We start from the raw sequence: 113,729 nt of genomic DNA on the forward strand, positions 1-113,729 counted from the left end.
GCCTTGATGGTGCTGTCCAGTAGCGTCTGGTACTTCTCCGCCGCACCGTCGCAGGCGCCGAGCAGGCCGAAGGCTTCTCCGACCTCGGACGCGGTCGCCGCGAAGTCGTTGACCGGGTTCGCCAGACCCTTCGCTTCCCTGTCGAACTTCCCAGCAAGGTCGGTCAGGGTGTCGGGGTCGACACCGAACTGGCTCATCCTGCTTCCCCCGTCGTCGAGTACATGGACAGACCAGCAGTACTGGAGGCAGTGATCCGCCGGGAAGGGTGGTTTGCGGGTTCAAGACGCGATGATGTCGCGCCCTTTGACCAGAAGATCCACCATCTTGAAGTCGCTGGTGTCATGCGCCGGAAATCATGAGAATTGGTTGGCGACTTCTTTGCGTGGTGCACCGAGGCCCTGCCGCTGTGGAGATCGTTCTCTCCGGGATCGAGGCGTCCAACTGGTGGGCAGCCTCGCGCCGCGGGCGAAGATCGTGCTGCGGTGCGCCGAGGGCATGGTGAACAAACAGGTCACCTGCACGTCCGTCACGCCCGCTTGGTGTCCGCCATCATGAGGCGGTGACACAGACTGAAGAAGCTCCCGGCTGGGACGCCATAGACGCAGCCCTCGCACCGTTCTATCCGGGGATCACGCCCTTCCACGTCGGCTACTTCCCACCCAAAGGCTTCGAGGGCGGTGCGCTCCAGGGGTGCTCGGCGTACCCGGCTGAGGGGCACTGGCACTACGTGACCTACGGGCTGAGCGAGCTCTACGCCCCCGGCGAGGACGACGATCCCGAGTGGTCGGGGTGGGGCTTCGAGCTCACGCTACGCGTGCGGCGCGGCGATGAGGAGCGGCCGCCCGGGTGGCCGTACGGGATGCTGCAGGAAGTCGCGAAATACGTGAACGGCAACCAGGTGCTGCTGGAGGACGGGCACCGGATCGACTTCCGCCAGCCGGTCACAGGGCATCCCCACCTGGAGGACGCGCCGCCCACCGGACTGACGGTGTTCGCCTTTACCGCCGACCCGCAGTTGGGCACCATCGACACTCCCAACGGCAAGGTCACCTTCCTGCAGGCCGTCGGCGTCACCGCGGAGGAGAAGGGTGCCATGACGGACAGCAGCACCGCACAGGTCCTGCAGACGCTCGCGGCCGGCAATCCACTGCTGGTGACCGATCCGGCGCGAGCCGTCTGAGCCGATCGTCACTGTTATGGGAGCCCGCATGGTGACGGCGACCGTCCGTGAGTGGCGCGACGAGGAAGGGTGGGGGGTGCTCGACTCCCCCGAGACGCCCGGTGGTTGTTGGGGCCACTACTCCCACATCCAGATGGAAGGGTTCCGCAGGCTGTCGCCGGGACAGCGGGTAGACCTCCAGTGGGAAGCCCCCGGCTTCAAGCAGGACGGGTACGACTACCGGGCTGTGAGCATCGTGCCTCGGTCGGCCTGACATCCACACCAGACAGTTGGGGCGCCGCAGGCTTCCGGTGCGGCCGGCGGTCAGTGGCCCTGCGGCGCAGGGGCCGCAGAGCCCGCAGGTGGTCGTTCATCGGCGCCGGGGTGGGACGGTCAGTACCGGGCGCCGACGGGGGCCGGGGATGGCGTCGAGGTCGGCCAGGTCGGCCAGGTCGTCCGGAGAGAGCTGGACGTTTGCGGCGCCCGCGTTGTCGGCGAGGTACCTCGGGGTCTTGGTGCCGGGGATGGGGACGACGTGCGGGCCCTGGGCGGGCCCTGGGCGACGAGCCACGCGAGGGCGACCTGCGCAGGAGTGGCGCCGATCCGTTCGGCGACGTCACGGACCTTGATCGCGATGTCGAGGTCGGCTCGCAGGTTGTCCTGCTGGAAGCGCGGCAGACGCCGCCGCTGGTCCTTTTCCGGCAGTTCGTCGAAGGAGGCGAAGCGGCCGGCGAGGAAGCCGCGGCCCAGCGGAGAGTACGGCAGGAGGCACCTTGGGCACCTCGGCGGAGAGGTCGATGCCTGCGATGCCCTCGCCGCCTGACGCTGCCGCCCTTCAGGCTCTGCCTCCGCCGGGGGACCAAGATGCGCCCGCGATCAGGCGAATCCTGCCTCCGGCCGCGGCGGCTTCAGCCCGGTCTCCTGCTCCACAGGCGCCCAAAGGTGTCCTACTGACGCCGCTGGCCGAGGACGCAGAACTCGTTGCCTTCGGGGTCTGCCAGCACAACCCACGATTGGTCACCCTGGCCGATGTCGACACGCTGTGCGCCATGAGCCAGAAGACGAGCCACCTCGGCGTCCTGGTCGTCAGGCCTGAAGTCGAGGTGCAGTCGGCTCTTGGCCTTCTTGCTCTCGTCGAGCCGGACGAAGTCCAACCCGGGCAGGCGATCCGGCTCCGGGCGGATCTCGAACTCGTCATCCGAGGAGTGGACCACAACCCACCCGAGGGCCTCGGCCCACCACTGGCCCAAGGCCACCGGATCTGCCGAGTGAACGATTACCTGCTCCCATTCCAAGGTCATCCGGCGAGCCTAGCCGCTACCAGGGCTTCAAAGGCAGGCAATATAAAAGGTCGCCGTGCCAAATGCAGAGGTCGGCAGCGGTCGACAAGGGTGTCCAGCGGGTGCATCAGAGCCTGCCGGCCCGGTCGGCGAAGCGGCAGGTCACCGGCCCGGTATCCCCGCCTCTCCTGGAGAGGTGGGCGGAAGGCGGTGGGCTGTCTGGTTGTCAGTCCCCGCTCGTCCACGCATCTGGGCGGGGCGTGAGCACCGCGGAGACGACCGCGCCGGACGAGGCCGCGACATCAGCCGTGAACCGCAGGCGTCCGACGCCGAGCCGTCGCAGCGCCGGACCGTGGTCGACGGCGACGACGAGGGAGACCGCGAGCAGAAGAAGTCGCCACAGGGACATCACCGGACGGCGCAGCGCGCGGGGCAGCTCCGCCAGGGAGGCGTGCAGCCGCTCGCAGTGGAACGGGACGTGGCGCTGCTCGTCAGCGAGGATCCGCCCTGCCACATCCGAAGTGAGCGAGTCGTCGGTGCCATCGCGCAGGGCCCGGTAATAACGCAGTGCCACCACTTCCGCGATCATCAGCACCAGCAGTTCCATGCGCAGGCCCATGAGGCGCCGAAGCCGTACGAATGCCGTGTCGCTCCAGTGACCGGTCAACGTCGGTACGCCACCCGCAGCCAGCAACCGAGCGAGTAGCCGGGCGTGGTTCTGCTCCTCGGCGACGAAGAGCCGGACCGCCTGCGCGTAGTCGCCGTCGCCGGCCTCATCCGCTTTGCCGACGAGGTTGGCACCGTCGCCGTCCTCGCCGACCTGGAAACGCTGAATGCTGGACCACACCGCCGGATGCAGCGTCGCACTTCGCCCCCAGTCCGGGTCACCCTGGGCCCGTCTGCGCTCGCGCTCGTCCTCGAACCGCCTTGTCCACTTCGCGAAACCGCCCGTATGCATCCGGTCTCCCCTCTGCGGGCACAGCGACCGTGCCCCGCAGAGGGACGACGCCAGTGGACACCGAACCGTTCCGCCCCTGCCCGGCCCCGCAGACTTGTCCGCCGCAGCAGCAGGCCGTCGCGTGAAACTCGAGAGGACAGGGCACCCACCTTCGAACGCTGGCACCTACCTGCACCGTCACGGCCAAACGTTGGCCTGTGCCCGGAAAGCGTCGGGGTCGCTCTCCACAGGCAGTACGCACAGCAAATGACCGCCAGGCACCCGCAGCACGCGGCACTCCTGCCACTGCGACACCTGCTCAGTCCCTGAAGGTGGACACGCGTTCGCGTGTCATGCGGCCGGCGTGAGCTTGGCCGTGTGGTGCTGGGCCCTGAGGGAGAAGGGCGGTTACCGACCGAGCGACATGGGTCATGACCGCGCACGTCCGCGACCAGCGGTTCATCGAGCTTTTGGTGAGGAGCGCCGACTCCCACTGCAGCGGGCATCAGCGGGCATCAGCGGACAAGTGACCCGCTGCCCGTCCCCGTCCGGTCAGGACAGCGGGTCCAGGAACGTCAGCACGGAGGCGTCCTCCTCGATCAGCGGGGCCAGGGCGGCGTTGAACGGGGCGCCGTACGGAGCCTTCAGATGCGCCTGGAAGGCGTCCTCGTCCCGGTACACCTCGAAGATCCAGAAGGCACGTGGGGCGGACGCCTTGGTGTACACGTCGAAGGCGAGGTTGCCGTCCTCCTCGCGCACCTTCCGGGCGTACTCCCCCAGCAGGCCGGCCACGTCTGCCTCCGCGCCCTCACGGGCGGTGAACTCGGCGAACAGGGTCTTCTTCACGGTGTCGTGTCCTTGCGTCGTCGGTGTGGCCGTGCAACGGCACCCGGGAGTCACTGGTCTGGATCATGCCGTCATCCACCCGCGGACGGCAGACGTGCGCGGCAGTCGTGCGCGGCAGTCGTGCGCCCGGACGCCACGAAGCCCCCGCATCACCGGAGTGGGTGGTGCGGTGGTCGCCGCCCCGGAATGTCGTCGCCGACTTATGTCATCGATGACACCGAAGGGGCCCGACGATGATGCGGGCAACACGGCCCACGCGTCAACGGGTTCTGCCGCCGCCGTGGACGTTGCCGATTTGTGACGAGTGCAAGGCATTGACGTTGCCGGGAGCGGAGTCCATCATCCTCGGCAAGCAAGCAGTGTCAACGATGACATAAGTCAACGATGACACCTGGGGACGGCATGCTTCGATGCCGGCCGCGCCGCCCGCAATCCCGCAGGAGTCGTTCATGTCTCGCACCACTCGTCTGTCCCCCTCCCTCCTCAGAGTCGCCGCGTGCACCGGCATCGCAGCCCTCACCCTGACGGCCTGCGGATCCGGCTCCGGGTCCGGCTCGGTGAGCGCGGGCTCGGGCAAGGGCGTCAAGGTCGGTCTGATCACCAAGACCGACACCAACCCGTTCTTCGTGAAGATGAAGGAGGGCGCGGAGAAGGCCGCCAAGGAGAACGGCGTCCAACTGGTCAGCGCCGCGGGCAAGTTCGACGGGGACAACGCCGGTCAGGTCACCGCCATCGAGAACATGGTCGCCTCCGGGGTCAAGGGCATCCTGATCACCCCGAGCGACTCCAAGGCGATCGTGCCCGCGATCCAGAAGGCGCGCGCCAAGGGCGTCCTGGTGATCGCCCTGGACACCCCGCCCGAGCCGCAGAGCGCGGTCGACGCCCTCTTCGCGACCAACAACTTCAACGCCGGCCAGCTGATCGGCGAGTACGCCAAGTCGGCCATGAAGGGCAAGACGGCCAAGATAGCCACGCTCGACCTGGCGCCGGGCGTCTCCGTCGGCGTCCAGCGTCACGACGGCTTCCTGAAGGGCTTCGGTGCCACCGGCAAGGACGTCGTCTGCTCCCAGGACACCAACGGTGACCAGGCCAAGGGCCAGACCGCGATGGAGAACTGCCTGCAGAAGGCGCCCGGCATCAACGTCGTCTACACCATCAACGAGCCCGCGGCCCTGGGCGCGTACACCGCGCTGAAGGCCAAGGGCCGGGAGAAGGACGTCCTGATCGTCTCCGTCGACGGCGGCTGCACCGGCACCCAGGCGGTCAAGGACGGCAAGATCGCCGCAACCTCGCAGCAGTACCCGCTGAAGATGGCCGCCGACGGCGTCAAGGCGGTCGCGACGTACGCCAAGGACGGCACGAAGGCCTCCGGCTACACCGACACCGGCGTCACCCTGATCACCGACAAGCCGCAGGCCGGGGTCACGTCCAAGGACACCGGGTTCGGCCTGCAGAACTGCTGGGGCTGAGCCGCCCCCGAGGACCGTTCGACACCGCCTCTTCCCTCAGCGGGGCGGCCGGCCCCACACCTCCCCGACCGTGGGACGGCCGCCCCCTTGTCTTCCGACAAGGACTTCGCATGACCGCCACGTCCACCGCCACGCCGTACGCCGAGCTCAAAGGACCGACGACGGCCCGCAGACTGCTGACGGCACCGACCACCGGCCCGCTGGCCGCCCTCCTTCTGGCCTGTGTCTTCTTCTCCCTGACGACTGATCAGTTCCTCTCCGGGGGGAACTTCTCCCTGATCGTCCAGCAAGTGATGGTCGTCGGCACGCTCGCCATCGGGCAGACCCTGATCATCCTCACGGCGGGCATCGACCTGTCGTGCGGGGCCGTGATGGCGTTCGGCAGCATCCTGATCGCCAAGATGGCGGCCCAGGGCACCCTGCCCCCTCTCCTCGCCATCGCTCTGGGCGTCGTCGTCTGCGGCGGGTTCGGCCTGGTCAACGGGCTGCTGGTGCAGAAGATCCCGCTGCCGCCGTTCATCGTGACCCTCGGCATGCTCAACGTGGCGTTCGCGCTGACCCACATCTACTCCGAGGAGCAGACCGTCACCAGCCTGCCCGGACCGCTGACGGCCCTCGGGCAGACCTTCCCGCTCGGCAAGACCGACATCACCTACGGCTCCCTGGTCACCATCGCGCTGTTCCTGCTGCTCGCCTACGCGCTGAGCAGCACGGCGTGGGGCCGGCACGTCTACGCCCTCGGCAACAGCTCCGAGGCCGCCCGGCTCAACGGCATCCGCAACTCCCGGCTGACCGTCGGCATCTACACCGTGGCCGGCCTGCTGTACGGGGTCGCGGCGCTGCTGCTGATCTCCCGCACCGGAGTCGGCGACCCCCAGGCAGGGCAGACCGACAACCTCGACAGCATCACCGCCGTGGTCCTCGGCGGCACCAGCCTCTTCGGTGGCCGCGGTTCGGTGCTCGGCACGTTCATCGGCGTCCTCATCGTCGGCGTCTTCCGCAACGGCCTGCAGCTGATGGGCGTCGCCTCCATCTACCAGACCCTGATCACCGGAGTCCTGGTGATCCTCGCGGTGACCGTCGACCAGATCTCCCGGAAGAAGGCCCGATGACCGCCACCACTCCCACCCCCGTTCTGCAGGCCCGCGGCCTGGTCAAGCGCTACGGCCACGTCACCGCCATCGACGGCGCCGACTTCGACCTGCTGCCCGGCGAGGTCCTCGCGGTCATCGGCGACAACGGCGCCGGCAAGACCAGCCTCATCAAGGCCCTCACCGGCGCAGTGATCCCGGACGCGGGCGAGATACGCCTGAACGGCGAACCCGTCACCTTCTCCGGTCCGCAGAGCGCACGCGCCCACGGCATCGAAACCGTCTACCAGGACCTCGCCGTGGCCGCCTCCATGGACATCGCCTCCAACATGTTCCTCGGCCGCGAACTGCGCCGCCCCGGCCTCCTCGGCAGCGCGTTCCGCATGCTCGACAAGAAGCGGATGCGCCAGGAGGCCGCCGAGCACATGGCCGACCTGAAGATCGGGCTGCGGTCGCTCACCCAGGCGGTCGAGACCCTCTCCGGCGGCCAGCGCCAGGCCGTGGCCGTCGCCCGCGCAGTCGCCTGGGCCCGCACCGTCGTCGTCATGGACGAACCCACCGCCGCCCTCGGCGTCAAGGAGTCCGGCCAGGTCCTGGACCTGATCCGGCGCGTCCGCGACAAGGGCATGCCGGTCGTCCTGATCAGCCACAACATGCCCCATGTCTTCGAGATCGCCGACCGGATCCACGTCCACCGGCTGGGCAAGCGGGCCGCCCTGATCAAACCCTCCGACTACTCCATGGCGGAGGTCGTCGCCATCATGACCGGCGCGCTCACCCTCGATGAGGCCGGCGGTACCGTCGTAGCGGACTCCGAGGCGGCCAAGGCCGTCGGCGTCCAGGCCAACTGACTTGACAGCCTCGCGGGTTCCGGCCGGTCGAGCGGCCGGAACCCGCGAGCCCACACGGAACGGTCCTCCATGGCAGCGAACCGCCGACCCACCCTGGCCGACGTCGCCCGAGAAGTCGGCGTCAGCGCCAAGACGGTCTCCCGCGTCCTCAACGAGGACGGACCCGTCTCGGTCCGGACCAGGGAACAGGTGCTCGCCGCCGTGGCCAGGCTGGGCTTCCAGCCGAACCTCATGGCACGCAACATTCGCGTCGGCGGACCCGACACCACCATCGGACTGGTCGTCCCGGACCTGGGCAACCCGTTCTTCGGGGCCGTGGCCGGCGGCATAGAGGACACGGTGCGCGACCGCGGTCTGACCCTGCTGATGGGTTCCTCCGCGGACGACCCCGCCCGCGAACACGCGTTGACGGACCAGTTCCTCGCCCGCCGCGTCAGCGTCCTGATGGTGGTGCCGTCCGTCGGCGCGGACCACTCCCATCTCAAGGCCCACCGTGCCGCGGGGCTGCCCGTGGTCTTCGTCGACCGTCCGGGGGCGGGCCTGTCCACGGACAGCGTCGTCAGCTCCAACCGGGCGGGCGCCCAGGAGGGCGTCGCCCATCTGATCGCCCACGGCCACCGGCGCATCGGCTTCATCGGCGACCTGCCCGTCAGGCTGTACACACGCCGGGAACGCCTGGCCGGATACCGCGCGGCCCTCCAGGAAGCCGACCTCGCCTACGACCGCGCCCTGGTCACCAGCGCCCACGACCCCCAGGCGGCCGTCACGGCGACCTCGCAGCTGCTCGACCTGGCGGACCCGCCCACGGCCCTGTTCGCCGGCAACAACTTCGCCGCCCTGGGGATCGTGGCCGAACTCTCCCGCGGCAAACGGAAGGACGTGGCGGTCGTCGCCTTCGACGACCTGCCGCTCGCCGAGGCACTGGAGCCGGCCCTCACCGTCGTCGCCCAGGACCCCGAAGAAATCGGCAGGGCGGCCGCGGCCACCGCCCTGGCACGACTCGACGGCGACCGCTCCCGTGCCCGCACCATCACCGTCCCCACCCGACTGATCGTCCGGGGCTCGGGCGAGTGCCCCGCCCCCGCGCTGCGGGAGGCGTGAAGCTCTCGACAGGCGGAACGAGCCCGGTGGGGCGCCCAGGGGCCGAGCCGTGCCCCGACTCAGCCGGTGAAGAACTTCTTGTCGAGCGCGATGGCCACCAGCTGGTCCATGCTCAGCGCCGGCTGCGGTCGCGTGACCGGAGCGCTCTCGGCGTACGAGTTGACCTCCCGGACCGCCACCCGGCGACCGTCCTTCCGCAGCGTGTCGACCAGCCACACCGCGGCCGAACCACCCTTCTCCGAGTGCCCCTTGACCTTCTTCACCTTGGTGCCGTCGGCCAGGGTGACGGCCTCGCACTCACCGGAGACCCCGGCGCACCCCATGAGCCCGGCCAGGTCTTTCGTCTGGTCGTACTGCACGTCGACCTCCACCATGTTCTTCCCGTGGCCGTCGTCGTAGACCAGCTGGACCAGCGCTTCGTCGGCATTCACGTCGGACACGGTCCCGCCCCGGGGCAGATGTGACTTCAGCACCTCGGTCAGACGTGCGCCCGGTACCCGCTTGCCGCCGGTGGAGGGAGGGGCGGAGGGGGTCTCCTCCGGGGCGGGCAGCGCGGCGATCGCCTTGTCCCAGGCCGGGCTGCGCACGATGGAGGTCAGCTGGGCGATCGACAGCAGCGGGTCGGCTCCGGAGGCCGAGCCCTTCTCACCGCCGCCGCCGAACTCCTGCACGGTCAGCTGCGCCCCGTCGCGGGTGGTGAGCACCACGTACCAGCGCTTCTGCCCGCTGTCGCTGCTGGGGTAGGTGAACGACTTGGTGGTGCTGAGCACCGCGCCGCCCGGGAGCTTCTGGGTGGTGCACTTGTCGTACGGGCGCACCTCCACCGGAAGGCAGTCGCCCTGACCCTGCCGGCCGGCGGCTGCTCCGGAGTCGACCCGCGCGACGGCGATGTCGATGCCGGAGGACCCGTTCGCGGTGGAGTAGATGAGCTTGGCGGTCGGCCAGACGACGGGGCCGTCGCCGTCGGAACCCCTGCCCGAGGCTGCGGAGACGGTGCCGCCGGGCGGCAGCAGGCTCTGCAGCGTGCGGACCATCTCCTCCGCGCTGATGGACGCCGGTGCCCGGGAGGGCGACTGCTCGGTGGAGTGCACGGGCCCGCCGGGCCTCAACTGCTCCGGCGCGCCACCGCCCCCGCTGCCGAAGGCGTCCGTGACCATCAGGGTGCCGCCCGCGGCGACCACCGCGAAGGCGGCCGTGGCGGCGGCGACCTGGGTGGCGCGGATCAGCCGCATCCGCCGGCCCCGGGCGACGGAACGCCGCACCAGGTCGGCGGAGTGGGGCGGGAACTCACTGGTGGCGCGGCTCATGGCGCGGGTCAGCCGCTCCTCGAAGTCCTCGTTGGGTGACATGGGGGTCTCCGTTCGTCTGGGGCGTCGGTCGGACCCGGGGCGGGGCGGGGAGTGCGCGCCGCGCCGCCAGTCCGTGCTGGTCATGCGGCCAGGTCGGCCAACTGGTCGCCGAGCAGGGCGCGCAGCCGCTGCAGGGCGCGCATGCTCTGGGCGCGCACGGCTCCCGACGACAGCTGGAGCACCTGTGCGGTCTCCTCCACCGAGCGGTCCTCCCAGTAGCGGAGCACCAGCACGGCACGGTCCTTGGTGGTCATCCGGGCCAAGCCGTCCAGCAAGGCCATGCGCAGCTCCGCGTCCTGTGCCGGGCCGGCCGCTTCGGGCAGCCGGTCGCTGGGGCGCTCGGTGGAGCTGCGGCGGCGGCGCTGGGAGAGGAAGGTCCGCACGAGCACGGTGTCGGCGTAGGCCACCGGGGAGTCCACCCGGCTGATCCGCCGCCAGGAGCGGTACATCTTGGCGAGGGTCTCCTGAACCAGGTCCTCGGCGAGGTGCCAGTCGCCCGTGAGCAGGCAGGCGGTCCGGAACAGAGGCCCGCTGCGGGCGGCTGCGAACTCCAGGTAGTCCGCGGGTGCTTCCCTCACCGTGTGTCCTTTCGTGGTCGGACGTCACCTCTTACACGCGGTGGGGGTGGTGGTGCGTTACGGACCTGGACGGTATTCGTGGGCGCGGTTGCGCGAGGGCCGTGTCGGGTCGCGCGGGCTCGGAGCGGGACCCGACGAAAATCCGGGGTGCGCGGAGGGCGCACCCCGGAGGACTGCGACGGACCGAGATCGTCCCGAGCGCTCGGCCGCGGTGGCCGAGCGCGCGGCTCGAGCGGGTGTCTTCAAGGTGACGTGCCGGTGGGGCGGCTGAGACTCGCGGTCCTCGTCACTGGCCCACCCTTCCGTCGACGCACTCGCGCAGCAGATCGGCGTGCCCGCAGTGCCGGGCGTACTCCTCGATCCTGTGCACCATCAGCTCCCGAACCGCGATCCCGTCCTTGCCCAGACGCTCGCCCAGGTCCGGGTGCTCGGCCAGCGCCGCGTCCATCGCGGCCTGCTCACGCTCCAGATCGGCGTACGCAGCGTCGACCACGGTCTGATCGGCGACAGCTCCGTCGAAGTCCGCGTCACGCGCGCCGTAGAGCTTCGGGAGCGGGTCGCCGTCGCTGATCCAGTTGCGCCAGTCCCGTTCGACCTCGGCGAGGTGCCGGATCAGGCCGAGCAGGGACATCGTCGACGGCGGAACCGACCGACGGGCCAGTTGCTCCGCATTCAGGCCCTCGCACTTCATCCGCAGGGTCATGCGGTAGTTCGTCAGGAAGTCCTGCAGCGTCGCAAGCTCGCCGTCCGGACTGGGGCCTTCGCTGTTGCGGGGGTCGTCGTCGGGATCGGCCCACATGTCGGGGTAGACGGTTGCCTGGGTCCATCGCGCGGGTTGGTCAGTCATGCGTCGCATGGTCGCCGGTGACGGCCCAGGCTTGCCACCGAGTTCTCGCTTCGAGGTGACGTCATGCCGGTCAGCCCGTGCTCTTGGCGCCGTCCAGGCACGCCCGGATGGTGTCGGCGTGGCCGGAGTGCCGGGCGGTCTCGGAGACGATGTGCATCAGTGTCCGGCGGGCGGTCCACCGCTCGTCGGACTGGGACCAGGGTGCCTCGGGCAACGGCTGGTGCGGACGAGCCGCCGGGGATCACGCGGCTTCTGGCGCCGCTGAGCGAGTCGCACACCCGACGCGGGCGGCGAGTCCGGACACGCCCGCGCCTTCGCGCCGACGCGCTCCCGGCTGGGATGACGGCCATAATCGGGGCGTGCCCACCCCCGACTGCCCCTGTTGAGACTGCGTGAAGCTCGCTGAACCGCATCGACGGCTGCTGGCCGACATTCTCGCCGTCGGTGCGCCGTACGGCCTGGCGCTCGCCGGTGGCGACGCGGTGCGGGCACATGGGTTGGTGGACCGGCCCAGCCGCGACGTGGACGTCGCCACGGAGAGCGCCGTCCCGATGGAGGAGATCGCATCGGCCGTCAGGGCCGGTCTGGAGGAACGGGGCTGGGCCGTGCGCCCGCTGGGGACGGACCCCCTTGTCGCGCGGCTCGGCGTCACCGAGCAGTCCACCGGTGAGGAGTGCGAGCTGCAGGTGCTGAAGGAAGCGCTCTGGCATCCCCCGGTCGTCACCGAGTTCGGCCTGACGGTCTCCCTCGAAGACGTCGTCGGCATGAAGGTACGGGCCCTGGCCGACCGCGGTTTCGCCCGCGACCTCATCGACGTCCACGCCGCCTCCGAGCGTTTCAGCCACCCCGAACTCGAGGAACTGGCCCGCCGCCACGCCGGTGACACCTTCGACCTCACCGATCTGCAGGCCCGCCTGACCGGCGCGGAGTGGCTCGACGACTCACGGTTCGCCGCCTACGGCCTCGACGAGACCACGATCACCGAACTCCACCGCTGGGCCCAGCAATGGGCGGACGACATCGCGGAACGGTTGGTGGAGGGGGAGCTGCCCGAGGAGGAGTGACGCGGCCCCGACCTCATCCAGGGCGGGTGATGGTGAACATGTAGCAGCCCCAGGCGACATTGCGGCTGTGGATCTGCACGACCTCCGGCTCGGCGAGCAGTTCGGCGATCACCTTTTCAGGGTGCCGGCCGTCGTGCACGGTGGTCGCGTCGTGGATCCGTCCGCGCTCGTCGTAGGCCCGCAGCACCTGCGGGCGTCCGCGCCAATCCGGCGGGTAGCCGGCGACGTCGGCCGGGCCCGCACAGGATTCGGCATGGGCGAGTACGGCCCCGAACTCGCGGTAGGGACTGGCCGGAAGCGGCGGCTGGTACCCGAAGAGCAGCAGCTTCTCACCGGGCCTGGCGTCGCGCAGACAGCATCGGAGCGGCTCGCCTCCCTCAGCGGTGATGCGCTCGGCAGGATGACCCGACGCGTCGACGCCGCCGGCGCGGACGTCGTCCAATGCCTCAGCGGGAATCGGATGGATGCGGAATGCCGCGGACGATGTCACAGTCACCCATCCAGACTCTCGGTTCCGTGCCCTTCACGCTGGCGGGTATCCGACATGGCGTTCACCAGCGGAACGCCCATCCCCCATCGCGTTCTTCGCCTTCTTTTTCTTTCCGGGGTATCCCAGGGCGCCTCCTGTGGTGTGCGTCCGCGAAGGATGTGACGCAGCGAGTCCACACCGAACCGGCGTGCGACGGCCTCCTACACCGTGGTGATCCCAGATCACCGGTCTTTACAGAACTCGTGGCAGCTCACGCTCTTCCGCATTCACTTCCCTGAACAGCCGTACGTAGCGGGCCGTGAGCGCCGGCCACGCGTACCGTTGGACGGCGGTCTGACGGCCCATCGCGCCGAGGCGGTCGGCCAGGTGGCCGTCGCCCAGGAGGGACAGCAGGGCCTCAGCGAGGGCGGCCGGGTCGCCGGGCGGGACGAGGAGACCGTTGGTGCCGGGGTCGATCACGTGGGGGATGCCACCGACGTCCGAGCCGACCACCGGAGTGCCGCAGGCCATGGCTTCGATCAGGACCATGCCGAAGGACTCGGCCTCGCTCCGGGAGGGAAGGACGACGACGGCGGCCTGTTGCAGGGCCCTCACCAGGTCGTCGCCCGTGAGCTGGCCGGGAGTGTGCACCCGGTCGGCGATGCCGAGGCGTTCGGCGTGAGTGCGGTGGTCGAGGACGGCGTCGCCGCTGCCGACCAGGGTCAGGGTGACGTCGTCGGGGAGTTTTGCGGCGGCGCCGAGGAGGACGTCGACGCCCTTCCAGGACGAGGTGCGGTCCATGCGGCCGAGGTACACCACTGCGCGGGGGCGCCTGGACGGCGGAACGGGGCCGGGCGTGAAACGGTCGGTGTCCACGCCGGGGGTGATCTGCAGGGCGCCGGGATGGCGAGCGGCCAGGGACACCGGGGAGACTGCGACCAGGGCTCGGGCCCGGGTGAAGACCCAGGGCAGCACACGACGTTCGTAGCAGCGGATGATCCGGTCGGCTGCGGCCTCGCCCTTCAGCATCGAGCCGGCGTGATAGGTGACCACAGCAGGCCGCCGACCGCGCAGTGCGACCGCAAGGTCGGGGAGGCCGGGAACCGGCGCGTGGGTGTTGATCACGTCGACCTGCATCCGCCGCAGCCAGCCGCGCAGCTGGAACGGCCACAGGGGGTTGAGCGGGGTGTTGGAAAGGCGTGCCCAGGTGCCGAGCCGGACGACAGGCACGCCGTCCTCCACGGTGACGTCGGTGCGCCGGTCTGCCGGGTTGGTGGTGATCACTACGGACCGCAGCGCAGGGTCCCCGGCGATCGCTGTGGCGACCCGCTCGGCGTAGTTCTCCACGCCGCCGATCTTGGGAGGGTAGTAAGGGGCGACGACTGCGACCGTGCGGGGCCTGCGGCCCTCGAGCACTCGGGCGAATACGTCGGCGGTACGGGTCGCCTGCCGCCCCCAGCCCAGCTCGCTGCGGACGTGGGCCAGCCCCGCCGCGGCGAGCCGGTCGGCGAGGTCATCGTCGGTGAGCACCCGGGCCAGCGCGGTGCGCAGTCCGGTGCGGTCGCCCGGCGCGACGAGCAGACCGTTCTCCTCATCCCGGACGAGGCTCGGGATGCCGCCGACGTGGGTGGTGACGACGGGGCGCCGAGCGGCCATCGCCTCCACCAGGACGCTGGGGAAGCTGTCGTAGGACGTCGGCAGGGCCAGGACCCGCGCGCGCCGATAAGCGGCGGCCAGGTCCGCCCCGTGCAACCGCCCGCTGAAGATGACCTTGCCGCCGAGTCCGAGCCGGTCGGCGGTGTGCCGGTAGTTGCCCGCCGCCGTTCCGTCGCCGACGACCTCCAGCCGTACGGGACTCCCCTGCTCCTTCAACTCGGCGACGGCCGCGAGAAGTGCAGAGAGGCCCTTGTAGGCGGTGTGCTGCTCCAGAGAGCCGACGAAAAGCACCCGGGGCTCGGCCGGTACTGGGCCTGGTGTGAACAGGTCGAGATCGGCGCCGGGCTGGATCGTCGTCGCACGGCCCGCGAAAAGGCGGCCGAGGTCGGCCACCACGTAGTCGGACGAGCAGATGACCTCGCGGGCCCGTCGCGCGGTGCCGGCCAGCACGGTCCGTTCGTACGCGGCCAGCACGGCGTCGATCGCGGGCCTGCCCTTGCGCATGCGCCCGGTGTGGTAGGTCAGGACGAACGGCCGGCCCGTGTCCCCGGCGGCCCGGGCAGCGGCGTCCGCGAACAGCGGCACCGGTGCGTGACCGTTGACCAGGTCCACGCCCTCCCGTGCGATGATCCGCCGCAGTTGCCTCCGCCAGCCCGCGCCGACCGGCGTGCGCGACAGCAGCACGGGAGCCGCCAGCCGGTACACGACGCAGCCGCCGGGTCCGTCCTCGTACCGCCCCGGTCGCCCGCCCGGCCCGCCCGTCGTCGTGGCGATGACGACTCGGTACCCGTGGTGCGCGCCCAGCTCGTGCGCGAGATGCCAGACGTACTGCTCCACCCCGCCGAGGGACGGCGGCAGATACGGCGTCGCCAGCAGCACCGTCGGTGCGGCGGGCGCGTGCCCGGTCACCGGTGCACCGCCGCGCGCAGCACGCCGACGAAGTCCCCGGCCTGTGCGGTGTAGGCGGGCAGAACGGCCCGCAGCCGCTTACGGTAGTCGTCGCCGGACAGCAGGAGACGGTCGAGCAGGTCGGCGACGACCGTGCCCTGCGCCTCGGACATGCGTACGACCCACTCCTCCAGTCCCAGATCCGCCATGATGCCGCGCGTCTTGTGGTCGTACTCGACGGCCGCGCACGGCACGCCCGACGTCAGACCGAAGATGACGGAGTGGAAGCGGGTGCCGAGGATGAAGTCGGCGGTGCCGTACAGGGCGTGGACGTCGTGGTGGTCGATCCCTGCATCGTCCAGGATGTGCAGGGCCGGATGCGGGCCGACGTGCGCGGCGATACGAGCGTTGACCGGCCGGTCGTCGTCGCCCTGGAAGGCGCAGGTGACCTGTGGGACGAGGACGACATGACCGCCGTCGTCGAGGACCCGCCGTACGGCAGCCGCCATGGCAGCCTCATACGTCTCCTGCTGAGGGCCCGGCAGGTGTCGACGCGCGGTGACCAGAACGAGACGCGCGTCCCCAGGGACGCCCAGCTCGGCCCGCCAGGGACGCCGGGACCTGCTGTGGAAGGCGAAGGCGCTGTCCACCCCGCGCCGGACGGTTGGCTCGGTGACCCCGGCCTCAGCCAGTCGGGCCACGCTGATGTCCTCCCGAGCCACAGCCGTCACGGCCCGGCCCACCACCCTCTTGACCATCCACCGCTGCCGTCGGCGCGGGAACGGCCCGAACGACTGCGGCCCGAGCACCGTGGGCACCCCGGCCCGCTGGGCCAGCCACAGTGGCAGGAGAAGGAAGGCGATGTTGAGGTCGGAGGGGAGGTCGGGGCGGGCGTTGAGGTGACCGCCGCCCACGGACAGCACGAGATCGGCGCTCATGACCGCCCTGATCTCGTTGCGCATCTCCTGGGGCAGCAGCGCGGCGAGACCGGAGGCCAGCCGCCCGCCTCCCGGCAGCGCAGCGACCGCGCCCGCGCCCAGTGCGGCCACCTTGCGTGCGATCCTCGCCGCACGCCCCGCGGTCTCCTCACCGACGTAGCGGCGCACCGAGCCGATATTGCGCACGTCCTCGAACTCCGGCCATTCGGCTGGGTCCTCGAACGCCGCCACCAGCACCTGGGCACCGGGAAAGGCCTCCTGCACCTGCTGGACGGCCACACTCAGCAAGGCCGCGTCGCCACGATTCCCCCGGTCGAAAGCGTCCACTACGACGACCTTCATCCCCCGACCACCTCTTCGTAGTGCCGTTCCAGCCCGTCGAGGAACACCTCGACGGTATAGCGGTGCGCCCGTGCCGCCGACGCCGCGCCCATGCGGGCGAGTGTTTTGCCGTCGCCCAGCAGGCGGTCCAGGGCGGCCGCGAGCGCGGTCGCGTCCCCAGCGGGGAACAGCGCTCCGTTGTCGTCCCCGACCAGTTCGGGCAGGCCGCCGACCTTGGACGCGACCAGCGGACGTCCGATCCGCAGGGCTTCCAGGGCGACGGTGGGGAAGTTCTCCGGCCACACCGACGGCACCGCGACGACGGACGCCGACACTAGGTGCCGGGCCACGGCGTCGGCGTCCAGCCAGCCGGTGAAGGTGACGCGGGGACCGGCGAGCGCCTCCAGACGGGTCCGGTCGGGGCCATCGCCCACGACGGTCAGCCGGCCGCGGCCGAGCCGCGCGAACGCCCTCAGCAGCACGTCGACGCCCTTGACCCGCTCCAGCCGCCCGACGTACAGCACGTGGTCCAGGGTGTGCAGCGGCTGCGCGGCGACCGCGCCGGGGATGCCGTTGGGCAGGACGTGCACGGGGACGCGAGGACCGACGTCGGGTCGTACGGCGTCGGCGAAGTAGGCGCTGGGGGCCAGCACCCGGTCCAGGCGTCGCAGCCGGGGCAGGTAGGCCGGGCGTTGTACGTAACGCAGGTAGGCGTAGCGAGCGGCGTCGGGTGCGGACAGGCGACCGCCGGGGGCGCTGGGCAGGTTCCAGCGCAGCAGGTCGCGGGTCCAGTCTTCCGGGCCGTGCACCGTCAGCACGCGCCGCGTGCGGGCGGTGGCGTCCAGGACGGCTGGGCTGAACTCGCCAATGGTGTGCAGGTGGACGCAGTCGGGCGCGAAGGCGCGTACCACCTCGCTCACTTGGCGGTGGGCACGGCTGTAGAACAGCTTGCGGGCAAAACGCTGCGGCGCGGTACCGGTGATGGCCGGCACCAGGTGGTCCGCGAACACCTCCCGTCCTTCGGCGAGCAGGTCGGTGGCGACGACGCGGATGCGGTGACCGCGCGCGCCGAGGCCTTCGGCGATGAGGCGGACGCTTTTCTCGGCGCCCCCGGCCTCATGGCCGATGTTGACGATCTGCAGGATCTTCATACGGTGCTGCCTTCCTTCCCGGTGCGCCGGTGCCGTCCGGTGTGCGGTGCGCGGACGCCCCCGGCCAGCAGGGCGACGCCCGCCACCGCTCCGGAGGCCAGGTTGCCGACGCCCCAGGCGATTCCGGCCCACGGCAGGCCCTCGTGCAGCCGGGTCAGGGCGACCGCGAGGACCACGGTGACCAGGACCGCGTTGGAGACGACCATGGCGACGAGCTGCCGGGTCAGTTTCAGCAGGAAGCTGACCCAGGTGTTGAAGGCCACGGCGAGTGAGCCGAGCGTGAAGACGGTCAGCGTGGTGGTGCCGTGGGCCTCGTACACGGGTCCGAAGACGTGCAGGACGGGCCGGGCCAGGGCGGCGACCAGCGCCACGGCCGGGACGGTGGCCAGGGCGATGGCCTTGCCGGAGCGGACGGCGATGGGGCCGAGGGCGGCGCCGTGCTGGGAGCCCTCGGCGAAGAGGGCCTCACCGATGGCGTAGGAGGCCGAGTTGACCAGGTTGGCGATCTGGAAGGCGACGAAGTAGGTGGCGGCGGGGACCGGTCCGAGCATCTGCAGGACGACGATCGGCAGCACGATCTGCGGAATCAGGTTGAGGCTGCCGGACAGGTAGCTGCTGAGCGAGTAGCCCAGAGTGGCGCGGAAGGTGTGCCATGAGAACGCCGGCCGGACCCTCAGCCGCAGACCCCGGCGGATGGCCAGGATGCTGGCCGCGGCGGCGACCGTGGACGCGGCGGCACTGGCGGCGAAGATCCCGAAGGGGCCCGCGGAGACGAACAGCACGGGCAGGGCGAGCTTGACGAGGCTCATCAGCACGCCGTTGACGGCGAGGTTGACGCGGGCCGCGCGGAAGGCCACGAAGACGGAGTCGGTGAGCAGGTTGACGGCCGCGCCGGCGGCGAGCACGACGAATCCCGCCGCGTACCAGAACGAGGCGTGCAGGAAGCCGAGTTCGGGCGCGACCCGGGGCACCAGCAGCACGAAGCCACCGGAGATGGCGCAGGAGCAGACGACGACGGTGCTGAGCGCCGTGCTGACCTCCTCCGCGCGCCGGTCGCTGGTCGGCAGGTGCCGGACCAGGGTCGAGCTGAGCCCGAACAGGCTGAAATACGACAGCAGGGACAGGCTCGACAGGAGCGACGAGGCGCGGCCCACGTCGGCGGCCGGGTAGAGCCTGGCGACCAGGATCCAGAAGACGAAGCCCGCGCCGGCGCCCAGCACGGTCGTGGCCATGAGGAAAAGTGAGTTGGCGATCAGCGGGTCGCGCACCATGGCCCGGGCGCGGGCGAGGCGGGCCGTGGCCTGCGGGGGCGGGGCGGAGCGGGGGGCGATCAGGCTCATGCGGGCTCTCCTGCCGGGCGATCGGGCCGGGCCTGGGCCCGGGCGAGCAGCAGGGTCACCGCCGTCACGGCGAACGCCCACGACGCGGTTTGCCCCTCCCGGGGCACGTCGGCGAAGTGGGTGAGCGGGCGGGCGAGGGTCTCCGGGTGCGTGAGGGAGTTGACACACAGGTACGCCCACATGAGCAGGCCGTAGACCGTGCCGGTGCGCACGAGTGCCGTCCAGGCGCCACGTCGGGGGCCGGTCCGCAGCCACCAGCGTCCGGTGGTCGTGTGCAGCAGCGTCGCCGCCAGCGCGGACAGCGCGAAGCAGACGGCACCGAACGTGTCGCGCCGCACCGGCAGCAGGGAGCTGATCGGCACGGTCAGTTCGGACGGCCGTACGGCGGCGACGGCGGCGACGTAGAGCCAGCCCAGCAGCCCGTGGACGAGCACAGTCTCCAGCGCCGCCCGGATCACCCGCCTCACGCCACCGCCTCCCGGGTGACCGGGTCGGCGTCGGCCCCCGTGTAGTGGGCGCGGAGCCGGACGGTGTGCTCCGGCCAGGCGAAACCCTCGGTGGCGCAGGTGCGGGAGTAGCGGCCCATGGCGGCGCGCAGCTCCGGGTCCCCGGTCAGCTCCGACAGGGCGGAGCGCAGCGCGGGCACCTCGCGGGGCAGCAGCCGGACCCGGGTGCGGTCCAGGCCGTATGGGGCGTATCCGGGGTCGTCGGTGGTGACGACGGGCAAGCCGGAGGCCATCGCCTCCTGGACCGTGAGCGGGAAGCCCTCGGCGGCCGACGGCAGAGCGAAGACGTCCGCCGCACGATAGAGGTCGGCGAGCTGTTCGGGCGGCAGGGCGCCGAGGTGGTGCACGCCGGGCCGGTCGCTGGTGGCGACACTGCCGTCGCCGGCGAAAACCAGGTCGTAGCCGGGGTCGGCGGCAGCCAGCAGCAGGTCGTAGCCCTTCTTGGGCACCAGCCGGCCGACGAACAGCACCAGGACGCGGTCCTGCGGCAGCCCGAAGCGCAGCCGGGCGTCCCGGCGTTCCTGGTCTGAGGTGGGCGGGCGGAACGCGTCGGTGTCGACGCCGTTGGCCAGGAGGCTGACGGTCTCGGGGCGGGCGCCGTGGGCGGTGACGAAGTCTGCGACGCGGCCGTTGACGACCAGCACCCGCCGCGCGCGCCGCAGCAGGCCCCGCCCGGCCAGCCGGTACACGCCGCGCTGCACGGCACGCACGGCGCGGGAGGGGTGTTCGACCACGGCGACGTGCTGGGTGAGCACGTGCGGGGTGCGGGTCAGCGCCGCCGCCGCACCCGCGGCCCACGATGTGACGTACAGGCAGTCGTGCACATGGACGACGTCGGCCCAGCGGGCCCAGCGCACGGCGGTCGGCCACACCCGCGGCGACAGCAGCGGGAACGGTACGCCGGCCCGCTTCTCCAGAAGGTTCCAGGCGGCGACGCGCACCACCCGCACCCCCTCGTCGTCCTCGGTGACGGTTCTGACACCGCTGGTCAGCACCGTCACCTCGACGCCGGCCCGGCGCAAGTGGCGGGCCTCGTTGCGGACGACGTTCTCGATGCCGCCGATGTGCGGCGGGTAGTAGTGGCTGACCAGCAGCACGCGCTTCATCGGTAGATCTCCGCTCCCCCGTTGCTGTACAGCTTGTTCTTGGTGACGTCCAGCAGCCCGACCGGGTAGCGGTACGTCATCAGGTCCCCGCGGTAGAACGTGGTGGCCTCGTCCTTGGTCACCGTGGTGGTGCCCAGGAAGACGTAGGTGTGCGAGCCCACCAGCACCGGGAAGATGTCGTTCTGCGCGCGGCCCCGGATCAGCGACTGCAGTCGGCTGAAGGTGTAGCGGTCGGTCTGCACCTCGGACTGGACGTCGGCTCGCTGCCTGTCGGTGGCGCGGGACTGCACCCAGCGGATGGCGGTGCGCTCCTCGGGATGGACGTAGTAGATGTCGTAGTACTGGCCGGAGTTGGCCAGGTGCAGCTGCGCCGGGTAGCCGCCCAGCACCTTGGGTACGACACCGGTCAGATCCAGCAGCAGGCCGAGAGCCAGCACACAGGCAGCCGGTACCGCCCATCGACGCGCCCAGCGGAACAGCCACAGCGAGGCGCCGGCGACGAAGGGCGCGAAGAAGAACAGGCCCTGCTGGAAGGCGCGCAGCACTCCGTAGTCGACGGACAGCTGGGGCAGCACGGTCAGCAGGGCGATGACGCCGAGCATGCCCAGGGACAGGGTGACCTGGTCACGGCTCGGCCGGAAGCCGGGCCGGGCGCGCAGGCGTCCGCTGCGCCGGGGCCACAGGACCAAGGCGAGGCCGACCAGCAGCAGTACCTGGAGCAGGGCGGCGGCACAGGCGCGTAGCAAGCCGTTGGCCGCGGACACGTCGATGCCGGCAGTCTGCAGGGTACGTCCGGCCGCGGTCAGGGGGAGCTTCGCCTGCTCGGAGACGACGGGGACGGCATATCGGTCGACGGTTTTCAGGGGCAGGTAGTCGCCCTGCGCCCGGCCGCCCTCCGTCTGCCGCACGACGTCGGCCCGGTAGTCGACGAGCCGCTGCTCGGCGCTGACCGACGCGCCGCTGAACAGGCTGTAGGACACGTCCGAGGAGGCGGCGTCGGAGCTCTGCCCGGTCAGCTCCCGCACAGTCAGCGAAAGGGTGCTGTGCAGCTGCCCGGTGGTGTGCGTGACCGGACCGGACCACACGAACGCCGCCGCTGCGATGGCGACCACCATCCACCATGTCAGGAAGCCGCGCCCCGTCGGCGGCCGACGGCGCACCCGGACGAGCAGCCGCCAGGCCAGATCGGCGGCGAGCGCCAGGGCCAGGACGGCGACGAGGACGTAGGTGGTGGAGTAGTGCGACAGAACGATGCCCATCACGAGCACCGTGAACAGGGCACGCCGCCGCGCGAACGGACGGGCGGTATCGGTGACCACGACCGTCGCACAGCCCATGAGGAAGAACGCGACCTCCTGGCGGCCCAGGAAGGTCATGTCCGTGAAGAAGGTCGGGAACATCATCAGGTACACCGCGGACAGCAGTGCGACGATCTGCGGCGCCGTGTTCCGCACGGACCGGTACACCAGTACGGGGGTCAGCGCGAACAGCAGTGGCAGCAGCACCTTGAAGACGTAGGTGCCCTCGATGCCGGTCAGCCTCGTGAGCGCGGCCGGCAGCAGGGTGATGCTCAGGCAGGCGTTGTACGGGTCGCGGAAGGTGCCGATGTTCCAGCGCCCGGCGTCGGCAGCCAGCCGGAAGACCTCGTACTCGCGCTGGATGTCGTGCCCGGTGATGTACCAGCCGCGCAGACTGGTCAGCAGCAGGACCCCGGCGGCCGCGCACCACAGGCCCAGCTCCAGCACACCTGTCGTGTACCGGCCGCGCCGTGCGATGAGCAGCGCCAGCAGCGCGGTGACCACGACCAGCGCGGTGACGGCGACACCGCCGCCCAGGCCGTTGTTGAGTCGGACGGGGCCCGCGACGCACAGCGCCAGGACCAGCGCGCCGAGGGCGCCGACAGGGGCGAGCCCCGCCGGGCGGACGACCCGGGAGCCGCTTGCGCGCAGGGGGGACCGGGGCAGCAACGAACGCCATCCGGCGGACGCACGCCATGCCGACACCCCGGCGAGCGCCACCACGTCCAGCGCCGCCGCCAGGGCCAGCGGCACCCGCTCCAGAGGCCGCGCCACGCCCAGAACGGGCAGCAGCGTGTTGACCGCCAGCAGGAGCCCGAGGGCTCCCACGACGCTCAGGCCCAGCCCGATGAGCACCCGTCCGTCCCGGGTCGACAGCGCCCGCTCGGTGAGCTCGGTGAACAGCAGGGCCGGAGCCCCCAGCAGCAACCACAGTCCCGCCGGGACGAGCAGCACGGCCGGAGTGCCGGGCACGCATTCCAGCAGGGCCGCCACCAGGGCGGTGGTGACGGCCCAGGCGCGTATGTTCACGAAAGCACCTCGGTGTAGATGTCCTCGACCTGCCGGACGACCGCGTCCCACCGGTGGCGCCGGGCGGCCTCGGCGCTGCGCCGTCCGAGGTCGGCGCGGAGTCCGACGTCGGCGGCGACGGCGTCGATGGCCTCGGCGAGCGGTGCCGGTTCGGGGTCGGCCAGCAGGCCGATCCCGTCGAGGAGTTCGGTGTTGCCGGGGACCCGGGTGGCGATCACCGGCAGGGCGGCGGCCATGGCCTCCAGGGCGACGAGCGGCATGCCCTCCTTGTCGGAGGGCAGCACGAACGCCTCGGCGTCGGCGTACGCGCGCACCAAGTCGGCGCCGAGCGCGGGCCCGTCGAAGCGGACGTTCTTCAGACCCAACCGTTCGGCGTGGGCGGTGAGTTCCTCCCGGTCCTCACCGTCGCCGACGATGCGCAACCGGACCGGTCGGGTCACCAGGGCCATGGCCTCCAACAGCCGGTCGACGCGCTTCTGGGAGCTGAGCCGGCCGACGTAGAGCAGGTCGAGTGTGCCCTCGGCAGGCTCGCGTACGGGCATGAAGTACTGGGCTCCGACCCCGTTGGGCACCACGAACACCCGCGCGGCGGACACCCCGTAGGTGGTGGTGACGAAGTCGGCCTGTGCTGGGGTGAGCACCAGCACGGCGGCGGCTGCGCGCAGCACCCGGCCGAAGACGTGCCGCTTGTAGGCGGGCAGCAACCAGCCCAGCCGACCGGAGGCGTCGACGTCCAGGTGGAAGTGGAGCACGAACCGCTGTCCGCGTAGTCGGGCCAGCAGAGCGACCATCTCCGGCAGCAGTGCGTGCGCGGAGTGCAGGTGCAGCACCGAACGGCGCGGGCTGCGCAGCAGTGTCCGGGCGATTCCTGGCGCGATCGGGGTGTGGGCGACCTCGAACGACCGGTGACGCACGACGCCGACCCCGCCCTCGCGGCTCAGGCGCGGTGCACCCTCGGATCCGATGGTGGTGGTGACCACGCGCACGTCGTGCCGCTCGGCAAGGCCGGCGGCGAGGCTCTCCACGACCCGTTCGAGACCGCCCAGGTGGGGCGGGTAGTAGGGGGTGATCTGCAGCACCGTGCTCATGCGACACCTGCCCCGGTCAGCGCTCCGTTGGTGACATAGCGAACGTCCGACCGGCCGCCGATGTGGTCCAGCACCCGCTCGAGCCGGGCCCAGTCGCCCCGCGCGTCGACCTCCCAGCTGTGTCCCCACAGATGGTAGATGCCGCCTCGCTCCAGACACAGGTCGAACCAGTGGATCGCCAGCTCGTCCCAGTGCAGATACAGCTGGGCCGCACGGCCTGGTCTGCCGCCGGCGAGACGCAGGGCGAGCGGAACGTCGACCCGGTGGGCGTAGGCGTTGACCGTCGTGGTCATCTCCAGCAGCGGCCCCGTGGCGAGGGAACTGCGTCGCACGGTTCGGGCCAGGTGGAAGCCGGCGTCGGCGACCTGTCGTACGTGTACCGGCCGGTACTCGCCGCGCGGGTAGCAGAAGCTGACGACGGGACCGCCGAGAATGTCCTCCAACTCGGTCTTCCCCGCACTGATCTCCTCTCGAGCCGTCGCCTCGTCGATCAGCGGCAGCCTCAGGTGGCTGAGGGTGTGCCCACCTATCTCGACGCCGTCGCGCGCGGCCAACTCCCGTATGCCGTCGGTGGAGAGACGATCGGCGGGAGCGAACTCGACGTTGTGGGGCGCGATGTAGAACGTGCCCGGTACGCCGTACCGCTCCAGCAGGTCCGCCAGGCGCGGGTCGAGCCGGTGACCGTCGTCCCAGCTCGTGGTGACCACCGTCCGACGCTGCGTCATGAGGTGCCCTCCGGGGTGTCGTCCAGGGTGTAGTGAAGCGTCTGGGGCTGCCCCAGGAGGGCGACGTGCACCACCGTGCGCGCCGCCGCGCCGTGCCCCGCGCGGGGGTACGGCAGCCGGACCGTCGTCCGCAGCGGCACCTCGGCGCGCGGGGCGAGGTCGACCGTGCGGGAGAGCTCGGTACGGCCGGACGCCGTGGCCAGCCAGACACGCAGCCGGTACGTCCGCGGGGCGGCTCCGTGCGCGACCAGGGTGACCGGCACCACGGCCGTGCCGTGCTCGACGTTCGGCGTGCCGTCGAAGTACAGCTCCGTGTAGGTGCTGGGCAGGCGGGTGAACGAGGCGCGCAGCTCATGGCGCACCCACGGCACGGTGCACGCGACCGTCACCAGCACGAGCAGGGCGGCTATGGCGGCGACGGCGCGGCCCCGCCGCCCTCGTACGGCACGCGTCCGCCGACGGCGGCGGTGCCCCGCGGGGGGAACCGCCGACCGCCGGACGGGCGCGTCGAGCAGTCGGCTCATGCGGTGGTCCCGAATTCCTCCACACCGGAGGGCTGCGCGGACACGGCGACGCCGGCCGGCACGACGAAAGGTCTGCGGAAGCGGTGGTGGAACAGCTGGCGCAGGTTGGCCATGCCGTCCGGCAGTGCGTTGAGCTTCACCTCGCCGCCCCGCTTGCGGTATTCGATCGGCACCTCCAGGGTGCGGTAACCGGCCAGCGTGGCGGCGTTCTTTATCTCCTGCGAGAAGGCCATACCGGTGGACCGTACGTCGATGCCGTGCCACACGTGACGCCGGAAGACCCACATACCCGACTGCGAATCGCGCAGCCCGTTGCGGAACAGCATGCGGCTCACCGCGCTGAGGGCGTGGTTGGCGACGGTGTGCGAGCGCTTCATGGCCGCGGCGTTCTCCCGGCCCAGCCGGTTGGTGGTCATGAACTCGACGCCGTGCGCCTCCAGCGTCGCCAGCAGCCCCGGCAGTGCGTCGAACGGGTACGTGCGGTCCGCGTCGCCGGTGGCGATCACGTCGCCGTCCGCCGCGTTGAACCCGGCGTGGTACGCGTTCCCGTATCCGCGCGCCGGCTGGTACACCACCCGGGCGCCCAGCTCACGTGCCACATTGCCGGTGCCGTCGGTCGACGCGTTGTCGACCACGACGACTTCGGTGCTCCAGCCCGATGCGGCGAGCTCGGCGACCGGCACGGTCTCCATCACCGCCGGCAGATTGGCCGCTTCGTTGAGCGCGGGTATGACAATGGACAACGCCTTCATGAAAGCCCCCCAAGGCATAGAAGAACGGAGTCCGCGGGCAGCCTGAATAAGCCCGTCGCCGCAGGACGGAATACCGTTTCCGGGCAGCCCGAAAATGGCGTCGCCGAGCGTGCGGACTCTGCCGCGCAGACATGGGTGCTCCCCAGCACCCGGGAATGTCAGAACGAAATCGGTTGAAGCCGGCCGCATCGCCTGAATCGATGCGGAGGCCGTCTCAGCAGAGTCGCGTCGGACTCGGCCGGAATGCCAGCGAGTTGATGTCCCCCTCTCAGCGTTCCGGCATCCCCTCATCGCCGAAACGGAGGATGACCATATCAATGTGCAGGAGGAAGGGAAGAGTGTGTCCAAGATGTGAAGACGGCGCCCGGCGGTCGATCGAGCCACGCCCCGGGCGCCCGCTTCCCACCGGGCACTCCATGGGTACAACCGGAACGAGCACGCCCCGCCACTCAGCGCGTGGCACGTTTCCGCAGCTCAGATGCCATACGCCCAGGCGGTTCGAAATTCGTCGCCGCCAGTGGTCCATACCACTTCGAGGCCAGGCGGGCCGCGGCGACCCCGACGGCGAACGCATCGAGCAGGCTCCACGGATTACTTGAATTTTGCATAGCTCTGGCCAGGGATTCCACCACTCAACCTCGCTGATACGGGGTCATGGACCTTGCCTGGCCCTCTGCATGGCTATCCGTCAGGTACGGGAGGTAGTGCAGCTCGAATAACGTGCGCCCCCCTGCGCACCTCCGTACCACCGGTGACGTCACAGCGTTCGCAGAGCGGGCGGTGACGTCTCCTGTTCATCATGGGGTTCAGCGTGGACCTGGCGAACGTGCGGGATTGCAGGGGGAGTTCGACGGCATGGGCATCGGTGGCAACCGCCGCAGGAAGAACGCCTCCGCCATGAAGATGGTCGGCGGCATCCTCGGCACGTTCCGGAAGGCGGCCGGTCACACCCAGCGGTCCCTCGCCGAGGAGGTGCTCGTGGACGAGGAGACCATCGCGTCCATCGAGCAGGGGCGGCGGTTGCTGAAGGAGGATCTGGCCGCCGCGCTGGACGAACTACTCGACACCAAAGGCGCGTTGGCGGTCGCCGTGGCCAACATGCCCGAGGTGGATCTGTTTCCGCGGTGGGCGGAGGAGTTCATCGATCTGGAGCGGGACGCCCTGGCCTTGTCGTCGTACGAGAACCAAGCCTTGCCAGGTCTGCTTCAGACTCCCGCGTACGCACGTGCCGTCTTCCTCAACGAGGTCCCGGCCCTGACCGAGGACGAGATCGAGCAGCGCGTGGCGGCCCGGATGGATCGCCAGGAGGTGCTCCGGCAGAAGGTGCCGCCGACCGCCACCTTCATCATCTCGGAGGTGACACTCATGGATCGCCTGGGAGGACACGACGTGTACGTGGAGCAGGTGCGGCGGCTGCTCGACTGGACCGGCCTTCCTGGTGTGACCCTCCAAGTGATGCCGGTGGGACGTGAGTTCCACGCTGGGCTCTCCGGGCCCTTCGTTCTCATCGAGACGCCCGACCACCAACGCGTCGCCTACGTCGAGGGACAACGCAACGGTCGGTTGATCGCCGATCCGGACGAAGTGTCCCTCCTCGAGCGCAAGTATGCGATGCTGCGGACTCAGGCCCTCAACTCGCAGGAATCCGTGGGTCTGTTGGACCGTCTCCTGGGAGAGCGATGACTGCCGAGTTGGAGTGGTACAAGTCCAGCTACAGCACCGAGCAGGGTGGAAACTGCCTGGAGATCGCCCCCGCCCCGAAGGCCGTCCACATCCGCGACTCCAAGCGATCCCCCGGCCCCACCCTCACCGTCCCCCGAGACTCCTGGGCCGGCTTTCTCGTCCTCGCTCGTCGGAGTTGACCTCGGGGTCCGGCGCGGAGGCGGGGCGGCGGTGGCGGGTCGTAGCCAGGGTCAGCGTCGCCGTGAGTGAGGCGGCCGCCATGACCGTCATCGCCGGGCCCGGCGACATGGCCTGAGCCACCGCCCCCGCCAGCGTCGCGCTCACCCCCTGCATCGTGAGCATGCCCGCCGAGTGCAGGCCGAGGGCGTGGCCGCTCAGGTCCGGTGGGGTCAGGCTCATCAGGTGCTCCTGCTGGATCAGGCTCGCGGCGAAGCCGACCGACGCCAGGGCCGCGCAGGCCGCCGCCACCGGCACCGAGGGGTGCAGGGCGAACAGCAGGTACGGGGTCGCGAGGAGCAGCAGGAACGGGATGCCGAGGCGGCGGCGCAGTGCGGGCGGGAGCAGGCGTCCCGTCGTCACGTCGCCGACGAACATGCCGAACGCCGCGCACGCGAACAGCGCGCCCGCGTGCTGCGGTGCGTAGGAGACGTAGAGCGATTCGCAGCCCACCACCAGGCCGTTGGGGATCCACAGCAGGAGGTAGGTCGTCCGGCGCTCCGGTGACGACCACAGCAGCGCGTTCGTGCGCCAGGTCTGCGTGACGGAGGGGCGGCCGGAGCTGCGCGGCGCCCGGCGGGTCAGGCCGAAGCGGGCCGTCGCAGCCGCCGCCAGGTACAGCGCGGACGCCGTCAGCAGGGTCGTCCGCGGGGACAGCACCGTCAGCAGGAGGCCGCCCGTCGCGTAACCGGTGATCTGCATCAGGCCGTTCACCATGTTGAAGGCCGAACGGCCCAGCAGGTAGCCGTCCTTGGACAGGATCTCGTTGAGCAGGCCCCAGCGGACGCCGCCGCCGAGCGACTGGATCAGGCCGAGGAGAAGGACCAGCGCGAAGATCGCCCCCACCGGCAGGCCGGGCGCCGCCGTCGCCGCCGTGCCGACCGCGAAGGCGCTCGCGATGCCCGCCGTCGTCGCGCGCGGGGGCAGCCGGTCGGCCGCCGACAGCAGGGTCGTCGCGCCCACGACCTGGGCGAGTTGCGGGCCGAACATGCTCACCGCGGACAGCAGGGGCGAGTCGGTGGCCCGGTAGACCAGCGTGCCGAGCGCCAGACCGCCGAGGGTCGAGGCGGCCGTCTGGAAGGCGGAGGACAGGAACAGCGGGGTGAACTCCCGTGTGCGGAAGAGGTCGGCGTAGCTGCGCATGCGGGGAGTGTGGGCAGGGAGTCCGGGGTGGTCGTTATTGTTTCGCGTACGTGCGAAACGTCCGTCGACCCCGAGCGTGAAGGCGCCCATGGGCCTCTGGTACGTCAGCGCCGACACCCTCGCCGGCAGCCGGTTCCTGCTCTCGCCGCTCGCCGAGGTGTTCGCCGCTCTGAAGCTGCTGCACGCCGGTACCGCCTCCCACCCCGGGGAACGCGCCTGGCTGGACGCCCACCTCCCCGCGTACCGGGCGCGGCTGGCCGCCGACCCCGTGACCGGTCTGCTCGTCCGCAGCGGGCTCGGCCCGGAGTGGATCGCCGACTTCCTCACTCCCACGCCCAGGGACGGGGAGACCTTCGAGGAGGGCGTGGAGCGCGTCCGCTCCGCCTCCCCCGCCGACGCCCGGGCCCACCTGACCGTGTCCCTGCGCGGACCGCTCCCCGCCGCCCTCGACCGCGACGACCTGCCCGAACGCGCGGCCGACCTGCTCAGCTACGTGTGGACGCAGACCGTACGGCCGTACTGGGACCGGCGGCGGCGCGTGCTGGAGGCAGATGTCGTCGCCCGGACCGCGCAGCTGAGCCGGGGCGGCTGGGCGGCCGCGCTGGACACCCTGCGGCCGGGCCGGACCCGCTGGCTCGGCGGGAACCGGCTCCAGGTCAACCTCCACGAGTACCCGCCGCGCGAGATCTCCGGCGCCCAGCTCCTCTTCGTCCCCGTCACCCCGCAGCGGGCCGGCTGGGTGTCCTGGGAGGAGCCCGACCGGTACGCCCTCGTCTATCCCTGCGCGGGCGTGCTGGCCGACGGGACGCGCACGGTGGTCCCGGAGAGTCTCGGCGCGCTGCTCGGGCCCGCCCGTGCCCGGGTGCTCGTGCTGCTGGACTCCCCGATGAGCACCAGCCAGTTGGTCGCCGTGACCGGGCAGGGGCTCGGCTCGGTCGGGCGCCACCTCAAGGTGCTGCTGGACGGGCGGCTGGTGGAGCGGCGGCGTGCGGGACGGTCGGTGCTGTATTCGCGCACGGCCGCCGGTGAGGTGCTCGTCACAGCGCAGCGGGCGTGACGGGCGCATCACCTGGTGGCGGGGCGGCGGAGTTAGCATCCGCCCATGACGACTACTGACAACAGTGCGGGTGCCTCTGTCCTCGATGTCCAGATCGGTGCGCTCCAGGGTGGTTCCGCGGACCTGTCCCAGTACGCGGGCAAGGCCGTCCTCGTGGTGAACGTGGCCTCCAAGTGCGGGCTGACGCCGCAGTACGCGGGCCTGGAGCGGCTGCAGGAGCGGTACGCGCCGCTGGGCTTCACCGTGCTCGGGGTGCCCTGCAACCAGTTCCTCGGGCAGGAGCCCGGCAGTGCCGAGGAGATCGCGGAGTTCTGCTCGGCGACGTACGGCGTGACCTTCCCGATGACGGAGAAGATCGAGGTGAACGGGGAGGGACGGCACCCTCTGTACGAGCGCCTGGTCGGCCACGCGGATGCCGAGGGGCACAGCGGGGACATCCGGTGGAACTTCGAGAAGTTCCTGATCGGGAAGGACGGCAAGGTCGTCGCCCGCTTCTCGCCGCAGACGGAGCCGGAGGCGGCCGAGGTCGTGGCGGCCATCGAGGGCCAGCTCGCGTAGCCGGGGTCCGGAGTCCGGAGTCCGGTTCGTCCCTGCCCTTGGAGCAGGGACGAGCGTCCTGCGTCACCGGGCGAACGGCGCCCGGTGACGCAGGCACGCAATCGGTCGGCGGGCTCGCCCTCAGCCGCCGGACGGCTGGGCCTCGTCCCTCAGCTCCTCCGGGCACGCGGTCCCCCGCGGTAGCTGATACGGCGCCCCCAGGCGGTAGGTGCCCGGGCGGGGGGCCAGGAGTTCGGTCCACTTGTCGCCCCAGATGTCCTCGGGGGCTTCCATCAGGCAGCCGTTGACGTTGTCGTACGTCTTCGGGGTGCCCTTGGCGCGGTGCTTGGAGGCATCCGTCTCCTGCGGGGGCTTCACGCCCTTGCCCTGGGTGTCGACCAGGCCCAGCCACGGCGAGTAGGGGACGCGGATGAGGACGCGGCCCGCCTTCTTCACCTGGATCGTCAACTCGCCCTGCTCCGCCCGGTCGACCACCGCCGGCGGATCCGCCAGCGGGGTCGGGTCCGTCACCGCGAACAGCTGCCAGTTGGCGTCGCCCCAGACCTGCTTCAGATACGGCATGCCGCGCTGCACGAGCTCACGTTCGCGTTCGCCGCCGTCGCCGTCCGGCTCGCCCTTCGGCAGCACCACGTAGTGCACGGCCCAGCGCTGCAACCAGGCGTGGTAGTTCGCGGAGTTCAGCGTGTCGTCGTAGAAGAGCGGGTTGCGCTCCATGTCGGCCTGGCGGTTCCAGCCGCGGGCCAGGTTGACGTACGGCGCCAGCGCGGAGGCCTCGCGGTGCGAGCGCGCCGGGACCACCTCCACGCGGCCCTTCTCCGCGCCGTCCACCTGGAGCTGGTGGACCAGCGGCGCCAGCTCGTGCGCCCAGGACGCCGCCGGAGTGGTGTGGACGATGTCGTCCACCGTCTTGACACCGATCCAGACGACGAAGCCGGTGAGCGCCACCACGGTGGCGTACCACTTCCGGCTGCGCCGCACCGTGAACGGCAGTGCAGCGACCAGCGCCACCCCCGCGAACAGCATCGCCAGGCGCGTGATGTTGGAGCCGATCTGGGAGCTGATCAGCCAGACGAGCAGGACGGACAGCGCGTACACCGCCGCCGTGATCCGTACCGTCTTCCACTCCTTGGGCACCACGACCCATACCAGGGCCGAGAAGAGGAAGGGCAGGATCGTCGACGCCCACGTCATCGGTTGCGTCCCGGAGAACGGGAACAGCCACGCGGACAGGGCCACCACCGCCGTGGGGGCCAGGCCCAGCGCCCACGCACCGGGGCGGCGCTTCTGCAGGAACAGCGCCACCGCGACCAGTCCCACGAACAGGCCCGCCACCGGCGACGACATGGTGGCCAGCGCGGCCAGCGACGCCGCGGACAGCGCCTTCGCCCAGCGTTTGTGACGCCAGTGGTACGGCCAGCAGAACACGGCCGCGGTCGCGCCCAGCGCGAACACCATGCCGAGGCCGAATGTGACACGGCCCGAGATGGCGTTGCAGAGGAGTCCGAACACCCCGGCGAGGGCCGGCCACCGCGGCTCGCGGACGGCACGGCTGCGGACGAGGATCAGCGTCAGCAGGCCGGCCGAGGCCGTCCCGGCGATCATCATCGTCGTACGGACGCCGAGGAGCGACATCAGATAGGGCGACACGACGCTGTACGACACCGGGTGCATGCCCCCGTACCAGGCGAGGTTGTACGCCGAGTCGGGGTGCCGGCCGACGAACTCCGCCCACGCGTCCTGCGCCGCGAGGTCACCGCCGCTGTTCGCGAAGGTGAAGAACCAGATGAGGTGCAGCACCCCGGCGAGGGCCGTGGCGGCGAGGGCGGGATGGCGACGGGCCAGATCGGCCGCGCGGGAGGAGCCCAGACGGGCGGCCAGGGCGCGGAGACGTCCCGGGGCCTTCGGAGCGTCCTGGGCGGGAGGCTCGGCGCCGGGGGCCGGGGCTGCGGGAACCGGGGGCGCCGGGGTCGGGGCCGGAGCCGTCGGCGCCGGGACCCGGGCCTGACGGTCCGGGGTCTGAGGGGCCGGTGGGGCCGGCGGGTCAGGGGTGGGTGCGCCCAGCGGTATTCGCGGTCCCGGTGATCCGTCCGGGTGATGTTCCCGGTCGGCGTCGTCGGCGTGTGTCGGCTCCGCTGTGGCCACCTGAAGGCACTCCCCGTGTCCTGTCTTCCGCTCTCGGCCGCGTCCCGTTCGCTCCCGCTTCACGGCCGCGTCTCCGCGACCGGCGACCTGTCCCGATTCGTGACGCTAGCACGCACCCCGCCACGGGGCCCCGGGGTGGGGCCGCGGCGGGGTGCTGCGGGGCGCCACTGTGTGCGGGTGCGCCCGGTTCAGCCCAGACGGGTCAGCTTGTCCGTGAAGCCCGGCTCGGCGAGGTCCTTCTGGAGAGCCACGGGGACCTTCACCGCATGGCTGGAACCGTCGCCGACCGTCAGCTCGCCGACGACCTTGCCGGCCTTCGCCTCGTGCGGAGGCGCCGTGCCGTCGTCGCCGATCGACAGCCTCGTCCTCAGACCCGGCCAGCCGACCGCCGTCAGGGTCTCGGTGGCGACCACCGGCGTCCTCCCGCCGAGCTGGTCGTCCAGGTATCCGACGACGTCGCCCTTCTTCACCACGGTGGCGGTGGTCAGGCTCTGCTGGATGGTGTTGATGAGCTTCTGGCTGTTCGTCAGCGCGAGTTGCAGGCTGTCCCAGACGCGGCCGGTGTGGGCGTCCTGATTGAGGACGGCGCCGTAGATCGTCCGCGTCCTGCCGTCGACCACCTTCGTCGCCGCCCACACCAGGTTGCCGCCGGCCGGGGTGGAGGAGCCGGTCTTCAGGCCGATCACGCCGACCTGCCTCACCAGCAGGTCGTTGTTGTTGTATATCGGCTTGTCCAGGCCGGGGATGTCCGCCTTGGCCATCCCGACGATGCTGCGGAACACCTCGTTCTGCATGACGGCCTCGGCCAGCTTCAGCTGGTCGACGGCCGTGCTCACGGTCGTCCTGTCCAGGCCGCTCGGGTCCGTGTACGTGGTGTGGGTCATGCCGAGCTTCTTCGCGGCGGCGTTCATCTTGCCGACGAAGGTGTTGTTGTCGGAGTCCCAGCGGGCCAGCAGCCGCGCGACGTTGTTCCCCGACGGGATCATCAGCATCTGCAGCATCTGCCGCTCGGAGAACTTCTGGCCCTTCTTCATGGCCGCCGTCGACTCGTCCTCCTTCTTCGAGTCGTCCTCCGCCTGCTGGTCGGCGGTGATGGTCGGGCCGTTCTGGTCGCCCTTGAGCGGGTGCTCCTGGAGCGTGACGTACGCCGTCATGATCTTGGCGACGCTCGCTATCGGCTTCGGGCTCTGCTGCCCTTCGGTGCCGATCATGCCGACGCCTTCGACCTCTATGGCCGACTGACCCTGGCCCGGCCAGGGCAGGTCGAGCTTCCCGCCCTTGAAGGTGTACGTCGCGTCGGCCGTCAGTGCGAGGGTCGGGGTCGGCAACGGGCGGACCGCCTGCACGATCGCAAAGATGATCACCAGCAGGACGACCAGCGGCGACCAGATCTTGATGCGCCGCAGAACGGTGCGGACCGGGGTCTCCGGGGGCGGCGGGGTGTTCGTCAGCTCAGCGAGCAGATCCAGCGGAGGCTTGGGCGGGATCGGCTGCTGGGCGGTGCGCTCGGGGCCGACCTGAGGCATGGCGGTGGTCGCGTCGGCGGGACCCGCGGCCGGCTTCGACTCCGTGGACGCCGGCCGGGTGGGCTTCGCCTGCGGGGGCTTGGCCTGCGGACGCTCGGCCGGGGTGGGCCGGGGCTCGTCCAGCGACTTCAACGGGACGAACTTGCTGGTGCGTTCCGCTTCGGACTCGGGCTTGTCCGACTTGCCCGCCCAGGAGGGGCCGGACTTGTCGGAGGGCTTGGCGTCGCCCACCTTGAGCATGGTGGTGGGCTGGTCGACGGCGGGCGGCCGTACGGCCTTGAAGACGGCGGTGGGCTGGTCTACGGGGGGTTCGGGGTCCTTCTTGTCGCGGGAGTCGGAGTCGCACTCCTCTTCCGACTCCTCCCCTTCTTCCTCTTTGCCCTTTTCTTCCGCCTTTACCTCGCCTTTCGGCTTCTCCTGCTTGGCCTGCTTTTCTTCGGACTTGGGGGAGTCTTCAGATTTGGGGGAGTCTTCGGACTCGCGCTCGGCTTCGGAGCTCGCGGACTCGGCGTCGGCGTCGGCGTCGTCACCCGCTTCGGAGGCGTCCTCGGCCTCCGGCTCCGTTTCGGAAGCGTCGGCGTCGGCGTCGGAAGACCCGTCCTCCGGCTCCTCGGGCGACTCCTCCTCGGACTCAGCCTCGGAGTCCGCCTCGGCCTTCTCCTCGGACTCGGCCTCCGGCTCCGCCGGCGACTCCTCGGACTCGCCCTCCGGCCCCTCCTCGGGCTCCGCCTCGGCCCTCTCCTCGGCCTCGTCCTCCTCAGCGCTCCGTACCCAGGAAGCCAGCGCCGCACGCTCGCGCACCTCGCTGTCGGCCGCATCGGCACCGGAGTCCGCCGTGTCCGCGGGACCCGTGCCCTCCTCGGCCTGCTCGACCTCCTCGACAGCCGTACTGGCGGAGCCGCCGCGCAGCGACTTGGTCGAGAGCACCGTCGTGGCCTGGTCGACCCGCACCTTCTCGCCGGTCAGCGCGAGCCTCGGGTCGCGTCCGGCCTTGGCCGGCCTTGGAACCGGAGCCCCGCTCCCCGACGTCGTTTCCGCCGACGACCCCTGCTGCTTCGACCTGTCGGGGGACTCGCCCGCCACCGATGCCTCCTCCGTGCGCCGCGCACCCACGTGCGCGCCTTGCCCAACCGTGAACCGCCGCCCGGACACCGCTGCCCGAACCATGTACCAGTGTCCTGTGTGAGGGATTGACCCCTGCGCTAGACGAGAACGACATACCTACCGGTTCCACTACATTCCGGTCACGCACCCTCGACAGACCAATGTGAGAGGGGTCACCCTGTCTCTCATCCACGCGGGGAGGCATGGATGGGCAGGAGCCGCAGAACACTTCCGGAGGAGCTTCTGCTGCTGGCACTGGACCCGGCCACGGGTACCACTGCACAGCCGCAGTCGCTCGACCTTGGTCTGGCCGGAGCACAGCTAGTGGAGCTGGCGCTGGCCGGACGGATAGCCCCAGACGGGGATCGTATCGCCGTGGTGGTACCACGGCCGACTGGAGATCCGACTTTGGACACCGCTTTGGAGTTGCTGCGCAGGCGCGGCGCTCCGGTGCGGGCCGTCCACTGGATCGGCGGGCCCCGTCTCGGGCTCCGCCAGATCTACCTCTCGCATCTGGAGCGGTGCGGCATGGTCCAGGCCGTGCCAGGCCAGATGTGCGGGGTGCTGCCGACGACTCGCTACCAGGCGACGGACACGGCCATCAGCCGGGAGATCAGGTCCCGGCTGGATTCCGCGATCCGTACCGGCGTTCCGCCGGACCCGCGGACCGCGGCGCTCGCCGCACTGGCCCACGCGGTCGGTCTCGGCAAGCACCTGTATCCGGGCAACGAGGGCCGCTCGTCCCGTTCCCGGCTGCGGGATCTGATCAGGCACGACCCCATGGGCGGCCTCGTGGCGCACGCCGTGATGGACGTCCAGAACGGAGTGGGCGCACAGCCGCGCCGCAACCCGGCCGCCGGCGCCAGGTCCGCGGCGGAACCCGCCCGCGGTGTTCCGATGCAGCCGCGCCACGGATCCATGGCGCGCGTCGTGGCCCACTGAACCGAAGCGCCACAGCCCCACAGCACCACGGCACGTCCCCTGCCGAACCGGCGGAATCGGTACGGCAGGACAGCGGGACCGCGGTATGCGGCGCCCGCAAGCAGTCCCGCGACCCGTTCGGGAGCCGCCCGGCCGCGCGGGGTGGTGAGACCGTACGTCCTTCGCGACGACACGGACTCACCGCCCCGCGCGGCCGCATGCGTAGGTCGCTCACGCGGCAAGGGGCCCGGCGCGTACGGGATTCCGTGCGACAGGCGCTGAACTGTTCGATATCCGTGACGCCGTGGGCCCCCTTCGGGCCAAGGACCGCCCAAAGGGCCTGCGGTCGCCGCATATCCGCGGTTTCCCAGCGGTAGGAAGCACCTTGGTGGCAATCTGCTCAGCAGCAGATACGCAAAGTAGAGGCACGCAGCCGGAGGTGCACGTCCGTGGCGTCGAATGTCAATCCCACCGTCCGGCGGCGCCGGCTGGGTCAGGAACTGCGCCGACTCCGGGAACTCAAGGGCATGACCGCCGAAGAGGTGGCCGAGCGACTGCTGGTGTCGCAGTCGAAGATCAGCCGTCTGGAGAACGGCCGCCGCAGCATCAGCCCGCGTGACGTCCGGGACCTGTGCGGAGTCTACGAGGTCGAGGACCAGCGGGTCGTCGAATCGCTGATGGAGATGGCCCGTGACTCCCGCCAGCAGGGCTGGTGGCACGCCTTCGGGGACATCCCCTACAGCGTCTACATCGGCCTGGAGACCGACGCCGAGTCGCTGCGCGTCTACGAGCCGCAGATCATCACCGGCCTGCTGCAGACCCGTGCGTACGCCGAGGCGCTCATCCAGGGCGCGCTGCCCGAGACGTCGCCGGCCGACATCGAGAAGCGCGTCCAGGTGCGGATGCGCCGCCAGGAACGTATCTCCGCCGAGAACAACCCGCTGCGCCTGTGGGTGGTGCTGGACGAGGCGGCGCTGCGCCGACGCGTGGGCGACAACCTGGTCATGCGGGAGCAGTTGGAGCACCTGGCGGAGATGTCCCGGCTGCCGCACGTCACCGTGCAGGTGCTGCCGTTCGAGGTGGGGGCGCATCCCGGCGTCAACGGCCACTACGCGATCCTGGAGTTCGCCGACGCGGCCGACTCGAGCGTGGTCTACCTCGAGGGCGTCACCAGCGACCTGTACCTGGAGAAGGCGCAGGACGTGCAGAAGTACGCCGTGATGTACGAACACCTGCGGGCGCAGGCCCTCAATGTGGAGCAGTCCCGCAAGTTCATCGAGGACGCGGCCAAGAGCTACGCATCCTGAGCCAACGGGCCGACGAGCGGCGGATCTTACACCCGTGGATAATCCGGGCGTAAGACCCCACTGGAATATGCCACCCGGTCGAGTGAACGGCTCCTCCGGACAGGGATGTTGCCGAGTAGCGTCGATCACGCCACCAGTCAACAAGTTGGCGCGATTCGCATCGCGGAATCCGTGAAGGACCCGCGGCGCGGTCACAGCAACTCAGCAACTCGTACCGGAGTGAACATGGCTGTTCTTCAGGGGGCCACGGCAACGTGGACCAAGTCGTCGTACTCGGCCGGAAACGGCGCCTGCGTCGAAGTCAAGTCGCCTCTCCCTTCGGCGTTGTTCGTGCGGGACTCGAAGGTCACCGAAGGGCCCGTCCTGGCCTTCCCCGCCGACGCGTGGAACACGTTCGTGGCGTCGATCAAGTAGTGCCGAGCGGCCCCACCACGCCCACGACAGAGCCCTCTCGACTGGTCCGCCGTCCCGGCCGAGGGGGCCGTATCCTTCCGGCCCTCAGCGGAGCCGGTCCACGTACCTGTCCGTCCCCGGCACCGTGGGAACGAACGGGGCCACCAACTCCACCCTGCCCAGCCCGCTTTCCTTGACCGCCCCGTCCAGTCCCGTGAAGTGTTCCTTCCAGCACTCCCGGGGATCCTCCTCCAGGAACCACAGCAGGGTCAGGCGCGTGTCCACGCCCTCCACCTGCTTCACGTACGTCATTCGGTCGCCCGGCAGCGGCGTCGGGCGGAAGACGGTCACCATGGCCGCCGGGGAGTCCGCCAGGCGCCTCGGCAGATGCCGGGCGCGCAGCCACTCCAGCAGGCCGGCGCGCTGCACGGGGCCGTACGCGTCGACCACCTGCAGGACCAGGCCCGCGTACGGGTGGTCCAGCGCGTGAACGTCGCGCGGTCCGGCCGCGCCGTCCCGGTACACGGTCGCCTCATGGTCCTGGAACGCCGTGAAGACGTGGGTACGGTCCTGGTAGACCCGTCCGTCACGGTTGAGGCGCTTGTTGATGGCGACCGTCCAGCGCATGTGATCGTCATAGCGGCCGTCCGTGATCCAGTACGTCGACAGATAGCAGCCCGCCGCCACCGGCTGCGCGACCACCGACTTCTCGGGATAGCGCAGGAGTTGAAGATCGCGGGTGGCGACCCAGCGGCGGCCGGCGTACATCCACGGCATGGCCATGGCGCCGGCGTAGTAGTGGTCGTCCTCGTACCAGCGGTTGTACGCGTACTCGTGCCCCGGGTGCGGTTCCACCATGGTGATCAGCGCATGCCCCGGGCGGACGCCGTAGGGACCCACAGCGGCCAGCTCCGCGTACACCTCGCTGCGCGTGTCCTCGCCGCCCTCGCCGCCTTCCCTCATGCCGCTTCCCCTTTTCCCTTCCGTCCTCGGCCGGTCGCCCATACTCTGACGCTCCGTCAGATAATCCGCCAGAGCCGGGAGGGCCTCATGTCGCTGCTCCAGGGCAGGACCGTCGTCGTGTCGGGGGTCGGCCCCGGGCTCGGCCACCAGGTCGCCGCGGCCGTCGTGCGCGAGGGCGGCAACGCCGTGCTCGGGGCGCGTACGGAGGCGAACCTCGCCAGGACCGCCGCCGCGCTCGACCCCGACGGCGCCCACACGGCGTACCGGGCGACCGACATCACCGACGAGACGCAGTGCGAGGCGCTCGCGGCGCTGGCGGTGGAGCGGTTCGGGCGGATCGACGCGGTGGTCCACGTCGCGGCCTGGGACAGCTACTTCGGCGGCCTTCAGGACGCGGATTTCGCCACCTGGCAGTCGGTCGTCGACGTGAACCTGCTCGGGACGCTGCGGATGACGCGGGCGTGCCTGCCGAGCCTCAGGACGTGCGGCGGCTCGGTCGTCTTCATCGGCACCCAGTCCTCGGTGGCCGCGCCCTCCCAGGTGCGGCAGGCGGCGTACGCGGCGTCCAAGGGGGCGCTGACCAGCGCGATGTACTCGCTGGCACGGGAGCTCGGCCCGTACCGGATCCGGGTCAACACGGTCCTGCCCGGCTGGATGTGGGGTCCGCCCGTCGAGGCGTACGTGCGCTTCACCGCGCACACCGAGGGCGTACCGGAGGCGGAGGTGAGAAAGCGCCTCACCGACCGTATGGCGCTGCCGGACCTGGCCACGGACGGCGACGTGGCGGACGCCGCGGTGTTCCTGGCCTCCCACCGGGCGCGCGCGATCACGGGCCAGTCCCTGCTGGTGAACGCGGGTGAGCTGATGCGATGACCCCCGGCTTCGAGCAGCCGCCTGAACGGACAGGTACCCTCACGGCCGGAAATAGCCCCCAACGGCCATGTACATGAACGACTCTCAGCCAACAGAACGATTTTACCTTCCCTTGACCAGTACGCCGGTTGTCGTGCTCATGTACCGGAACCCACCATGAGCGGGCAGTTCGGCAGGGAGGGAGGGACACATGAACGGGTTCGACTGGGCCGTCCTGGTCGCGTACTTCGGCGTGATGACCGCGATCGGCGTCTGGTCCCACAAACGCGTGGACGACGTCAGCGACTTCTTCACCGCGGGCGGCAGGATGCCGTGGTGGCTGTCCGGCATCTCGCACCACATGTCCGGCTACAGCGCGGTGATGTTCACGGGATACGCCGGCATCGCCTACACCTACGGCATCACCTCCTACGTCACCTGGGCCCTGCCCATCGCCATCGGCGTGCTGATCGGCGCCAAGCTGTTCGCGCCGCGCCTGAACCGGCTGCGCTCACGGCTGCGCGTGGCCTCGCCGCTGGAGTATCTGAAGGACCGCTACAACGTGCCCACACAGCAGGCGCTGGCCTGGTCGGGCATCCTGCTGAAGATCGTGGACGTGGGCGCGAAGTGGGCGGCGATCGCCACGCTGCTGAGCGTCTTCACCGGGGTCACGATCACCCAGGGCATCGTCATCACCGGTGGCATCACGGCGGTGTACTGCACGATCGGCGGTCTGTGGGCGGACGCGCTGACCGAACTGGGCCAGTTCGTCATCCAGTTGCTGGCGGGTCTGGCCATGCTCGTCATCGCGCTGCACAAGATCTCCGAGCAGGGCGGTCTGTCCAAGGCGCTGGACTCGCCGAAGCTGGACGGTCACGGGCACGGGTTCGCGGGCCCGTACATGACGGTCTTCTTCATCTCCTACCTGTTCATCAAGCTGTTCGAGTACAACGGCGGCATGTGGAACCAGGCCCAGCGCTACATGGCGACGGGCAGCGCCAAGGAGGCGACCCGGTCCGCTCTGCTGTCGGCGGGCCTGTGGTTCGTCTGGCCCGTCATCCTCTTCATCCCGATGTGGCTCTCCCCGCTCCTGGTCACCGCGAAGAAGCCGGACGGCTCGGACGCGTACGGCCTGATGACCGAACAACTGCTGCCGCACGGGCTGCTGGGCCTGGTCGTCGTGGGCTTCTTCTCACACACGATGGCCATGTGCTCCTCCGACGCGAACGCGATCGCGGCCGTGTTCACGCGGGACGTGGTGCCGGTGCTGTCGAAGGCGGCGCGCTCGTGGAACACGCGGACCGGCCTGGTCGCGGGCCGCGTGACGACGGTCGCGTTCCTCGGCCTGTCGATGGCGGTGGCGACGCAGGTCAACTCGCCCACCTTCAAGGACATCATCACGGTCGTCATCAAGTGGGTGGCCGGCCTGATGGGCCCGATCGCGATCCCGTTCATCCTCGGCCTGCTGCGCCCGTTCCGCAAGTCGGGCCCGACGGCGGCGCTCGCCAGCTGGAGCGCGGGACTGCTGGCGTTCTTCTTCGTCAACTACAACCCGGACTTCTCCCAGCGTACGAACGTCAAGCTGGAGTACCAGGTGGCCCTGCCGATGGTGGTCTCGCTGGTCCTGTACGTCCTGATCGGCCTGGTGAAGCCGGAGGACACGCCCGAGCGGGACGCGATCATCGAGAAGATCAACTCCGACGACGACGGGGCGACGGTGACGGTGCCGACTCCGGGTACTGCCAGCCCGTCCGGGGTCTGAGCGCGAGGACGCCGCGTCCGACGGGGGCCGGAGGCGGCGCCCCCGGGCGGTGGCCGGGGCAACAGTCGCCCTACGCCCGGGGGTACCGCTCCAGCCACCCCGGCGCGGACCCCGTGGGGCCGTGCAGCGCGGCGCCCTGCGTCATCTCCATCGCGAAGTCGTCCGCCAGGACCAGCATCGTGGGACGGCCCTCCAACTCGGCCAGCCAGGCCGGCGGGAGGGCCGTCTCGCCGTGCAGCGCCCCCAGCAGGCCACCGGTCAGGGCCCCCGCCGCCCCCGACGGACCCCCCTGGTTCACGGCGAGGCACAGCGCGTGCCGGACGTCCTCCCCCACCACCGTGCAGTACACGGCGACCGCCAGCGCCCCGGCCGCCGTACCGTCCCCGGCCAGTTCCTCGATCCGCTCGGGCGTCGGCATGCCCTGCCGCACCGCCCCCAGCGCGTGCTGCAAGGCGTCCGCGACCTGCTGCTGCCCCGGCCGCGGGGCGAGCAGCGCCAGGGCCCGCTGCACGCCCGCGTCGGGGCTCTCCCCGCGCGCCAGCGCGTGCAGGATCACGGCGTACGCGCCCGCCGCCAGGTATGCCGTGGGGTGCCCGTGCGTCTGCGCCGCGCACTCGATCGCCAGTTGCAGCACGAGTTGCGGCTCCCACCCGACGAGCAGCCCGAACGGTGCGGAGCGCACGGCGGCCTCGGGCCCCTGGTCGCCCGGATTCTTCGGCGCGTCCAGCGTGCCCATCGTGTCGTCGCCGAGGCCGAGCAGACAGGCCCGGGCCGGCGAGCGCCGGGCGTACAGCCACTCCTCGCGGGCCAGCCAGCCGTCCTCCTTGCGCCGCTCGTCGGGACCCCAGTCCCGCTGGGTGGCCGCCCAGCGCAGATACGCCCGGTGCAGATCGGTCGGCGGATGCCAGGCGCCCGTGTCACGGCGGACCTGGGCGCGGATGAGCCCGTCCACGGAGAACAGGGTGAGCTGCGTGTGGTGCGTGATCGCGCCACGTCGGCCGTGCCCGAACGCCAGGTCCGTCAGCCCCTGCGGCCCGTGGGCCTGCCGGATCTCCTCCAGGGTGAGCCCGTCGACCGGCGCGCCCAGGGCGTCGGCGACGGCCACACCGAGCAGCGTGCCGCGCACCCGGCCGCGGAAGTCCTGCTGCTCGGCGCGCCCCCAGACGGCACCGGCTGTCGCACCCACCCCAGGCCTCCTCACGGCACCGCACGCACCTCAGACGCGCAGCACTGTAATCGAGCGGGAGCGTCCGGCTCAGGGCTGCGGAACGTCATGCACACCACACTTCCGTGACCGCCCGAAAATCCTCTGTGAGCGGCCGAAAGCCGTCTCCATAGTTGGATCATGGCCGAAACAACGAGAAGCCCCCACACCCGGTCCGCGCTCCCCCTCGCCGCGACCCTCCTGACCGGCACGGTCGCCCTCTACATCGCGCTCGTCGCGTTCGGGAACATCACCGACTTCGGCACCAACCAGCAGTTCGTCCGGCACGTCCTCGCGATGGACACCACCTTCAAGGACGACGACCTGATGTGGCGCGCCATCACCTCGCACACCTGGGAGGACGCCGCGTATGTGGCGATCATCGTCTGGGAGACGGCCGCCGCACTGATCCTGATCGCCGCGACCTGCCTGTGGGCCCGCCACCACCCGCGCGCCAGGTGGTTCTCGGACATCGGCCTGCTGATGCTCCTGCTGCTCTTCGGCGCCGGGTTCGTCGCGATAGGCGGCGAGTGGTTCGCGATGTGGCAGTCCAAGACCTGGAACGGCCTGGACGCGGCGATCCGGGTCATCGTCCTGACCGGGGTGGTGCTGCTGGTGACGCACCTGCCGGGGGCGACCCGGGACGAGCGCTGAGCGGTCGTCGGGGAGGCCCCCGGCAGGTGACGTGCCGGCTCGCTCAGTTCTCCAGCACCGGCAGCAACTCCGGCAGGTGCCCGTCCGATGCCGCCGCCGCCCGCTGCCGCTCCTGCGGGACCTCGCCGTAGACCGTCGTGCGCGGCCTGGCCGGGCGGCCCGCCGCCTCCGCGACCGCGATCAGTTCCCTGATCGACTTGTACGAGCCGTAGGACGAGCCCGCCATGCGGGAGATCGTCTCCTCCATCAGGGTGCCGCCCAGGTCGTTCGCGCCGGAGCGGAGCATCTCGGCCGCACCCTCCGTACCCAGTTTCACCCAGCTCGTCTGGATGTTGGGGATGTGCGGGTGCAGCAGGAGGCGTGCCATCGCCGTGACCGCGCGGTTGTCCCGCATCGTCGGGCCGGGGCGGGAGATGCCCGCCAGGTACACCGGGGCGTTGGTGTGGATGAAGGGCAGGGTGACGAACTCCGTGAAGCCGCCCGTCCGCTGCTGGATGCCGGCGAGGGTGCGCAGATGGCCCAGCCAGTGGCGGGGCTGGTCGACGTGGCCGTACATCATCGTCGACGAGGAGCGGATGCCCAGTTCGTGCGCCGTCGTGACGACCTCGATCCAGGTCGCCGTGGGCAGCTTGCCCTTCGTCAGGACCCAGCGGACCTCGTCGTCCAGGATCTCCGCCGCCGTGCCGGGGATCGTGTCCAGGCCCGCTTCCTTCGCCGCCGTCAGCCACTCGCGGATCGACATGCCGGTGCGGGTCGCCCCGTTGACCACCTCCATCGGGGAGAAGGCGTGCACATGCATGCCGGGGACGCGGGACTTCACCGCCTTCGCGATGTCGAAGTACGCCGTCCCGGGCAGGTCCGGGTGGATGCCGCCCTGCATGCACACCTCGACCGCGCCCACGTCCCAGGCCTGCTGGGCGCGGTCCGCGACCTGCTCCAGGGAGAGCGTGTAGGCGTCCGCGTCCGTGCGGCGCTGCGCGAACGCGCAGAAACGGCAGCCGGTGTAGCAGACGTTCGTGAAGTTGATGTTCCGGGTGACGATGTACGTCACGTCGTCGCCGACCGCCGACTTGCGCACGTCGTCCGCGATGCGGGTGAGCGCGTCCAGCGCCGGGCCGTCCGCGTGCAGCAGCGCCAGCGCCTCCTCGTCGGTGAGCCGCGTCGGGTCGTCGGCGGCCGTGCGCAGCGCCGCCCGTACGTCGGCGTCGATGCGCTGCGGTGCCATGCCGGGCGCCGCCGCCTCCCGCAGCGCCTCCCAGTCGCCGTACACCTCGTCGAAGTCGTCGCGCCGGTCGCCCGTACGGCCGTCGCTGTCGATCGTGCGGTGCAGGTCGGTGCGTCCGGCCGCGACGAACACCTCCTCGGGCTCCTGCCAGGGGTGCCCCTCGACCACGGCGTCCTCACGCGCCAGGCCCGTCTCCGGGTCCGCCAGCGCCGCCACATGGGGGCGCAGCCGCGGGTCCAGCCAGGGCTCCCCGCGCCGGACGAACTCCGGGTACACGCACAGGCGTTCCCGCAGGGCGAAGCCCGCCGCCGCGGAACGCTCCCGCAGCCGCTCGATCTGCGGCCAGGGCCGCTCGGGGTTCACATGGTCGATGGTCAGCGGCGACACCCCGCCCCAGTCGTCGATGCCGGCGCCGATGAGCCGCTCGTACTCCCCGTCGACCAGGTTCGGCGGTGCCTGCAGACAGGCGGAGGGGCCCATGATGTGCCGGGCCACGGCCACCGCGGCGACCAGCTCGTCCAGTTCCGCGTCCGGCATCCCGCGCATCGCCGTGTCCGGCTTGGCGCGGAAGTTCTGGATGATCAGCTCCTGGATGCCGTGGTAGGCGCGAGACACCTTCCGCAGCGCGAACAGCGACTCGGCGCGCTCCTCGTACGTCTCGCCGATGCCGATGAGGAGGCCGGAGGTGAAGGGGACGGAGGAGCGGCCGGCGTCCTCCAGCACCCGCAGGCGGACCGCCGGTTCCTTGTCGGGGGAGCCGTAGTGCGGGCCGCCCGGCTCCGACCACAGCCGGGTCGCCGTCGTCTCCAGCATCATGCCCATCGACGGGGCGACCGGCTTCAGCCGCTGGAAGTCGGTCCAGGACATCACACCGGGGTTGAGGTGCGGCAGCAGACCCGTCTCCTCCAGGATCCGGATGGAGACGGCCCGTACGTAGGCGATCGTGTCGTCGTAGCCGTGCGCGTCCAGCCACTCGCGCGCCTCGGGCCAGCGGTCCTCCGGCTTGTCGCCGAGGGTGATCAGGGCCTCCTTGCAGCCCAGGGCGGCGCCCTTGCGGGCGATGTCGAGGACCTCGTCCGGGGACATGAACATCCCGTGCCCGGCGCGGCGCAGCTTGCCCGGCACGGTGACGAAGGTGCAGTAGTGGCACTTGTCGCGGCACAGGCGGGTGAGGGGGATGAAGACGCTCTTCGAGTACGTGATGACGCCGGGCCGGCCGGCGGCCTCGAGGCCCGCGTCGCGCACCCGGGCGGCGGACGCGGCGAGGTCGTCGAGGTGCGCGCCGCGAGCCTGGAGAAGCACCGCGGCTTCGGCGACGTCGAGCGCGACACCGTCTCGGGCGCGTTTGAGGGCGCGACGCATGGAGTTCTCGGTGGGGCCGGTTCCGGAGGTCGCGGAAGTCGTCATCCCTCGAGCATACGTATGCGTTGATCAGGTCATACAGGGCGTACGTGCGTCGGTGGGGCGGTTCGCCCGTCACGGGGTGTCACTGTCGCCGTGGCCATCCGCTGTTACGCCGGCACCTGGCTGCCGATCGACTTCCCGTGCCCCGGAGTTCACGGGTGGACACCACAGTGGTGTGCGTCCATCCCTGCACCACCCCTGTCATCCGACACATCGGGAGCAGCAGCATGTGCGAGGACGACCACGGCAACGGCAACGGCACTGGCACCGGCATGGGAAGACGCGCACTGTTCGTGACGGGTGCGGCCGCCGCGCTTACGTTGGGAAGCGTGAGCTTCGCCGAGGGACCCGCCGCCGAGGCGGCCGACAACCAGGAGACGAGGACGGTGCGCGGCACGCTGCCCACCGGCTCCCCCGACTTCGTGTACCTGCCCGTCGACGTCCCCGAGGGCGTCCGTGAGATCAGGGTCGCCTACACGTACGACAGGCCGTCCGTCCCGGCCGGCACCCCGGGCAACGCCCTGGACATCGGCATCTTCGACGAGCGCGGCACCGAGCTGGGCGGCAAGGGCTTCCGCGGCTGGTCCGGCGGCGCGCGCAGCGAGTTCTTCCTCCGCGCGGACGACGCGACCCCCGGCTACATCCCGGGCCGCATCCGACCCGGCACCTGGCACATCGCGCTGGGCCCGTACACGGTGGCCCCGCAGGGCCTGACGTACGAGGTCACCATCACGCTCACCCACGGCGCGCAGAGCGAGACCCCGAAGCCCCTGTACCCGCCGTCCCGGGCCAAGGGACGGGGCCGCGCCTGGTACCGCGGGGACTGCCATCTGCACTCCTGGTACTCCGACGGCCGCCGCACGCCCGCCGAGATCGCGGCGCTGGCCCGGGCGGCCGGCCTGGACTTCATCAACAGCTCCGACCACAACACGCACTCCTCGCACGCCCACTGGGCCGACCAGGCGGGCGACGACCTGCTGATCATGACGGGCGAGGAGGTGACGACCCGCAACGGCCACGTGGTGGCGCTGGGCACCGACCCGGGCACGTTCATCGACTGGCGCTACCGGGCCCGCGACAACCGCTGGGCCCGCTTCGCCCAGCAGATCCGCCGCGCGGGCGGTCTGGTCGTCCCGGCGCATCCGCACGCCACCTGCGTCGGCTGCGGCTGGAAGTTCGGCTTCGGCGAGGCGGACGCGGTGGAGGTGTGGAACGGCCCCTACACCCCGGACGACGAGGTGACGCTCGCGGAGTGGGACAACACGCTGGTGGCGTCGGTCCGGGAGGGCCACGGCCGGTGGCTGCCGGCGATGGGCAACAGCGACGCGCACCGCGACCCGGACGCGGTGGGCAGCCCGCAGACGGTGGTCCTCGCCGACGACCTGACCCGCGAGGCCGTCCAGGAAGGCATCCGCGCGGGCCGCTCGTACATCGCCGAGTCGAAGAACGTCTCCCTGGCCTTCACCGCCTCGGGCAGCCGCGGCGAGCACGCGGGCATCGGCGAACGGCTGCCGGTGGACCGCGACACCCCGGTCACGGTCCGCCTGGAGGTGCGGGGCGCACCACGCTGCACGATCCGCTTCGTCACCGACCAGGGCGTGCTGTTCACGAGCGACCCGCTGCCGGTGACCGGCTCGGGCACGGCCGAATGGCGTACGACACCCGCCTACGCGGCCTACGTCCGCGCCGAGATTCGGCACGAGGCGGCGGCGGGACCGGTGCCGGGGGCGCTGGCCGCGTTCACCAACCCGATCTTCCTGGGCGGGGCGTAGAAGCATCCGCGGGGCGCGCTGCTGTTCTCCGCGCGCCCCGGTCCCCGGTCTGCGAGACTGCGCGGAGTGCCCAGCAGTGTGCCGCCGTCGAGGAGAGCGAGGGACGATGTCGGACTTCGTCGACCGCAAGTACCGTGCCGTCACGGCGTTCCAGCGCCGGATGAACCCGGTGCTGCGCCGCCTGCCCCTCCAGACGGTGCTGGAGACGACGGGCCGCGTGTCCGGGCTGCCGCGCCAGACCCCCGTGGGCGGCCGCCGCGTCGGGAACTCCTTCTGGCTGGTGTCGGAATACGGCCAGAAGTCCCAGTACGTCCGCAACATTCAGGCGAATCCACGCGTCCGGGTGCGCATCCTGGGCCGCTGGCACACGGGCACGGCCCACCTGCTCCCGGACGACGACCCCCGGGCCCGCCTGAAGCAACTCCCGCGCATGAACAGCATGGCGGTACGGGCCTTGGGGGCGCAGCTGCTCACGGTACGGGTGGACCTGGACGGCTAGGCGGTGGGGAATTGCCGGACACCCCTGATCAGCCCGGCCACACGATCGCCTGCAACTCGCTGTAGGCGTGCAGGGCGTAGGAGCCCACGTCGCGGCCCACGCCGCTCTTCTTGAAGCCGCCGAACGGCGCCTCCATGTTGCGGCCGACCGTGTTCACACCGACGCCGCCCGCGCGCAGCCGGCGCGCCACGCGGAAGGCGCGGGCCACGTCGCCCGACCAGACGTAGTCGATCAGGCCGTAGTCGGAGGCGTTGGCCAGGTCGATGCCCTCCTCCTCCGCGTCGAAGGGGACCACCACGACCACCGGGCCGAAGATCTCCTCCCGGACCACCCGCATGTCGGGCGTGCAGTCCGCGAGGAGGGTGGGCGCGACGTAGAAGCCGCGGTCGTGGGGAGGCCGTTCGCCGCCGGTGACCAGCCGTGCGCCCTCCTTGCGGCCCAGTTCGACGTACGCCTCCACACGGTCCCGGTGCGCCGCCGAGATCAGCGGACCCACCACGGTGTCCCGCTCACGCGGATCACCGACCTTCACGTGGCGGGCGTACGCCGCCAGTCGGTCGACCAGCCGGTCGTACATGCCCCGTTGCGCGAGCACCCGTGTCGGTGCCGTACAGATCTGGCCGCTGTAGAAGGAGAACGTGGTGCCGATCCCGGCCACCGCCGCGTCCAGGTCCGCGTCGTCGAAGACGAGCGCCGCGCCCTTGCCGCCCAGCTCCATCAGCTGCCGTTTCATGGACCGTCCGCACACCTCGGCGATGCGCTGCCCCACGGCCGTCGAGCCCGTGAAGCTCACCATGTCGACGTCCGGGCAGTCCACGGCCGCCTCGCCCACCTCCGGGCGCGCCCCGCCGACCACGTTCACCACGCCCGGCGGCGCGCCCGCCTCCTGAAGCGCCTCCGCCATGCGGTACACCGACAGCGGGTCCTGCGGGGCCGGCTTGACGACCACCGTGTTGCCCATCGCGAGCGCGGGCGCGACCTTGCCGGCCGGGTTCGCCCAGGGGTTGTTGTACGAGGTGACGCAGGCGACCACGCCGACCGGCTGGCGCACGGCCAGGGCGCCCATGACGGTCGCCGGGCCGAACGGCCCCGCCTCGTTGATCTGCGGCGGCAGCGGCTGCTCCACCGGTTCCACCCGCGCGTACCGCCGGAAACGCGCCGCCGCGACCCCGACCTGCATCCCGCGCGCCGTCCCGGTCGTCGCGCCGCTCTCCGCCTGCGCCAGCTCGGCGTACGGCCCCAGGCGGCCCCGGATCAGGTCGGCCGTCCGCGCCAGCACCTCCGCCCGCTCCTCAGGCGGCGTCCTCGACCACGGCCCGAACGCCTCGCGGGCCGCGGCGCAGGCCGCCCGCACCTGCTCCCGCGAGGCCTCCGGCGCCCACCCGACGATCCCCTCGGTCGCCGGGTCGGTCACCCGGTAGTGGCCGTCGTCCGGCTCCACCCAGGCGCCGCCGACGAACAGCCGCTGCCGCTCGGTCACGTGGTGCTCACCGTCCTGGTGTCCCGCCCGGAGCGCAGCACCTTCCCGGGTACGGCCCCGGTCACCACGTCGTCCCGGATCGCCTCGACGCCGTTGACCCACACGGCCCGTATCCCGATCGCCCGCGAGTCCAGGCGCGGACTGTCACCCGGCAGGTCGTGCACCAGGGTGGCCTGCCCGGCGTCGATCCGCTCCGGGTCGAAGAGGACCAGGTCGGCATGGAAGCCCTCGCGCACCCGGCCGCGCTCCCGGAGCCCGAACAGCTGCGCGGGGTCGTCCGTCAGCATCTTCACGGCCTGCTCCAGCGGCACCAGCTTCCGGCCGCGCAGACAGTCCCCGAGGAACCGGGTCGTGTACGGCGCCCCGCACATGCGGTCCAGGTGGGCGCCCGCGTCGGAGCCGCCGAGCAGGACGTCCTCGTGCCGCCAGGTCTCGGCCCTCAGGGCCCAGGACCCGGGGTCGTTGTCGGTGGGCATGGGCCACAGGACCGTGCGCAGCTCGTCGTTCGCGCAGATCTCGACCAGGCACGCGAAGGGGTCCTGGCCGCGCTCGGCCGCGATGTCCTTCACGACGCGCCCGGTCAGGCCGTCGTTGCGCGGGCTGTAGGTGTCGCCGATGACGTACCGCCCGAAGTCGGTGAGACGGCGGAAGACACCGGCCTCCTTGGAGTGGGCGCGGCGCAGCATCTCCGCCCGCACCTCGGGGTCGCGCAGCTTCGCGGTCCGCTCGGGCACGGGCAGGCCCAGGATCGGTCCCCAGCCGGGGATCAGGTTGAGGGCGCAGAAGGTGCCCAGGGACATGTTCATCGGCGTGAGGATCGGCATGGTGAGGGCCACCACCCGGCCGCCCGCCTTCCGGGCCCGCTCGCTCGCGGAGAGCTGACGCGGCACGCGTTCGGGGACGGCCGCGTCGATGGTGAGGACGTTCCAGTTCAGGGGCCGTCCGGCCGCCGCGCTCATCTCCGCCAGGAGGTCGATCTCCGGGTCGCTGAACTGGTCCAGGCAGCCCGCGACGATCGCCTCGATCTGTGTGCCCTCGTGCTCGCCGACCGCCTTGGCGAGTGCCAGGAGCTCCTCCGGCCGTGCGTGCCGGGACGCGACCGGCTGCCCGTCACCGTCGGAGTGGGTGGAGGACTGCGTGGTCGACAGCCCCCAGGCGCCCGCGTCCATGGCCTCGTGGAAGAGCCGCAGCATGGCGTCCAGCTGCTCGTCCGTCGGCTGCCCGCCGACCGCGTCCGGGCCCATCACGTACCGTCGCAGCGCGCAGTGCCCCGCCATGAAACCGGCGTTGACCGCGATCCGCCCATCGAGGGCGTCCAGGTACTCCCCGAAGGAGTGCCAGGTCCAGGGCGCCCCCTCCTCCAGGGCGACCAGGGACATGCCCTCCACCTTCGACATCATCCGCCGCGTGTAGTCGGCGTCCTCGGGCCGCGCCGGGTTCAGCGGGGCGAGGGTGAAGCCGCAGTTGCCGGCCGCGACCGTGGTGACCCCGTGGTTCAGGGACGGGGTCGCGTACGGGTCCCAGAACAGCTGGGCGTCGTAGTGGGTGTGCGGGTCGACGAAGCCGGGGGCGAGGACGAGGCCGGTGGCGTCCTCGCTGCTCCGGGCCGCCTCGGTGGTCTTCCCGATGGCGGCGATACGGCCGCCGCGTATGCCGACGTCGGCGGTGAACGCGGGCACCCCCGTCCCGTCAACCACGGTCGCGCCTTTGATGACGTGATCGAGCATGGAGGCTCCTTCTCGACTCCGGTGCGGGGACACGCCCCAAAGGGGCGCGGGGCTGTATCGATGTGCGGCTCCGCCGCGATGGGGTCCCCCCTGTTCGAGCGAAGTCGAGAACTTGGGGGAGCGAGCAGCCACATCGGGCCCGCAGCCGCCGGACGGCCCGCGGCCCGCGGCCCGACGGCGATCAGGCGCTCTGCCGGAACCGTGTAGTGCGGTGAACCGGATCCGTGTCGATCTTCGGGATCACGTGCTCGCCGATCAGCCGGATCGTCTGGAGCGTCTCCTCCTTCGGTATCCCGACCGGCAGCCCGAAGCTGAGCTGGTCGGCGCCCGCCTGCTCCCACCTCTTGCACTGCCGCAGCACCTCGTCCGGGTCGCCGCAGATGAGCAGCTCCTCCTCGATGAGCAGTTCGAGGAATTCCTCGGTGTACTCGGGGAGCGTCTCCGGCCACACGGGGAAGCCCTCGGGGCGCGGGAAGGTGTCGTGGTAGCGGAAGACGAGGGACGGCAGGTAGTGCAGCCCGCCGTTCACCGCGATGCGGATCGCCTCCTCGTGCGTGGGCGCGCAGATCGCGGTGCTCGTCACCATCACGTTGTCGTTGACGAAGTCCCCGACGGGCTCGGCGTCCACGATCGCCGTTTTGTACTGCTCCAGCACCCACTCCATGTCGGAGACCTTCTGCACGCTGAAGCCGAGCACCCCGAGACCCTTCTTCGCGGCCATGGCGTACGAGGACGGGGACCCGGCGGCGTACCACATCGCGGGGTGCGACTTCCCGTACGGCTTGGGCAGCACCTTGCGGGGCGGCAGCGACCAGTGCTTGCCCTGGAAGCCCTCGTACTCGTCCTGGAGCCACATCTTCGGGAACTCGGCGACGGTCTCCTCCCAGATCTCCTTGGTGAAGTTCATGTCGGTGATGCCGGGCAGGAAGCCGAGGATCTCGTGGGAGCCGGCACCGCGTCCGCTGCCGAACTCGAAGCGGTTGCCGCTGAGGTGGTCGAGCATGGCGACCTTCTCGGCCACCTTCACCGGGTGGTTGACCTGGGCCAGCGGGTTGAAGATCCCGGAGCCGAGGTGGATGCGCTCGGTGGCGTGGGCGAGGTAGCCGAGGAAGACGTCGTTGGCGGAGAGGTGGGAGTACTCCTCCAGGAAGTGGTGCTCGGACGCCCAGGCGTACTTGAAGCCGGACCTGTCCGCCTGGATGACGTACTCGGTCTCCTCCATCAGCGCCTTGTGCTCCGCGAGCGGGTCGGTCTCGGCCCGCCTGCCGACGTATCCCTGTACGAAGAGCCCGAATTCCACGGAGGTCACCGTCCCCACGAGTGTCTATCTGACGAATCGTCAGATTGGCTTGCCGCCGACTGTCGCACCGCCCCGTTGGGCCGTCAATAGCTGATGGTCGGTCAGATCAGCAGGTCGGTCCTCAGACGATCGAGACCCCGGCCAGCCACCCGCCGTCGATCACGAACGGCTGCCCGGTGATGTAGGAGGAGTCCTCCGAGGTCAGGAAGAGCGCGAGCCGCGCCACCTCCTCGGGCCTGCCGACCCGGCCGAGCGGTACGAGCCGGCGGTACAGCCCGTCCAGGGCGCGGGACGTCTCCTGCGGGTCCGCCTCCGGGTCCAGTCGGGCCGGATTGGACATCGGGGTGTCGATGGCCCCCGGGCACACGGCGTTCACCCGTATCCCCCGCGGCGCCAGCTCGATCGCGGCGACCCGGGTGAGGCCGAGGACGGCGTGCTTGGTCGCCGCGTACGTCCCCACGGCCGCCATCCCGGTCATCGCGGTGTAGGAGGCGGTGTTGACGATGGTGCCGCCTCCGGACGCCGCGATCTCGGGAGCGACGGCCCGGATGCCGAGGAAGCAGCCGACCTGGTTGACCTGGACGACGCTCATGAACTCGTCCAGGGGCGTGTCCAGAAGCGCGTTGAACCGCAGGATGCCCGCGTTGTTGACCAGCCCGTCGATATGCCCGTACGCCGCTTTCGCGGCGGCCACGGCGGCGGCCCAGTCGGCCTCGCGGGCCACGTCGAGGTGGACGTACGACTGCCCCAGCTCCTCGGCGAGCGCCTCCCCCTGGTCGTCGAGCACGTCGGCGAGGACGACCCGGGCGCCCTCCGCCGCGAACAGCCGCGCCTCCTGCTCGCCCTGCCCCCGCGCCGCCCCGGTGACGATGACGACGCGCCCGTCCAGCTTGCCCATGGAGCCTTCCTCCTCAGTCCAGGCGGGGCGCGACCTCGGCCCCGAACGCCGCCATCTGGTCGGTGAGTTCGGCGCGGCTCCGGCTGCGGAACCGCACCTGGATCTGGTCGACACCCATCGCGCGGTACGCCCGCAGGGACTCGGCGATCGCCTCCGGGGCGCCGCCGATCGTGCGCGGGCCGACGTCCCAGTGGACCCGACCGATGTAGAGGGGTTCGGTGATGGCGCCCACGGTGAAGGGGCCGGCCAGCCCGGCCTGTTCGCGGAGCTGCCCGATCCGGGCGATCTGCACAGGCAGCCGGTGGCGCGGATCCCCCTGCGGCAGCCAGCCGTCCCCCTTGAGCGCGGCCCGGCGGACGGCGGCGGGCGAGGAGCCGCCCACCCAGAAGGGGATGTGCGGCTGAGCGGGCCGGGGCCGCTGCCCGAGCCCTTCGAAGTCGTACGCCTTCCCGTGGTGTACGGGGAACTCCTCCGGCCCGAGGGCTTTCCGCAGCGCGTCGATCGCCTCGTCGAGCAGCGGCCCGCGCCGCCCGAAGTCCACCCCCAGCGCCTCGAACTCCTCCCGTACGTGCCCGGCCCCCACACCGAGGACGAGCCGTCCGCCGGAGAGGTGGTCGAGGGTCGCGTACTGCTTGGCGGTGACGAGCGGATGCCGCAGCCCGACGACCGCGACATGGCTGAGCAGCCGCACCCGCTCGGTGACGGCGGCCAGGTGCGCGAGCGTGGCCACCGGGTCGTACCAGACCGTGCCCATGGCGGGGGCGAGCCGGCGCGGGACGGCGACGTGGTCGCAGCAGGCGACGTAGTCGAACCCGGCGGCGTCCGCGGCCCGGGCGACCGCGACGAGGTCGCCCGCACCGGCCCCGGCTTCCCAGGGCTCGGCGTAGAGCGTGGACTGCGACTGGACGGGAAGCTGCATCCCGTACCGGAGCGTCCTGTACCGCAGGGGCCCGCTCAACGCCTGCCGCCCGGCCACAGACCGTCCTCCGTCAGCCCCAGCAGCTCGATGGCGTTGCGCCGGACGATCCGCTCGACGACGTCCGGCTCCAGATGCCCCATCTGCGCCTCGCCGACCTCGCGCGACTTGGGCCAGGTGGAGTCGGAGTGGGGATAGTCGGTTTCGTACAGGACGTTGCCGACCCCGATGGCGTCCAGGTTCCGCAGGCCGAAGGCGTCGTCGAAGAAGCAGCCGTGGACGTGCTCGGCGAACAGCTCGGACGGCGGGCGGTGCACCTTGTCGGCGACGCCGCCCCAGCCGCGGTTCTCCTCCCAGACGACGTCCGCGCGCTCGAGGATGTACGGGATCCAGCCGATCTGCCCCTCCGCGTACATCACCCTGAGGTTCGGGAAGCGCTCGAACTTGCCGCTCATCAGCCAGTCGACCATCGAGAAGCAGCAGTTGGCGAAGGTGATCGTGGAGCCGACGGCGGGCGGGGCGTCAGCGGACGTGGACGGCATCCTGCTGCTCGACCCGATGTGCATCGCGATGACCGTCCCGGTCTCGTCACAGGCGGCGAGGAAGGGGTCCCAGTCGTCGGTGTGGACGGAGGGCAGGCCGAGGCGGGGCGGGATCTCGGAGAACGCGACGGCGCGGACGCCGCGTTCGGCGTTGCGGCGCACTTCGGCGGCGGCGAGTCCGGCGTCCCACAGGGGGATGAGGGTGAGGGGTATGAGGCGTCCGTGCGCCTCGGGCCCGCACCACTCCTCCACCATCCAGTCGTTGTACGCCCTGATGGAGAGCAGTCCGAGCTCGCGGTCCTTGGCCTCGGTGAAGGTCTGTCCGCAAAAGCGCGGGAAGGTGGGGAAGCAGAGGGCGGACTGGACGTGGTTGACGTCCATGTCGGCGAGGCGCTGCGGGACGTCGTACGAGCCCGGGCGCATCTGCTCGTAGGTGATCACCTCGAGCCTGATCTCGTCCCTGCTGCAGCCGACGGCGGTGTCGAGGCGGGTGAGGGGCCGGTGCAGGTCCTCGTACACCCACCAGTCGCCGAGCGGTCCTTCGTCGCCGGGGGCGCCCATGACCGGGGCGAACCTGCCGCCCAGGAACGTCATTTCCTTCAGGGGCGCGCGGACGATGCGCGGACCGGTGCCCCGGTACTTCGCCGGGAGGCGGTCCTGCCAGACGTTCGGGGGCTCCACGGTGTGGTCGTCGACGGAAATGATCTTCGGGAAGGCGGCGCCGGTGCCGGTCGCTGAGGTCTCCATGCCGGTGAAGGTAGCGCTGATCTGACGATCCGTCAGCTACCGCGGACCCGGGGGGGTGCCCGGAACAGGGGCAGACGGGGCGCTCCGGATATGCGGAGAGCGTGTGGGAACCTTGTGACGCACCGCACAGTGGCCTGTGATCGCCGTCTCCCACGGCTGACGCATCCGCCATGAACAAGGCAAACTGGCCTCTTGGTTGTGGACGGTTCGGCAGGGGGCCAGGGGGCAACGATGGACGGTGTGCCGCGAGTACCTGAGCAGCGGGGTCCCGAGGATTCGGCGACACTGCGCTTCGGTGTGCTCGGACCGGTGCGCGCCTGGCGCGGGGAGGAGCTGCTGGTCACCGGCTCACCGCAGCAGCGCGCCCTGCTGGCCGCCTTGCTGATGCGCGAGGGCCGCACGGCGACGGCGTCCGAACTGATCGACGCGCTGTGGGGCGACGACCCGCCCCCGCGGGCGCTGGCGGCGGTCCGCACCTACGCCTCCCGTCTGCGCAAGGTGCTCTCACCGGGTGTCCTGCTCAGCGAGTCGGGCGGCTACGCGGTGCGGCTGGGCGAGCCCCGCTCCCTGGACCTGGCCGCCGCCCAGGAATTGGCCGCGGAGGCGGAGAAGGCGAAGAGCTCCGGGGACCTGTGCCGTGCCCGGCACGTCCTGAACGAGGCGCTCGCGCTGTGGGACGGGGAACCGCTGGCCGGGGTGCCCGGCCCGTACGCGGAGGCGCAGCGGGCCCGTCTGGAGGAATGGCGCCTGCAACTCCTCGAGTCCCGCCTCGACATGGACCTGGAACAGGGCTGCCACGCGGAGGCGGTCTCCGAGCTCACGGCCCTGACGGCGGCGCACCCCCTGCGCGAGCGCCTGCGGGAGCTGCTGATGCTGGCGCTGTACCGCTCCGGTCGCCAGGCCGAGGCCCTGGCGGTCTACGCGGACACGCGCCGCCTGCTGGCCGACGAACTCGGGGTGGACCCCCGCCCCGGCCTGAAGGAACTCCAGCAGCGCATCCTCCAGGCGGACCCGACCCTGGCGGAACCGTCGGCACCGGCACCCGAGCCCTCGGCCACCCCCGTACGCCCGGCGCAGCTCCCGGCGACCGTCCCGGACTTCACGGGCCGTGCCGCCTTCGTCGCCGAACTCAGCGAGGTGCTGGCGTCGGCGGAGGGCCGGGTGATGGCGGTGTCGGCGCTGGCGGGCATCGGAGGCGTGGGCAAGACGACGCTGGCGGTGCACGTGGCCCACCAGGCCCGGTCGGCCTTCCCGGACGGCCAGCTGTACGTGGACCTGCAGGGCGCGGGTCCGCGCGCGGCGGAACCGGAGACGGTCCTCGGCTCCTTCCTGCGCGCCCTGGGCACCGCGGACTCGGCGATCCCGGACTCGCTGGAGGAACGCTCGGCCCTGTACCGCTCGGTGCTGGACGGCCGCCGGGTACTCGTCCTGCTGGACAACGCGCGCGACGCCGCCCAGGTGCGCCCGCTCCTGCCTGGCACCGAGGGCTGCGCGGCGCTGGTGACGTCACGGGTCCGCATGGTCGACCTGGCGGGTGCGCACCTGGTGGACCTGGACGTGATGTCGCCCGACGAGGCCTTGTCCTTGTTCACGAAGATCGTGGGCGAGGAAAGGGTGGCCTCGGAACGGGAGGCGGCGCTGGACGTGGTGGCGGCGTGCGGCTTCCTGCCGCTGGCGATCCGCATCGCCGCGTCCCGCCTGGCGGCGCGCCGCACCTGGACCGTCTCGGTCCTGGCCGCGAAGCTGGCGGACGAGCGACGCCGCCTGGACGAACTCCAGGCGGGCGACCTGGCGGTGAAGGCGACGTTCGAGCTGGGCTACGGGCAGTTGGAGCCGGCACAGGCCCGTGCCTTCCGTCTCCTTGGCCTGGCGGACGGCCCCGACATCTCCCTGGCGGCGGCGGCCGCGGTCCTGGACCTCCCGCTGGAGGACACGGAGGACCTGCTGGAGTCCCTCGTCGACACCTCCCTGCTGGAGTCGGCGGCACCCGGCCGCTACCGCTACCACGACCTGGTCCGGCTCTACGCGCGTGCGTGCGCGGAACGGGACGAACACCCGCCGAGCGAGCGGGACGCGGCGATGTCGCGGCTGCTGGACTTCTACCTGGCCACGGCGGCGGAGGTGTACGCGATCGAGCGGCCGGGGGATCGGCTGGTGGATCACCTGGAGAAGACCCGGACGGCCGGCCTGGTCTTTCCGGACCGGCGGGCGGCCCAGGACTGGCTCTACTCGGAAGCCGTCTCGCTGCTCGCCTGTGTCCGCCAGTCGTCCGACGGCGCGCGGCTCAGGCGCGCGGTCGACCTGTTGTGGGCAGCGGTGGACCTGGCGGAGTCCGGGGCGAACTTCAAGGAGTACGAGGCGGCAGCCACTGCCCTGCGTGATGCCGCGCGTGCGGCGTCGGACGGCCGTTCGGAGGGCCGGGCCAACCTGGTCCTGGCCAACGCCCGCCACTGGTCCGGTTACTTCGATCAGGCGGATCAGGAGGCGCGGGAGGCACTGAGGCTGTCCGAGGCCGCAGGGGATCCGCTGCCCTGCTGCTGGGCGGCAAACATCCTCGGGGCCTTCGCCTTCTACCAGAGCCGTTACAGGGACGCCGAGGACTACCTCGAGCGGGCCATCAAGGACTTTCGCGCCTGCGGTGACCTGCCGGGCACGGCGACCGCCCTGTGCAACCTCTCCCGCTTGCACCTGGCGACGGATCGTGCCGACAGCGCGATCAGCCTCGCTCGGCAGGGCACTGAGATGTACGAGGAGCTCGGACACACGCTCAAGGCCGCGAACGGTCACTACGCGCTTGGCCTGGCCTTGAGCAAGAACGGCCAGCAGTCCGATGCCTCGGACCGCCTCATGCAGGCCCTCCAGGTCTTCCGCGCCAGTCGCCAGCGACTGTGGGAGGGCATGACCCTGTTCCGTCTCGCGGAGGTGGATCTCCTGGCCCAGCGCCCCGCGCAGGCCGCCGCCAACGCCGAGATGGCCCTCGCCATGCTCAGGGGGATCGGTGGGGAATGGCGCCGGGGAAACGTGCTCACCGTCCTCGGCAAAGCACTGAACCGGCTGGGGCAGTCCGGGCGGGCACACGTCTGCTGGCGAGAGGCCCTCGAAATCTACGAGGGCCTGGACTCCCCAGAGGCCGCCGAAGTGCAGGCGTTGTTGGCTCCCGCGGCAGCCGCGTGAGGCTCGACACGGACGTTCATCGTTCGTTTATCGCCGCCAGGCACTCTCTTGTTTGTCGATCCGTCGCGTCGGGGGGCAGACGGACCGCCGGTGAGGTCGCCTGACTCGCAGTCTAGGGTGGGCGACTCGAATGACCCGTCCGGCCACCCTCGGGGGAGTGGCCGGACGGGTCGACGACAGTCCGACAGCAACAACCAAGGGGAGGCACCAGCATGAGCGACACCACCAAGGACCAGCCGGTCGTCAAGCCGGACAACACGCACATCACCGACGCCGAGGCCGGCACCGAGGTTCAGCCGCTCAACACGCACATCACCGATGTCGACGACGGCGAAGCCACCCCGGACAACACGCACATCACGTCGGACCCCAGCTAGACCTTCTCCCACACGGGGATCGGCCGCGGCGGCGCGGAGGGGGAGCCGTCGCGGCCGAAGTCTGTCCGGCCTCGACTCCAGCCCCTCACAACTCCTCGATGAGCCCTGCCGCGCGGATCACCGCCGCCAGCGCGTCACCGTTCCCCGTGCGTCGGTGGACCTCGAGGCAGGTGTCGGCGAGTTTGATGACGTGTTCGTCGCCGTGGTGGACGGCCAGGGCGAAGACCTCCTCCGCCGATTCGGGGGCCGTGGGGAGGCTGTGCCGGGGTGCGGGTGCGGCGGGGGTGTAGGCCGCGGTCACCGCGGCGCTCGCCGCCCAGGCCGCGTGCAGGCTCGTCGCCCACTGGGAGCGCGGCACGGCGGGCAGGGTGCGCAGGACGGCCATGGGGGCGGTCGCGGCGTGGACCAGCATGACGGCCGAGCCGTGGGCGTTGGCGAGGTAGTGCACGGCCGCGGCGGTCGTCAGGTCGGCCAGGCGGTCCCGGGCCTGGTCGGCTTCGGTGGCGGGTCGCAGGGCGGCCAGCGCGGTGGGCCAGTCGGGCAGGTCGGTGAGCTGCCCGAGGCGGTGGTTGATGCCCGCGCTCTGGTCGGGCACGCGGGGGACGCCGGCCAGCGCGGACGCCGGGTCGGCGGTTCCGGCGGGGGTGGTGAGCGGGACCGGTTGCCAGCGGGCCGCCCAGTAGCCGAGGGCTTGGCCTAGTTCGGCCAGGCGCGGTCCGTCCTCGTGGTCCAGCAGGGCGTGGACCGCGTGGCCGGTGCGGATCACGCCGTGGGTGGCGCCGGCCGCGATGCCCGGGAGCAGCCTCGGCCACCATGTCTCCAGCACCGTACGCCAGGGTTGTTCCGTCACTTCACGGCCGAAGAACGCGAGCCAGTCGCCGAGACGTCGCGGGTCTCCGAGCGCCGTGCGCCAGTCGTCGGCCGTGATGGGAGAGGTGCCGCGCGGCAGATCGTCCAGTCGGCGTGTGTAGAGGTCCAACCAGCGGTGGACCTGGGGCGCGTGGCCGTGCCTGACCATGGCTTCCACCGCCATGGGGCCGTGGTTGCTCAGCCAGCCGTCGAACTCCGGTCCCGTCCGGTGCAGCCGTTCGTACGCCTCGTCGAGTGTGCCGTCGATGTCCATGAGACCCGACGGTAGGCGCACGCCGGCCTTTCATCATCGGGCTGCGGATCGAGACCACCCCTTCTTCGGCACTCCTCCATCGGGCCTACGTCGTCCCCGGGCCCGGTCGCGTGCGTCCCCGCAACTCCCCCTTCACCACCTTCCCGCTCGCGTTCCTCGGAAGGGACTCGACGAACTCCACCTCCCTCGGGACCTTGTAGTTCGCCATCTCGCGGCGGGACCACGCGATCAGGTCGTCGGACGTCACCACCGCCCCCGGCCTGCGCACCACGTACGCCTTCCCCACCTCCCCCAGCCGTGCGTCCGGCACGCCGATCACCGCCGCCTCCGCAACATCCGGGTGCAGGGCCAGCAGTTGCTCGATCTCCGCCGGGTACGCGTTGAAGCCGCCCACGATGAACATGTCCTTGATGCGGTCCGTGATGCGGAGGTTGCCCGCCGGGTCCAGTACCCCGACGTCTCCCGTGCGGAGCCAGCCGTCCCGGGTCAGGGCCTCCGCCGTGGCCGTCTCGTCCTCGAAGTAGCCCCGCATGACGTTGAATCCCCGGACCAGGACCTCACCGGGAAGCCCCGCGCCGAGCGGTTCTCCCTGCGCGTCCACCACCCGTACCTCCACTCCCGGGATCGGGCGGCCCGACGTCGTCGCGATCACCTCCGGCGGATCGCTCCTGCGGCACATCGTCACGAAACCGCTCGCTTCCGACAGGCCGTACGCCGTCAGGACCGTCTCGACGCCGAGTTCGTCCCGCAGCCGTTCCACCAGGCGCAGCGGCACCACCGCCGCCCCCGTCACGACCAGGCGCAGAGCGGAGAGGTCGTAGGAGGCCCGCGACGGGTGGTCCAGCAGCGCCTGGTGCAGGGTGGGCGGGCCCGGCAGGACGGTCACCCGCTCCGCCGCCGTGTTCGCCAGTGCCGTGTCCACGGTGAACACCGGCTGCGGGATCATCGTCGCGCCCCGCATCAGGCAGGCCAGCACCCCGGCCTTGTAACCGAACGTGTGGAAGAGGGGGTTGACGATCAGGTAGCGGTCGCCCTGTCGCAGACCCGTCAGGTCCGCCCAGGTCTCGTAGGCCCTCAGCGTCTGCGCGTGCGTGATCACCGCGCCCTTCGTGCGGCCCGTCGTGCCCGAGGTGAAGACGATGTCCGAGGGGCGGTCGCCCGTCACGACCGACGACCTGCGCCGCACATCCGGCTCACCCACCCCCTCCCCGCTCGCGAGGAAGTCCTTCCAGGTGCGGAAGTCCGCCGGGGCGTCGTCCGCCAGGACCACCACCTGGTCCAGGTGCGGCAGGCCCGGCAACGGACCGTCCCCGGGCCCCTCCCCCGCCGCCCTCCGCAGCGACGCCACATACGACGTCCCGAGGAACGCGCCCGTCACGAACAGCAGTTTCGCCCGGACCCGGTGCAGGACGTAGGCCGCCTCCGAGCCCTTGAAGCGGGTGTTGAGCGGCACCAGGATCGCGCCCGCCGACACAGCGCCCAGAGAGGACACGATCCAGTCGAGCGTGTTCGGCGCCCAGATGCCGACGCGGTCGCCGACGCCGACGCCGTTCGCGATGCAGGCCGCCGCCGCGCGTTCGACGCGGGCACCCAGTTCGGCGTACGAGATCCGGGTACGGCCCTCGACGACCGCCTCCGTGTCGTCGTAGCGACGGGCCGCGCTCCGCACCAGCTCCGGAATGCCGCCCCACTCAAGGTCACCGCGCACGGCGTCCTCCCCACGGTACGCACAGCCCATCGCCGTAGCTGACTATCCGTCAGGTTAGCTGTAACCTGACGGACTGTCAGCCGCCGTACCCCGCGGAGGTGCACCCATGGCAGGGTTCAAGGACGCGACCGCCGTCGTCGGCATCGGGCAGACCGACTTCGCCAAGCGGCTCCCGGAGTCAGAGAAGGCCCTGGCCTGCCGTGCCGTCCTCGCCGCCCTCGACGACGCCGGGATCGCGCCCGGCGAGGTCGACGCGCTCGCCTCCTACACCATGGAGGAGACCGACGAGGTGGAGGTCGCCAAGGCCCTCGGTCTCGGGGACCTCACCTTCTTCAGCAAGGTCGGGTACGGGGGCGGCGGCTCCTGCGCGACCGTCGCCCATCTCGCCGCCGCCGTCGCCACCGGGCAGGCCACCGTCGGCGTCGCCTGGCGGTCCCGCAAGCGCGGCAGCGGGCCCAGGCCGTGGAGGAACACGACGGTCCAGCTTCCCACTCCCGCCCAGTGGACCCGGCCCTTCGGGCTCCTCAGGCCCGTCGACGAGATCGGGATGCTCGCACGCCGGTACATGCACCAGTACGGGGCGACCAGGGATCACCTCTTCAACGTCGCCCTCGCCTGCCGGAACAGGGCCAATCAGAACCCCGCCGCGATCATGTACGAGCGGCCCCTGACCAGAGGCATGTACATGAACTCGCGGTGGATCAGTGAGCCGCTCTGCCTCTTCGACAACTGCCTGGAGACGGACGGGGCGTTGGCCTGCGTGGTCGTCTCCCGCGAGCGCGCCCGTGACTGCCGGCAACGGCCCGTCTACGTCCACGCCGCCGCCCAGGGGCTGCCCGCCCAGCACCACGGCATGGTCAACTACTGGAACGACGACCCGCTCACCGGCCCTGCCTGGACCGCAGCCCGCCACCTGTGGAAGCACGCCGACCTCACCCCCGACGACGTCGACGTCGCCCAGATCTACGACGCGTTCACGCCGCTGATCCTCCTCTCCCTGGAGGGCTACGGCTTCTGCGGCCGGGGAGAGGGCGGGGCGTTCACCGAGGGCGGGGCGCTGGAGACCGGTGGGCGGCTGCCCATCAACACGGGGGGCGGCGGGCTCTCCGAGGCGTACGTCCACGGGTTCAACCTGATCAACGAGGGCGTGAAGCAGTTGCGCGGGACCAGCACCGCCCAGGTTCCGGGCGCCGCCACCTGTCTCGTCACCGCCGGCGAGGGCGTCCCGACCTCCGCCCTTCTGCTGAGGAACTGAAGGAGCCGCACCGTGTCCCCCGAGACCCTCCCCGCCCTCCTGTCCCCCGTCCCCGACGAGGACGGCGCCCCCTTCTGGGAGTACGCCGCCCGGGGCGAACTGCGCGTCCAGGCCTGCTCCGACTGCGGCGAGCCGCGCTTCCCGCCGAGGCCCTGCTGCCCGCACTGCCGGTCCTTCGCGAGCCAGTGGCGGCGGATGAGCGGGAGGGGGAGGATCTGGTCGTACGTCGTCCCGCACCCGCCGCTGCTCCCGGCTTACGCGGCCCAGGCCCCGTACAACGTGATCCTGGTCGAGCTGGCCGAGGCGCCGCGCATCCGCCTGGTCGGGAACCTCGTCACCGGGCCCGGCGCGTCCCTGGACTCCGTGCCGCCCGAGCGGGTCCGGATCGGTGCGAGAGTGGAGGCCGTCTTCGACGGGGACGGGTTGCCCCGGTGGGTGCTGGAGCGGTCGTGAGTGAAGGGCTGCGGATCAGCGCCGACAAGGACACCGGGGTCGCGGTCGTCACCCTGGACCGGCCGGGGAGGCTCAACGCCGTCGACCTCGCCACGGCCGAGGAACTGGCCGCCTGCTGGCGCGCGTTCAGGTACGACGACTCCGTGCGGGCCGTCGTCCTCACCGGCGCCGGGGAGCGGGCCTTCTGCACCGGGCTCGACCGGGACGCGGACGTTCCGCAGCCCACCTCGCCGTACATGCTGGACGATCCGCTGCTGAGGATCGGCCCGAAGGCGAACGACCTGTGGAAGCCGGTGATCGCCGCGGTGCGGGGCATGGCCTGCGGTGGGGCGTTCTACCTGCTCGGCGAGAGCGAGTTCGTCGTCGCGGACGAGACGGCTTCCTTCTTCGACCCGCACACCACCTACGGGATGGTCAGCGCGTACGAGGCGGTGTACATGGCGCACCGGATGCCGTACGGGGAGGCCGCCCGGATGGCGCTGATGGGGACCGCAGAGCGGATCTCGGCGCGGCGGGCGTACGAGATCGGGCTCGTGTCCGAACTCACCCCACCCGGCGGCGCCTTGGAGGCCGCGGTGCGCTGTGCCGCCGTCGTCGCCGCCTGTCCGCCGGAGGGCGTGCAGGGCACCGTGCGGGCGCTGTGGGCGGCGAAGGAGGCGGCACGGGCGCAGGCCCTGGCGCAGGCGCCGGCGCTGATCGCGCTCGGGAACCTGCCGCCGGATCGGCAGGCGGAGCTGTTCGCGGGGCGGCGGAGGGATGGGTTCCGGGTGCGGTGAGGCCCCGCTCGGTCCCCTCCGGGTCGCCACGGTATGGCACATCGCGACCACAGCACGTAGCGTCAGGGGTGACGGCCGCCGTCCCGCGCCCCTTCCGTCCGGTCCGGTGCGACGGCCGTCTCCCCCGCCTTGTGGCTCAGGACGTGCGGGACGTCCCCGTGCCCTTCTCCGCGTCCAGTGCGTACACGCAGCGGTCCTTGCTGCACGCGTACACCACGCCGTCCTTCACCACCGGGGCGCCGGTGATCTCTCCGCCGGTGGCCAGCTTCCAGCGCAGGCGGCCGTCGTCGGCCTTCAGCGTGTACAGCAGGTGGTCCGTGGAGCCGAAGTGGATGCGGCCCTCCGCGACCGCCGGGGAGCCCACGATGTCGCCGCCCGCCTGGAAGCGCCACTTGGGGGTGCCGGTGACCGCGTCGAGGGTGTACAGGCCCTTGCCGCTGCCCACGTGGACGTGCCCGGCGGCCACCAGCACCGGGTCGATCGCCGCCCGGGACTCGGTGGCGATGCGCCAGCGGTCGCGGCCGTCCGCCGGGTCGAGGGCGTAGACCGTGCCGAGGTAGTCCGCGAGGTAGACGCCGCCGCCCGTCACCGCCGGGCCCGGTGCGAAGGCGGGCGGGCTCAGGAAGACCGCCGGCGCCTCGAAGTGCCAGCGCGGCATGCCGCTCGCCACCTCCAGCGCAAGGACCCGGGTGCCGGCACAGACGTACACACAGCCGTCACTCGCGTGGGTGAGGCGGACGGGGACACCGCCGCAGGAGGCCGCGTCACCGATGGGGTACGACCAGCGCTCCTCGCCGCTGCGGGCGTCCAGGGCGCGCAGCCGGGCGTCCTGCCACACGTACACCGTGCCGTCGTGGAGCGCGGGGCCCGCCTCCGGGGTCTCGAACTCGGTCTGCGCGCCGGTGAGCTCCCACAGCTTCCGGCCGCCGGACGCCTCCCACGCCTGGACGCCGCCGCCGCGGGTGGCGGTGACGACCGTGCCGCGGTCGGCCTTGAGGGAGTACACCCAGCCGTCCATCTGCAGCCGCCACAGATCGGTGCCCTCGCGGGCGTCCAGGGCGAACAGGGTGGGCCCGTCGGAGGCGTGGACACGGCCGTCCGCGACCGACATCGACCAGGCGACGTCGCGGGTCTTGAAGCGGCGGCGGCCGGTCGCCACGTCCAGGGCGTGCACCTCGAAGGAGGTGACGTAGACCAGGTCGTCGGCGACCGCGGGCGTGCCCCACACGTCGTTCGACATGCGGAAGCGCCACGGGCGCCAGCCGGAGGCGGCCTCCGGGGGCGCGGGCGGCGCCGGGACCGCGGGCGCCGCTCCGGGCGCGCCGTTGACCCCGGCCCCCGGACGGGACCAGGACGCGGCGAGCGCGGCGTGAGGCGGCGGCGCCTTCAGCGCGGCGGCCCGGGCGTCGGCGACCCGCGGCCCGGGGCCGATCGGCACGGAGGCGCCCGCGAGCCGCACCGGCCCGGAGTCGGGCGCGCCGACCGGCATCGGCACCGGGTCGTGGGACGGCGGGGGCGGCACCGGGTCGTGGGAGGGCGGAGGCGGCACCGCGGGGCGCGCGCCGCCGCCGCTGCGGTTGCCGGAGGCGGAGGGCTTGGTGGCAGGGCGCCCGCCCCGGCGGGCCTCGATCAGGGTGACCGCCTTCTCGGGCAGCCACGCCGACGCCGTACCGCTGTCGTCGGAGCCGGAGCCGAACAGGTGCGGGGCGAGCTGCGCCTGGAGGTCGGCCGGGTTGGGGCGGGCGGTGGGGTCCATCTGCATGCAGGACTCGATGAGCGGGCGCAGCTCGTCCGGCAGTCCGGACAGGTCCGGGCCCTCGCGCAGCAGCATGAAGACGGTCTCGACGGGGTTGGCGCCGTGGAAGGGGGGATGCCCGGTGGCCGCGAAGACGAGCATCGAGCCCAGCGAGAACACATCGCTGGCACCGGTGACGCTGCGTGAGTCCTTGGCCTGTTCGGGGGACATGTAGGCGGGCGTGCCGACGGCCACGTTGGTCATGGTCAGACGGGTGTTCGATACACCGGAGGCGATCCCGAAGTCGATCACCCGGGGGCCGTCCTCCACGACGAGGACGTTCGACGGCTTCAGGTCCCGGTGGACCAGGCCCGCCCCGTGGATGGACTGCAGGGCCTCGGCCACGCCCGCCGCGAGCCAGCGCACCGCCTGGGCCGGCAGCGGGCCGCACTCGGTCACTATCTCCTCGAGGGAGGGCGCGGGCACGTACGCGGTGGCGAGCCACGGCACGGCCGCACGGGGGTCGGCGTCGACCACGGCGGCGGTGTAGAACCCGGAGACCGCCCGGGCGGCCTCCACCTCGCGGGTGAAACGCACCCGGAACAGCTGGTCCTCGGCCAGTTCGGTGCGCACCGTCTTGATCGCCACGCGCCGGCCGGACGCCGAGCGCGCGAGATAGACCAGCCCCATGCCGCCGGCACCCAGCCGTCCCAGCACCTCGAACGGCCCGATCCGCCGCGGATCGTGCTGCGTCAGCTGATCCACCACTTGCCTGCCACCTCCCCGTACGGGTCGCGTCATGCGCCTTGTGCACGCGACCCCGTGCAGCGTCTCACCACCGCACCGCCATGGCGGCACGCACCCCGATTCTTCCTGTCCGGGCGTGTGGAAGCTAACCCGAGGGCGGAACGGGGTGTCTCAGGACAAAAGCATGGCGCACGAGGGTACGGGAAGCGGGCGCCCGCATGGTGGAACAGGGGCCTGCGGGGGCCGTCAGCGCTGGAGAAGCGCGAAGCTCGCCCCCTGGTCGTCGCTGACCACCGCCACCCGTCCGTACGAGGTGTCGAACGCCGGTACCTGTACGCGCCCGCCCAGCCGGGCCACCGCACCGAGCGCCGCCGCGCCGTCCCGGACGCCGAAGTGGACGAGGAAGTGCGGCGGCATCTCGGCGGGGAAGACGTCCTCGAGCGGAGCCCGCCCGAAGTCGGGGACGGCGCCGGGGCCGAACAGGGCGTCGTGGAAGAGGCCGGTGTAGAAGGTGTTCGCGGAAGCGGTGTCCCGCGTGTACAGCTCGGCCCAGGTGAAGGAGCCGGGTTCGTGCCGCTTGCCGAAGCCCGCGTGCGCACCGGCCTGCCAGAGCCCGAACACGGCGCCCTCGGGGTCGGCGGCCAGCGCGGCGGTGCCGAGGCCGTCCACGGGCTCGGGCAGGGCGACGACCTGGCCGCCGGCCGCCAGGATCCGCCGGGCCAGCGCGGTGGCGTCGGGGGTGGCGAAGTACACCGTCCAGACGGTGGGCATCCGCCCGTCGACCTTGCGGTTCAGCGCGGCCACCGGTTCGCCGCCGAGGTGCGCCCACACGGATGAGCCGGGCGCCTCCTCGAAGCTCCACCCGAAGAGCTCGCCGTAGAACCGCTTGCCCGCCTCGACGTCGGGCAACTGCGCGTCGATCCAGCACGGCACCCCCTCGGGGAAGGGGCCGTCGTGCGAAGACGATGGCGGATTTTCGGCCATGCTGCCAAGCTAACGTGCACGACCCGTGGAGCGCTCGCGGGGGTACTCCCTTTTCACCGCCCCCGAAGCGGGTGCAGGCCCCTGTACTCCCCATTTGCAGTCGGCCGAATCGCGCTTCGATCACCCCTCGGTAAGCTGACGGCATGACAGGACAAGTGCGTACCGTCGACGGCCGCGTGGCCGGTCGACGCGGGCAGGCGACGCGGCAGAAGCTGCTCGACTGCCTCAGCGAGATGCTCAGCTCCTCGCCTTACCGCGACGTCAAAGTCATTGATGTCGCCCGGAAGGCGGGGACGTCACCGGCGACCTTCTACCAGTACTTCCCGGACGTCGAGGGCGCCGTCCTCGAGATCGCGGACCAAATGGCCGCGGAGGGTGCCGGGTTGACCCAGCTGCTCGAAGGCCGCTCCTGGGCCGGGAAGGCCGGCTGGCAGACCGCGCAGGAACTCGTGGAGGGCTTCCTGGAGTTCTGGCGCAAACACGACGCCATCCTGCGCGTGGTGGACCTCGGCGCGGCCGAGGGTGACAAGCGCTTCTACAAGATCCGCATGAAGATCCTCAACTCGGTGAACAACTCCCTCGCGGACTCGATCTCCGAGCTCCAGTCCAAGGGCAGGGTCGACAAGGACGTGAACCCGGCGGCCGTGGCGGGCGCGCTCGTGGCGATGCTGGCGTCCGTGTCCTCCCACCAGAAGGGCTTCACGTCCTGGGGCGTCAAGCAGGCCGAACTGAAGCCGAACCTCGCGTTGTTGGTGTACCTGGGCGTCACCGGCAGGAAGCCGACGAAGTAGCCTCCCGGCCACGGCACTCGCCGCGACGGCGCAAGTCCTGTCACCGAGGCGGCGGTTCACCCGAGTGGACCGCCGCCTGTCGCGCCGTCCGGCCCACCGTGCCAGTGCCCCGTGTCCAGGAGTGCGGTCACCGCGGTACCACCCGGAACAGCCGGATCTCCCGCTCCACCCGCTCCTGATACGTGGCGTACGGCGGCCAGAACGCCAGCACCGCCTTCCAGGCGGCCTCCCGCTCCCGCCCCCGCAGCAGACGGGCCGTGACCGGGATGTCCTCGCCCCTCCAGTTGATCTCCGCGTCGGGGTGGGCGATGAGGTTGTGGGTCCAGGCGGGGTGGCCGGGCCGGCCGAAGTTGGAGCCGATCAGGAGCCAGCCGCCGCCCTCCTCCGGCATGCACGCGAGCGGCGTACGGCGTGCGAGGCCGCTTCTCGCGCCGGTGGACGTGAGGATCACGCCCGGCAGCATCTGCGCGCTGAGCAGCACCTTTCCACCGGTCAACCGGTGCACCGCGCGGTCCAGGGCGGGCACGACGTGCGGCGCGGCCCTGGCGAAGGCCCGCGTGGAGGACACCTTCTGCACGATCCGTACACCGAGGGCCGTCACACCGCCACCTCCCCGCGTTCGAAGAGCCCCGCCGCGTCCGCCGCGTGCGCCCGCAGCCGGTGCACGGGCCCGAACAGCAGCTCGTCGCCGGTGGCCCGTTTGAAGTAGAGATGCACCGCGTCCTCCCAGGTGAAACCGATGCCGCCGTGCAACTGGATCCCCTCGGCCGCGGCGGTCCGCAGCGCCTGAAGGGCCTGGGCGAGGGCGAGCCCGCCGACCAGCCCGCCCGTCTCCCGCCACCGCCCTCCCAAGGAGCCTCCCCCGGTGCTCGACGCCTGAGGGCACCCCCATCGCGCCGCACCTCCCGATTCCTTCCCACCGGCCCACGCCGCGTAGTACGCCGCCGAGCGCGCCGCGCGTACCCGCACGTACACGTCGGCCAGCCGGTGCTTCACGGCCTGGAAGGACCCGATGGGCCGCCCGAACTGCTCCCGCTGCCCGACGTACTCGACGGTTCGCTCCAGCACCCGGTCGGCGGCGCCCACGGCCTCGCAGGCGAGCACGGCGGCGGCGCGGTCCCCGACGGAGGCGAGCGCCCCCGCCACATCGGCACCGTCCTCACCGAGCAACTCAGCCTCCACATCGCGCAGTTGGATCCGGGCGCAGGGCCGCGTCTGGTCCAGGGCGGTCTGCCGCGTACGGACGGCACCGTCCCGTACGAGGAACAGCAGCGTCCGCGACCGCGCGAACCCGCCGGCGTGCGCGGCCACGACCAGCAGCCCGGCGCTGTGCCCGTCGAGGACCTGCGCCGCCTCCCCGTACAGCCGCCAGGTGCCGGCCGCCCGCCGCGCCTGGACGCCACCGGCGCGTCCGCCGCCCGCCCAGTCGCCCCGGTTGTCCCCGGCGAGGGCGAGGGCGGTGGCGAGGGCGGCGCCCGGGACGGCGAGGGTGGCGGTCAGCTCTCCGGCGGCGATCCGGGGCAGCAGCGCGGCGCGCTGGGCATCGGTGCCCAGCGCGAGCAGCAGGGGCGCGGCGAGGACCGCGGTGGCGAGCAGCGGGGAGGGGGCGAGGGTCCGGCCCACCTCCTCGCAGGCGAGAGCGAGGTCGGTCGTGCCGCAGCCCGCCCCGCCGTACGCCTCGGGGAGCGCCAGCCCGGGCAGACCGAGCTGCCCGCCGAGGGCGGCCCACAGGGCGGGGTCGTACCCGGCGGCGGTCGAGGCGGCGGCGCGCACGTCCTCGGGCCCGCAGCGCTTGGCCAGCACCTCGCGCACCGTACGGCGGATCTCGTCCTGTTCGGCGGTGAAGCGGGTGTCCATGTGCGACCGCCCTTCGCTATCTGATGGACCGTCATATTAGGCGAACGGTCTTCGTGCGCACAGGACCGGCGGCAAGAAATCTGATGTACCGTCAGATTCATGACTCCCAGGTCCGGTCCACGCGCCGCGGTCGTCGGCGTGGCGCTCTCCGACTGCGGGCGGGTGGACGACGCGACCCCGTACGCCCTGCACGCCCAGGCCGCCCGCCGCGCCCTCGCCGACGCGGGCCTGGATCGTGCGGTGATCGACGGCTTCGCCTCCGCCGGGCTCGGCACACTGGCACCGGCGGAGGTGGCCGAGTACCTCGGCCTGCGGCCCACCTGGGTCGATTCCACCTCGGTCGGCGGCTCCACCTGGGAGGTCATGGCGGCCCACGCGGCGGACGCGATCGCGGCGGGCCACGCCCGGGCGGTGCTGCTGGTCTACGGTTCCACGGCCCGCGCGGACTTGAGGGCGGGCCGCCGCTCGGGCACCCTGTCCTTCGGCGCCCGCGGCCCGCTGCAGTTCGAGGCGCCGTACGGCCACACGCTGATCGCCAAGTACGCGATGGCGGCCCGCCGCCACATGCACGCCCACGGCACGACGATCGAGCAGCTGGCCGAGGTGGCGGTGCAGGCCCGGGCCAACGCGGCGGCCAACCCGGAGGCCATGTTCCGGGACCCGGTCACGGTCGAGGACGTCCTGGCGGGTCCGGTGATCGCGGACCCCTTCACCAAGCTGCACTGCTGCATACGCTCCGACGGCGGGGCGGCGGTCCTGCTGGTGGCCGGGGAACTGGTACGGGACTGCCGTACGCGGCCGGTGTGGGTGCTGGGGGCCGGAGAGCACGTCTCGCACACGACGATGTCCGAGTGGCCGGACTTCACGGTGTCCCCGGCTGCGGTGAGCGGCCGCCTCGCCTTCGAGCGGGCCGGGGTGCGCCCGGCGGAGATCGACTTCGCGGAGATCTACGACGCCTTCACCTACATGACGCTGGTGACACTGGAGGACCTCGGCTTCTGCGGGAAGGGCGAGGGCGGGGCGTTCGTGGAGAAGGGACGGCTGCTGGTGGCGGGCGGGGAGCTGCCGGTGAACACGGACGGGGGCGGGCTGTCCGCCCAGCATCCGGGGATGCGGGGGCTGTTCCTGCTGGTGGAGGCGGTACGGCAACTGCGGGGCGAGGCCGGGGCACGGCAGGTCCGCAAGGGGGGCGGACGGCTGCCGGAGTTGGCGGTGGCGTCGGGGACGGGCGGCTGGTTCTGTTCGTCGGGGACGGTGGTGCTGGGACGGGGGTGAGCGCGGCAGGGACGGCGTTCCCGGGTGACGGATACTCGGGGGCATGGCAACGGATCTTCACGAGCTGCTCAGGTCCCTGCGGGTGTGGGACCCGGAGTCCACCGAGCTGCCCGCCTTCGACCCGGCGGCGGCGCCCGGGGAGCCGCTCACGCTGTTCACGGAGTGGTTCGCGCAGGCGGTGGCGGCGGGGCAGACCGAGCCGCACACCATGTCGCTGGCGACGGCGGACCCGGACGGCACACCCGACGTGCGGATCGTGATGCTGCACGGCGCGGACGCGGACGGCTGGTCGTTCGCGACGCACGCGGGCAGCCGCAAGGGCCGGCAGCTGGCGAACCGGCCGTATGCCGCCCTCGGCTTCTACTGGCCCGTGCAGGGCCGCCAGATCCGGGTGCGCGGCCCGGTCACGGCCGCGCCCTCGCAGGAGGGGCAGGCGGATCTGCACGCCCGCTCGACCGGGGCGCTGGCGGCTGCGCTCACGGGCCGTCAGAGCGAAGTACTGGGCTCCACCGAGGAATTGGCGCGGACGTCGGAGCAGGCCTGGGAGCAGGCGCAGCGCGAGCCGGACGCCCCGGTCCCGTCCTGGACGCTGTACCGCCTCCGGCCCGAGGAGGTGGAGTTCTTCCAAGGGGACGCCAGGCGCCGGCACGTGCGGCTCCGCTACCGCCGTACGGAGGCCGGCTGGGCGACGGAACTGCTGTGGCCGTGAGGGAGCGTCAGACGTCCCCGAACTCGTACACCGCGAAGTCCGCCACCGGCCGGTAGCCGAGCCTCTGGTAGAGGCCGTTGCTCGTGGGGTTCGCGAGGTCGGTGAAGAGCAGCACCTCCTTGGCGCCCGCGTCGAGCGCGGCCCGGCTGACCGCTGCGGTGGCGGCGCCTGCGTAGCCGCGGCCGCGCAGCGGGGCGGGGGTGTAGACGGTGGCGACGCGGACCTGCCCGGCGACCTCGGGTGTCACGCTCGCCATCGAGACGGGCGTACCGTCGGGGAGCTCCCAAAGCGTGACGCCACCGTGTGCGAGCCTTCCCTCGGCCCATCGGTCGGGATCCTGCACCGTCTCCCCGACGTCCGCGCAGAACCCGGCGTACCACCGCGCGACCAGCTCGTGGTCGTCCACCGCGGCGACGCGGGCGCGACCGGACGGCGCGGGGTCGGGCGGGGTGAGGGTGCCGAGGCGGTAGAGCCGTTGGCGCATCCCGAGGCGGGCGGGTGCACCGGTGCGGCGCGCCCAGGCGGTGATGAACGCGGCCACCGCATCCGCCGGCCCCATGACGGACGGCACCGCTCGCCCGTCCTCGGCCAGCCGTGCCGCCAGCGCCTCGGCGGCCCCCTCGGTGAGCGGCGTCAGGTTGAGCGGGTAGGGCGGTGTCCGGAAGACGGTGGCCCGTACGGCGCCGTTGCCGTCCACGAGTCGGCCGAAGTACGGCGCTTCCTCGCCGAACGAGGCGGGTCCGTCCGTCCGCAGCCTGTCGGTGACCGTCAGCTGGACGGTGTGCAGCGCGGGCTCGGACCACAGGAACTCCCCGGCCCGGTCGAGGAACTCCTCGAGATCATCGGTGAACTGCCAGTCGTACGCGTCTGAGGCCATGGGCCACGATCTCGTGAACCACCGTGCCTCGCATGCGATTTACGCCTCCTGGCGGGGCCCCGGCGGCTCCGGATCGCTCGCGATCCTGGCGTGCAGATGCACGTCCCGGAACGCGTCGTGCCGCCCCGCTGCGAACATCGCGTCGCGCAGCGTCCCCTCGTACTGGAAGCCGCACCGCTCGGCGATACGGCAGGACGCCTCGTGGCCGAGGGCGTGGCCCAGTTCCAGGCGGTGCAGGCCGAGGTCGGTGAGGGCCCAGTGGGCGGCGAGCGCGAGCGCTCGGGTGGCGACGCCGTGGCCACGGGCCTCGGGGAGCACCCAGTAGCCGACGCGGGCCAGGCTCAGGACACGGTCGATCTCGTTGACGCCGATGTGCCCCAGTGTCGTACCGCTCGCCGCGTCCGTGATCCGGAACGACACGCTGCTCCCGTTCGCCGTGCCCTCCGCCTTCGACCGCAGCGACTCGGCCGCGTCGGCCCTGTCCCGCACGATCTTCAGCGGCGTGTTCCACTGCGTGAAATCCGGGTCGGTCAGCCCCCGGAACCATGCCTCGAGGTGGGCGTCGGACTCCGGGTCCCAGAGACTCAACCGCAGACCGTGGCCCTGGAGTTCGGGAACGGGGTGGCTGAGGGACCTCTCGCGTATGTCGGCCATCCGGCCATTCAATCAATCCGGGCCGGATGCGATCACCGTTTTTCCCGCGGCCGGAACACGGGCACGCCCTCCCTGAAGGCCGCCTCCAGTGCCATGCCGACCCGCAGCCCGGACGGTTCGCACCCCACCACCTCGGTCATCATCCGCGGCCCCTCCGCGAGGTCGACCACGGCGGCGACGTACGGCGTGCGCCCGTCGAAGGGCGGCAGGTCGTTGCGGTGGACGACGGACCAGGTGTAAAGGGTCGCCCGGCCGCTCGCCGGCTCCCAGGTCACGCCGTCGCTCCAGCAGAACGGGCAGAACTCACGCGGGTAGTGGTGGGCGCTCCCGCAGGCCGCACAGCGGCGGACCAGCAGCCGTCCCCGCGCCGCCGCGTCCCAGTAGGGGCGGGTGAAGGCGTCCACGTCGGGGACGTCGAAGCGCCCGCTCACCGGAACAGCCCCAGCGCGCCGTCCACCGACCAGGTCTGCCACGACATCCCGAACAGCGCCACCACCGAGATCAGCGCCATCATCGAGTTCTGGCCCTGCTCGGCCCAGTCGTGGATCATGAGGACGAAGTAGAGGACGTTGAGCACGAGCCCGCCGATCAGGGCGATCGGTGTGAGGAAGCCGGTGATCAGCCCGAGTCCGAGGGCGAGTTCCGCGTACGCCACCACGTACGCCATCGCCTTCGGCCGGGGCGCGACCACCGCGTCGAAGCCGCTGCGCACCGCGGTCCAGCGGTGCTCGGCTGCGATCTCAGCGGCCCACGCGATCCCGGTGCCCCGCTCGAACCACGCCTTCTTGTCCTTGTGCCGCCAGCTCTCCAGCCACCACAGCCCGAGCCCGATACGCAGCACGGCGAGCCATTCCCCGCCGCTGAGCCAGATCGTGTCCATGGGCTCTCCTGCCGCCGAGCGGATCTGACGGTATGTCAGTTCAGCTCATGCGCGGCACACATGCAAGAGGACGGCCCACCGCTCCGCCACAACCGGTCCGCCTGCGCCACCGGACCCACCCACTCCCCCTACAGCCGTGATCAATTCGCAACCGATTCCGGTCTTGACCGAGACCCATCAACGCTGCGCGTGGTTACGCTCCCGCTCATGGCCGACTCGTCTTCCGCTTCACCGCCTGCCGTGGTGCCCGCCCACGAGGACCGACCGGTGTACGTCGTCGGCGGCGGCCCCGGCGGTCTCGCCGCCGCGTACGCGTTGCGCGCCCAGGGCGTACGGGCCGTCGTACTGGAGAAGTCCGACCGGGTCGGAGCGTCCTGGCGGCGCCACTACGACCGGCTGCACCTGCACACCACGCGGCGCCTGTCCGCCCTGCCCGGGCTGCCGATGCCGCGGTCCTTCGGACGGTGGGTGTCCCGCGACAACGTGGTGCGCTACCTCGAGAAGTACGCCGAGCACCACCAGTTGGAGATCGTCACCGGCGTCGAGGTCTCCCGCATCGACCCCGCCCCCGACGGCACCGGCTGGCTGCTGCACGCCACCGGCGGCCGCCGGCTGACCGGCAGCGCCGTCGTCGTCGCCACCGGCTACAACCACACCCCGCGCGTGCCCGACTGGCCCGGCCGCGACGCCTTCACCGGCGAGCTCCTGCACGCCGGCGAGTACCGCGACGCGAAGCCCTACGCCGGCCGCGACGTCCTCGTCGTCGGCGTCGGCAACACCGGCGCCGAGATCGCCGTCGACCTGGTGGAGGGCGGCGCCTCGCGGGTGCGGCTGTCGGTACGGACGGCGCCCCACATCCTGCGGCGCTCGACCGCCGGGTGGGCCACCCAGTACACGGGCGTGCTCGTACGGCGGCTGCCGGTGGGACTCGTCGACCGGCTGGCCCGGCCGGTGACGCGGCTGAGCGTGCCGGACCTGTCGGCGTACGGGCTGCCCCGGCCCGGCACCGGGCTGTACAGCAGGGTCAAGGACGGCTCGATCCCCGTGCAGGACGTCGGGCTCATCGACGCCGTGCGCAAGCGGCGGGTCGAGGTGGTGGCGGCCGTCGAGGGCTTCGAGGGCGGCAAGGTCGTCCTCGCCGACGACAGCCGGATCGAGCCGGACGCCGTGATAGCCGCGACCGGGTACGTCCGCGCCCTGGAGGGCCTCGTCGGGCACCTCGGCGTGCTCGACGCCCGCGGCAGACCGGTCGTCCACGGTGCCCGCACCCCGGGCACCGCCCCCGGCCTGTACTTCACCGGCTTCACCAATCCGATCAGCGGCATGCTCCGCGAACTGGCCATCGACGCACAGAAGATCGCGAAGGCCGTCGCCCGCCAGGTGGAGCGGACGCGCGCCGCAGGCTGACACCGACCGGGCGGGTGCGGCGCGGCGGTCGCCGACCGCGACCGGCGACCGACCCGGCGCCTCCCACACGGCCGACCGACCACCGACCACCGGCGACCGACCCGGTGTGTCCGGCGCGACGGCCGGCCCGTGCGTCGGGCACGGTGGTCGGTTGGCCCGTCCGGCAGCTACAGGCGACCGGCCCGGTGACTCGGGCACGGCGGTCGCCGACCCGGCCACCGACTACAGGCGACCGGCCCGGTGACTCGGGCGCGGCGGTCGCCGACCCGGCCACCGACTGCGGGCGACGGACCCTGTGACTCCGGCACGGCGGTCGCCGACCCGGCCACCCGCGTCGCCGGGCACCTCCTCCCGCAACCTCCCGTGTCCTCGCGCGCCCCATCTCTTCCTGACCCCGCGCCGGTTCAGTAATCTGACAGAGCGTCAGTTACTGAGCCGTCACACGGAAGCGGGCGGAGCGATGCTTGGATCGACCCACGGCACCCTGACCACCGACTCCCGCCGGGCCCGCGTCGCCGCCTGCGGGGAACCGCCTTCGCCCGTGGTGCGGGGCCGGGCCGCCGACGCCGGTGACCTCGATGTCAGCGGGCGGCCGCTGCATGCCGACGTGCCCGACCTGGACCGGTTCTTCCGCCCCGAGTCCGTCGCCGTCGTCGGTGCCTCCGACGCCGAGGGGCGCCCCCACACCGGCATCACCCGGCAGCTGCTCACCTGGGCCGAGCGGGTCGGCGCCCGGCTGCACCCCGTGCACCCCACCCGTCAGTCCGTCTTCGGCATGCCCTGCTCTCCTTCCGTAGCGGACCTGCCCGAACAGGTCGACCTCGCCGTGCTCCTCGTCTCCGACCCGCTCCCCGTGCTGGAGGAACTGGGAGCGGCGAAGGTGAAGTTCGCCGTCGTCTTCGCCTCCGGGTTCGCCGAGACCGGCCAGGAGGGAGCCGCCGCCCAAACGGTGCTCGCCTCCGCCGCCCGGCGGGCCGGGGTGCGGCTGCTCGGGCCGAACACCAACCTCAACGCCTTCGAACGGTTCCGGGACGACCTCGACGGGCCGGCCATCGCCCTCATCACCCAGTCCGGACACCAGGGACGTCCCGTCTTCGCCCTGCAGGAGCTCGGCATACGGCTCTCCCACTGGGCTCCCACCGGCAACGAGGCCGACCTGGAGACCGCCGACTTCCTCTCCTACTTCGCCGAGCGGCCCGAGGTAGGCGCCATCGCCTGCTACATCGAGGGCCTCAAGGACGGCCGCGCCTTCCTGCTGGCCGCCGACCGGGCCGCCCGACGCGGTGTGCCGGTCGTCGCGGTCAAGGTCGGCCGCACCGAGGCCGGTGCCCGCACCGCCGCCTCACACACCGGCAAGCTGACCGGCGCGGACGACGTGATCGACGCGGCGATGCGGCAGTACGGGGTGATCCGCGTCGACGGGCTGGACGAACTCCAGGACACCGCCACCCTGTTGGCCCGCGCTCGCACCCCGCGCGCCGACGGTGTCGTCGTCTATTCGATCTCGGGCGGCACGGGCGCGCACGTCGCGGACCTGGCGGCCGGGGCGGGGCTGCGGCTGCCGGTGCTGTCCGAGGCCAAGCAGGCCGAGCTGCACCAGTGGATCCCCGCGTACCTGAGCGTCGCCAACCCCGTCGACAGCGGTGGTCACCCGGTGGGCGACGAGCGCGGACGGAAGATCATCGACGCGCTCCTGGACGACCCGGAGGTGGGCGTGCTCATCTGCCCGATCACCGGGCCCTTCCCTCCGCTGAGCGACAAGCTGGTGCGGGACCTGGTGGACGCGGCGGAGCACACGGACAAGCTGGTGTGCGTGGTGTGGGGGTCGCCGGTCGGCACCGAGGCCGCCTACCGCGAGACGCTGCTGGGCTCCTCGCGCGTGGTCACCTTCCGCACGGTCGCGAACTGCGTCTCGGCCGTCCGCGCCCACCTCGACCACCAGCGCTTCGTGCGCGGCTACCGCTCCCCCTTCGACGAGGCACCCCGCACCCCCTCGCCCTCCTTCCGCAAGGCGCAGGCCCTGATGCGGCCCGGGCAGCAGCTGAGCGAGCACGCGGCGAAGCAGCTGCTGCGGGCGTACGGCATCCGCGTACCGCGCGAGCAGTTGGTGACCAGCGCGGCGGCGGCGGTGCGCGCGGCGGGGCTCGTGGGCTACCCGGTGGTGATGAAGGCTTCCGGCGCCCAGATCGCCCACAAGACGGAGCTCGGACTCGTGAAGATCGGGCTGACCTCCGCCAGCCAGGTCCGGGAGGCCTACCGGGAGCTGACCGACATCGCGCGCTACGAGGGGATCAAGCTCGACGGTGTGCTCGTGTGCCAGATGGTCGAGCGGGGTGTCGAGATGGTCGTCGGCGTCTCGCACGACCGGCTCTTCGGGCCCACGGTGACCGTGGGACTCGGCGGCGTGCTGGTCGAGGTACTGCGGGACGCGGCCGTGCGCGTGCCGCCCTTCGGCGAGGAGCAGGCGCGGGACATGCTCTCCGAGCTGCGCGGGCGGGCCCTGCTGGACGGGGTGCGCGGGCGCCCCGCGGCCGACCTCGACGCGCTCGTCGAGGTGGTGCTCCGCGTCCAGCGCATGGCGCTCGAACTCGGGGACCGGATCGCGGAGCTGGACATCAATCCGCTGATGGTGCTGCCCAGGGGGCAGGGAGCCGTGGCGCTGGACGCGCTGGCGGTGTGCCGCTGAGGCCCGGATCAGCCGACTCACGAAACGGATCATGATGACGTCCTCCCCCGAAGACTCCGTGGACACCGAAGATCCCGTCGAGTCATTGGTACTGCACACCACTGACAATCACGTCGTGCACCTCACCCTCAACCGCCCCGACTCCCTCAACGCCATCACCCCTGACCTGCGCGAACTCCTCATCCAAGAACTTCAGGACGCCTCCGCGGACCCCGCCGTGCGCGCCGTCGTCCTCACGGGCGCCGGACGCGGATTCTGCGCCGGCGCCGATCTGCGCGGCGGGGCGGGGTCCGCCGAGCGGATCGCCGGTGACGTCGCACGGACCATCCGCCGGGGCGCCCAGCGGCTGATCGCCGCGGTCCTCGACTGCGAGAAGCCGGTGATCGCCGCGGTGAACGGCACCGCCGCCGGACTCGGCGCCCATCTCGCCCTCGCCTGCGACCTGGTCCTCGCGGCCGAGTCGGCGAAGTTCATCGAGGTGTTCGTGCGCCGCGGCCTGGTCCCGGACGGCGGCGGGGCGTATCTGCTGCCCCGGCTGGTCGGCCCGCAACGCGCCAAGGAACTGATGTTCTTCGGCGACGCCCTGCCGGCCACGGCCGCGGAACGCCTGGGCCTGGTCAACCGTGTCGTGCCGGGGCACGCCCTGGAGAAGACGGCCCGCGAGTGGGCCGCCCGCCTGGCCGCCGGCCCCACCCGCGCCCTGGCCCTCACCAAGCAACTGGTCAACGCCTCCCTGGACACCGACCGCGCCACCTCCTTCGCGGCCGAGGCCACGGCCCAGGAGATCAACATGACGACGGCGGACGCCCGGGAGGGCGTGGCGAGCTTCGTGGAGCGGCGGGAGCCCCGCTACCACGGCCGCTGAGGCCCGTGCGGACCTTCGCTTCCGATGTCACTTCCGGCTTCACTTCTGACGTACCGTCAGTTTCAATGGGTGACGTGATGGGACACGCAGGGATGGCCGCCACCGCCGTCCGTTACCTCAGGTCCATCGGGGCGCGCACGGTCGCGGGGCCCGTCGAAGCGTTGCCGCGCCCGGAGTTGCGGGCCGTGCGGGAGGATGAGCGGGCGTCCGTCGACTCGGCCGAATTCCGGCGCGTTCTGGGAAACTTCGCCACCGGTGTCACCGTTGTCACTGCGCCGGCGGCGGACGGTGAGGTGAGCCCCGCCGGCTTCGCCTGTCAGTCGTTCTCGTCGCTTTCCCTGGAACCGCCGCTGGTCGTGTTCATGGTCGGCCGGGCCTCGAGCACCTGGCCGCGGATCGCCCGCGCCGGGGTGTTCTGCGTGAACGTGCTCGCCGCCGACCAGGGCGAGCTGTGCCGAGGCTTCGCGGTGAGCGGCGGGGACAAGTTCGCCGGGGTCCGGCACGGGACGGCACCCTTCTCCGGCGCCCCGCGCCTCATCGGCGCCACGGCGTGGATCGACTGCGCGATCCACGCCGTGCACACCGGCGGCGACCATCTCATCGTGGTGGGCCGGGTGGAGGCCCTGGGGGCGGGCGACGGGGACGACAGGCCGCTGCTGTTCCACAAGGGGCGGTTCCTCTAGGGCCACGCCCCGGAGGAACCGCCGGCCGGGTCAGGCCAGTGCCGGTGCTCCCGCCGGGCGGCGCCGGATCACCAGGGCCATCAGGGCCGCCGCCGCGCACAGCGCCCCCGCCGCGTACCAGACCACGTCGTAGGAGCCGAAGGTGTCCCGGGCCACGCCGCCGAGGAAGGCGACCAGGGCCGCGCCGACCTGGTGGGAGGCGAGGACCCAGCCGAAGACGATGGCGCTGTCCTCGCCGTACTGCTCCCGGCACAGCGCCAGCGTGGGCGGGACCGTGGCGACCCAGTCCAGGCCGTAGAAGACGATGAAGAAGATCATCGGCGGATGGACGGACGGGGCCAGCAGCATGGGCAGGAACAGCAGCGAGGTGCCGCGCAGGGCGTAGTACACGGCGAGCAGGCGGCGCGGCTCGAAGCGGTCCGTGAACCAGCCGGAGGCGATCGTGCCCACCACGTCGAAGACGCCGATGACCGCGAGCAGCGAGGCCGCCGCCGTGATCGGCATGCCGTGGTCGTGGGCCGCCGGGACGAAGTGGGTCTGGATCAGGCCGTTGGTGGAGGCGCCACAGATCGCGAAGGTGCCGGCCAGCAGCCAGAACGGGCCCGTGCGCACCGCCGAGAACAGCACGGTGACGGCGCGGCGGGCGGCGCCCCGCGCAGGCTCCGGCTTCGGTACGAACTCCTCGGCGCCGTACGGCTTCTGACCCACGTCCGCCGGGTGGTCGCGCAGCAGCAGCCAGACGAAGGGGACGACCGCGAGGGCGGCCAGGGCCACCGTCACCGCGGCCGGGCGCCAGCCGTGGCGCTCCACCATCCAGGACAGCAGGGGCAGGAAGATCAGCTGCCCGGAGGCCGAGCCCGCGGTGAGGATGCCGCTCACCAGGCCGCGCCGCGTGGTGAACCAGCGGTTGGTGACCGTCGCCGCGAAGGCCAGCGCCATCGAGCCGGAGCCCAGGCCCACCAGCAGACCCCAGCACAGCAGGAGCTGCCAGGGCGCCGTCATCCACACGGTCGCGCCCGAGCCGAGTGCGATCACCACGAGGGCGACGGCGACCACCCTGCGGATGCCGAAGCGGTCCATCAGGGCGGCGGCGAAGGGGGCGGTCAGGCCGTACAGCGCGAGGTTGATCGACACCGCCGCGCCGATCGTGCCGCGCGACCAGTGGAACTCCTGGTGCAGCGGGTCGATCAACAGGCCCGGCAGCGAACGGAATGCCGCGGCGCCGATGATCGTCACGAAGGTGACGGCGGCGACGAACCAGGCGCGGTGGATGCGGGTCGTCCGGGTCGGTCGTGGTTCCTCGACAGTGGGTGCGGTGGCGGTTGTCTGGGTCACGTCATAGATCTTCGGGCCTGGGTCCTTCCGAATCGAGTGGCCCGAGGGACAGCATTCGCTAGGATCAGGCCATGACCCGTGAGCCCACGTTCCGGCCGCACCGCGTCGTCGTCCTCGCCCTCGACGGGCTGCTCCCCTTCGAACTGGGCATCCCGCACCGGATCTTCGGGCGTCCCAAGGACGCCGAGGGCCGGCACCTGTACGAGGTCGTCACCTGCTCGGTCCGGCCACCGGGCCCGGTCGAGACGGACGCCGACTTCTCCATCCACGTCGAGAACGGCCCGGAGGCCCTGGCCACCGCCGACACCGTGATCGTCCCGGCGTCCTACGAGCTGGGCCCGGTCTTCGAAGAGGGCGTGCTGACCGACGAGCTGGCCGCCGCGCTCGCCCGTATCCGGCCCGGCACCCGGCTCGCCTCCATCTGCACCGGCGTCTACGTCTTCGCAGCCGCAGGCCTTCTCGACGGGCGCCCCGCCACCACGCACTGGGCCGAGGCCGCGCACTTGCAGCGGCTCTTCCCCCGGATCAAGGTCGATCCGGACGTCCTGTTCATCGACGACGGCGACATCCTGACCTCCGCGGGCGTCGCGGCCGGGATCGACCTGTGCCTGCACATGGTGCGCCGCGACCACGGCAGCGCCGTGGCCAACGAGGTGGCCCGCCGCACGGTCGTCCCGCCGCACCGCGACGGCGGCCAGGCCCAGTACATCCACCGCCCGGTCCCCGAGCCGCAGCTGGCGACCACCACCGCCGCCCGCGCCTGGGCGCTCGGCCGCCTCCACGAACCGATCCAGCTGCGCGACATGGCGGAGCAGGAAGCCATGTCCGTACGCACCTTCACACGCCGCTTCCGCGAGGAGGTCGGCATGAGCCCGGGCCAGTGGCTCACCCAGCAGCGCGTCGAACGGGCCCGCCATCTGCTGGAGTCCACCGACCTGTCGATGGACCAGGTGGCGCGGGACGCCGGTTTCGGCACCGCCCAGTCGATGCGCCAGCACCTCCAGGCGGCCCTCGGCGTCACGCCCACCACGTACCGGCGGACCTTCCGCACGGGGTCCGCCGACCCGGCCGTCACTCCCTAGTGCCGCGGCAGGCTCACCGGGCGGGCGGGCCGGGTCAGAACGTCAGCACCGCCCTCGCCACCCGCCCCGCGTGCGCGTCCGCGGCCGCCTTCTCGTAGTCCTCCACCGGGTAGGTCGCCGTCACCAACTCGTCCAGCAGCAGGCGGCCTTCGCGGTACATCCGGGCGTAGCGCGCGATGTCCCGCTGGGGACGGGAGGAGCCGTAGCGGCAGCCCAGGACGGCCTTGTCCAGGTACATCGACGAGACCAGGAACGACGCCTCGGCCGTCGCCGGCGGGACGCCGAGGAGCACCGCCTGTCCATGGCGGTCCAGGGCGTCGACGGCCGCGCGGATCAGCTCCACCCGGCCCACGCACTCGAACGCGTGATCGGCGCCGGTGGGGAGGACGTCCTTCACGTCGTCCGTCGAGGTCAGGAAGTCGGTCGCGCCGAACCGGCGGGCCACCGCCTCCTTCGCCGGGTTGGCGTCCACTGCCACGATCCGTGAGGCGCCCGCGATCCGCGCGCCCTGGAGGACGTTGAGGCCGATTCCGCCCGTTCCGATGACGAGGACCGTGTCGCCCTGGTCGACCCGGGCACGGTTCAGTACGGCGCCCACCCCGGTCAGGACTCCGCAGCCGATCAGGGCCGCCGACGGCAGCGGGATGTCCCTGGGGACGCGGACCGCCTGGACGGCCTTGACGACCGTACGTTCGGCGAAGGCGGAGGTGGAGGCGAACTGGTACACCGGCCCGCCGCCCCGCGTGAACGGGCGGCCGGGGCGGCCGATCGCCTGCCGGCACATGGTCGGGCGACCGCGGTCGCAGTCCGCGCACGTCCCGCAGTTGGCCAGGGTGGAGAGCGCCACGTGGTCACCGGGTGCGACATGGGTGACGCCCGCGCCGACCGCTTCCACCACACCGGCGCCCTCATGGCCGAGCACCACGGGAACGGGGAAGGGGATGGTCCCGTCGACCACGGAGAGGTCGCTGTGGCACAGCCCCGCCGCGCAGATCGCCACTTGGACCTCGCCGGGACCCGGGTCCCGGACCTCCAGGTCGTCCACGACCTGGCTCTGGGTGCCGTCGTAGAGCACGCCTCGCATCGCAACCCCCTCAACCCTTGGTTCCCCTGGGTTCCTTCGGCAGGCCGAGCACGCGCTCGGCGATGATCGTGCGCTGGATCTCGTCGGAGCCGCCGTAGATGGTGTCGGCCCGGCTGAACAGGAACAGGTGCTGGAGCGGGTCCAGCTCGTACGGTGCCGTGGGCGACCAGTCGGCGGGGCCTGCCGCGCCTGCCGCGCCCCTGACCTGCATCGCGAGTTCGCCCAGGCGCTGGTGCCAGTGGGCCCACAGCAGTTTGGCCACGCTGGGCGCGGCCGGGTCCGTCGTGTCGCCGAGGGTGCGCAGGGCGTTCCAGCGCATCGTGCGCAGTTCGGCCCACTGGGTGACCAGGCGGTCGCGCAGGACGGGGTCCTCCGCCGCGCCGGTGGCCAAGGCCGTGCGGACGACCTCGGCGAGTTCGTTCGCGAAGCCGATCTGCTGGGCGAGGGTGGAGACGCCGCGTTCGAAGCCGAGCAGGCTCATCGCCACGCGCCAGCCGTTGCCCTCGCCGCCGACGACGTGTTCGGCGCGGGCCGTCGCCCCGTCGAAGAACACCTCGTTGAACTCGCTGGTTCCGGTGAGCTGGCGGATGGGGCGGACCTCGATACGGCCGGGCTGGTCCATCGGGACGAGGAGGAACGTCAGGCCGTGGTGGCGGTGGGAGGTGGGGTCGGTGCGGGCGAGGACGAAGCACCAGTCCGCCTCGTGGGCGAGGGAGGTCCAGGTCTTCTGGCCGGTGACGCGGTACGAGGTGGGGGTGTCGCGTACGGCGGCGGTGCGCAGGCCCGCCAGGTCGGAACCGGCGCCGGGTTCGCTGTAGCCCTGGCACCAGAGTTCGTCGCCCCGGGCTATGGGCGGCAGGAAGCGGGCCTTCTGGGCCTGGGTGCCGTGGGTGAGGAGGGTGGGGGCGAGGAGGTTCTCCCCTATGTGGCCGGAGCGGGGTGGTGCCTGGGAGCGGGCGTACTCCTCCGCCCAGACGACCTGTTGGGTGAGGGTGGCGCGGCGGTTGCCGTAGCCGTCCTCGGGCCAGGACAGGCCGATCCAGCCGGCTCGGCCGAGGGTGCGTTCCCAGGATCGGCGGGTGTGGGTGTGGGGGGTGCCGAGGTGGGCTTCCAGCCAGGTGCGGGCCTGTGCACGGAACGCCTCGTCCTGCGGGTCGGGCTCGAAGTCCATGGTTCCGCCTTGTGTCGTCTGCCGGTGCTCTGTGGTGCGGGCCGGAGGGTTTCTCGCCCCCGCCGCCCCTCCCCGTCCCGTCCCTGGGGGCTGCGCCCCCAGACCCCCGCTTCGGCCTGACGGCCTCGTCCTCGAACTCCCCCCGCCATAAGGGACGCGAGGAACTGCGCGACCAGCCACAACGAACCCGTGGCCGCCAACACACCCGCAACCCCGAGCGCTACCGCGCCCCGCGCAAACCCAGCCCGAACGGCACCACGCAAACCCAGCCCGAGCGCCACCGCGCAAACCCAGCCCGAACGGCACCGCAGGCTCAGCGGCCGCGGCGGGCCGCCCTCTCCATCGCCTCCACCTGCTCCAGTAGCGGCATCGGGTCCGTCCCCACCGTTCCCGGCAGGAAGTCCGCGATCCTCTCCGGGGTCCACGCGCCCTCCGCGTACGCCGCCCTCAGCTCCCTCGGCTGTGCCCAGACCGCCAGTTTCGGGCCCGCGATCGTGTACACCTGGCCCGTGACGCCCTCCTCCTTCGCGCGGTCGGACAGGAGGTAGACCACCAGCGCCGCCACGTCCTCGGGGTCGCCGATCTCCTTGAGTTCCATGGGGACGTTCGCCGACATGCGGGTCCGGGCCACCGGGGCCACCGCGTTCGCCGTCACCCCGTACTTGTGCAGGCCCAGGGCCGCGCTGCGCACCAGCGAGATGATGCCGCCCTTCGCCGCGCTGTAGTTGGCCTGCGACACCGAGCCCTGGTGGTTGCCGCTCGTGAAACCGATCAGCGTGCCCGAGCGCTGCTGCCGCATCACCGCCGACGCCGCGCGGAACACCGTGAACGTGCCCTTGAGGTGTGTGGCGAGCACCGGGTCCCACTCCTGCTCGGTCATGTTGAACAGCATCCGTTCGCGCAGGATGCCCGCCACGCACACCACCCCGTCCAGGCGGCCGTACGCCGCGAGCGCCCGGTCCACCACCCGCTGCCCGCCCGCCATGGTCGAGATGTCGTCGGCGACCGCGACGGCCTCCCCGCCCGCCGCCTCGATCTCCTTGACCACGGCGTCGGCGATCTCGCTCGTGGGCGAGGCGCCGTCCACCGAGACCCCGTAGTCGTTGACGACGACCCGCGCCCCCTCCGCCGCTGCGGCCAGCGCCACCGCCCGTCCGATGCCCCGGCCCCCGCCCGTCACCGCGACGACCTTGCCCGCCAGGAAGTTCGCCATGCTCAGCCCCTCCCCTTGCCCTTCCGGAGTTTCTGACGGTTCGTTAGATTCTCTCGCAGTCGGATTTTACGGGTCGTCAGATACTCCGAGACAAGCCCCCGGGAGGGCCGATGTCACTGCCCGGCGAGTTCCATGAGATCGCGAAGCGCGTGAACAACTGGGGGCGCTGGGGCCCGGAGGACGAGATCGGCACGCTGAACCTCGTCACCGACCAGGTGGTACGCGAGGCCGTGACCTGTGTGCGCAGTGGGCGGCGGATACCGCTCGCCCTTCCGCTCCAACAGGACGGAGTGCAGACCGGCGTCATCCCGGGGCGGGTCAATCCGCTGCACGTGATGGTGCAGATCAACCAGGAGATCTTCGGCCCGGGCACGGTGGCGTGCAGCGACGACGCCGTGACCATGGGCCTCCAGGCGGCCACGCACTGGGACGCGCTCCCGCACGTATCGCACTCCGGGAAGCTCTACAACGGCCGTCCGGCCGGCACGGTGACAGCCCACGGCGGCGCCGCGTTCAGCGGGATCGACAAGACGCGGCACATCGTCTCCCGGGGGGTGCTCCTGGACATCCCCCGGGCGCTCGGCCGGGAGCGGCTCGAGGGTTCGTACGCGGTCACGCCGGAGGATCTGGACGCGGCCGAGGAGTTCGCCGGTACGCGGGTGCGGGCGGGTGACATCGTCCTCGTGCGGACCGGGCAGATCCGCACCTATCTCTCGGGCGGCACACAGGCCTACGGGTATCCCTCGCCGGGGCTGTCGGTGCGGACCCCGGAGTGGTTCCACGCGCACGATGTGGCGGCCGTCGCGAACGACACGCTCACCTTCGAGGTCTTTCCCCCCGAGATCGAGGATCTGTGGCTGCCCGTGCACGCCCTCCACCTCGTGGAGATGGGGATGCCGCAGGGGCAGAACTGGAACCTCGAGGAGTTGTCCACAGCCTGTGGACAAGAGGGGCGCTACGCCTTCCTGCTGTCCGCGACACCCGAACCGTTCGTCGGCGGTACGGGAAGCCCCGTGGCACCCGTGGCCGTCCTGTGAGCCGGAGATGCCGAACCGGCCGACGGCGCACCGCCGGCCGGTTCGGCATCTCCGCCCGCCCCCGGACGGTCCCCCCGGGCCGCCCGACCCTGCAAGAGCCGGGGCCGAAGCACGATCCGCACTCGTCGAGGGCTCCCGTCACCCGAGTCCTCGGCGTCCCCTCACGACGGATCGCCGAACACAAGCGTGATCAACCAGACACACGGCGTCAACAGGCCCTCGGCGATTCCTCACGTATGCCGTTCTTGTGACGGCGCGTACAGAAGCAGACCCCGGCGCACTCGCCCGCGACCCACTCCAGGCAGCCATGCCCGTACGACCGTCGAGCCGCCCGTGCCCAGGCGCATGCACCGGCGCCCCGGGCAACCGCCCGGTCCGGTCCGCTCACGCCTCGCCGTAGGGTCCCGTCACACCACGCCGTACGCGAACCGAGGCGCCGCCTCCACGCCGCAGGCCGCCACCTCCACGCCGCACACCGTCGCCCCGTCCTCGGCCGGCGTCGCGCAGCGGTCCACCTCGCACCAGATGCGCTTGCCCGCACCCTCGGCGTCCCAGCCCCAGCGGTCGGCGAGCCCGTCGACCAGCTCCAGGCCGCGCCCCCCGGTCTCCTCGCCCCCCGCGTGCCGGGGCTGCGGCGGGCGGGCGCTGCGGTCGGCGACCTCCAGACGGACGGTGCCCGCAGGGGCGCCGGAGGGGCCGTCGCATGCGCCGGTCAGCAGCAGGCGCAGCACGGCGGGACAACCGGTGTGTACCACGGCGTTGGTGACCAGTTCCGAGACGAGCAGGATCAGCGTCTCGGCCAGCGGTTCGTCCGCCGCTATGCCCGACCCGGCAAGGCGCGAGCGCGCCCACCGCCGGGCCCGACCCACTTCAGCGGGGTCGGGCCGGATCTCCAGCTGCACTTGAAGCACCTGCACCGCTCACACCATCCGAACCGGCGGACACATCGCCTCGCGCCTCACAAGGGCCACGATCGTGGTCATCGTCTGCATGGCAGGAACCAGGATCACGGACCGTGATTCCCTTGCACGACAGCATGGTTGACGTACAGTCACCCCAACAAGCGCTTCGGGCATATTCCAGCGCGAAGGAGTACGCGTACGCCATACTGTGCGACGCTTGCCACGATGAGTCGAACAGGCAGGCACGACGGGCCGCCCTGCCTCGCGAACGGTGCACATCGCCGGATCCGGCGCCGCCTCAGGGGCCGCACCGTGGTGGATCGGGCTCAGAACCGCTCGCATCCCACACAAGGTACCGGAGCCCTCCCGCGACTCCACCCCGTGACAAGTCACGCGTAGGACACAACCCGGTATCAACGCTCCGTGATTCCGGACTGCCACAATCCGCGACATCCAGGTCCGAGTGCGGCGAATAGTCCCTGCTCAGGGCCTTCTACCCCGCCTATGAGAGCAGTTCCCCAGCGAGCTTTTCCTCACTCTGTGCACTCGAACCCATACGCTGGGTCCGTACCCATGCTCGCTTCAGGTGCAGGTGCACCTCCGCCTCCCATGTGAAGCCCATACCGCCGTGCACCTGGAGGCAGTCGCGGGCGCAGCGGACGGCCGCCTCGTCGGCGAGCAGACGGGCCGCGGCGATGTCGAGGGGATCGGCGGTGACGGCGGCGGCGTACACCGCGGCGCGGGCCGTCTCCACCCGTACCAGGCTCTCGGCGCACAGGTGTTTGACCGCCTGGAAGGCCCCGATCGGTTGACCGAACTGCTCCCGGGTCCGCGCGTGCTCCGCCGCCAGCTCACAGGTCCGCGCGGCGCCGCCGAGCTGTTCGGCGGCGGTGAGGAGGACCGCGACGGGGTCTTGCGGGCGGTCTTCGGCGGTCCGGGCGACCCGGTGCAGGGGCGTCAGCGGGTCCACCGAGGCCAGGGGCAGGACACCGGTCGCGTCACCCCGGACGACGTCCGCCTCCCCCAGCCACTCCACGAGCCCGCCGTACGCCGCCGTGACCACCGTCTGTCCGCTCGCCGCGCCCGGCACCTCGCCCGCCGCAAGGTGGGTGGCCACCAGTGGGCCGGGCAGCAGCGCCCGGCCGGCCTCCTCGAAGGCCAGGACCGCCTCCGGCAGGCCCAGTCCGACCCCGCCGTCCGCCTCCGGCAGCCGCAGCGCGAAGAAGCCCGCCTCGCCCAGTTCCCGCCACAGCCCACGGTCGAGCGCACCGGGCCGGTCCACGGCGGCCCTCAGCGCGCTCCGGCCGAAGCGACGCCGGAGCAGACCGCGCACGCCTGCCCGCAAGGCCCGCTGGTCGTCGGTCGGCTGGAAGCGCACGGCCGCGTCACCGTCCCTTCGGCAGGCCGAGGATGCGTTCGGCCACGATGTTCCGCTGGATCTGCGAGGTGCCGGCCGCGATCGTGTACGACAGGGACGACAGCCGGTCCAGGACCCATGGGCGGCCGAGGTCCAGGGACTCGGGGCCCAGGACCTCGGCGGCTGCGTCGTACAGCTCCTGACGCGCGTGCGAATACCGCAGCTTGAAGACCGAGCCGCCCACGCCCGGGACCCCGCCCTTCTGCTCCGCCTCGCTCACGTTCCACTGCGTGAGCCGCCACAGGGCACGGAACTCGGCGTTCAGCCGCCCCAGCCTCCGCCGCAGCGAGGGGTCGTCCCAGCGGCCGTTCGCCAGCGCCTGGCGGGCGAGTTCGCCGAGCACGCGGCGGCAGGCCACCACCTCCCCGACGAACGCGGTGCCGCGTTCGAAGGACAGCGTCACCATGGTCACGCGCCAGCCGTCGTTCTCCGCGCCGACCCGGTTGGCGACCGGCACCCGCACCTCGTCGAGGAACACCTCCGCGAACTCCTCGGACCCGGCGAGCGTCCGCAGCGGCCGTACGCTGACGCCCGGTGCGTCCATGGGCATCGCCAGCCAGGTGATGCCCCGGTGCTTCGGCGCGCCGGGGTCGGTGCGCACCAGCAGTTCGCACCAGTCGGCGACCTCCGCGTGCGAGGTCCAGATCTTGGATCCGCTCACCACGTAGTCGTCGCCGTCCCGCCACGCGCGCGTGCGCAGCGCGGCGAGGTCGGACCCGGCGTCCGGCTCGCTGAACCCCTGGCACCACACCTCGTCCCCGCGCAGGATCGGCGGCAGCCAGCGCTCCCGCTGTCCGGGAGTGCCCTCGGCGGCGATGGTGGGCCCGGCGTGCAGCAGCCCGACGAAGTTGGCCCCCACATAGGGCGCGCCCGCCTTCTCGGCCTCCTCCAGGAAGATCAGCCGCACGGTCGGGGAGGCGTCCCAGTGAACGTCGGCGTACCCGGCGTCGTACAGCATGCGCTGCCACCCGAGGTCGTAGGCGCGCCGCCCGGGCCAGTCGTCCGGGGACGGTTTCGGCGGCAGGGTGGGGAGCACCTCGGCGAGCCACTCCCGCAGCCGGGCCCGGAACTCCTCCTCCTCCGGTGTGCAGGACAGGTCCATCAGCGGCCGAGGTCCAGGTCCAGCATGCGGATCGCGTTGCCCCGCATCAGCTTGTGCACCGTCTCGTCGTCCAGGCCCTTCACATGGTCGAGGGCGACCTCCTTGGTGTGCGGGAAGGTCGAGTCGACGTGCGGGTAGTCGGTCTCGAAGGTCGCGTTGTCCCGGCCCACCACGTCGAGCGAGGCGACGCCGTGCTTGTCGCGGAAGAAGCAGCAGAAGATCTGCCGGTAGTAGTACGCCGACGGCGGCTCGGGGATCAGGTCGCGGACACCGCCCCAGGCGCGGTGCTCCTCCCAGACGTCGTCGGCGCGTTCCAGCGCGTACGGGATCCAGCCCATCTGCCCCTCGGAGTAGGCGAGCTTGAGGCGCGGGAACTTCACCAGGACCCCGCTGAAGAGGTAGTCCATCATCGAGGCCATCGCGTTGTTGAAGCTCAGCGAGGCCTGCACGGCGGGAGGCGCGTCGGGCGAGGCGGCAGGCATCTGCGAGCTGCTGCCGATGTGCATGTTGACCACCGTCCCGGTCTCCTGGCAGACGGCGAAGAACGGGTCCCAGTAGCCGGAGTGGATGGAGGGCAGGCCGAGGTGGGTGGGGATCTCGGAGAAGGTGACGGCCCGCACCCCCCGCCCGGCGTTGCGCCGGATCTCGGCGACCGCGAGGTCGATGTCCCACAGGGGGATCAGGCAGAGCGGGATGAGCCGGCCGCCGCTGTCGCCGCACCACTCCTCGACCATCCAGTCGTTGTAGGCGCGTACGCAGGCCAGGGCGACCTCCTTGTCGTGCGCCTCGGCGAAGGTCTGACCGCAGAAGCGCGGGAAGGTCGGGAAGCAGAGGCTGGCCTCGACGTGGTTGAGGTCCATGTCCTCCAGGCGGGCCTTGGGGTCCCAGCACCCTCGCCGCATCTGCTCCCTGGTGATCCCCTCCAGGGTCATCTCGTCCCGGTCGAAGCCGACGGCGGCGATGTTCCGCTTGTAGGGGAACTTCAGGTCCTCGTAGATCCACCAGTCCGTCGGCGGCCCCTCCGGGTCCATGGTGATCTGGTACATGCCGCCGACGTAGGCCAGTTCGCCGATCCCGGCGGTCAGCGGCTGCGGGCCCCGGTCCCGGTACTTGGCCGGCAGCCAGGTCTCGAAGAGGTGCGCGGGCTCGATCACGTGGTCGTCGACGCTGATGATGCGGGGCAGTTCACTCGCCATGGTTCCCCTCCGCCGGACCGGCTCTCCTCTGATGGACACGATCTGATGAGTCGTCAGATAGCATGTCACCTGACGAGTCGTCAGCCAAGCAGAGGGGCGGGCCGTGAACGAGACCCCGCACGACCTGAGTTCCGCCCGCACGCTGTGGGAGCTGGTCGACCGCCGTGCCGACCTCACTCCCGACCGTCCGGTCCTGCTCCAGGAGGACCGGGTTCTCACCTTCGGCGACCTGCGCACCCGCGCCGAGCGCGTGGCGGCCGGCCTGTACGGCATGGGCGTACGCCCCGGCACGGTGGTCGCCTGGCAGCTGCCCACCCGCATCGGGACCGCCCTGCTGTCCTTCGCGCTGGCCCGCCTGGGCGCCGTCCAGTCCCCGGTGATCCCCTACTACCGGGACCGCGAGGTCGGCTTCGCGCTGCGCGAGTCGAAGGCGGAGTTCTTCGCGGTACCCGGTGTCTGGCGCGGGCACGACCACACGGACATGGCCCGCCGGCTGGGCGCGAAAGGCGTCTTCGAGGCGTACGACGACCTGCCGGACGGCGACCCGTCGACGCTCCCCGCCCCGCCCGCCGACGGCACCTCGGTCCGCTGGATCTACTGGACCTCGGGCACCACCTCCGACCCCAAGGGCGTCCTGCACACCGACCGCTCCCTGATCGCGGGCGGCTCCTGCCTGGCCCACGCCCTGCGCCTGACCCCGGACGACGTCGGCTCCATGGCCTTCCCCTACGCCCACATAGCGGGCCCCGACTACACGGTGATGCTCCTGCTCTACGGCTTCCCGGCCGTGATGTTCGAGCACTTCGCGCTCCCTCGGGCGCTGGCGGAGTACCGGCGGCACGGGGTGACGGTCGCGGGCGGCTCGACGGCGTTCTACTCGATGTTCCTGGCCGAGCAGCGCAGACAGCCGGGCGAGAAGCTGATCCGCTCGCTCCGGCTCCTCGCGGGCGGCGGCGCCCCCAAGCCGCCCGAGCTGTATCACTGCGTGGTCCGCGAGATGGGCGTCCGGCTGGCCCACGGCTACGGCATGACCGAGGTCCCGATGATCACCATGGGGAACCCCGAGGACACTCCCGGGAACCTGGCGACGACGGAGGGGAGGCCGCCCGAGGGGATGGAGATACGCATCGTCGACGGGGAGATACGGCTGCGGGGAGAGGCCGTCTGCCAGGGGTACCTGGATCCGGTGCAGACGGCGGAGGCCTTCGACGAGGACGGGTTCCTGCGCACCGGCGACCTCGGGTACCTGACCGACAGCGGCCATCTGGTGCTGACGGGGCGCCGCAAGGACGTCATCATCCGCAAGGGGGAGAACATCTCCGCCAGGGAGATCGAGGACCTGCTGCACACGCACCCCGCGGTGCAGGACGTGGCGGTGATCGGACTGCCGGACGAGGTGCGCGGGGAGCGGGTGTGCGCGGTGGTCGAACAGCCGCCGGGCGCCGAGGAGCTGACGCTGCCCGCGGTCACGTCGTACCTGCGGGCGGCAGGGCTGTCCGTGCACAAGCTGCCGGAGCAGCTGGAGGTGGTGGAGGCCCTTCCGCGGGGGGAGACCCTGCGGAAGGTGCTCAAGTACAAGCTTCGGGAGCGCTATTCGGACCCTGGGATTGCCGACTCCGAGGCCTCGGGGACTACTCCGGGACCGTGAAGTAGCGGGCGAACGCGGACACGATCTCGCTCTCGCCGACCTTGCCGTCCCCGTCCGTGTCGAGCGTCGCCGCCGCCGCCCGGGCCACGTCCTCCGGTGCGCCGAGGGCCTTCAGGGCGCGGGCGGTCTCCGCGACCGTGGCGGCGCCGTCGCGGTCGCCGTCCGCCACGGCGAGCGCCGCGTGCAGGAACGGACGGGCGATCTCCGCGAACCGCTCGGGGTTGTCCCGCAGCCGCTTCACCGCGCCGCCCACGAACTCCTCGCGGGTGATGCGCTGGTCGCCGTCCCGGTCCGCTATCCCGGCCATGCCCTGCCAGAACGCCTCGGCCCCGGCGTACAGGGCCTGCCCCTGCTCGGACCTGGCCGCGGTGCCGAACTCGGTGAGGACCGCCTTGGCCGCCGCGCTGAAGTCCGCGCGGTCGATGTAGCCGTTGCCGTCCTGGTCGAAGCCGGCGAACCGGGCGGCGATCCTGCGCTCGTACTCGGTGCTGACCATGGTGTTTCGGGCCGCCTTACGTCACATCGGGGGTGTTTCTGGCAGGGAGCGTACGACGCGGGGAGCTCGCGGGGAGAGGGAAAACGGCCGTTGTACCAAGACCGCGGGAATTCCGGGACAACAGTGTGGCTGTCCTGCAACGTTCCGTTGACCGTGGTGTGTCGGCGCTCACACCGGGGAGGGGTGCCGTGGCGTCGGGTCGGGCGGTGGCGTGCGGTCGGTCTGCGGCCGGTCGTGCGGTCGGCCTGCGGTCAGGCCGACAGGGGCCGCGAGGTGTCGTCGGTGGCCGAGTCGAGGTCCGGGTGCACGTCGAAGAGGCGGCGGACGCCGAGGGCGGCGAGGACACGGTTGACGTGTGTGCCCTCGGGCGCGCCGTGCCCGGGCAGGATGAGGCGGAGCCGACCCCGGCAGGAGCGGATCAGTCTGCGTGCGGCGACGAGCACACCGACGCCGCTGGAGTCGCAGAAGACCACCTGGGAGAGGTCGAGTACGAGGCAGTGGCGGCCGTCCGCCACCGCGTCGTGCACCCGCTGGCGCAGCACCGGTGACGTCATCAGGTCCAGTTCGCCCGCCACTTGGAGCACGGTCCACTCGCCGCACTTTTCGCCGGTCACTGTGAGCGTCACCGCCATGCCTCCCGCCTGCCCGCGCCTGCCCGCGCCGTCCATGAAACGGAAGCGGTCCCTTCGCTTCCTTTGGAGCGCGGCTGCCCGAACGCTCCTCTATGAAACACCGAACCGTCGATCGAAACTGCGTATTAGATGAGCCAATTCAATCGGTAACGGTCTTGTTCGTTCAGGCCTGATCCGTAGTCGGATGGGTAGGCGCCCGCGCGTCCGGCACGGTCCCGCGCGGGACCGCCTCTACCATCCGCGGCTCGCCGAGGGGCGCACATTGCCACAAAGGGGCGTGCGTTGTCCGATGTGCCGACTACATTCGAAGGGGTGGGGGGCGCACGCTGAACCGGAACAGGGCGCAGGGCACGTCCGGGGACGAGGGGGCCGCATGGCGAAGAAGGACGCACCGCCCCGGTGGGACCGCAGGATGCAGCAGCGGCTCGCCCGGGGTGAGGCCGCCGCGCTCGGAGAGTGCTACGACCGGTTCGCCTCCCTGGTGCACGGCCTCGCCCACCGGGTGCTCGGGGACGAGGAGGAGGCGGACGCCGTCACTCGCGAGGTGTTCGCGCACGTCTGGGAGAACCCCGAGTCCTACGACCCCAGGCGGGAGCCGCTGCGGACCTGGGTCGCCACACTGACCCACCGGCTCGCCGTCCAGCGGCTGCGCGCCACCGAGACCGCCGCGCTGGCACGGGACGGCCGGGGCACGGCGGAGGACCTGGAGCGCAGGGTGCGCCAGGCCTCGGTCGCGGCCCGCGCGGACTACATCGTCACCTCCATGCCGGTGCCGCTGCGCGCCGCTCTGGAACGGGCCTACTTCCAGCGCCGGGACTACCGCCAGACCGCCGCCGACCTCGGTATCACGGAGGACGAGGCGCGCCGCCGGCTCCGCCTCGGCCTCCAGCTCCTCGCCACCGCCCACGAGACGCGGCCCTCGGGCACGCCGCCGGAAGCGGGGGGCGTGTGGTGAGCGGGGCGGAGCGTTCCCGGGGGCCGGAGGAGTTCGAGGAGTACGGCGCGTACGACGCGTACGAGGGGAGCGACGGGCAGGGCGCACCCGGGGTCGCCGGCGAGCGGGAGGTGTCCGAAGTGGCCCGGGGGCCGCTGGCCGGTGGGGCCGCGGCGCCCGGGGCCGAGGCGGTCCCGCTCGAGCACCGGGTGCTGAAGTCGCTGCTCGGGGCCTGGGCGCTGGCCGCCTGTTCCACGGAGGAGACCGCCGCCGTTGAGGCGCACCTCGATGGCTGCGGCGCGTGCGCGGAGGAGGCGCGGCGGCTGCGGAAGGCCGTCGGGCTGTTGCAGCGGCCCGAGAGTCTGGATCTCGACCCCGCCCTGCGCACCCGTGTCCTGGCGAGTTGCCTCGGCCGGCGCCCGCCGCGCATCCCGGTGCCGGAGTGGGCCGCCCCCTACGACGCGGAGGCCGCGCGCCTGGACGCCCTGCTGCAGGACATCGGCGATGCCGAGTGGCACACCCCGGTCAGGCTGCGGTGGTTCGACGGGAGGGCACCGGCGAGCCGCCGCACCACCGTGGCCGGGGTCATCGCCCATCTGCTCTCCGTCGACGGCCTGGTCGCGGTGGCGCTCGGGCTGGAGGACCCCCTGGGGGACACCGCCGGGGACGACGGCAGCCCCGAGGGGCGCACGGAGGCGTACTGGCGCGCCTCCCACTTCCCTCCGACCCGCTCCATCCGCGTTCCGTGGCGTGACCAGACCCACCATCTCGTCCGGGCGGTCTCCCTCGCCGACGACACCAGCGGGGCGGTCCCGGTGTCGTACGGCGCCTTCGGGCTGTCGCTGCACGACGCGATGCTGGATCGGGCCTTCGAGTGCTGGGTGCACGCGGAGGACATCGCGAACGCCGTCGACTACCCCTACGACCCGCCGGCACCGCGCCATCTCCACCAGATGTTCGACCTGGCGGTACGGATACTGCCGCAGACCCTGGCCGCCCGGCGGCGCGCCGGCCTCGCCGCGCCCCCGCGCGGCGGCCGGCACCTCGTTCCGGCGGGAGAGCCCGGGCGCAGTCTGCGCCTGGAGATCGAGGGCCTCGGCGGCGGCGAGTGGCTGATTCCGCTCGAATGGCCCGGTGCGGTGGCCTCCGCCGAGCACGAGGTGGCGCACGTCGCGCTCGACGGGGTGGAGTTCTGCCGCCTGGCCGCCGGCCATGTGCCGCCGCAGGAAGCGGCCGCGGGGCAGGTCGGCGATCGGGAGGCGATCAGGGACGTGCTCTTCGCGGCGGCGTCCCTGAGCCGGATGTAGCGGGACCCCGGGGGGCGGCCTCGGGGCCCCGGGGAGCCCTAGGCGAAGACCACCGTCCGGCGGCCGTTGAGCAGGATGCGGCGCTCCGCGTGCCACTTCACCGCGCGTGCCAGCGCCTGGCACTCCACGTCCCGCCCCGTCGCCACCAGCTGGTCCGGGGTGACGTCGTGGCCGACCCGCTCGACCTCCTGCTCGATGATCGGGCCCTCGTCGAGGTCGGCCGTCACGTAGTGCGCGGTCGCGCCGATCAGCTTCACACCGCGCGCGTGGGCCTGGTGGTAGGGCTTGGCGCCCTTGAAGCTCGGCAGGAAGGAGTGGTGGATGTTGATGATCCTGCCGCTGAGCTGCTTGCACAGGTCGTCCGAGAGCACCTGCATATAGCGGGCCAGGACCACCAGCTCGACGTCCAGCTCGCGCACCAGCTCCAGCAGCCGCGCCTCGGACTCCGACTTGGTGTCCTTCGTCACCGGGATGTGGTGGAAGGGAATGTTGTACGAGCCGACCAGCTCGGCGAAGTCGGTGTGGTTGGAAACCACGGCCGCGATCTCGACGGGCAGCGCGCCGATCCGGGCGCGGAAGAGCAGGTCGTTCAGGCAGTGGCCGAACTTGCTGACCATGAGGATGACGCGCATCTTCTCGTCGGCCCGGTGGATCTGCCACTCCATCTGGAAGGAGTCACCGATCGCCGCGAAGCTCGCGCGCAGCTTGTCCACGGTCACCGGGGCCTCGGCGGAGAAGTGGACCCGCATGAAGAACAGTCCCGTGTCCTGGTCGCCGAACTGCTGGCTGTCGACGATGTTGCAGCCGGTCATGAACAGGTAGCTCGACACGGCGTGCACGATCCCCTGCTTGTCCGGGCAGGAGAGGGTGAGGACGTACTGGTCGGCCGGGGCCGAGGCTCGGGTGGACTGCTCGTTCATGCACGCCAGGGTCTCATGTCCGCGGGCCCGCGCGGACCGCCGTCCCGCAACCCGGACGGTCCGGCGTACGACGGGGGCCCCGCCTGGCGACAGGACCCCCGAACGACACGGGCCCACCCCGGACCACCGGGTCTACGCGCTCCTCGTCAGGATCCGCAGCACCTCGAGCGTGCGCGGCGGCACGTCCGGGTCCTCCCCGTCGGCCACGGAGAGCCGTACGTGGGCGTCCCGTGCCGCCCGCACCGCCTCCGGCCACGCCTGGTGGTTGAGGTAGGCGTCCACCGGCGCGTCCGGCCCCACCTGGTGCATGATCCGCAGCACACGCAGGACGGCGGTGTCCACGAGGGCCGCCTCCTGCGAGTCCCGGAAGATCGTGCCGACGTATTTCTCGGCCGACCAGTTGTCCAGCCAGGTGTCCTCGACCAGGCGGTACACGGCGTCGGTGACGTCTCCGTACCCCTCGACACCGGCCAGCCAGACGTCCCGCTGGAAGACGGGATCGGAGAGCATGTGCAGCGCGGAGCGCACATTGCTGCGCCAGCGCCACCACGGCATGTCGTTGAGTGGCATGCCGCCCATGGTGGATGAGCGACGACCGCGACGGGAAGAGTTCTCCGGAGCTTGCACGGTCATCGATCGTACGTTCCCTGTGAAATGCGGATCATCGGACCCCTCAATTCACCGCGACGCCACCTTCCGTTGACCTCCGATGACACGACGGTTAGCGGTGTGAGGGAATCGTGCGTGTCCATGACCGGCAGGCGACGCACCCGCTCCTCCTCCATCGGCCCCCGCGTTCCGGGCTCCGTCCCTGAGAAAGCGACTCCCCGCGTCAGGACCGTCCTGCTGTCCGCGGGCGCGCTGGTGGCAGTTGCGTCGATAGCGGTCGCCTGCGGGGTCGTCCCCGGTACCACGGGGGGTTCCGGGGACGACCACGTGACCGTCATGACCTGGGCACCCGACAAGACCTCGGCGACCGACAAGCCGGGCATGCCGGCGATGGCGCAGGCCTACGCGCGCTGGGTCAACGCCCACGGCGGCCTGAACGGCCGCAAGCTCGAGGTCCTGACCTGCAACGACCACAACGACTACGTGGACGCCGCGAAGTGCGCCCGGCTCGCCGTGAAGGAGAACGCCGTCGCGGTCGTCGGCTCCTACAGCCAGTACGCCAGCTCCTTCCTCTCCCCGCTGGAGTCGGCGGGCATCCCCTACATCGGCGGCTACGGCCTGACCGACGACGAGTTCAAGAGCGTGCTGTCCTATCCCGTCAACGGCGGCCAGCCCGCGCTGCTGGCCGGCCTCGGCGAGGAGCTCGGCCGGACCTGCGGCAGCGTCGCCCTGGTGCGCCCCGACACGGTCGCCGGCGACGAGCTTCCCCTGCTGCTCGACGCCGGACTGAAGGCGGCGCACCACCCCCCGGCGGCCGACGTGCGCGCCGCAGAGGACGCCACCGCCCTGGACGACCAGGCGCGGCAGGCGCTGGAGGAGGCGACCGCGAACCCCCGGAAGAAGGGGTGCGTGGTCCCGGCGCTCGACGAACGCACCGGGACCTTCATGGACTCCTTCCGCCGTCTGAGCGCCGACTACCGGCCGGTGCGCACCGCGTCCGTGCTCGGCAGCGTCGACCAGTCGGTGATCGACTCCTCCGGCGGCGGCTCCGGACCCTACGAGGACGCGTACGTCACCGGCTGGTACCCGGAGGCGTCGGACCCGCGCTGGAACGAGATGAAGGATGTGATCAAGGAGCAGGCCTTCGACGACGACCGGATCGATCCGGCGGACGCGGGCGTGCAGACCACATGGATCGCGTACACGGTCCTGAAGAAGGCCGTCGAGTCGCTCGGCGACGGCGAGGTGTCGGCCCGCACGATCCGCATGGCCCTGGACAACGGCCTGAAGGTCGACACCGGGGGCCTCACCCCGACCCTGCGCTGGCGCTTCCAGGACCTCACCGCGGTCGTCGACTTCCCCCGCCTGATCAACTCCGACGTGACCTTCCAGCTCGTGCGCGACGGGCGGCTGGTGGCGGCACGCAAGGGCTTCGTGAACGTGTCGAAGACGCTGGAGAGCACGGACAGCGAGTGAGGCGTGCCGGTGCGCGCCGCCCCGTTCACCGGGTGGCGCGCACCGCCGTGCTCACAGCTGGGTCGGCTGGCGCTCGGTCAGGCCGTACTTCTGCGCGATGACGTTCCACATCTGTGCCGCCTTCGCCTTCTGGGCGCTGGCCGTGCCGCTGTCCCGGTTACCTGCCTGGGCCTGGGGGGTCACGCGCGCCTGGCCCTTCTTGCAGCCCTTCTTGCCCGAGACCTGGTCGGCCCAGGCCGCGTAGTGGGTGTCGGCGGACGCGGACGCCTTCCAGGCGCTGGCGAGCGCGGCGGTCAGCGCGGCGTGGTCGGGGAGCTTGTCGACCTGGAGTCCGGACAGCCGGCTCACCAGGTCGTTGCGCTGCTTGGCCGCGTCCCGCAGGTCGCCGGCCGACTGGTCGAGGTTCTGGCACGCCTTGACGTTCGCGACCGCCCTGATCACCGCGTCGCGGCTGTTGCCGCTGTCGGCGAGGAGCTTGTCCAGGGCGACGGCCTGCGCCCGGGCCGGGTCGGCGGCACCCGACCCCGAGGCGTCCGCGGCGGGCCCGGTCGCGGCGACGGACTTGCTGTGGTCGTTCTTGCCGTCGCTGCCGCCACCCCCGCCGAGCAGGGCGCCGGCCCCGATCCCGAGGACGACTATGCCGACGCCGACGGCCGCGATGAGGGGGACGCGCGAGCGGGTACGGCCACCACGCTGGTCGGCCTCCCGGCTCACGGGTGCACCGGGGGCGTCCGCGCCGTCGAAGCGCGGCAGGTGCTGGGTGGATGCGGCGAACCCGCCCGCGCCGTCACGGAAGAGGTTGTCGAACTCGGGCGGCGGCGCCTGCCCGGGCACCCCGGGCGCCCCGGGCCGCACGGCGTAAGGCTGGCCGGGCACGGGCGGAAGGTACTGGGTGGCCTGGGCGTCGGGGTCGGCGGCGGGCGGCAGCGGGCCGACGGCGCGTCCGAGGATCTGGGTCGCCTGGTCGGCGGGCATCTCCGGGGGCAGCGCGCCCGGGCCCGTCGGCGGGATGTACTGGGTGGCCCCCTCGTCGGGAGAGGCGGCCACCGGGGGTATGTACTGCGTCGCACCCTCGCTCGGGGCGGCGGCGACAGGCGGCAGGTACTGCGTGGCGCCTTCGTCGGCGGAGCCGGCCGCCGGGGGCAGGGGCCCGGCGCCGGCGCTCTGCTGCGGGGGCAGCGGCTGTCCCGGGCCGGCCGGCGGCTGCTGACCCCAGGCCGAGCGCGGGTCCGAGCCCTCCCAGGACGGCTGCGTGCCCCACTGCTGGTTCTGGTTCTCCTGGTGCTGGGCAGCCTGCCCCGGCCCCCAGGGCTGTCCCCATGCCTGCCCGCCGGCGGGGCCGGGCGCGGGTGCGGGTGCCTGCGCCGGGGGCAGGGAACCGTTCACTCCGCCCATCTGGCCCGGCAGCAGGGGCGCGCCGCCGTCGGAGGGCAGCACGATGCCTTCGCGCGCGGGCCGCGCCGAGGGCTCCTCGCCCTGTCCACTCTGCGTCACCGGGACTCCTACGAATGGGGGACCTTCGGAATCGTCGGCTCACGCTACCGGGTCCCCATGACCGGGTGCCACGCTGGACAGGGGGAGCGCCCCCTAGGGCGCGGGACTGGGCGCGCCCAGCCACGGACGATCCGCACCAACGAGACATCCGTCACCCTTACGGCGATACCCCCGGGGCCCGGGGCGGAGCCCCGCGACGGCACCCCCGGCCCCGGGCACGCCACACAACCGCCGGTGACGCCACACAACCGCCGGTGACGTCGCACAACCGCCGGAGGCGTCACGCGGCTGCCAGATCCAGCCGCGCCCCGAACTCCCGCACCACGGTCTCCTCCCGATACGGCTCCAACCGCTGCTGCAGGTCCTCGAGATACTCCGCCCCCCGACTGGAGCGCAGCGTGCCGAGCAGTTCCACGGCCTTCAACCCGGTGTGGCACGCCTGCTCCACCTCCCGCTGCTGCACCTGCGCGGTGGCCAGCAGCACCAACCCGATCGCCCGCCTCCGGGCCCGGGACTCGGGATGCCCGGCGAGCGACTCCTCCGCCCGCCGGGCCGCCGCCTCCGCCTGCCCCAGATCCCGGTGACAGTGCGCCAGCTCGTCCGCCAGGTACGCCTCGTCGAAGTGCGCGATCCACGCCGGATCGTCCCCGGACGCCGCGTCGGCCGACTCCAGTGCCGTCACCGCACGCCCGGACGCGATCTGCGTGGCGCGGACATCGCCCATCAGCGCATGCCCGCGCGCCTCCGCCGCGTAGAACATCGCCTCCGCGCGCGGGGTCACGCGCCCCCGCGCCCCCTCCTGCGCCGCCCGCGCCAACTGCGCGATCTCACGCGGGTTTCCGAGCTGCGCCGCGAGGTGGCTCATCGACGCCGCGAGCACATAGCCGCCGTACCCCCGGTCACCGGCCGCCTGAGCGAGCCGCAACGCCTGGATGTAGTACCGCTGCGCGAGGCCCGGCTGTCCGGTGTCGACCGCCATGTACCCCGCGAGCTCGGTCAACCGCGCGACCGCCCCGAACAGTTCGCGTCCCACCGCGTCCCGGTACGACCCCGCCAGCAGTCCGGAGACGACGCTGTTGAGGTAGTGCACGACGACCGGCCGCACATGCCCGCTGCCGTACTGGTGGTCCAGTTCGACCAGGGCCTGCGTCATGGCCCGCACCGCGTCCACGTCCGACTGTCCCACCCGCGGCCCGGCCGACCGCGCGACCTGCGGGTCCGGCCCGGAGATCAGCCAGTCACGGCTCGGCTCGACGAGCGCGGAGGCCGCGACGGAGGACCCCGACAGGAAGTCCCGGCGTCCGACGTCGCTGCGCCACAGCTCGCAGACCTGCTCGATCGCTCCGAGCACCGTGGGCGAGAACTGCAGACCCACGCCCGACGCGAGGTTCTTGCCGTTGGCCATGCCGATCTCGTCGATCGTGACCGTGCGCCCCAGCTTGCGGCCGAGCGCCTCCGCGATGATCGCCGGGGCCCGGCCCCGCGGCTGCTGTCCGCGCAGCCAGCGGGCCACGGACGTCTTGTCGTAGCGCAGGTCGAGGCCGTGCTCCGCGCCGCACATGTTGACCCGGCGGGCGAGCCCCGCGTTCGAGCAACCCGCTTCCTGGATGAGCGCCTGCAGTCGTTCGTTCGGCTGCCGCGCGACAAGAGGCCTGGCGGCCATGGCGTACCCCCTACTTCCTGGCTCGGTTCGCCGAGTGGCCGGTGCAGCGAAAAGATCCGGCCTTGAAGATCGATGCCCAGCGGACATTCCTCTGATGCGAGACATGCGAAGATTGCCGGGGTAAAGGCTGGTCCCGCACCCCCCACCTGGTTACCCCGCCCCCGCCGCGGTTCCCCGTGCGCGCCCCCACCCGTGCATCCATGCGCCCCACCCGCCGAGACGGTGCTCCTCCCCGGCGCATGTGGGATGAAAAGGACATGCTCAAAAAGCATCGGTCCACGTCGGGACGGCCCTCCGTGGGCGGGGCGTAACCCCCGGTGATCGCTAGAGTTGAGTTCATCGTGGAAGAGACCATCGCGGGCCCTGAAGCTGCCCACATCCCGAAGCAGCGCGGCGAATCGCTCCTGGACGCCGCCGTCCGTTACGTCGAGGAGCGTCACTGGGACGTGTTCCCCGGCACCTGGCTGGATGCCGTCGACGGGATGCACCGCTGCTCCTGCGGTCAGTCCGCGTGTCCCGTGCCCGGAGCGCACCCGGCACGCGACGACTGGGCGACGCAGGCGACCGGCAGTGCCACCGTCGCACGCGGTCTGTGGTCCGAGCGGCCGACCGCGTCGATCCTGCTGCCCACCGGACGCACCTTCGACGCGATCGACGTCCCGGAGACCGCCGGCTTCCTCGCCCTCGCGCGCATGGAGCGCATGGAGCTGACGCTCGGTCCGGTGACGCTGACGCCGGCGCGGCGCATGCAGTTCTTCGTGCTGCCGGGCGCGTCCGCGAAGGTGCCGGACCTGCTGCGCAAACTGGGCTGGCAGGCCGCCTCACTCGACCTGGTCACGCTCGGCGAGGGCGCGTACGTCGCCGCGCCGCCCACCCGGTTCGGATCGCGGGGGGCCGTGCAGTGGGCGCGGCGACCCACGTCGGCGAACCGGTGGCTGCCGGATGCGGAGGAACTGGTGTCGCCGTTGGCCTATGCGTGCGGCAGGGATCGGTAGCCGTTCGTCTTCTCGTCCACCTGGTTTCTCGCCGTCCCCGGCAGCGCGTTGCCTGTGGTTGCCCGCTCCCCCACGTTCTCGACTTCGCTCGGACAGGGGGACCCCCATCACGGCGGAGCCGCACATCGGCACTGTCCCGCGCTCGTTGCAGGGGCGCCCCCGCGCCGTAGGGTTCTCACATGAACGAGGGAACAGTGACCGCTCCTGCCGCTGTACGCGTGCATGACCTGTGGAAGCGGTTCGGGGAACACGTCGCCGTCGCCGGGGTCGATCTCGAATTGCCCGCCGGGCGGTTCATCGGGCTGGTCGGGCCCAACGGGGCCGGGAAGACCACCACGCTGTCCATGGTGACCGGGCTGCTGCGGCCCGACCGCGGCACCGTCGAGGTCGTCGGGCAGGACGTGTGGCGCGACCCGGCCCAGGTGAAGGCCCGTATCGGGGTGCTGCCCGAAGGGCTGCGGCTCTTCGAGCGGCTGTCCGGCCGCGAACTCCTCGCCTACACCGGCCGGTTGCGCGGACTGCCCGGCGCCGAGGTCGACAAGCGGGCCACCCAGCTCCTCGACGTCCTCGATCTGGCCAGTGCCCAGCACAAGCTCGTCGTCGACTACTCCACCGGAATGCGCAAGAAGATCGGCCTCGCCGCCGCGCTGCTGCACAACCCCGAAGTCCTCTTCCTGGACGAGCCGTTCGAGGGCGTCGACCCGGTCTCCGCGCAGACCATCCGCGGCGTCCTGGAGCGGTACACCGCCTCCGGCGCCACCGTCGTCTTCTCCTCCCACGTCATGGAGCTGGTCGAGTCGCTGTGCGACTGGGTGGCCGTCATGGCCGCGGGCCGCATCCGCGCGCACGGCCCGCTGGCCGACGTACGCGGTGACGCGCCCACCCTCCAACAGGCGTTCCTGGAACTGGTCGGCGCGCACGGCCGCACCGCGGGCGCCGACCTCGACTGGCTCGGCGGCGGCGCCCGGTGACCGGCCTGACGGCCGTCGTCGTACGGCTGAAGCTGTCCCTGCTGCGGAACGGGCTGCGGCGGTCCGCCGGGCGGCGCGCCGCGTACATCACGTCCCTCGTCATGGTCCTGCTGTTCGCCGCCACCCAGTTGCTCGGCCTGATCCTGCTGCGCGGCAACGCGCACGCCGCCTCCGTAGCCGTGCTCGGCGTCGAGATCGTCGCGCTCGGCTGGACCGTGATGCCGCTGTTCTTCCCCAGCGGCGACGAGACGCTCGATCCCACCCGCCTGGTGATGCTGCCGCTGCGCCCCGGGCCCCTCGTCCGGGCCCTGCTGGTGGCGTCCCTGGTGGGCATCGGGCCGCTGTTCACGCTCTGCATGGCCGTCGGCTCGGTGATCTCCGTGGCGCACGGCGCGGCGGCGTACGGCACCGCGGTCGTCGCCGTCGTGCTCACGCTGCTGGTCTGCGTCACCCTCGCGCGGGCCGTCGCCGCCGCCAACGTCCGCCTGCTGACCAGCCGCAAGGGCCGCGACCTCGCCGTACTGAGCGGGCTGGTCGTCGCCGTCGGCGCGCAGCTCGTCAACTTCGGTGCCCGCGAGCTGGGTTCGGCCGGGCTGTCGCGGCTGGAGCCGGTGGGCGACGTCGTGCGCTGGGTGCCACCCGCCTCCGCGATCGGCGCGGTGGACTCCGTGAGCAACGGGTCGTACGGCGTCGCGGCCGCCCAACTCGCGCTGAGCGCGGCCGCGTTGGCGGGCCTGCTGGCCATATGGTCGCGCCACCTCACGAAGCTGATGACCGCACCGGACTCCTCCACGCTCCAGGCCGCCGAACCGGGGCCCCGGGAGCGGGCCTCCAGGGGCCTGTCCCGGCTGCTGCCCGCGGGCCGCACCGGTACGGTGGCCGAGCGCAGCCTGCGCTATGTGTGGCGCGACCCCAAGACCAAGGCGGCGTGGGTGACGTCGCTGGCCATCGGGCTGATCGTGCCCGTCTTCAACGCCCTCCAGGGCACCGGCTCCGTCTACTTCGCCTGCTTCGCGGCCGGCATGCTCGGCATCCAGATGTACAACCAGTTCGGGCAGGACACCTCCGCGTTCTGGATGGTCGCCATGACGATCTCCTCCGCCCGCGACGCCCACGCCGAACTGCGCGGCCGGGCGCTGGCCCTGCTGCTGATCACCCTGCCGTACGCCGCCCTCGTCACCGTCGTCACCACCGCCCTGCTCGGCACCTGGGGCAGGCTGCCCGAGGTGCTCGGACTGTCCCTCGCGCTGCTCGGCGCGATGCTGGCCACCGGTGCCTGGTCCTCGGCCCGCTTCCCGTACTCGATACCGCAGGAGGGCTACAAGAACGTGGTCCCCGGGCAGGCGGGGCTCGCCTGGATCTCCATCCTCGGCGGCATGGTCTCCGCCGCCCTGCTCTCCGCGCCCGTGATCGCGGCGACGATCTGGCTCAACGTCACCGCGAACGGCCACGACTGGACCTGGCTCCTGCTGCCCGCGGGCGCCGCCTACGGCGCCCTGATCACCCTCCTCGGCCTCCGCCTCGCGGCCCCCCGCACGGCCCGCCGGCTGCCGGAGATCCTGGCGGCGGTCAGCAAGGGCTAGTTCCCCCGAGACGGGAACCCGCGGCGCAAGGATTTCGCCCAATCTTCTGTGAAGGAGATGTGGGCTGGGTCACGGTCGAGTTGAATGTGGTCGAGAGAGCGGACGAGCGTGCCGTATGGGCGGACGCGCAGGCTGCAGGGGGGTTCGGGTGAGTGCTTCCCGGCGGAGGGGGACCACGGACGAGCTGGGGCCGGACGAGCCGGAGCGGGATGGTTCGGATCTTCTCGCCGCGCTCCTCGACGGGATGGACGCGGCCTTGTGCGCCTTCGACGCGGACGGGGTCGTGACCCACTGGAACCGGGAGGCCGAGCGGATTCTCGGCTGGTCGGCGGCCGAGGCGGTGGGGCGGCGCGGCTTCGCCGGGTGGGCCGTGCGCAGCGCCGACGCGGCCGAGGTCGAGGCGTGGCTGATGTCCGCGATGCAGGCCCCCGGGCGGCAGGTGCACGAGTTCGCGCTGCTGACCAAGGACGGCGGGCGGGTGCTCGTACGGACCCAGTCCGCGGCGGTGCGAGGGCCCGACGGGAAACCCGCGGGGGTGTACTGCGCGTTCAGCGAGGTGCACGCGCAGATCGACCTGGAGCGGTCGATCGCGCTCAGCGAGGCCCTGTTCGAGGACGCGAGCTGGGGTGTCGTGCTCGTCGACGCGGATCTGCGGCCCGCCGTCGTCAACGCCCACGCGGCCCGGGCGCTCGGCATCGGGCGTACGGCCGTGCTGGGGCGGCCCCTCGGGGACCTGCTCGCACAGGGCGTCGAGGAGCTGGAGAGCGCGCTGACCCATGTGCTCGCCGAGGGGGCGCCGCCGGCGCCCGCCGAGATCTGGGTGAGCGTGCGGACCGCGGACGGCGAGAAGCGGCGGTGCTGGCGGAGCGGGTTCCTGCGGCTGGCCTCACCGCTGGCGGAGGAGCCGGTCCCGCTCGGGGTCGGGTGGCTGTTCCAGGACGTCACCGAGACCAAGCAGAGCGAGCAGGAGGCGGCCCTGCTGCGCTTCCGCTCCAACCAGCTGCACCGAGCCGCGCGGGCGGCCGCCGAGTGCGAGGACCCCGGCGAGGCGGCCACGATCCATCTGGACTTCGCCCTCGCCGGATTCGCCGACCACGCCCTGATCGACCGGGTGGCGGGCGGCTGGGTGGCGGACGGGGCGGGGCCGGTACGGCTGGTGCGGGCCGCCGAGACACCGTCCGGAGCCCCCGGCCCGAGCGTGCTCACCGGGAAGGCGGGACTGCCGGTGCGGTACGACGACGGTCATCCCGCCCTGCAGTGCGTGGAGCGCTCCGGGACCGTACGCGCCGACGCGGGCGCCGCCGACCCGGCCCAGGCGCACGCGTGGGCGCTGGCCCGGCAGTGGCCCGCGGACGCGGTGCACGCCCTCTGCGCCGTGCTGCGCAGCCGGGGGCGGACGCTGGGGGTGGTGACGTTCCTGCGGGGGGCCGGGCGCAGCCGGTTCGAGCGGGTGGACGCGGTGTACGCGGAGGACGTGGCGGTACGGATCGCCGCGGCGCTGGACCTGTCCGACGTGGTGACCGGGCGGGCCGCGAAATAGGGCCGTGGGACGCGGCTACGCCTGGCGGTAGAAGATCCGGTCGGCGTACTCCGTCAGTACCCGGGCGTTCCACTCATGGCCGCCGTCGACGTTCCCCGACCGCAGCAGGGGCGGTTCGATGCCGCGCTCCGCGAGGACACCGGCCGCCGTGGCCATGACCGCCTGCAGCAGGGCCGTGGTGACGACCGTGGACGCGGGGGCGAAGGGCGCCGGGACGGCGTCGAGGGTGAGCTCCGCGTCCCCCACCGCGATCTTCGAGTCCAGGACGAGGTCGCAGTGGTCCTTCAGGTACGTGCCGGAGGCGTGACGGGACTTCGTCTCCGCCGCGTACGCCACCGAGGTCACGCCGATGACCTTGACGCCGCGCGCGCGGGCGGTCATCGCCATCTCCACGGGCAGCTCGTTGCGGCCGGACAGGGAGATGATCACCAGGAGGTCGCCGGAGCGCAGGGGACTCGTGTCGAGGACCGCGCTCGCCAGGCCGCCGACCCGCTCCAGCGCGGAGCCCAGCGTCGTCGGCATGACGTCCACGCCGACGGCTCCCGGCACCGCGAGCAGGTTCATCAGGGCCAGGCCGCCCGCGCGGTAGACCAGGTCCTGCGCGGCCAGCGAGGAGTGCCCGGCGCCGAAGGCGAACAGCCGGCCGCCCGAGACCACGGTGTCCGCGATCAGGGTGCCGGCCGCCGCGATCTCCTGCGCGTCCTCGTCCCGCACGCGCCGCAACAGCCCGATCGCCGCGTCGAAGAACCGCTCCGCCGGCGTGCTCCCGCCCTGCGGCTCCCCACCGCTCGGCCCTGCGCTCATCGGCGACGCCCCTTCGAAGTCGGCCCGTGTCGCGGATCACGTTGCGGTCTGGACCAGTGGGATGTCAATACGGCCCGCCCGGCGCCGGACTGCGCGGTCGGGGGGGCTGGTGCGCGGTCGGGGCACGGCTCCCGGCGCCCCCTTCAGGCACGCCGGGAGCCGGGCCGACGCGCCCCGTAGCCCTGGTCCACTCGCCGCGCCCCCGGTTGTCGGTGGGATGAGTCAGAATTGAGTCCAGGGCCAGCGCACACGCCGGTGAGCAGTCCAGCCTCCGGCAGATCTCTTCGAGGGGCACGTATGTCCGGACTGATCGACACCACGGAGATGTATCTCCGCACCATCCTCGAGCTCGAGGAGGAAGGCGTGGTCCCCATGCGCGCCCGGATCGCCGAGCGGCTCGACCAGAGCGGCCCGACCGTCAGCCAGACGGTGGCGCGAATGGAGCGCGACGGCCTGGTGTCGGTCGCCGCCGACCGTCACCTGGAGCTCACGGACGAGGGCCGCCGCCTGGCCACCCGCGTCATGCGCAAGCACCGCCTCGCCGAGTGCCTCCTGGTCGACGTGATCGGGCTGGAGTGGGAGCAGGTGCACGCCGAGGCGTGTCGCTGGGAGCACGTGATGAGCGAGGCGGTCGAGCGCCGCGTCCTGGAGCTGCTGCGCCACCCCACCGAGTCGCCGTACGGAAACCCGATCCCGGGCCTGGAGGAGCTCGGCGAGAAGGAGATGGCGGACCCGTTCCTGGACGAGGGCATGGTCTCGCTGGCCGACCTGGACCCGGGCACGGACGGCAAGACGGTCGTCGTACGCCGTATCGGCGAGCCCATCCAGACGGACGCGCAGCTCATGTACACGCTGCGGCGGGCGGGCGTGCAGCCCGGCTCGGTGGTCAGCGTGACGGAGTCGGCGGGCGGTGTCCTGGTCGGCAGCGGCGGCGAGGCGGCGGAGCTGCAGTCGGACATCGCGTCCCACGTCTTCGTGGCCAAGCCCTGACACAGGCACCGAGGCCCCCGCAGGACCTCTTGATCCCTCTCTGTCCCTCTTGACTCCTCCGTCCGGCCATGCCCGTCTCATCCCACCCAACCCCCCACAACTCATGTAGTTTCTGGGGCGGTTGTGATGATTCCGCGATCGTACTGCAATCAAGATTCAGTGAGCGGAATCGCAGCGCTCGGACCGTTCGCATGCGAGGCTGTCGCGTGAGGCATATGACCTGAGGGCTCTTGGCCGGAGATGACAGCGATGTCAACGGCCGGGAAGGGGAGGGAGGATGTGCCCCGGACGCGACCCCGGACATGGGGAGGGCCCCGGCACCCATCGGCGCCGGGGCCTGTCCTCCCCTGTTTCGACCCGGAGCCCCGAGCTCTCAGGGTCGCCCCCTCGGACCGGTTTTCCCCGAGCGGTCCGCCTCCCGCAGAAGATCTCCCCAAGCAGACGGCGGCCAATCCTCGAGGGAGGTCACTCGAAGGTGGGGTGTTGCCGCCGGAAACGGCGCTTTCGAATAACCATTCGATAGCGTGGGCGGTGACGATCGCACCGGGCCGGGCGCTGTACCAACCAGCACGTCCGTCACGCAGCGAGCACAAGGCACCACCGCCCGGCGCCGACACCCGGCGCCGGGCGGTGACCGCCGACACCAGCAGAAGCAGCACGACAGCGGAAGTACGACCAGTACGAAAAGCGCGCGGACCGACCGCCCGACGCGGAAGCGAGCGGTCCCGGCCGAGCAGGGGGGTGCCAGGACGATGCGTCGCATCGACGTGACCGGAGCGGGCGGCGTACGCCTCGCCGCATGGGAGTTCGCCGACCCGCCCAAGACCGGCGACGGCGAACAGACGCCGGGCCTGCTGTTACTGCACGGCCTCATGGGCCGCGCCTCGCACTGGGCGCCCACCGCCCGCCTGCTCGCCGAACGGCACCGCGCCGTCGCCCTCGACCAGCGCGGCCACGGCCAGAGCGACAAGCCCGCCGACGGCTACACCCGCGAGGCCTACATCGACGACGCCGAAGCCGCCCTCGAACAACTCGGCCTCGCCCCGGCCGTCCTCATCGGCCACGCGATGGGCGCCCTGACCGCCTGGCAGCTCGCCGCCAAACGCCCCGACCTGGTACGCGCCCTGATCATCTGCGACATGCGGGCCTCCGCACTCGGCGCCACATCCCAGCGCGAATGGGAGAACTGGTTCAAGTCCTGGCCCCTCCCCTTCGCCACACTCGCCGACGTACGCAAGTGGTTCGGAGAGGACGACCCCTGGGTCGAGCGCCCGAACCCCGCCCGGGGCGAGTTCTACGTCGAGGTGATGACCGAGTCCCCGGACGGCTGGCGCCCCGTCTTCGAACCCGAGCACATGCTGAGGTCCCGCGAGACCTGGGTGTACGACGCGCACTGGGAGGAACTGGCCCAGGTGCGCTGCCCCACCCTGGTCGTCCGCGGCCTGGACGGCGAACTGGGCCGCGCGGAGGCCCAGGAGATGGTCCGCGTCCTCCCCCACGGCCGGTACGCGGAGGTCCCCGACGCCGACCACTTCCTCCACCACGCCCAGCCGGAGGCGTGGCGAGCCGCGATCGACCCGTTCCTGACCGCCGTGCTGTCTCCGTGAGCGGCACGGGAGTTCGACAACAGGGTTAGAGGACGGCGACGGCCGTCCTGGGCCTGGCGGCCAGCCGCAGGCCGACCTCCACGAGAGTCCAGCCGAGGCGGACACGAAATGATTGCAAGGGATCCTTTGCAAGATGGCTCGCCCGCCGACGGAAGCTTTCGGGAGCCCCGCCCCCGAGGACAGCCCGGCCACTAGCAGGAAGATCGGCTGCCAGTTCGAGAAAACGCGGAGATTCGCACCAATGGGCGCTTCCAGTCCGTTGTCGCCCTCTCAGGGGCTGTGATCGCTAACGTCGGTGGCGCCCTTCAGGAGGGAGGTCACCCGCTCCCCGACCTAAGGCCGGAGACTGTACGGCCCGCGGACAGTCGCTGAGTGACCAGCCCCAGTCATCACGATCCTCAAGATCAGGGAGGTGCGCCCGATGACTACGTTTTCTGTAGGTGAGCAGACCCACCAGGCTGTGCTTCCTCAGCAGCCTGCTCTGGAATCCGTGGGAGCAGACACCCCTGGGAGCAGGAACGAAACGGCTCACGGACTCCCCGCCCTCGCGCGGGGCACCGGCAGGGAACATGGGCGAGGGGAGACCGACGGGAAGGGCACCGCACCCCGTCGGCGTCACGCCGAGAACGCCGCCACGGCGGCGGAGACGGCAGAGAACGGGAGCGGTGACGCTCCCCCGCACGACCGGCCGTACGCCGGTGGCATCGGCGCCAGCAGGGTCTTCGTCCTCTCCAGGGACGGAAAACCCCTCACGCCCTGCCACCCCGCCCGCGCCCGCGAACTCCTTCGCAAGGGACGGGCCGTGGTCGCCAGGCAGGTCCCCTTCGCCATCCGGTTGAAAGACCGCACACATGCCCAGTCGGAGACCGACGGAGTGCAGTTGCGCATCGACCCCGGCTCCCAGGGCACCGGCCTCGCCCTCACCGACGAGAAGAAGGAAACCGACGAACAAGGCACCACGATCACCGTTCGACGAGGCCTGATCACCTTCGAGCTCCAACACCGCGGCGCCCAGATCCGCGACCGCATGACACAACGGGCCGGTTACCGCCACAGACGGCGATCCGCCAACCGCCGCTACCGAGCGCCCCGCGCCCGCGCGGACACGCCCCACGGGATGGCTCCCTCCGTCACTACGCCACCGCGT

General features: G+C 71.8%; 101 protein-coding genes and 2 pseudogenes (1 of these 103 only partly in view). 44 read left to right on the forward strand and 59 right to left on the reverse strand.

The features are described from left to right. Positions 1-197: the 5' portion of a WXG100 family type VII secretion target gene (locus SY2F82_RS21650; RefSeq protein WP_200420799.1), read on the reverse strand. The gene continues 136 nt to the left of window position 1, outside the view; the window shows 197 of its 333 coding nt (coding positions 1-197); it begins with the start codon at positions 195-197; its stop codon lies off the left edge, out of view. Between the two features lie 362 nt (positions 198-559). Here SY2F82_RS21650 and SY2F82_RS21655 point away from each other — a divergent pair, with 362 nt between their 5' ends. Together SY2F82_RS21655 and SY2F82_RS21660 are read left to right on the forward strand one after the other, a co-directional pair. Next, the gene (locus SY2F82_RS21655; protein ID WP_200420800.1) at positions 560-1,180 is read left to right on the forward strand and encodes a suppressor of fused domain protein; all 621 of its coding nucleotides are present in this window, start codon (positions 560-562) and stop codon (positions 1,178-1,180) included. Positions 1,181-1,208: 28 nt separating this feature from the next. Further along, on the forward strand, positions 1,209-1,433 hold the full coding sequence (locus tag SY2F82_RS21660; RefSeq protein ID WP_200420801.1) for a cold-shock protein: 225 nt from the start codon (positions 1,209-1,211) through the stop codon (positions 1,431-1,433). A 96-nt stretch (positions 1,434-1,529) separates the two neighbouring features. Here SY2F82_RS21660 and SY2F82_RS39045 read toward each other — a convergent pair whose 3' ends face one another. The 5 genes and pseudogenes from SY2F82_RS39045 to SY2F82_RS21680 all read right to left on the reverse strand — a co-directional run bounded on the left by SY2F82_RS39045 (position 1,530) and on the right by SY2F82_RS21680 (position 4,222). Next, positions 1,530-1,730, reverse strand: a complete 201-nt coding sequence (locus tag SY2F82_RS39045) for a hypothetical protein (RefSeq protein WP_236041709.1) — start codon at positions 1,728-1,730, stop codon at positions 1,530-1,532. Positions 1,731-1,765: 35 nt separating this feature from the next. After that, positions 1,766-1,924 (reverse strand): annotated as a pseudogene (locus SY2F82_RS39715) (aldo/keto reductase); the annotation flags it as partial. Positions 1,925-2,106: 182 nt separating this feature from the next. Further along, positions 2,107-2,460: a VOC family protein gene (locus tag SY2F82_RS21670; RefSeq protein WP_200420802.1), complete on the reverse strand. Its 354-nt coding sequence runs from the start codon at positions 2,458-2,460 to the stop codon at positions 2,107-2,109. Positions 2,461-2,665: 205 nt separating this feature from the next. Continuing rightward, entirely contained in the window at positions 2,666-3,397 is a 732-nt protein-coding gene (locus SY2F82_RS21675; protein WP_200420803.1) for a ferritin-like domain-containing protein, read from the reverse strand. Between the two features lie 531 nt (positions 3,398-3,928). Then, on the reverse strand, positions 3,929-4,222 hold the full coding sequence (locus tag SY2F82_RS21680; RefSeq protein ID WP_200420804.1) for a putative quinol monooxygenase: 294 nt from the start codon (positions 4,220-4,222) through the stop codon (positions 3,929-3,931). Positions 4,223-4,671: 449 nt separating this feature from the next. On the opposite strand from SY2F82_RS21680, the gene SY2F82_RS21685 reads away from it, so the two are divergent. From SY2F82_RS21685 to SY2F82_RS21700, 4 genes are all read left to right on the forward strand, one after another. Beyond that, a complete protein-coding gene (locus tag SY2F82_RS21685) occupies positions 4,672-5,691 on the forward strand; it encodes a sugar ABC transporter substrate-binding protein (RefSeq protein ID WP_200420805.1) in 1,020 nt (339 codons plus the stop codon). Positions 5,692-5,801: 110 nt separating this feature from the next. After that, positions 5,802-6,803: an ABC transporter permease gene (locus tag SY2F82_RS21690; RefSeq protein ID WP_200420806.1), complete on the forward strand. Its 1,002-nt coding sequence runs from the start codon at positions 5,802-5,804 to the stop codon at positions 6,801-6,803. Further along, the gene (locus tag SY2F82_RS21695) at positions 6,800-7,633 is read left to right on the forward strand and encodes an ATP-binding cassette domain-containing protein (RefSeq protein WP_200420807.1); all 834 of its coding nucleotides are present in this window, start codon (positions 6,800-6,802) and stop codon (positions 7,631-7,633) included. The genes SY2F82_RS21690 and SY2F82_RS21695 overlap by 4 nt, the downstream gene beginning before the upstream one ends. Before the next feature lie 69 nt (positions 7,634-7,702). After that, a complete protein-coding gene (locus SY2F82_RS21700; protein WP_200420808.1) occupies positions 7,703-8,734 on the forward strand; it encodes a LacI family DNA-binding transcriptional regulator in 1,032 nt (343 codons plus the stop codon). A gap of 59 nt (positions 8,735-8,793) precedes the next feature. On the opposite strand, the gene SY2F82_RS21705 is transcribed toward SY2F82_RS21700, so the two are convergent. The 4 genes from SY2F82_RS21705 to SY2F82_RS21720 all read right to left on the reverse strand — a co-directional run bounded on the left by SY2F82_RS21705 (position 8,794) and on the right by SY2F82_RS21720 (position 11,722). Further along, positions 8,794-10,083 carry a hypothetical protein gene (locus SY2F82_RS21705; RefSeq protein WP_200420809.1) on the reverse strand — a complete coding sequence of 430 codons (1,290 nt, stop codon included), beginning with the start codon at positions 10,081-10,083 and terminating at the stop codon, positions 8,794-8,796. A gap of 80 nt (positions 10,084-10,163) precedes the next feature. Next, entirely contained in the window at positions 10,164-10,661 is a 498-nt protein-coding gene (locus SY2F82_RS21710; protein WP_200420810.1) for a SigE family RNA polymerase sigma factor, read from the reverse strand. Between the two features lie 286 nt (positions 10,662-10,947). Beyond that, on the reverse strand, positions 10,948-11,517 hold the full coding sequence (locus SY2F82_RS21715; protein ID WP_200420811.1) for a DinB family protein: 570 nt from the start codon (positions 11,515-11,517) through the stop codon (positions 10,948-10,950). Between the two features lie 61 nt (positions 11,518-11,578). Further along, positions 11,579-11,722, reverse strand: coding sequence for a DUF664 domain-containing protein (locus tag SY2F82_RS21720; protein ID WP_200420812.1), 144 nt, complete (start codon positions 11,720-11,722; stop codon positions 11,579-11,581). Between the two features lie 178 nt (positions 11,723-11,900). Between SY2F82_RS21720 and SY2F82_RS21725 the strand changes: the two genes are divergently transcribed. Then, positions 11,901-12,572 (forward strand): nucleotidyl transferase AbiEii/AbiGii toxin family protein, encoded by a 672-nt coding sequence (locus SY2F82_RS21725; protein ID WP_200420813.1) that lies wholly within the window; start codon positions 11,901-11,903, stop codon positions 12,570-12,572. 13 nt (positions 12,573-12,585) lie between these two features. On the opposite strand, the gene SY2F82_RS21730 is transcribed toward SY2F82_RS21725, so the two are convergent. The 12 genes from SY2F82_RS21730 to SY2F82_RS21785 all read right to left on the reverse strand — a co-directional run bounded on the left by SY2F82_RS21730 (position 12,586) and on the right by SY2F82_RS21785 (position 26,363). After that, the gene (locus SY2F82_RS21730; RefSeq protein ID WP_200420814.1) at positions 12,586-13,068 is read right to left on the reverse strand and encodes a DUF1203 domain-containing protein; all 483 of its coding nucleotides are present in this window, start codon (positions 13,066-13,068) and stop codon (positions 12,586-12,588) included. 225 nt (positions 13,069-13,293) lie between these two features. Then, on the reverse strand, positions 13,294-15,606 hold the full coding sequence (locus SY2F82_RS21735) for a glycosyltransferase family 4 protein (RefSeq protein WP_200420815.1): 2,313 nt from the start codon (positions 15,604-15,606) through the stop codon (positions 13,294-13,296). Further along, on the reverse strand, positions 15,603-16,865 hold the full coding sequence (locus SY2F82_RS21740; RefSeq protein ID WP_200420816.1) for a polysaccharide pyruvyl transferase family protein: 1,263 nt from the start codon (positions 16,863-16,865) through the stop codon (positions 15,603-15,605). Before SY2F82_RS21740 ends, SY2F82_RS21735 begins: the two co-directional genes overlap by 4 nt. Beyond that, the gene (locus SY2F82_RS21745) at positions 16,862-17,995 is read right to left on the reverse strand and encodes a glycosyltransferase family 4 protein (RefSeq protein WP_200420817.1); all 1,134 of its coding nucleotides are present in this window, start codon (positions 17,993-17,995) and stop codon (positions 16,862-16,864) included. The genes SY2F82_RS21740 and SY2F82_RS21745 overlap by 4 nt, the downstream gene beginning before the upstream one ends. Beyond that, complete coding sequence (locus SY2F82_RS21750) at positions 17,992-19,335, reverse strand: lipopolysaccharide biosynthesis protein (RefSeq protein WP_200420818.1); 1,344 nt, start codon at positions 19,333-19,335, stop codon at positions 17,992-17,994. Before SY2F82_RS21750 ends, SY2F82_RS21745 begins: the two co-directional genes overlap by 4 nt. Beyond that, complete coding sequence (locus SY2F82_RS21755) at positions 19,332-19,802, reverse strand: hypothetical protein (protein ID WP_200420819.1); 471 nt, start codon at positions 19,800-19,802, stop codon at positions 19,332-19,334. The genes SY2F82_RS21750 and SY2F82_RS21755 overlap by 4 nt, the downstream gene beginning before the upstream one ends. Beyond that, on the reverse strand, positions 19,799-20,947 hold the full coding sequence (locus tag SY2F82_RS21760; RefSeq protein ID WP_200420820.1) for a glycosyltransferase family 4 protein: 1,149 nt from the start codon (positions 20,945-20,947) through the stop codon (positions 19,799-19,801). The genes SY2F82_RS21755 and SY2F82_RS21760 overlap by 4 nt, the downstream gene beginning before the upstream one ends. Further along, positions 20,944-23,274, reverse strand: coding sequence for a DUF2206 domain-containing protein (locus SY2F82_RS21765; protein ID WP_200420821.1), 2,331 nt, complete (start codon positions 23,272-23,274; stop codon positions 20,944-20,946). Before SY2F82_RS21765 ends, SY2F82_RS21760 begins: the two co-directional genes overlap by 4 nt. Continuing rightward, positions 23,271-24,362: a glycosyltransferase family 4 protein gene (locus SY2F82_RS21770; RefSeq protein ID WP_200420822.1), complete on the reverse strand. Its 1,092-nt coding sequence runs from the start codon at positions 24,360-24,362 to the stop codon at positions 23,271-23,273. Before SY2F82_RS21770 ends, SY2F82_RS21765 begins: the two co-directional genes overlap by 4 nt. Then, positions 24,359-25,087 (reverse strand): polysaccharide deacetylase family protein, encoded by a 729-nt coding sequence (locus tag SY2F82_RS21775; RefSeq protein ID WP_200420823.1) that lies wholly within the window; start codon positions 25,085-25,087, stop codon positions 24,359-24,361. The genes SY2F82_RS21770 and SY2F82_RS21775 overlap by 4 nt, the downstream gene beginning before the upstream one ends. After that, positions 25,084-25,611, reverse strand: coding sequence for a hypothetical protein (locus tag SY2F82_RS21780; protein WP_200420824.1), 528 nt, complete (start codon positions 25,609-25,611; stop codon positions 25,084-25,086). Before SY2F82_RS21780 ends, SY2F82_RS21775 begins: the two co-directional genes overlap by 4 nt. Beyond that, complete coding sequence (locus tag SY2F82_RS21785; protein ID WP_374707194.1) at positions 25,608-26,363, reverse strand: glycosyltransferase family 2 protein; 756 nt, start codon at positions 26,361-26,363, stop codon at positions 25,608-25,610. Before SY2F82_RS21785 ends, SY2F82_RS21780 begins: the two co-directional genes overlap by 4 nt. 855 nt (positions 26,364-27,218) lie before the next feature. Between SY2F82_RS21785 and SY2F82_RS21790 the strand changes: the two genes are divergently transcribed. Together SY2F82_RS21790 and SY2F82_RS21795 are read left to right on the forward strand one after the other, a co-directional pair. After that, on the forward strand, positions 27,219-28,046 hold the full coding sequence (locus tag SY2F82_RS21790) for a helix-turn-helix transcriptional regulator (protein ID WP_236041712.1): 828 nt from the start codon (positions 27,219-27,221) through the stop codon (positions 28,044-28,046). Further along, entirely contained in the window at positions 28,043-28,225 is a 183-nt protein-coding gene (locus SY2F82_RS21795; RefSeq protein WP_200420826.1) for a DUF397 domain-containing protein, read from the forward strand. Before SY2F82_RS21790 ends, SY2F82_RS21795 begins: the two co-directional genes overlap by 4 nt. On the opposite strand, the gene SY2F82_RS21800 is transcribed toward SY2F82_RS21795, so the two are convergent. Next, positions 28,170-29,405: an MFS transporter gene (locus SY2F82_RS21800; protein ID WP_200420827.1), complete on the reverse strand. Its 1,236-nt coding sequence runs from the start codon at positions 29,403-29,405 to the stop codon at positions 28,170-28,172. The two genes, SY2F82_RS21795 and SY2F82_RS21800, sit on opposite strands and share 56 nt — an antisense overlap. 88 nt (positions 29,406-29,493) lie before the next feature. Here SY2F82_RS21800 and SY2F82_RS21805 point away from each other — a divergent pair, with 88 nt between their 5' ends. Together SY2F82_RS21805 and SY2F82_RS21810 are read left to right on the forward strand one after the other, a co-directional pair. Continuing rightward, positions 29,494-30,462: a helix-turn-helix transcriptional regulator gene (locus SY2F82_RS21805; protein ID WP_200420828.1), complete on the forward strand. Its 969-nt coding sequence runs from the start codon at positions 29,494-29,496 to the stop codon at positions 30,460-30,462. 45 nt (positions 30,463-30,507) lie between these two features. Beyond that, a complete protein-coding gene (locus SY2F82_RS21810) occupies positions 30,508-31,020 on the forward strand; it encodes a glutathione peroxidase (protein ID WP_236041714.1) in 513 nt (170 codons plus the stop codon). 120 nt (positions 31,021-31,140) lie between these two features. Here SY2F82_RS21810 and SY2F82_RS21815 read toward each other — a convergent pair whose 3' ends face one another. Together SY2F82_RS21815 and SY2F82_RS21820 are read right to left on the reverse strand one after the other, a co-directional pair. Continuing rightward, positions 31,141-33,162, reverse strand: coding sequence for an MFS transporter (locus SY2F82_RS21815; RefSeq protein WP_236041722.1), 2,022 nt, complete (start codon positions 33,160-33,162; stop codon positions 31,141-31,143). 188 nt (positions 33,163-33,350) lie between these two features. Next, a complete protein-coding gene (locus tag SY2F82_RS21820; protein ID WP_200420830.1) occupies positions 33,351-35,771 on the reverse strand; it encodes a D-alanyl-D-alanine carboxypeptidase family protein in 2,421 nt (806 codons plus the stop codon). A 228-nt stretch (positions 35,772-35,999) separates the two neighbouring features. Between SY2F82_RS21820 and SY2F82_RS21825 the strand changes: the two genes are divergently transcribed. The 3 genes from SY2F82_RS21825 to SY2F82_RS21835 all read left to right on the forward strand — a co-directional run bounded on the left by SY2F82_RS21825 (position 36,000) and on the right by SY2F82_RS21835 (position 38,434). After that, on the forward strand, positions 36,000-36,734 hold the full coding sequence (locus SY2F82_RS21825) for a GPP34 family phosphoprotein (RefSeq protein WP_200420831.1): 735 nt from the start codon (positions 36,000-36,002) through the stop codon (positions 36,732-36,734). Between the two features lie 428 nt (positions 36,735-37,162). Beyond that, complete coding sequence (locus SY2F82_RS21830) at positions 37,163-38,020, forward strand: helix-turn-helix transcriptional regulator (RefSeq protein ID WP_200420832.1); 858 nt, start codon at positions 37,163-37,165, stop codon at positions 38,018-38,020. A 225-nt stretch (positions 38,021-38,245) separates the two neighbouring features. Next, positions 38,246-38,434 carry a DUF397 domain-containing protein gene (locus tag SY2F82_RS21835; RefSeq protein WP_200420833.1) on the forward strand — a complete coding sequence of 63 codons (189 nt, stop codon included), beginning with the start codon at positions 38,246-38,248 and terminating at the stop codon, positions 38,432-38,434. A gap of 84 nt (positions 38,435-38,518) precedes the next feature. Here the strand turns inward: SY2F82_RS21835 and SY2F82_RS21840 are convergent, their stop codons facing one another. Then, entirely contained in the window at positions 38,519-39,376 is an 858-nt protein-coding gene (locus tag SY2F82_RS21840) for a hypothetical protein (RefSeq protein WP_200420834.1), read from the reverse strand. 87 nt (positions 39,377-39,463) lie between these two features. On the opposite strand from SY2F82_RS21840, the gene SY2F82_RS21845 reads away from it, so the two are divergent. Together SY2F82_RS21845 and SY2F82_RS21850 are read left to right on the forward strand one after the other, a co-directional pair. Continuing rightward, positions 39,464-40,249 carry an SDR family oxidoreductase gene (locus tag SY2F82_RS21845; protein ID WP_200420835.1) on the forward strand — a complete coding sequence of 262 codons (786 nt, stop codon included), beginning with the start codon at positions 39,464-39,466 and terminating at the stop codon, positions 40,247-40,249. Between the two features lie 190 nt (positions 40,250-40,439). Then, entirely contained in the window at positions 40,440-41,990 is a 1,551-nt protein-coding gene (locus SY2F82_RS21850) for a sodium:solute symporter family protein (protein WP_200420836.1), read from the forward strand. A gap of 70 nt (positions 41,991-42,060) precedes the next feature. On the opposite strand, the gene SY2F82_RS21855 is transcribed toward SY2F82_RS21850, so the two are convergent. Then, complete coding sequence (locus tag SY2F82_RS21855) at positions 42,061-43,176, reverse strand: ADP-ribosylglycohydrolase family protein (RefSeq protein WP_200420837.1); 1,116 nt, start codon at positions 43,174-43,176, stop codon at positions 42,061-42,063. Positions 43,177-43,335: 159 nt separating this feature from the next. On the opposite strand from SY2F82_RS21855, the gene SY2F82_RS21860 reads away from it, so the two are divergent. Then, complete coding sequence (locus SY2F82_RS21860; protein ID WP_200420838.1) at positions 43,336-43,848, forward strand: DUF2165 domain-containing protein; 513 nt, start codon at positions 43,336-43,338, stop codon at positions 43,846-43,848. A gap of 43 nt (positions 43,849-43,891) precedes the next feature. Here SY2F82_RS21860 and SY2F82_RS21865 read toward each other — a convergent pair whose 3' ends face one another. Then, on the reverse strand, positions 43,892-46,480 hold the full coding sequence (locus SY2F82_RS21865) for a bifunctional FO biosynthesis protein CofGH (RefSeq protein WP_200420839.1): 2,589 nt from the start codon (positions 46,478-46,480) through the stop codon (positions 43,892-43,894). A gap of 224 nt (positions 46,481-46,704) precedes the next feature. Here SY2F82_RS21865 and SY2F82_RS21870 point away from each other — a divergent pair, with 224 nt between their 5' ends. Beyond that, complete coding sequence (locus SY2F82_RS21870) at positions 46,705-48,249, forward strand: CehA/McbA family metallohydrolase (protein WP_200420840.1); 1,545 nt, start codon at positions 46,705-46,707, stop codon at positions 48,247-48,249. A gap of 106 nt (positions 48,250-48,355) precedes the next feature. Further along, positions 48,356-48,748: a nitroreductase/quinone reductase family protein gene (locus SY2F82_RS21875; RefSeq protein ID WP_200420841.1), complete on the forward strand. Its 393-nt coding sequence runs from the start codon at positions 48,356-48,358 to the stop codon at positions 48,746-48,748. Positions 48,749-48,776: 28 nt separating this feature from the next. Here the strand turns inward: SY2F82_RS21875 and SY2F82_RS21880 are convergent, their stop codons facing one another. From SY2F82_RS21880 to SY2F82_RS21905, 6 genes are all read right to left on the reverse strand, one after another. Further along, a complete protein-coding gene (locus SY2F82_RS21880) occupies positions 48,777-50,228 on the reverse strand; it encodes an aldehyde dehydrogenase family protein (protein ID WP_200420842.1) in 1,452 nt (483 codons plus the stop codon). Further along, positions 50,225-51,955: an amidohydrolase family protein gene (locus tag SY2F82_RS21885; protein WP_200420843.1), complete on the reverse strand. Its 1,731-nt coding sequence runs from the start codon at positions 51,953-51,955 to the stop codon at positions 50,225-50,227. Before SY2F82_RS21885 ends, SY2F82_RS21880 begins: the two co-directional genes overlap by 4 nt. 181 nt (positions 51,956-52,136) lie before the next feature. After that, positions 52,137-53,255, reverse strand: a complete 1,119-nt coding sequence (locus SY2F82_RS21890; RefSeq protein WP_200420844.1) for an LLM class flavin-dependent oxidoreductase — start codon at positions 53,253-53,255, stop codon at positions 52,137-52,139. Positions 53,256-53,376: 121 nt separating this feature from the next. Next, on the reverse strand, positions 53,377-54,153 hold the full coding sequence (locus tag SY2F82_RS21895; RefSeq protein ID WP_200420845.1) for an SDR family NAD(P)-dependent oxidoreductase: 777 nt from the start codon (positions 54,151-54,153) through the stop codon (positions 53,377-53,379). A 13-nt stretch (positions 54,154-54,166) separates the two neighbouring features. Beyond that, a complete protein-coding gene (locus SY2F82_RS21900; protein ID WP_200420846.1) occupies positions 54,167-55,072 on the reverse strand; it encodes a TIGR03619 family F420-dependent LLM class oxidoreductase in 906 nt (301 codons plus the stop codon). A gap of 35 nt (positions 55,073-55,107) precedes the next feature. Beyond that, positions 55,108-56,358 carry an amidohydrolase family protein gene (locus SY2F82_RS21905; protein ID WP_200420847.1) on the reverse strand — a complete coding sequence of 417 codons (1,251 nt, stop codon included), beginning with the start codon at positions 56,356-56,358 and terminating at the stop codon, positions 55,108-55,110. A gap of 231 nt (positions 56,359-56,589) precedes the next feature. On the opposite strand from SY2F82_RS21905, the gene SY2F82_RS21910 reads away from it, so the two are divergent. After that, positions 56,590-59,532 (forward strand): BTAD domain-containing putative transcriptional regulator, encoded by a 2,943-nt coding sequence (locus tag SY2F82_RS21910; protein ID WP_200420848.1) that lies wholly within the window; start codon positions 56,590-56,592, stop codon positions 59,530-59,532. A gap of 212 nt (positions 59,533-59,744) precedes the next feature. Further along, positions 59,745-59,909 carry a hypothetical protein gene (locus SY2F82_RS21915; RefSeq protein WP_200420849.1) on the forward strand — a complete coding sequence of 55 codons (165 nt, stop codon included), beginning with the start codon at positions 59,745-59,747 and terminating at the stop codon, positions 59,907-59,909. 85 nt (positions 59,910-59,994) lie between these two features. Here SY2F82_RS21915 and SY2F82_RS21920 read toward each other — a convergent pair whose 3' ends face one another. Beyond that, a complete protein-coding gene (locus SY2F82_RS21920; protein WP_200420850.1) occupies positions 59,995-61,032 on the reverse strand; it encodes a questin oxidase family protein in 1,038 nt (345 codons plus the stop codon). Between the two features lie 85 nt (positions 61,033-61,117). Beyond that, positions 61,118-62,740 carry a FadD3 family acyl-CoA ligase gene (locus SY2F82_RS21925; RefSeq protein WP_236041723.1) on the reverse strand — a complete coding sequence of 541 codons (1,623 nt, stop codon included), beginning with the start codon at positions 62,738-62,740 and terminating at the stop codon, positions 61,118-61,120. A 106-nt stretch (positions 62,741-62,846) separates the two neighbouring features. Here SY2F82_RS21925 and SY2F82_RS21930 point away from each other — a divergent pair, with 106 nt between their 5' ends. Genes SY2F82_RS21930 through SY2F82_RS21940 form a run of 3 tightly spaced genes read left to right on the forward strand, consistent with a single transcriptional unit; the run spans position 62,847 to position 65,224 of the window. Continuing rightward, entirely contained in the window at positions 62,847-63,995 is a 1,149-nt protein-coding gene (locus SY2F82_RS21930) for a lipid-transfer protein (RefSeq protein ID WP_200420852.1), read from the forward strand. A 12-nt stretch (positions 63,996-64,007) separates the two neighbouring features. Beyond that, on the forward strand, positions 64,008-64,448 hold the full coding sequence (locus SY2F82_RS21935; protein ID WP_200420853.1) for a Zn-ribbon domain-containing OB-fold protein: 441 nt from the start codon (positions 64,008-64,010) through the stop codon (positions 64,446-64,448). Then, positions 64,445-65,224 carry an enoyl-CoA hydratase/isomerase family protein gene (locus tag SY2F82_RS21940; RefSeq protein WP_236041724.1) on the forward strand — a complete coding sequence of 260 codons (780 nt, stop codon included), beginning with the start codon at positions 64,445-64,447 and terminating at the stop codon, positions 65,222-65,224. The genes SY2F82_RS21935 and SY2F82_RS21940 overlap by 4 nt, the downstream gene beginning before the upstream one ends. Positions 65,225-65,360: 136 nt before the next feature. Here SY2F82_RS21940 and SY2F82_RS21945 read toward each other — a convergent pair whose 3' ends face one another. Both SY2F82_RS21945 and SY2F82_RS21950 read right to left on the reverse strand, forming a co-directional pair. Beyond that, positions 65,361-67,727, reverse strand: coding sequence for a PQQ-binding-like beta-propeller repeat protein (locus tag SY2F82_RS21945; protein ID WP_200420855.1), 2,367 nt, complete (start codon positions 67,725-67,727; stop codon positions 65,361-65,363). 225 nt (positions 67,728-67,952) lie between these two features. Further along, the gene (locus SY2F82_RS21950; protein WP_200420856.1) at positions 67,953-68,690 is read right to left on the reverse strand and encodes a VOC family protein; all 738 of its coding nucleotides are present in this window, start codon (positions 68,688-68,690) and stop codon (positions 67,953-67,955) included. 155 nt (positions 68,691-68,845) lie between these two features. Between SY2F82_RS21950 and SY2F82_RS21955 the strand changes: the two genes are divergently transcribed. Then, entirely contained in the window at positions 68,846-69,481 is a 636-nt protein-coding gene (locus tag SY2F82_RS21955; RefSeq protein ID WP_200421089.1) for a TetR family transcriptional regulator, read from the forward strand. Positions 69,482-69,608: 127 nt separating this feature from the next. On the opposite strand, the gene SY2F82_RS21960 is transcribed toward SY2F82_RS21955, so the two are convergent. Beyond that, positions 69,609-70,082 carry a nitroreductase/quinone reductase family protein gene (locus tag SY2F82_RS21960; protein WP_200420857.1) on the reverse strand — a complete coding sequence of 158 codons (474 nt, stop codon included), beginning with the start codon at positions 70,080-70,082 and terminating at the stop codon, positions 69,609-69,611. Beyond that, on the reverse strand, positions 70,079-71,338 hold the full coding sequence (locus SY2F82_RS21965; protein ID WP_200420858.1) for an acyl-CoA dehydrogenase family protein: 1,260 nt from the start codon (positions 71,336-71,338) through the stop codon (positions 70,079-70,081). Before SY2F82_RS21965 ends, SY2F82_RS21960 begins: the two co-directional genes overlap by 4 nt. A 99-nt stretch (positions 71,339-71,437) precedes the next feature. On the opposite strand from SY2F82_RS21965, the gene SY2F82_RS21970 reads away from it, so the two are divergent. Both SY2F82_RS21970 and SY2F82_RS21975 read left to right on the forward strand, forming a co-directional pair. After that, on the forward strand, positions 71,438-72,613 hold the full coding sequence (locus SY2F82_RS21970; protein WP_200420859.1) for an acetyl-CoA acetyltransferase: 1,176 nt from the start codon (positions 71,438-71,440) through the stop codon (positions 72,611-72,613). Between the two features lie 43 nt (positions 72,614-72,656). Beyond that, a complete protein-coding gene (locus SY2F82_RS21975; protein ID WP_200420860.1) occupies positions 72,657-73,322 on the forward strand; it encodes a pyridoxal 5'-phosphate synthase in 666 nt (221 codons plus the stop codon). A 7-nt stretch (positions 73,323-73,329) separates the two neighbouring features. On the opposite strand, the gene SY2F82_RS21980 is transcribed toward SY2F82_RS21975, so the two are convergent. Genes SY2F82_RS21980 through SY2F82_RS21995 form a run of 4 tightly spaced genes read right to left on the reverse strand, consistent with a single transcriptional unit; the run spans position 73,330 to position 75,733 of the window. Continuing rightward, the gene (locus SY2F82_RS21980) at positions 73,330-74,199 is read right to left on the reverse strand and encodes a GNAT family N-acetyltransferase (protein WP_200420861.1); all 870 of its coding nucleotides are present in this window, start codon (positions 74,197-74,199) and stop codon (positions 73,330-73,332) included. A gap of 39 nt (positions 74,200-74,238) precedes the next feature. After that, positions 74,239-74,853, reverse strand: a complete 615-nt coding sequence (locus SY2F82_RS21985; protein ID WP_200420862.1) for a GNAT family N-acetyltransferase — start codon at positions 74,851-74,853, stop codon at positions 74,239-74,241. Between the two features lie 32 nt (positions 74,854-74,885). Further along, positions 74,886-75,284 carry a Zn-ribbon domain-containing OB-fold protein gene (locus tag SY2F82_RS21990; protein ID WP_200420863.1) on the reverse strand — a complete coding sequence of 133 codons (399 nt, stop codon included), beginning with the start codon at positions 75,282-75,284 and terminating at the stop codon, positions 74,886-74,888. Next, on the reverse strand, positions 75,281-75,733 hold the full coding sequence (locus SY2F82_RS21995) for a DoxX family membrane protein (RefSeq protein WP_200420864.1): 453 nt from the start codon (positions 75,731-75,733) through the stop codon (positions 75,281-75,283). The genes SY2F82_RS21990 and SY2F82_RS21995 overlap by 4 nt, the downstream gene beginning before the upstream one ends. 207 nt (positions 75,734-75,940) lie before the next feature. Here SY2F82_RS21995 and SY2F82_RS22000 point away from each other — a divergent pair, with 207 nt between their 5' ends. The 4 genes from SY2F82_RS22000 (at position 75,941) to SY2F82_RS22015 (ending at position 81,374) form a co-directional block, all read left to right on the forward strand. After that, positions 75,941-77,140: an NAD(P)/FAD-dependent oxidoreductase gene (locus SY2F82_RS22000; protein ID WP_200420865.1), complete on the forward strand. Its 1,200-nt coding sequence runs from the start codon at positions 75,941-75,943 to the stop codon at positions 77,138-77,140. Positions 77,141-77,600: 460 nt separating this feature from the next. Further along, entirely contained in the window at positions 77,601-79,826 is a 2,226-nt protein-coding gene (locus tag SY2F82_RS22005; RefSeq protein ID WP_200420866.1) for an acetate--CoA ligase family protein, read from the forward strand. Between the two features lie 34 nt (positions 79,827-79,860). Next, complete coding sequence (locus tag SY2F82_RS22010; protein ID WP_200421090.1) at positions 79,861-80,691, forward strand: enoyl-CoA hydratase/isomerase family protein; 831 nt, start codon at positions 79,861-79,863, stop codon at positions 80,689-80,691. A 77-nt stretch (positions 80,692-80,768) separates the two neighbouring features. After that, positions 80,769-81,374, forward strand: a complete 606-nt coding sequence (locus SY2F82_RS22015; protein ID WP_200421091.1) for a flavin reductase family protein — start codon at positions 80,769-80,771, stop codon at positions 81,372-81,374. Between the two features lie 30 nt (positions 81,375-81,404). Here the strand turns inward: SY2F82_RS22015 and SY2F82_RS22020 are convergent, their stop codons facing one another. Then, positions 81,405-82,709, reverse strand: coding sequence for an MFS transporter (locus SY2F82_RS22020; RefSeq protein ID WP_200420867.1), 1,305 nt, complete (start codon positions 82,707-82,709; stop codon positions 81,405-81,407). A 71-nt stretch (positions 82,710-82,780) separates the two neighbouring features. Here SY2F82_RS22020 and SY2F82_RS22025 point away from each other — a divergent pair, with 71 nt between their 5' ends. Beyond that, entirely contained in the window at positions 82,781-83,791 is a 1,011-nt protein-coding gene (locus SY2F82_RS22025; protein WP_200420868.1) for a GlxA family transcriptional regulator, read from the forward strand. A gap of 34 nt (positions 83,792-83,825) precedes the next feature. Here SY2F82_RS22025 and SY2F82_RS22030 read toward each other — a convergent pair whose 3' ends face one another. From SY2F82_RS22030 to SY2F82_RS22040, 3 genes are all read right to left on the reverse strand, one after another. Next, a complete protein-coding gene (locus tag SY2F82_RS22030) occupies positions 83,826-84,875 on the reverse strand; it encodes a Zn-dependent alcohol dehydrogenase (RefSeq protein WP_200420869.1) in 1,050 nt (349 codons plus the stop codon). Positions 84,876-84,885: 10 nt separating this feature from the next. Next, positions 84,886-86,046 (reverse strand): acyl-CoA dehydrogenase family protein, encoded by a 1,161-nt coding sequence (locus SY2F82_RS22035; RefSeq protein WP_200420870.1) that lies wholly within the window; start codon positions 86,044-86,046, stop codon positions 84,886-84,888. A gap of 313 nt (positions 86,047-86,359) precedes the next feature. After that, positions 86,360-87,259 carry an SDR family NAD(P)-dependent oxidoreductase gene (locus tag SY2F82_RS22040; protein ID WP_200420871.1) on the reverse strand — a complete coding sequence of 300 codons (900 nt, stop codon included), beginning with the start codon at positions 87,257-87,259 and terminating at the stop codon, positions 86,360-86,362. Between the two features lie 110 nt (positions 87,260-87,369). Between SY2F82_RS22040 and SY2F82_RS22045 the strand changes: the two genes are divergently transcribed. Continuing rightward, positions 87,370-88,296: a cyclase family protein gene (locus SY2F82_RS22045; protein ID WP_200420872.1), complete on the forward strand. Its 927-nt coding sequence runs from the start codon at positions 87,370-87,372 to the stop codon at positions 88,294-88,296. A gap of 407 nt (positions 88,297-88,703) precedes the next feature. Here the strand turns inward: SY2F82_RS22045 and SY2F82_RS22050 are convergent, their stop codons facing one another. The 4 genes from SY2F82_RS22050 to SY2F82_RS22065 form a co-directional block, all read right to left on the reverse strand. Then, positions 88,704-89,213 (reverse strand): ATP-binding protein, encoded by a 510-nt coding sequence (locus tag SY2F82_RS22050; RefSeq protein WP_200420873.1) that lies wholly within the window; start codon positions 89,211-89,213, stop codon positions 88,704-88,706. A 487-nt stretch (positions 89,214-89,700) separates the two neighbouring features. Continuing rightward, on the reverse strand, positions 89,701-90,576 hold the full coding sequence (locus tag SY2F82_RS22055; RefSeq protein ID WP_200420874.1) for an acyl-CoA dehydrogenase family protein: 876 nt from the start codon (positions 90,574-90,576) through the stop codon (positions 89,701-89,703). 7 nt (positions 90,577-90,583) lie between these two features. Further along, positions 90,584-91,717, reverse strand: coding sequence for an acyl-CoA dehydrogenase family protein (locus tag SY2F82_RS22060; RefSeq protein WP_200420875.1), 1,134 nt, complete (start codon positions 91,715-91,717; stop codon positions 90,584-90,586). Further along, positions 91,717-92,913, reverse strand: coding sequence for an amidohydrolase family protein (locus SY2F82_RS22065; RefSeq protein WP_200420876.1), 1,197 nt, complete (start codon positions 92,911-92,913; stop codon positions 91,717-91,719). Before SY2F82_RS22065 ends, SY2F82_RS22060 begins: the two co-directional genes overlap by 1 nt. Before the next feature lie 103 nt (positions 92,914-93,016). Here SY2F82_RS22065 and SY2F82_RS22070 point away from each other — a divergent pair, with 103 nt between their 5' ends. Beyond that, entirely contained in the window at positions 93,017-94,561 is a 1,545-nt protein-coding gene (locus tag SY2F82_RS22070; RefSeq protein ID WP_200420877.1) for a class I adenylate-forming enzyme family protein, read from the forward strand. Here the strand turns inward: SY2F82_RS22070 and SY2F82_RS22075 are convergent. Together SY2F82_RS22075 and SY2F82_RS22080 are read right to left on the reverse strand one after the other, a co-directional pair. Continuing rightward, entirely contained in the window at positions 94,545-95,057 is a 513-nt protein-coding gene (locus tag SY2F82_RS22075) for an EF-hand domain-containing protein (protein WP_200420878.1), read from the reverse strand. The two genes, SY2F82_RS22070 and SY2F82_RS22075, sit on opposite strands and share 17 nt — an antisense overlap. 251 nt (positions 95,058-95,308) lie before the next feature. Then, positions 95,309-95,689, reverse strand: a complete 381-nt coding sequence (locus SY2F82_RS22080) for an STAS domain-containing protein (protein ID WP_200420879.1) — start codon at positions 95,687-95,689, stop codon at positions 95,309-95,311. Between the two features lie 373 nt (positions 95,690-96,062). On the opposite strand from SY2F82_RS22080, the gene SY2F82_RS22085 reads away from it, so the two are divergent. Further along, positions 96,063-96,644, forward strand: a complete 582-nt coding sequence (locus tag SY2F82_RS22085; protein ID WP_200420880.1) for a sigma-70 family RNA polymerase sigma factor — start codon at positions 96,063-96,065, stop codon at positions 96,642-96,644. Then, positions 96,641-97,930 carry a maleylpyruvate isomerase N-terminal domain-containing protein gene (locus tag SY2F82_RS22090; protein ID WP_200420881.1) on the forward strand — a complete coding sequence of 430 codons (1,290 nt, stop codon included), beginning with the start codon at positions 96,641-96,643 and terminating at the stop codon, positions 97,928-97,930. The genes SY2F82_RS22085 and SY2F82_RS22090 overlap by 4 nt, the downstream gene beginning before the upstream one ends. Positions 97,931-97,968: 38 nt before the next feature. On the opposite strand, the gene purU is transcribed toward SY2F82_RS22090, so the two are convergent. Continuing rightward, positions 97,969-98,850 carry a formyltetrahydrofolate deformylase gene (gene purU, locus SY2F82_RS22095; RefSeq protein ID WP_200420882.1) on the reverse strand — a complete coding sequence of 294 codons (882 nt, stop codon included), beginning with the start codon at positions 98,848-98,850 and terminating at the stop codon, positions 97,969-97,971. Between the two features lie 132 nt (positions 98,851-98,982). Continuing rightward, positions 98,983-99,483, reverse strand: coding sequence for a hypothetical protein (locus SY2F82_RS22100; RefSeq protein WP_200420883.1), 501 nt, complete (start codon positions 99,481-99,483; stop codon positions 98,983-98,985). Positions 99,484-99,600: 117 nt separating this feature from the next. Here SY2F82_RS22100 and SY2F82_RS22105 point away from each other — a divergent pair, with 117 nt between their 5' ends. After that, the gene (locus tag SY2F82_RS22105; RefSeq protein WP_200420884.1) at positions 99,601-100,935 is read left to right on the forward strand and encodes an ABC transporter substrate-binding protein; all 1,335 of its coding nucleotides are present in this window, start codon (positions 99,601-99,603) and stop codon (positions 100,933-100,935) included. A 51-nt stretch (positions 100,936-100,986) separates the two neighbouring features. Here the strand turns inward: SY2F82_RS22105 and SY2F82_RS22110 are convergent, their stop codons facing one another. Further along, positions 100,987-102,429, reverse strand: coding sequence for a hypothetical protein (locus tag SY2F82_RS22110; RefSeq protein ID WP_200420885.1), 1,443 nt, complete (start codon positions 102,427-102,429; stop codon positions 100,987-100,989). A 280-nt stretch (positions 102,430-102,709) separates the two neighbouring features. Further along, on the reverse strand, positions 102,710-104,092 hold the full coding sequence (locus SY2F82_RS22115) for a transcriptional regulator (protein ID WP_200420886.1): 1,383 nt from the start codon (positions 104,090-104,092) through the stop codon (positions 102,710-102,712). A 341-nt stretch (positions 104,093-104,433) separates the two neighbouring features. Here SY2F82_RS22115 and SY2F82_RS22120 point away from each other — a divergent pair, with 341 nt between their 5' ends. The 4 genes from SY2F82_RS22120 to SY2F82_RS22135 all read left to right on the forward strand — a co-directional run bounded on the left by SY2F82_RS22120 (position 104,434) and on the right by SY2F82_RS22135 (position 109,181). Then, a complete protein-coding gene (locus tag SY2F82_RS22120) occupies positions 104,434-105,087 on the forward strand; it encodes a bifunctional DNA primase/polymerase (RefSeq protein WP_200420887.1) in 654 nt (217 codons plus the stop codon). A 179-nt stretch (positions 105,088-105,266) separates the two neighbouring features. After that, positions 105,267-106,058: an ABC transporter ATP-binding protein gene (locus SY2F82_RS22125; RefSeq protein WP_200420888.1), complete on the forward strand. Its 792-nt coding sequence runs from the start codon at positions 105,267-105,269 to the stop codon at positions 106,056-106,058. Beyond that, entirely contained in the window at positions 106,055-107,641 is a 1,587-nt protein-coding gene (locus tag SY2F82_RS22130; protein WP_200420889.1) for a transporter, read from the forward strand. Before SY2F82_RS22125 ends, SY2F82_RS22130 begins: the two co-directional genes overlap by 4 nt. 148 nt (positions 107,642-107,789) lie before the next feature. After that, positions 107,790-109,181: a PAS domain-containing protein gene (locus tag SY2F82_RS22135; RefSeq protein WP_200420890.1), complete on the forward strand. Its 1,392-nt coding sequence runs from the start codon at positions 107,790-107,792 to the stop codon at positions 109,179-109,181. Between the two features lie 15 nt (positions 109,182-109,196). Here SY2F82_RS22135 and SY2F82_RS22140 read toward each other — a convergent pair whose 3' ends face one another. Then, positions 109,197-109,985, reverse strand: a complete 789-nt coding sequence (locus tag SY2F82_RS22140; RefSeq protein ID WP_200420891.1) for an SIS domain-containing protein — start codon at positions 109,983-109,985, stop codon at positions 109,197-109,199. Positions 109,986-110,282: 297 nt separating this feature from the next. Between SY2F82_RS22140 and SY2F82_RS22145 the strand changes: the two genes are divergently transcribed. The 3 genes and pseudogenes from SY2F82_RS22145 to SY2F82_RS39525 form a co-directional block, all read left to right on the forward strand. Next, entirely contained in the window at positions 110,283-110,975 is a 693-nt protein-coding gene (locus tag SY2F82_RS22145) for a metal-dependent transcriptional regulator (RefSeq protein WP_200420892.1), read from the forward strand. Positions 110,976-111,727: 752 nt separating this feature from the next. Next, positions 111,728-112,582 carry an alpha/beta fold hydrolase gene (locus SY2F82_RS22150; RefSeq protein ID WP_200420893.1) on the forward strand — a complete coding sequence of 285 codons (855 nt, stop codon included), beginning with the start codon at positions 111,728-111,730 and terminating at the stop codon, positions 112,580-112,582. Between the two features lie 421 nt (positions 112,583-113,003). Beyond that, a pseudogene (locus tag SY2F82_RS39525) lies at positions 113,004-113,618 on the forward strand (RRXRR domain-containing protein); the annotation flags it as partial. Between the last annotated feature and the right edge of the window lie 111 nt (positions 113,619-113,729).

Origin of the sequence: Streptomyces sp. Y2F8-2 (assembly GCF_014905555.1) — a bacterium.
GTDB classification, from domain to species: Bacteria; Actinomycetota; Actinomycetes; order Streptomycetales; family Streptomycetaceae; genus Streptomyces; species Streptomyces cynarae.

Coding starts and splice junctions, on each gene's coding strand:
- SY2F82_RS21660 (WP_200420801.1), top strand. CDS start 1,209: ATGGTGACGGCGACCGTCCGTGAGTGGCGCGACGAGGAAGGGTGGGGG.
- SY2F82_RS21670 (WP_200420802.1), bottom strand. CDS start 2,460: ATGACCTTGGAATGGGAGCAGGTAATCGTTCACTCGGCAGATCCGGTG.
- SY2F82_RS21675 (WP_200420803.1), bottom strand. CDS start 3,397: ATGCATACGGGCGGTTTCGCGAAGTGGACAAGGCGGTTCGAGGACGAG.
- SY2F82_RS21685 (WP_200420805.1), top strand. CDS start 4,672: ATGTCTCGCACCACTCGTCTGTCCCCCTCCCTCCTCAGAGTCGCCGCG.
- SY2F82_RS21690 (WP_200420806.1), top strand. CDS start 5,802: ATGACCGCCACGTCCACCGCCACGCCGTACGCCGAGCTCAAAGGACCG.
- SY2F82_RS21695 (WP_200420807.1), top strand. CDS start 6,800: ATGACCGCCACCACTCCCACCCCCGTTCTGCAGGCCCGCGGCCTGGTC.
- SY2F82_RS21700 (WP_200420808.1), top strand. CDS start 7,703: ATGGCAGCGAACCGCCGACCCACCCTGGCCGACGTCGCCCGAGAAGTC.
- SY2F82_RS21705 (WP_200420809.1), bottom strand. CDS start 10,083: ATGTCACCCAACGAGGACTTCGAGGAGCGGCTGACCCGCGCCATGAGC.
- SY2F82_RS21715 (WP_200420811.1), bottom strand. CDS start 11,517: ATGCGACGCATGACTGACCAACCCGCGCGATGGACCCAGGCAACCGTC.
- SY2F82_RS21740 (WP_200420816.1), bottom strand. CDS start 16,865: ATGAAGGTCGTCGTAGTGGACGCTTTCGACCGGGGGAATCGTGGCGAC.
- SY2F82_RS21745 (WP_200420817.1), bottom strand. CDS start 17,995: ATGAAGATCCTGCAGATCGTCAACATCGGCCATGAGGCCGGGGGCGCC.
- SY2F82_RS21750 (WP_200420818.1), bottom strand. CDS start 19,335: ATGAGCCTGATCGCCCCCCGCTCCGCCCCGCCCCCGCAGGCCACGGCC.
- SY2F82_RS21760 (WP_200420820.1), bottom strand. CDS start 20,947: ATGAAGCGCGTGCTGCTGGTCAGCCACTACTACCCGCCGCACATCGGC.
- SY2F82_RS21770 (WP_200420822.1), bottom strand. CDS start 24,362: ATGAGCACGGTGCTGCAGATCACCCCCTACTACCCGCCCCACCTGGGC.
- SY2F82_RS21775 (WP_200420823.1), bottom strand. CDS start 25,087: ATGACGCAGCGTCGGACGGTGGTCACCACGAGCTGGGACGACGGTCAC.
- SY2F82_RS21780 (WP_200420824.1), bottom strand. CDS start 25,611: ATGAGCCGACTGCTCGACGCGCCCGTCCGGCGGTCGGCGGTTCCCCCC.
- SY2F82_RS21785 (WP_374707194.1), bottom strand. CDS start 26,363: ATGAAGGCGTTGTCCATTGTCATACCCGCGCTCAACGAAGCGGCCAAT.
- SY2F82_RS21790 (WP_236041712.1), top strand. CDS start 27,219: ATGGGCATCGGTGGCAACCGCCGCAGGAAGAACGCCTCCGCCATGAAG.
- SY2F82_RS21795 (WP_200420826.1), top strand. CDS start 28,043: ATGACTGCCGAGTTGGAGTGGTACAAGTCCAGCTACAGCACCGAGCAG.
- SY2F82_RS21800 (WP_200420827.1), bottom strand. CDS start 29,405: ATGCGCAGCTACGCCGACCTCTTCCGCACACGGGAGTTCACCCCGCTG.
- SY2F82_RS21805 (WP_200420828.1), top strand. CDS start 29,494: ATGGGCCTCTGGTACGTCAGCGCCGACACCCTCGCCGGCAGCCGGTTC.
- SY2F82_RS21810 (WP_236041714.1), top strand. CDS start 30,508: ATGACGACTACTGACAACAGTGCGGGTGCCTCTGTCCTCGATGTCCAG.
- SY2F82_RS21825 (WP_200420831.1), top strand. CDS start 36,000: ATGGGCAGGAGCCGCAGAACACTTCCGGAGGAGCTTCTGCTGCTGGCA.
- SY2F82_RS21835 (WP_200420833.1), top strand. CDS start 38,246: ATGGCTGTTCTTCAGGGGGCCACGGCAACGTGGACCAAGTCGTCGTAC.
- SY2F82_RS21840 (WP_200420834.1), bottom strand. CDS start 39,376: ATGAGGGAAGGCGGCGAGGGCGGCGAGGACACGCGCAGCGAGGTGTAC.
- SY2F82_RS21845 (WP_200420835.1), top strand. CDS start 39,464: ATGTCGCTGCTCCAGGGCAGGACCGTCGTCGTGTCGGGGGTCGGCCCC.
- SY2F82_RS21850 (WP_200420836.1), top strand. CDS start 40,440: ATGAACGGGTTCGACTGGGCCGTCCTGGTCGCGTACTTCGGCGTGATG.
- SY2F82_RS21860 (WP_200420838.1), top strand. CDS start 43,336: ATGGCCGAAACAACGAGAAGCCCCCACACCCGGTCCGCGCTCCCCCTC.
- SY2F82_RS21865 (WP_200420839.1), bottom strand. CDS start 46,480: ATGACGACTTCCGCGACCTCCGGAACCGGCCCCACCGAGAACTCCATG.
- SY2F82_RS21870 (WP_200420840.1), top strand. CDS start 46,705: ATGTGCGAGGACGACCACGGCAACGGCAACGGCACTGGCACCGGCATG.
- SY2F82_RS21875 (WP_200420841.1), top strand. CDS start 48,356: ATGTCGGACTTCGTCGACCGCAAGTACCGTGCCGTCACGGCGTTCCAG.
- SY2F82_RS21885 (WP_200420843.1), bottom strand. CDS start 51,955: ATGCTCGATCACGTCATCAAAGGCGCGACCGTGGTTGACGGGACGGGG.
- SY2F82_RS21895 (WP_200420845.1), bottom strand. CDS start 54,153: ATGGGCAAGCTGGACGGGCGCGTCGTCATCGTCACCGGGGCGGCGCGG.
- SY2F82_RS21900 (WP_200420846.1), bottom strand. CDS start 55,072: ATGCAGCTTCCCGTCCAGTCGCAGTCCACGCTCTACGCCGAGCCCTGG.
- SY2F82_RS21905 (WP_200420847.1), bottom strand. CDS start 56,358: ATGGAGACCTCAGCGACCGGCACCGGCGCCGCCTTCCCGAAGATCATT.
- SY2F82_RS21910 (WP_200420848.1), top strand. CDS start 56,590: ATGGACGGTGTGCCGCGAGTACCTGAGCAGCGGGGTCCCGAGGATTCG.
- SY2F82_RS21915 (WP_200420849.1), top strand. CDS start 59,745: ATGAGCGACACCACCAAGGACCAGCCGGTCGTCAAGCCGGACAACACG.
- SY2F82_RS21920 (WP_200420850.1), bottom strand. CDS start 61,032: ATGGACATCGACGGCACACTCGACGAGGCGTACGAACGGCTGCACCGG.
- SY2F82_RS21930 (WP_200420852.1), top strand. CDS start 62,847: ATGGCAGGGTTCAAGGACGCGACCGCCGTCGTCGGCATCGGGCAGACC.
- SY2F82_RS21950 (WP_200420856.1), bottom strand. CDS start 68,690: ATGGCCGAAAATCCGCCATCGTCTTCGCACGACGGCCCCTTCCCCGAG.
- SY2F82_RS21965 (WP_200420858.1), bottom strand. CDS start 71,338: ATGGACACCCGCTTCACCGCCGAACAGGACGAGATCCGCCGTACGGTG.
- SY2F82_RS21970 (WP_200420859.1), top strand. CDS start 71,438: ATGACTCCCAGGTCCGGTCCACGCGCCGCGGTCGTCGGCGTGGCGCTC.
- SY2F82_RS21975 (WP_200420860.1), top strand. CDS start 72,657: ATGGCAACGGATCTTCACGAGCTGCTCAGGTCCCTGCGGGTGTGGGAC.
- SY2F82_RS21980 (WP_200420861.1), bottom strand. CDS start 74,199: ATGGCCTCAGACGCGTACGACTGGCAGTTCACCGATGATCTCGAGGAG.
- SY2F82_RS21985 (WP_200420862.1), bottom strand. CDS start 74,853: ATGGCCGACATACGCGAGAGGTCCCTCAGCCACCCCGTTCCCGAACTC.
- SY2F82_RS21995 (WP_200420864.1), bottom strand. CDS start 75,733: ATGGACACGATCTGGCTCAGCGGCGGGGAATGGCTCGCCGTGCTGCGT.
- SY2F82_RS22000 (WP_200420865.1), top strand. CDS start 75,941: ATGGCCGACTCGTCTTCCGCTTCACCGCCTGCCGTGGTGCCCGCCCAC.
- SY2F82_RS22005 (WP_200420866.1), top strand. CDS start 77,601: ATGCTTGGATCGACCCACGGCACCCTGACCACCGACTCCCGCCGGGCC.
- SY2F82_RS22010 (WP_200421090.1), top strand. CDS start 79,861: ATGACGTCCTCCCCCGAAGACTCCGTGGACACCGAAGATCCCGTCGAG.
- SY2F82_RS22015 (WP_200421091.1), top strand. CDS start 80,769: ATGGGACACGCAGGGATGGCCGCCACCGCCGTCCGTTACCTCAGGTCC.
- SY2F82_RS22025 (WP_200420868.1), top strand. CDS start 82,781: ATGACCCGTGAGCCCACGTTCCGGCCGCACCGCGTCGTCGTCCTCGCC.
- SY2F82_RS22030 (WP_200420869.1), bottom strand. CDS start 84,875: ATGCGAGGCGTGCTCTACGACGGCACCCAGAGCCAGGTCGTGGACGAC.
- SY2F82_RS22035 (WP_200420870.1), bottom strand. CDS start 86,046: ATGGACTTCGAGCCCGACCCGCAGGACGAGGCGTTCCGTGCACAGGCC.
- SY2F82_RS22040 (WP_200420871.1), bottom strand. CDS start 87,259: ATGGCGAACTTCCTGGCGGGCAAGGTCGTCGCGGTGACGGGCGGGGGC.
- SY2F82_RS22045 (WP_200420872.1), top strand. CDS start 87,370: ATGTCACTGCCCGGCGAGTTCCATGAGATCGCGAAGCGCGTGAACAAC.
- SY2F82_RS22060 (WP_200420875.1), bottom strand. CDS start 91,717: ATGGACCTGTCCTGCACACCGGAGGAGGAGGAGTTCCGGGCCCGGCTG.
- SY2F82_RS22065 (WP_200420876.1), bottom strand. CDS start 92,913: ATGGCGAGTGAACTGCCCCGCATCATCAGCGTCGACGACCACGTGATC.
- SY2F82_RS22075 (WP_200420878.1), bottom strand. CDS start 95,057: ATGGTCAGCACCGAGTACGAGCGCAGGATCGCCGCCCGGTTCGCCGGC.
- SY2F82_RS22080 (WP_200420879.1), bottom strand. CDS start 95,689: ATGGCGGTGACGCTCACAGTGACCGGCGAAAAGTGCGGCGAGTGGACC.
- SY2F82_RS22085 (WP_200420880.1), top strand. CDS start 96,063: ATGGCGAAGAAGGACGCACCGCCCCGGTGGGACCGCAGGATGCAGCAG.
- purU (WP_200420882.1), bottom strand. CDS start 98,850: ATGAACGAGCAGTCCACCCGAGCCTCGGCCCCGGCCGACCAGTACGTC.
- SY2F82_RS22100 (WP_200420883.1), bottom strand. CDS start 99,483: ATGACCGTGCAAGCTCCGGAGAACTCTTCCCGTCGCGGTCGTCGCTCA.
- SY2F82_RS22105 (WP_200420884.1), top strand. CDS start 99,601: ATGACCGGCAGGCGACGCACCCGCTCCTCCTCCATCGGCCCCCGCGTT.
- SY2F82_RS22115 (WP_200420886.1), bottom strand. CDS start 104,092: ATGGCCGCCAGGCCTCTTGTCGCGCGGCAGCCGAACGAACGACTGCAG.
- SY2F82_RS22125 (WP_200420888.1), top strand. CDS start 105,267: ATGAACGAGGGAACAGTGACCGCTCCTGCCGCTGTACGCGTGCATGAC.
- SY2F82_RS22140 (WP_200420891.1), bottom strand. CDS start 109,985: ATGAGCGCAGGGCCGAGCGGTGGGGAGCCGCAGGGCGGGAGCACGCCG.
- SY2F82_RS22145 (WP_200420892.1), top strand. CDS start 110,283: ATGTCCGGACTGATCGACACCACGGAGATGTATCTCCGCACCATCCTC.
- SY2F82_RS22150 (WP_200420893.1), top strand. CDS start 111,728: ATGCGTCGCATCGACGTGACCGGAGCGGGCGGCGTACGCCTCGCCGCA.